Source organism: Rhodococcus sp. G6(2025), from assembly GCF_058628105.1.
The window spans coordinates 57,672-170,498 of record NZ_CP179753.1; the positions used below are offsets into that span (position 1 = coordinate 57,672).

General features: G+C 64.7%; 100 protein-coding genes and 4 pseudogenes. 45 read left to right on the forward strand and 59 right to left on the reverse strand.

Annotation, left to right across the window (positions count from 1 at the left end):
* Positions 1 to 62 precede the first annotated feature (62 nt).
* The 5 genes from ACLIVD_RS43175 to pyk all read left to right on the forward strand — a co-directional run bounded on the left by ACLIVD_RS43175 (position 63) and on the right by pyk (position 5,644).
* The gene (locus ACLIVD_RS43175; RefSeq protein WP_206004761.1) at positions 63 to 884 is read left to right on the forward strand and encodes a hydroxypyruvate isomerase family protein; all 822 of its coding nucleotides are present in this window, start codon (positions 63 to 65) and stop codon (positions 882 to 884) included.
* 34 nt (positions 885 to 918) lie between these two features.
* Positions 919 to 1,803 (forward strand): 2-hydroxy-3-oxopropionate reductase, encoded by an 885-nt coding sequence (locus ACLIVD_RS43180; RefSeq protein WP_206004762.1) that lies wholly within the window; start codon positions 919 to 921, stop codon positions 1,801 to 1,803.
* Between the two features lie 36 nt (positions 1,804 to 1,839).
* A complete protein-coding gene (gene gcl, locus ACLIVD_RS43185; protein WP_206004763.1) occupies positions 1,840 to 3,642 on the forward strand; it encodes a glyoxylate carboligase in 1,803 nt (600 codons plus the stop codon).
* 221 nt (positions 3,643 to 3,863) lie between these two features.
* Positions 3,864 to 4,139 carry a DUF3263 domain-containing protein gene (locus tag ACLIVD_RS43190; protein WP_206004764.1) on the forward strand — a complete coding sequence of 92 codons (276 nt, stop codon included), beginning with the start codon at positions 3,864 to 3,866 and terminating at the stop codon, positions 4,137 to 4,139.
* Positions 4,136 to 5,644 carry a pyruvate kinase gene (gene pyk, locus ACLIVD_RS43195; protein WP_241032092.1) on the forward strand — a complete coding sequence of 503 codons (1,509 nt, stop codon included), beginning with the start codon at positions 4,136 to 4,138 and terminating at the stop codon, positions 5,642 to 5,644. Before ACLIVD_RS43190 ends, pyk begins: the two co-directional genes overlap by 4 nt.
* A 57-nt stretch (positions 5,645 to 5,701) precedes the next feature.
* Here pyk and ACLIVD_RS43200 read toward each other — a convergent pair whose 3' ends face one another.
* The 5 genes from ACLIVD_RS43200 to ACLIVD_RS43220 form a co-directional block, all read right to left on the reverse strand.
* Positions 5,702 to 6,478 (reverse strand): IclR family transcriptional regulator, encoded by a 777-nt coding sequence (locus tag ACLIVD_RS43200; protein WP_206004765.1) that lies wholly within the window; start codon positions 6,476 to 6,478, stop codon positions 5,702 to 5,704.
* A gap of 548 nt (positions 6,479 to 7,026) precedes the next feature.
* Positions 7,027 to 8,385, reverse strand: a complete 1,359-nt coding sequence (locus ACLIVD_RS43205) for a heterodisulfide reductase-related iron-sulfur binding cluster (RefSeq protein WP_206004766.1) — start codon at positions 8,383 to 8,385, stop codon at positions 7,027 to 7,029.
* 24 nt (positions 8,386 to 8,409) lie between these two features.
* Positions 8,410 to 9,573, reverse strand: a complete 1,164-nt coding sequence (locus ACLIVD_RS43210; protein WP_206004767.1) for an FAD-binding oxidoreductase — start codon at positions 9,571 to 9,573, stop codon at positions 8,410 to 8,412.
* 22 nt (positions 9,574 to 9,595) lie between these two features.
* Positions 9,596 to 11,080: an FAD-binding oxidoreductase gene (locus ACLIVD_RS43215; RefSeq protein ID WP_206004768.1), complete on the reverse strand. Its 1,485-nt coding sequence runs from the start codon at positions 11,078 to 11,080 to the stop codon at positions 9,596 to 9,598.
* The gene (locus tag ACLIVD_RS43220) at positions 11,077 to 12,258 is read right to left on the reverse strand and encodes a CaiB/BaiF CoA transferase family protein (protein ID WP_206004769.1); all 1,182 of its coding nucleotides are present in this window, start codon (positions 12,256 to 12,258) and stop codon (positions 11,077 to 11,079) included. Before ACLIVD_RS43220 ends, ACLIVD_RS43215 begins: the two co-directional genes overlap by 4 nt.
* Positions 12,259 to 12,316: 58 nt before the next feature.
* Between ACLIVD_RS43220 and ACLIVD_RS43225 the strand changes: the two genes are divergently transcribed.
* From ACLIVD_RS43225 to ACLIVD_RS43240, 4 genes are all read left to right on the forward strand, one after another.
* The gene (locus tag ACLIVD_RS43225) at positions 12,317 to 13,060 is read left to right on the forward strand and encodes a FadR/GntR family transcriptional regulator (protein ID WP_241032093.1); all 744 of its coding nucleotides are present in this window, start codon (positions 12,317 to 12,319) and stop codon (positions 13,058 to 13,060) included.
* A 258-nt stretch (positions 13,061 to 13,318) separates the two neighbouring features.
* Complete coding sequence (locus tag ACLIVD_RS43230) at positions 13,319 to 14,647, forward strand: Nramp family divalent metal transporter (RefSeq protein ID WP_206004770.1); 1,329 nt, start codon at positions 13,319 to 13,321, stop codon at positions 14,645 to 14,647.
* Between the two features lie 62 nt (positions 14,648 to 14,709).
* A complete protein-coding gene (locus tag ACLIVD_RS43235; RefSeq protein WP_206004771.1) occupies positions 14,710 to 16,332 on the forward strand; it encodes an FAD-binding oxidoreductase in 1,623 nt (540 codons plus the stop codon).
* Positions 16,333 to 16,590: 258 nt separating this feature from the next.
* Complete coding sequence (locus ACLIVD_RS43240; RefSeq protein ID WP_206004772.1) at positions 16,591 to 17,106, forward strand: gamma carbonic anhydrase family protein; 516 nt, start codon at positions 16,591 to 16,593, stop codon at positions 17,104 to 17,106.
* A 724-nt stretch (positions 17,107 to 17,830) separates the two neighbouring features.
* Here ACLIVD_RS43240 and ACLIVD_RS43245 read toward each other — a convergent pair.
* Entirely contained in the window at positions 17,831 to 18,484 is a 654-nt protein-coding gene (locus tag ACLIVD_RS43245; protein WP_206004773.1) for a TetR/AcrR family transcriptional regulator, read from the reverse strand.
* Between the two features lie 68 nt (positions 18,485 to 18,552).
* On the opposite strand from ACLIVD_RS43245, the gene ACLIVD_RS43250 reads away from it, so the two are divergent.
* The gene (locus ACLIVD_RS43250) at positions 18,553 to 19,557 is read left to right on the forward strand and encodes a sterol desaturase family protein (protein ID WP_206004774.1); all 1,005 of its coding nucleotides are present in this window, start codon (positions 18,553 to 18,555) and stop codon (positions 19,555 to 19,557) included.
* 214 nt (positions 19,558 to 19,771) lie between these two features.
* Positions 19,772 to 20,755, forward strand: a complete 984-nt coding sequence (locus ACLIVD_RS43255) for a DUF6670 family protein (RefSeq protein ID WP_206004775.1) — start codon at positions 19,772 to 19,774, stop codon at positions 20,753 to 20,755.
* Between the two features lie 655 nt (positions 20,756 to 21,410).
* Here the strand turns inward: ACLIVD_RS43255 and ACLIVD_RS43260 are convergent.
* The 4 genes from ACLIVD_RS43260 to ACLIVD_RS43275 all read right to left on the reverse strand — a co-directional run bounded on the left by ACLIVD_RS43260 (position 21,411) and on the right by ACLIVD_RS43275 (position 26,572).
* Positions 21,411 to 22,769 (reverse strand): YhgE/Pip domain-containing protein, encoded by a 1,359-nt coding sequence (locus ACLIVD_RS43260; protein WP_206004846.1) that lies wholly within the window; start codon positions 22,767 to 22,769, stop codon positions 21,411 to 21,413.
* Positions 22,770 to 22,930: 161 nt separating this feature from the next.
* Positions 22,931 to 23,575 carry an SDR family oxidoreductase gene (locus ACLIVD_RS43265; protein ID WP_241032094.1) on the reverse strand — a complete coding sequence of 215 codons (645 nt, stop codon included), beginning with the start codon at positions 23,573 to 23,575 and terminating at the stop codon, positions 22,931 to 22,933.
* Positions 23,576 to 23,766: 191 nt separating this feature from the next.
* Positions 23,767 to 25,371, reverse strand: a complete 1,605-nt coding sequence (locus ACLIVD_RS43270) for an FAD-binding oxidoreductase (RefSeq protein WP_206004847.1) — start codon at positions 25,369 to 25,371, stop codon at positions 23,767 to 23,769.
* 265 nt (positions 25,372 to 25,636) lie between these two features.
* Positions 25,637 to 26,572 (reverse strand): sterol desaturase family protein, encoded by a 936-nt coding sequence (locus ACLIVD_RS43275; RefSeq protein ID WP_206004777.1) that lies wholly within the window; start codon positions 26,570 to 26,572, stop codon positions 25,637 to 25,639.
* Positions 26,573 to 27,020: 448 nt separating this feature from the next.
* On the opposite strand from ACLIVD_RS43275, the gene ACLIVD_RS43280 reads away from it, so the two are divergent.
* Entirely contained in the window at positions 27,021 to 27,653 is a 633-nt protein-coding gene (locus tag ACLIVD_RS43280; protein WP_206004778.1) for a response regulator, read from the forward strand.
* A 67-nt stretch (positions 27,654 to 27,720) separates the two neighbouring features.
* On the opposite strand, the gene ACLIVD_RS43285 is transcribed toward ACLIVD_RS43280, so the two are convergent.
* Entirely contained in the window at positions 27,721 to 28,803 is a 1,083-nt protein-coding gene (locus ACLIVD_RS43285; protein ID WP_241032095.1) for a PAS domain-containing sensor histidine kinase, read from the reverse strand.
* Between the two features lie 361 nt (positions 28,804 to 29,164).
* Here ACLIVD_RS43285 and ACLIVD_RS43290 point away from each other — a divergent pair, with 361 nt between their 5' ends.
* The 10 genes and pseudogenes from ACLIVD_RS43290 to ACLIVD_RS43335 form a co-directional block, all read left to right on the forward strand.
* Positions 29,165 to 30,940: an acyl-CoA dehydrogenase family protein gene (locus ACLIVD_RS43290; protein WP_206004779.1), complete on the forward strand. Its 1,776-nt coding sequence runs from the start codon at positions 29,165 to 29,167 to the stop codon at positions 30,938 to 30,940.
* A gap of 97 nt (positions 30,941 to 31,037) precedes the next feature.
* The gene (locus ACLIVD_RS43295; RefSeq protein ID WP_206004780.1) at positions 31,038 to 31,817 is read left to right on the forward strand and encodes an SDR family oxidoreductase; all 780 of its coding nucleotides are present in this window, start codon (positions 31,038 to 31,040) and stop codon (positions 31,815 to 31,817) included.
* Positions 31,818 to 31,856: 39 nt separating this feature from the next.
* The gene (locus ACLIVD_RS43300) at positions 31,857 to 32,645 is read left to right on the forward strand and encodes a crotonase/enoyl-CoA hydratase family protein (protein WP_206004781.1); all 789 of its coding nucleotides are present in this window, start codon (positions 31,857 to 31,859) and stop codon (positions 32,643 to 32,645) included.
* Between the two features lie 32 nt (positions 32,646 to 32,677).
* Positions 32,678 to 34,789, forward strand: coding sequence for a 3-hydroxyacyl-CoA dehydrogenase NAD-binding domain-containing protein (locus ACLIVD_RS43305; RefSeq protein ID WP_206004782.1), 2,112 nt, complete (start codon positions 32,678 to 32,680; stop codon positions 34,787 to 34,789).
* 298 nt (positions 34,790 to 35,087) lie between these two features.
* Positions 35,088 to 36,410, forward strand: a complete 1,323-nt coding sequence (locus ACLIVD_RS43310; RefSeq protein WP_420854996.1) for an MFS transporter — start codon at positions 35,088 to 35,090, stop codon at positions 36,408 to 36,410.
* A 234-nt stretch (positions 36,411 to 36,644) separates the two neighbouring features.
* Positions 36,645 to 38,639, forward strand: a complete 1,995-nt coding sequence (locus ACLIVD_RS43315; protein ID WP_206004784.1) for an AMP-binding protein — start codon at positions 36,645 to 36,647, stop codon at positions 38,637 to 38,639.
* Positions 38,640 to 38,837: 198 nt separating this feature from the next.
* Complete coding sequence (locus tag ACLIVD_RS43320; protein ID WP_206004785.1) at positions 38,838 to 40,286, forward strand: aldehyde dehydrogenase; 1,449 nt, start codon at positions 38,838 to 38,840, stop codon at positions 40,284 to 40,286.
* A 524-nt stretch (positions 40,287 to 40,810) separates the two neighbouring features.
* Entirely contained in the window at positions 40,811 to 41,650 is an 840-nt protein-coding gene (locus ACLIVD_RS43325; protein WP_206004786.1) for an MBL fold metallo-hydrolase, read from the forward strand.
* Positions 41,643 to 42,866: an acetyl-CoA C-acetyltransferase gene (locus tag ACLIVD_RS43330; protein ID WP_206004787.1), complete on the forward strand. Its 1,224-nt coding sequence runs from the start codon at positions 41,643 to 41,645 to the stop codon at positions 42,864 to 42,866. Before ACLIVD_RS43325 ends, ACLIVD_RS43330 begins: the two co-directional genes overlap by 8 nt.
* A gap of 266 nt (positions 42,867 to 43,132) precedes the next feature.
* Positions 43,133 to 43,256: pseudogene (locus ACLIVD_RS43335) on the forward strand (phosphatidylserine/phosphatidylglycerophosphate/cardiolipin synthase family protein); the annotation flags it as partial.
* A 413-nt stretch (positions 43,257 to 43,669) separates the two neighbouring features.
* Here ACLIVD_RS43335 and ACLIVD_RS43340 read toward each other — a convergent pair.
* Both ACLIVD_RS43340 and ACLIVD_RS43345 read right to left on the reverse strand, forming a co-directional pair.
* Positions 43,670 to 44,044, reverse strand: coding sequence for a hypothetical protein (locus ACLIVD_RS43340; RefSeq protein WP_491933865.1), 375 nt, complete (start codon positions 44,042 to 44,044; stop codon positions 43,670 to 43,672).
* Positions 44,045 to 44,750: 706 nt separating this feature from the next.
* Positions 44,751 to 46,220: pseudogene (locus ACLIVD_RS43345) on the reverse strand (RecQ family ATP-dependent DNA helicase); the annotation flags it as partial.
* A gap of 636 nt (positions 46,221 to 46,856) precedes the next feature.
* Between ACLIVD_RS43345 and ACLIVD_RS43350 the strand changes: the two are divergent.
* On the forward strand, positions 46,857 to 47,345 hold the full coding sequence (locus ACLIVD_RS43350; protein ID WP_206004790.1) for an N-formylglutamate amidohydrolase: 489 nt from the start codon (positions 46,857 to 46,859) through the stop codon (positions 47,343 to 47,345).
* 103 nt (positions 47,346 to 47,448) lie between these two features.
* Here the strand turns inward: ACLIVD_RS43350 and ACLIVD_RS43355 are convergent, their stop codons facing one another.
* The 4 genes from ACLIVD_RS43355 to ACLIVD_RS43370 form a co-directional block, all read right to left on the reverse strand.
* Positions 47,449 to 48,030, reverse strand: a complete 582-nt coding sequence (locus ACLIVD_RS43355) for a hypothetical protein (protein ID WP_206004791.1) — start codon at positions 48,028 to 48,030, stop codon at positions 47,449 to 47,451.
* A gap of 147 nt (positions 48,031 to 48,177) precedes the next feature.
* Positions 48,178 to 49,080 (reverse strand): hypothetical protein, encoded by a 903-nt coding sequence (locus ACLIVD_RS43360; protein WP_206004792.1) that lies wholly within the window; start codon positions 49,078 to 49,080, stop codon positions 48,178 to 48,180.
* Positions 49,077 to 50,099 (reverse strand): DUF6884 domain-containing protein, encoded by a 1,023-nt coding sequence (locus ACLIVD_RS43365; RefSeq protein WP_241032096.1) that lies wholly within the window; start codon positions 50,097 to 50,099, stop codon positions 49,077 to 49,079. The genes ACLIVD_RS43360 and ACLIVD_RS43365 overlap by 4 nt, the downstream gene beginning before the upstream one ends.
* Before the next feature lie 226 nt (positions 50,100 to 50,325).
* Positions 50,326 to 50,496 carry a hypothetical protein gene (locus ACLIVD_RS43370; protein ID WP_206004793.1) on the reverse strand — a complete coding sequence of 57 codons (171 nt, stop codon included), beginning with the start codon at positions 50,494 to 50,496 and terminating at the stop codon, positions 50,326 to 50,328.
* 258 nt (positions 50,497 to 50,754) lie between these two features.
* Between ACLIVD_RS43370 and ACLIVD_RS43375 the strand changes: the two genes are divergently transcribed.
* Positions 50,755 to 51,702 (forward strand): phospholipase D family protein, encoded by a 948-nt coding sequence (locus tag ACLIVD_RS43375; protein ID WP_206004794.1) that lies wholly within the window; start codon positions 50,755 to 50,757, stop codon positions 51,700 to 51,702.
* A gap of 114 nt (positions 51,703 to 51,816) precedes the next feature.
* On the opposite strand, the gene ACLIVD_RS43380 is transcribed toward ACLIVD_RS43375, so the two are convergent.
* From ACLIVD_RS43380 to ACLIVD_RS43410, 7 genes are all read right to left on the reverse strand, one after another.
* Positions 51,817 to 52,296 carry a hypothetical protein gene (locus ACLIVD_RS43380; RefSeq protein WP_206004795.1) on the reverse strand — a complete coding sequence of 160 codons (480 nt, stop codon included), beginning with the start codon at positions 52,294 to 52,296 and terminating at the stop codon, positions 51,817 to 51,819.
* 554 nt (positions 52,297 to 52,850) lie between these two features.
* The gene (locus ACLIVD_RS43385) at positions 52,851 to 53,042 is read right to left on the reverse strand and encodes a hypothetical protein (RefSeq protein ID WP_206004796.1); all 192 of its coding nucleotides are present in this window, start codon (positions 53,040 to 53,042) and stop codon (positions 52,851 to 52,853) included.
* Between the two features lie 132 nt (positions 53,043 to 53,174).
* Positions 53,175 to 54,008 carry a DUF3626 domain-containing protein gene (locus ACLIVD_RS43390; RefSeq protein ID WP_206004797.1) on the reverse strand — a complete coding sequence of 278 codons (834 nt, stop codon included), beginning with the start codon at positions 54,006 to 54,008 and terminating at the stop codon, positions 53,175 to 53,177.
* A 140-nt stretch (positions 54,009 to 54,148) separates the two neighbouring features.
* Positions 54,149 to 54,493: a nucleoside triphosphate pyrophosphohydrolase family protein gene (locus tag ACLIVD_RS43395; RefSeq protein WP_206004798.1), complete on the reverse strand. Its 345-nt coding sequence runs from the start codon at positions 54,491 to 54,493 to the stop codon at positions 54,149 to 54,151.
* Positions 54,494 to 54,601: 108 nt separating this feature from the next.
* The gene (locus ACLIVD_RS43400) at positions 54,602 to 55,360 is read right to left on the reverse strand and encodes a 2-phosphosulfolactate phosphatase (protein ID WP_206004799.1); all 759 of its coding nucleotides are present in this window, start codon (positions 55,358 to 55,360) and stop codon (positions 54,602 to 54,604) included.
* Positions 55,361 to 55,526: 166 nt separating this feature from the next.
* Positions 55,527 to 56,273, reverse strand: coding sequence for a hypothetical protein (locus ACLIVD_RS43405; RefSeq protein WP_206004800.1), 747 nt, complete (start codon positions 56,271 to 56,273; stop codon positions 55,527 to 55,529).
* A 51-nt stretch (positions 56,274 to 56,324) separates the two neighbouring features.
* The gene (locus ACLIVD_RS43410; RefSeq protein ID WP_206004801.1) at positions 56,325 to 57,701 is read right to left on the reverse strand and encodes an MATE family efflux transporter; all 1,377 of its coding nucleotides are present in this window, start codon (positions 57,699 to 57,701) and stop codon (positions 56,325 to 56,327) included.
* Between the two features lie 311 nt (positions 57,702 to 58,012).
* Between ACLIVD_RS43410 and ACLIVD_RS43415 the strand changes: the two genes are divergently transcribed.
* The 3 genes from ACLIVD_RS43415 to ACLIVD_RS43425 all read left to right on the forward strand — a co-directional run bounded on the left by ACLIVD_RS43415 (position 58,013) and on the right by ACLIVD_RS43425 (position 60,254).
* Positions 58,013 to 58,495, forward strand: coding sequence for a GNAT family N-acetyltransferase (locus ACLIVD_RS43415; protein WP_338050649.1), 483 nt, complete (start codon positions 58,013 to 58,015; stop codon positions 58,493 to 58,495).
* Between the two features lie 199 nt (positions 58,496 to 58,694).
* Positions 58,695 to 59,225, forward strand: a complete 531-nt coding sequence (locus ACLIVD_RS43420; RefSeq protein ID WP_206004803.1) for a DinB family protein — start codon at positions 58,695 to 58,697, stop codon at positions 59,223 to 59,225.
* 138 nt (positions 59,226 to 59,363) lie between these two features.
* Positions 59,364 to 60,254, forward strand: a complete 891-nt coding sequence (locus ACLIVD_RS43425; protein ID WP_206004804.1) for an aminoglycoside phosphotransferase family protein — start codon at positions 59,364 to 59,366, stop codon at positions 60,252 to 60,254.
* Between the two features lie 68 nt (positions 60,255 to 60,322).
* Here the strand turns inward: ACLIVD_RS43425 and ACLIVD_RS43430 are convergent, their stop codons facing one another.
* The 17 genes and pseudogenes from ACLIVD_RS43430 to ACLIVD_RS43510 all read right to left on the reverse strand — a co-directional run.
* Entirely contained in the window at positions 60,323 to 61,156 is an 834-nt protein-coding gene (locus tag ACLIVD_RS43430) for a DUF3626 domain-containing protein (RefSeq protein WP_206004805.1), read from the reverse strand.
* Positions 61,157 to 62,027: 871 nt separating this feature from the next.
* Positions 62,028 to 63,016 (reverse strand): annotated as a pseudogene (locus ACLIVD_RS43435) (ATP-dependent DNA ligase).
* Positions 63,017 to 63,049: 33 nt separating this feature from the next.
* Positions 63,050 to 63,463, reverse strand: a complete 414-nt coding sequence (locus ACLIVD_RS43440; protein ID WP_241032098.1) for a hypothetical protein — start codon at positions 63,461 to 63,463, stop codon at positions 63,050 to 63,052.
* A gap of 221 nt (positions 63,464 to 63,684) precedes the next feature.
* Positions 63,685 to 64,080 carry a hypothetical protein gene (locus ACLIVD_RS43445; RefSeq protein WP_241032099.1) on the reverse strand — a complete coding sequence of 132 codons (396 nt, stop codon included), beginning with the start codon at positions 64,078 to 64,080 and terminating at the stop codon, positions 63,685 to 63,687.
* A gap of 228 nt (positions 64,081 to 64,308) precedes the next feature.
* Positions 64,309 to 64,497, reverse strand: coding sequence for a hypothetical protein (locus tag ACLIVD_RS43450; protein ID WP_206004807.1), 189 nt, complete (start codon positions 64,495 to 64,497; stop codon positions 64,309 to 64,311).
* Between the two features lie 975 nt (positions 64,498 to 65,472).
* A complete protein-coding gene (locus ACLIVD_RS43455) occupies positions 65,473 to 66,165 on the reverse strand; it encodes a class I SAM-dependent methyltransferase (RefSeq protein WP_206004808.1) in 693 nt (230 codons plus the stop codon).
* Between the two features lie 208 nt (positions 66,166 to 66,373).
* A complete protein-coding gene (locus ACLIVD_RS43460) occupies positions 66,374 to 66,619 on the reverse strand; it encodes a helix-turn-helix transcriptional regulator (protein WP_206004809.1) in 246 nt (81 codons plus the stop codon).
* A gap of 418 nt (positions 66,620 to 67,037) precedes the next feature.
* A complete protein-coding gene (locus ACLIVD_RS43465; RefSeq protein ID WP_206004810.1) occupies positions 67,038 to 68,285 on the reverse strand; it encodes a saccharopine dehydrogenase family protein in 1,248 nt (415 codons plus the stop codon).
* Positions 68,286 to 68,393: 108 nt separating this feature from the next.
* Positions 68,394 to 68,687 (reverse strand): hypothetical protein, encoded by a 294-nt coding sequence (locus tag ACLIVD_RS43470; RefSeq protein ID WP_206004811.1) that lies wholly within the window; start codon positions 68,685 to 68,687, stop codon positions 68,394 to 68,396.
* 118 nt (positions 68,688 to 68,805) lie between these two features.
* A complete protein-coding gene (gene imuA', locus ACLIVD_RS43475) occupies positions 68,806 to 69,585 on the reverse strand; it encodes a DnaE2-dependent mutagenesis accessory factor ImuA' (RefSeq protein WP_206004812.1) in 780 nt (259 codons plus the stop codon).
* 223 nt (positions 69,586 to 69,808) lie between these two features.
* Positions 69,809 to 70,900 (reverse strand): ADP-ribosylglycohydrolase family protein, encoded by a 1,092-nt coding sequence (locus ACLIVD_RS43480; protein ID WP_206004813.1) that lies wholly within the window; start codon positions 70,898 to 70,900, stop codon positions 69,809 to 69,811.
* Entirely contained in the window at positions 70,897 to 71,067 is a 171-nt protein-coding gene (locus tag ACLIVD_RS43485) for a helix-turn-helix domain-containing protein (protein WP_196775324.1), read from the reverse strand. The genes ACLIVD_RS43480 and ACLIVD_RS43485 overlap by 4 nt, the downstream gene beginning before the upstream one ends.
* 67 nt (positions 71,068 to 71,134) lie before the next feature.
* Entirely contained in the window at positions 71,135 to 73,144 is a 2,010-nt protein-coding gene (locus ACLIVD_RS43490) for an ADP-ribosyltransferase (protein WP_206004814.1), read from the reverse strand.
* 543 nt (positions 73,145 to 73,687) lie between these two features.
* Positions 73,688 to 74,158, reverse strand: coding sequence for a hypothetical protein (locus ACLIVD_RS43495; RefSeq protein ID WP_491933868.1), 471 nt, complete (start codon positions 74,156 to 74,158; stop codon positions 73,688 to 73,690).
* A gap of 657 nt (positions 74,159 to 74,815) precedes the next feature.
* Positions 74,816 to 76,792: a cutinase family protein gene (locus ACLIVD_RS43500; RefSeq protein WP_206004816.1), complete on the reverse strand. Its 1,977-nt coding sequence runs from the start codon at positions 76,790 to 76,792 to the stop codon at positions 74,816 to 74,818.
* A 245-nt stretch (positions 76,793 to 77,037) separates the two neighbouring features.
* On the reverse strand, positions 77,038 to 77,835 hold the full coding sequence (locus ACLIVD_RS43505) for a hypothetical protein (RefSeq protein WP_206004817.1): 798 nt from the start codon (positions 77,833 to 77,835) through the stop codon (positions 77,038 to 77,040).
* Positions 77,835 to 78,104, reverse strand: a pseudogene (locus ACLIVD_RS43510) (hypothetical protein); the annotation flags it as partial. The gene ACLIVD_RS43505 and the pseudogene ACLIVD_RS43510, both read right to left, overlap by 1 nt.
* Before the next feature lie 161 nt (positions 78,105 to 78,265).
* Here ACLIVD_RS43510 and ACLIVD_RS43515 point away from each other — a divergent pair.
* Positions 78,266 to 78,490, forward strand: coding sequence for a hypothetical protein (locus ACLIVD_RS43515; RefSeq protein WP_206004818.1), 225 nt, complete (start codon positions 78,266 to 78,268; stop codon positions 78,488 to 78,490).
* On the opposite strand, the gene ACLIVD_RS43520 is transcribed toward ACLIVD_RS43515, so the two are convergent.
* From ACLIVD_RS43520 to ACLIVD_RS43560, 9 genes are all read right to left on the reverse strand, one after another.
* The gene (locus ACLIVD_RS43520; RefSeq protein WP_206004819.1) at positions 78,460 to 79,641 is read right to left on the reverse strand and encodes a DUF2637 domain-containing protein; all 1,182 of its coding nucleotides are present in this window, start codon (positions 79,639 to 79,641) and stop codon (positions 78,460 to 78,462) included. The genes ACLIVD_RS43515 and ACLIVD_RS43520 overlap by 31 nt on opposite strands.
* Before the next feature lie 82 nt (positions 79,642 to 79,723).
* A complete protein-coding gene (locus ACLIVD_RS43525) occupies positions 79,724 to 80,020 on the reverse strand; it encodes a DUF2637 domain-containing protein (protein ID WP_206004820.1) in 297 nt (98 codons plus the stop codon).
* 189 nt (positions 80,021 to 80,209) lie between these two features.
* Complete coding sequence (locus tag ACLIVD_RS43530) at positions 80,210 to 80,668, reverse strand: ParB family protein (protein ID WP_241032100.1); 459 nt, start codon at positions 80,666 to 80,668, stop codon at positions 80,210 to 80,212.
* On the reverse strand, positions 80,668 to 81,456 hold the full coding sequence (locus ACLIVD_RS43535) for a ParA family protein (RefSeq protein WP_206004821.1): 789 nt from the start codon (positions 81,454 to 81,456) through the stop codon (positions 80,668 to 80,670). The genes ACLIVD_RS43530 and ACLIVD_RS43535 overlap by 1 nt, the downstream gene beginning before the upstream one ends.
* A 1,202-nt stretch (positions 81,457 to 82,658) precedes the next feature.
* The gene (locus ACLIVD_RS43540; RefSeq protein WP_206004822.1) at positions 82,659 to 83,258 is read right to left on the reverse strand and encodes a hypothetical protein; all 600 of its coding nucleotides are present in this window, start codon (positions 83,256 to 83,258) and stop codon (positions 82,659 to 82,661) included.
* Between the two features lie 231 nt (positions 83,259 to 83,489).
* Positions 83,490 to 84,821 carry a hypothetical protein gene (locus tag ACLIVD_RS43545; protein ID WP_206004823.1) on the reverse strand — a complete coding sequence of 444 codons (1,332 nt, stop codon included), beginning with the start codon at positions 84,819 to 84,821 and terminating at the stop codon, positions 83,490 to 83,492.
* A gap of 298 nt (positions 84,822 to 85,119) precedes the next feature.
* Positions 85,120 to 85,515 (reverse strand): hypothetical protein, encoded by a 396-nt coding sequence (locus ACLIVD_RS43550; protein ID WP_206004824.1) that lies wholly within the window; start codon positions 85,513 to 85,515, stop codon positions 85,120 to 85,122.
* Positions 85,512 to 85,997: a hypothetical protein gene (locus ACLIVD_RS43555; RefSeq protein ID WP_206004825.1), complete on the reverse strand. Its 486-nt coding sequence runs from the start codon at positions 85,995 to 85,997 to the stop codon at positions 85,512 to 85,514. Before ACLIVD_RS43555 ends, ACLIVD_RS43550 begins: the two co-directional genes overlap by 4 nt.
* Entirely contained in the window at positions 85,994 to 86,494 is a 501-nt protein-coding gene (locus ACLIVD_RS43560) for a hypothetical protein (RefSeq protein ID WP_206004826.1), read from the reverse strand. Before ACLIVD_RS43560 ends, ACLIVD_RS43555 begins: the two co-directional genes overlap by 4 nt.
* A gap of 435 nt (positions 86,495 to 86,929) precedes the next feature.
* Between ACLIVD_RS43560 and ACLIVD_RS43565 the strand changes: the two genes are divergently transcribed.
* From ACLIVD_RS43565 to fabG, 3 genes are all read left to right on the forward strand, one after another.
* Complete coding sequence (locus tag ACLIVD_RS43565; protein WP_338050650.1) at positions 86,930 to 87,424, forward strand: helix-turn-helix transcriptional regulator; 495 nt, start codon at positions 86,930 to 86,932, stop codon at positions 87,422 to 87,424.
* A 424-nt stretch (positions 87,425 to 87,848) separates the two neighbouring features.
* Positions 87,849 to 88,805: a hypothetical protein gene (locus ACLIVD_RS43570; protein ID WP_241032101.1), complete on the forward strand. Its 957-nt coding sequence runs from the start codon at positions 87,849 to 87,851 to the stop codon at positions 88,803 to 88,805.
* Positions 88,806 to 88,831: 26 nt separating this feature from the next.
* A complete protein-coding gene (gene fabG / locus ACLIVD_RS43575) occupies positions 88,832 to 89,557 on the forward strand; it encodes a 3-oxoacyl-ACP reductase FabG (protein WP_206004828.1) in 726 nt (241 codons plus the stop codon).
* A gap of 365 nt (positions 89,558 to 89,922) precedes the next feature.
* On the opposite strand, the gene ACLIVD_RS43580 is transcribed toward fabG, so the two are convergent.
* From ACLIVD_RS43580 to ACLIVD_RS43615, 8 genes are all read right to left on the reverse strand, one after another.
* Positions 89,923 to 90,480, reverse strand: a complete 558-nt coding sequence (locus ACLIVD_RS43580; RefSeq protein ID WP_491933869.1) for a hypothetical protein — start codon at positions 90,478 to 90,480, stop codon at positions 89,923 to 89,925.
* 165 nt (positions 90,481 to 90,645) lie between these two features.
* The gene (locus tag ACLIVD_RS43585) at positions 90,646 to 91,233 is read right to left on the reverse strand and encodes a hypothetical protein (RefSeq protein WP_206004830.1); all 588 of its coding nucleotides are present in this window, start codon (positions 91,231 to 91,233) and stop codon (positions 90,646 to 90,648) included.
* A 61-nt stretch (positions 91,234 to 91,294) separates the two neighbouring features.
* Positions 91,295 to 92,881: a peptidoglycan DD-metalloendopeptidase family protein gene (locus ACLIVD_RS43590; RefSeq protein ID WP_206004831.1), complete on the reverse strand. Its 1,587-nt coding sequence runs from the start codon at positions 92,879 to 92,881 to the stop codon at positions 91,295 to 91,297.
* Positions 92,878 to 93,717, reverse strand: coding sequence for a hypothetical protein (locus ACLIVD_RS43595; protein WP_206004832.1), 840 nt, complete (start codon positions 93,715 to 93,717; stop codon positions 92,878 to 92,880). The genes ACLIVD_RS43590 and ACLIVD_RS43595 overlap by 4 nt, the downstream gene beginning before the upstream one ends.
* Positions 93,717 to 95,906 carry a PrsW family intramembrane metalloprotease gene (locus ACLIVD_RS43600; RefSeq protein ID WP_420854997.1) on the reverse strand — a complete coding sequence of 730 codons (2,190 nt, stop codon included), beginning with the start codon at positions 95,904 to 95,906 and terminating at the stop codon, positions 93,717 to 93,719. Before ACLIVD_RS43600 ends, ACLIVD_RS43595 begins: the two co-directional genes overlap by 1 nt.
* Positions 95,903 to 98,956 (reverse strand): ATP-binding protein, encoded by a 3,054-nt coding sequence (locus ACLIVD_RS43605; protein WP_206004833.1) that lies wholly within the window; start codon positions 98,954 to 98,956, stop codon positions 95,903 to 95,905. Before ACLIVD_RS43605 ends, ACLIVD_RS43600 begins: the two co-directional genes overlap by 4 nt.
* Entirely contained in the window at positions 98,953 to 99,348 is a 396-nt protein-coding gene (locus ACLIVD_RS43610; protein WP_206004834.1) for a hypothetical protein, read from the reverse strand. The genes ACLIVD_RS43605 and ACLIVD_RS43610 overlap by 4 nt, the downstream gene beginning before the upstream one ends.
* A gap of 44 nt (positions 99,349 to 99,392) precedes the next feature.
* Complete coding sequence (locus ACLIVD_RS43615; protein WP_206004835.1) at positions 99,393 to 99,713, reverse strand: hypothetical protein; 321 nt, start codon at positions 99,711 to 99,713, stop codon at positions 99,393 to 99,395.
* A 1,282-nt stretch (positions 99,714 to 100,995) separates the two neighbouring features.
* On the opposite strand from ACLIVD_RS43615, the gene ACLIVD_RS43620 reads away from it, so the two are divergent.
* From ACLIVD_RS43620 to ACLIVD_RS43675, 12 genes are all read left to right on the forward strand, one after another.
* Positions 100,996 to 103,119, forward strand: coding sequence for an FtsK/SpoIIIE domain-containing protein (locus tag ACLIVD_RS43620; protein ID WP_206004836.1), 2,124 nt, complete (start codon positions 100,996 to 100,998; stop codon positions 103,117 to 103,119).
* Between the two features lie 33 nt (positions 103,120 to 103,152).
* Positions 103,153 to 103,338: a hypothetical protein gene (locus ACLIVD_RS43625; RefSeq protein WP_206004837.1), complete on the forward strand. Its 186-nt coding sequence runs from the start codon at positions 103,153 to 103,155 to the stop codon at positions 103,336 to 103,338.
* Between the two features lie 46 nt (positions 103,339 to 103,384).
* The gene (locus ACLIVD_RS43630; RefSeq protein WP_206004838.1) at positions 103,385 to 103,735 is read left to right on the forward strand and encodes a hypothetical protein; all 351 of its coding nucleotides are present in this window, start codon (positions 103,385 to 103,387) and stop codon (positions 103,733 to 103,735) included.
* 2 nt (positions 103,736 to 103,737) lie between these two features.
* On the forward strand, positions 103,738 to 105,150 hold the full coding sequence (locus ACLIVD_RS43635) for a CpaE/TadZ family protein (protein WP_206004839.1): 1,413 nt from the start codon (positions 103,738 to 103,740) through the stop codon (positions 105,148 to 105,150).
* A 109-nt stretch (positions 105,151 to 105,259) separates the two neighbouring features.
* On the forward strand, positions 105,260 to 106,495 hold the full coding sequence (locus ACLIVD_RS43640; protein ID WP_206004840.1) for an insoluble domain protein: 1,236 nt from the start codon (positions 105,260 to 105,262) through the stop codon (positions 106,493 to 106,495).
* Between the two features lie 213 nt (positions 106,496 to 106,708).
* Positions 106,709 to 107,236, forward strand: a complete 528-nt coding sequence (locus tag ACLIVD_RS43645) for a DUF8176 domain-containing protein (RefSeq protein ID WP_241032103.1) — start codon at positions 106,709 to 106,711, stop codon at positions 107,234 to 107,236.
* A 44-nt stretch (positions 107,237 to 107,280) separates the two neighbouring features.
* The gene (locus ACLIVD_RS43650) at positions 107,281 to 107,811 is read left to right on the forward strand and encodes a hypothetical protein (RefSeq protein WP_491933870.1); all 531 of its coding nucleotides are present in this window, start codon (positions 107,281 to 107,283) and stop codon (positions 107,809 to 107,811) included.
* Between the two features lie 244 nt (positions 107,812 to 108,055).
* On the forward strand, positions 108,056 to 108,628 hold the full coding sequence (locus tag ACLIVD_RS43655; protein ID WP_491933871.1) for a hypothetical protein: 573 nt from the start codon (positions 108,056 to 108,058) through the stop codon (positions 108,626 to 108,628).
* A gap of 68 nt (positions 108,629 to 108,696) precedes the next feature.
* Entirely contained in the window at positions 108,697 to 108,858 is a 162-nt protein-coding gene (locus ACLIVD_RS43660; RefSeq protein ID WP_491933872.1) for a hypothetical protein, read from the forward strand.
* 59 nt (positions 108,859 to 108,917) lie between these two features.
* Positions 108,918 to 109,190: a hypothetical protein gene (locus tag ACLIVD_RS43665; RefSeq protein WP_491933873.1), complete on the forward strand. Its 273-nt coding sequence runs from the start codon at positions 108,918 to 108,920 to the stop codon at positions 109,188 to 109,190.
* A gap of 150 nt (positions 109,191 to 109,340) precedes the next feature.
* On the forward strand, positions 109,341 to 109,544 hold the full coding sequence (locus tag ACLIVD_RS43670; RefSeq protein WP_491933874.1) for a hypothetical protein: 204 nt from the start codon (positions 109,341 to 109,343) through the stop codon (positions 109,542 to 109,544).
* A 96-nt stretch (positions 109,545 to 109,640) separates the two neighbouring features.
* Positions 109,641 to 110,078 (forward strand): helix-turn-helix domain-containing protein, encoded by a 438-nt coding sequence (locus ACLIVD_RS43675; protein ID WP_491933875.1) that lies wholly within the window; start codon positions 109,641 to 109,643, stop codon positions 110,076 to 110,078.
* Positions 110,079 to 110,142: 64 nt separating this feature from the next.
* On the opposite strand, the gene ACLIVD_RS43680 is transcribed toward ACLIVD_RS43675, so the two are convergent.
* A complete protein-coding gene (locus ACLIVD_RS43680; protein WP_491933876.1) occupies positions 110,143 to 110,871 on the reverse strand; it encodes a hypothetical protein in 729 nt (242 codons plus the stop codon).
* Between the two features lie 122 nt (positions 110,872 to 110,993).
* Here ACLIVD_RS43680 and ACLIVD_RS43685 point away from each other — a divergent pair, with 122 nt between their 5' ends.
* A complete protein-coding gene (locus ACLIVD_RS43685; protein ID WP_491933877.1) occupies positions 110,994 to 111,266 on the forward strand; it encodes a hypothetical protein in 273 nt (90 codons plus the stop codon).
* A 56-nt stretch (positions 111,267 to 111,322) separates the two neighbouring features.
* Complete coding sequence (locus ACLIVD_RS43690) at positions 111,323 to 111,982, forward strand: DUF6308 family protein (protein WP_491933878.1); 660 nt, start codon at positions 111,323 to 111,325, stop codon at positions 111,980 to 111,982.
* The last annotated feature ends 845 nt before the right edge of the window (positions 111,983 to 112,827 follow it).

Consider the following 112,827-nt stretch of genomic DNA (forward strand, 5'->3'; position numbering starts at 1 on the left):
CGCGCCTGACTTCGATGACAACCAGAACCTCACCCCTCGTCCTCCGAAAGGAACGTCCCCGGATGGTTAGCCCTACATACGCCGTCAATTGCTCAATCCTGCTAACCGATCTACCCCTACTCAAGCGACCGCAGGCGGCACGTGATGCCGGATTCGACGCGGTCGAGTTCTGGTGGCCTTTCTCCACGCCCGTCCCCTCCGACGAGGAGGTCGACTCCTTCGTTCGTGCGATTCAGGACGCCGACGTGCAGCTAACCGGCCTGAACTTCGCTGCAGGTGACATGCCCGCCGGCGACCGGGGAATCTTGTCCGACGCGGGGCACGTCTCCGCCTTCCGCGATAACGTCGACGTCGCGATCGGCATTGCGGAATCGCTTGGCACCAAGGCATTCAATGCTCTCTACGGCAACCGGCTGGACGCGATCGAGGGAGATCGCCAAGACGCGATCGCGGCCGAGAACCTGGCGATTGCCGGGCGAGCGGCAGAGAAGATCGGTGCGTTCGTGCTCATCGAACCGGTCAGCGGCACACCGGCGTACCCGCTGAAGACCGCGGCCGAGGCGATCGCCGTGATCGACCGGGTGAAGGCCGAGCACGGTGTCGACTCGCTCCGGCTCCTCGCCGACCTCTACCACCTCGAGGTCAACGGCGACGACGTCGGCGCCGCGATCGACACCTACGCCGCCCGGATCGGGCACGTGCAGATCGCGGATGCTCCGGGACGCGGCGAACCCGGCACCGGAACCCTCGACATCGACGGTTACCTGAAGCGGCTCGCCGGACACGGCTACCGCGGGTACGTCGGGCTCGAATACAAGGCGACGCGGCCGGACACCTTCGACTGGCTTCCCCGCGAACACCGCGCGACCCGCGCCGCCCACTGATACACCACGACTTTCGACGGAATCGAGGACACTCGTGAGCACTATCGCATTCATCGGACTCGGAATCATGGGCAGCCCCATGGCAGTCAATCTCACCAAGGCCGGCCACCAGGTGGTCGGATACAACCTCTCACCCGAGCGCACCGCGGCACTCGTGGAGGCCGGCGGCACCGCCGCCGACTCCATTGCCAAGGCCGTCGCCGGCGCCGACGTCGTGGCCGTCATGGTCCCCGACTCGCCGGACGTCCAGGCCGTACTCGCCGGTGAGGACGGTGTGTTCGCGCACGCCCCGGCCGGTGCCCTGATCATCGACTTCTCCAGTATCCGGCCCGACGTCACCACCGCCCTCGCTGCGCAGGCGGCCGAGCGTGGCTTCCGGCTGATCGACGCCCCGGTCTCGGGCGGTGAGGCAGGCGCGAAGAACGCGGCCCTGTCGATCATGGTCGGCGGTGCCGACGAGGACTTCGCCGCCGCGAAGCCGATCCTCGACACCGTCGGGAAGACCGTGGTGCACGTTGGCCCGAACGGCTCCGGACAGACGGTCAAGGCCGCGAACCAGTTGATCGTCGCCGGCAACATCCAACTCCTCGCCGAGGCGATCATCTTCCTCGAGGCCTACGGTGTCGACACCGCGGCCGCCGTGGAGGTACTCGGTGGCGGGCTGGCCGGATCGGCCGTTCTGAACCAGAAGGCGCAGAAGATGCTGGACCGGTCGTTCGAACCCGGATTCCGCATCGACCTGCACCACAAGGACCTCGGCATCGTGACCAGCGCCGCCCGTGAAGCCGGCGTCGTGACACCCCTCGGCGCCGTCGTCGCCCAGCTGATGGTCTCCGCCCGTGCGAACGGTGATGGCGGCCTGGACCATTCGGGACTGCTGCGTGGAGTGGAGCGGCTGTCCGGCCGCCCCACCCAGTGACCCGTTTCAACTCGTAATCCTCGATGGAGAAGTGATATGCCTCGTATGCGCGCCGCTGACGCAGCGGTCAAGATTCTGGAACTCGAAGGCGCCACTCAGGCGTTCGGCCTCCCCGGTGCGGCGATCAACCCGTTCTACTCGGCTATGCGTGATCACGGCGGGATCAAGCACGTCCTCGCCCGCCACGTCGAGGGTGCCTCGCACATGGCGGAGGGATTCACCCGCGCCAAGGCCGGGAACATCGGGATCTGCATCGGCACCTCCGGGCCCGCCGGCACCGACATGATCACCGGCCTGTACTCGGCCATGGCGGACTCGATCCCGATCCTCGCGATCACCGGCCAGGCACCTGTGGCGCGCCTGCACAAGGAAGACTTCCAGGCCGTCGACATCGCCTCGATCGCGGGACCGGTCACGAAGATGGCGATGACGGTGCTCGAGCCGGCCCAGGTTCCGGGAGCGTTCGCGCAGGCATTTCACCTGATGCGGTCCGGTCGGCCGGGCCCGGTGCTCATCGACCTGCCGATCGACGTGCAGTTGGCGGAAATCGAGTTCGACCCGGACACCTACCAGTCGCTGCCCGTGTACAAGCCGGCCGCGTCCCGCGCGCAGGCGGAGAAGGCCCTCGACATGCTGGGTGCCGCCGATCGTCCGCTGATCGTCGCGGGCGGCGGCATCGTCAACGCCGACGCCGCGGACCTGCTCGTCGAACTGGCCGAACTGCTGAACGTTCCGGTGGTGCCGACGCTGATGGGCTGGGGCACGATCCCGGACGATCACCGCCTCGCCGCCGGCATGGTCGGACTGCAGACCGCGCACCGATACGGCAACGCCACCATGCTGGCATCCGACTTCGTCCTCGGCATCGGCAACCGCTGGGCCAACCGGCACACGGGCGGCCTCGACACCTACCGCAAGGGACGCAAGTTCGTCCACGTCGACATCGAGCCCACCCAGATCGGTCGCGTGTTCGCACCGGACTACGGGATCGTCTCCGACGCGAAGGCGGCGCTGGAACTGTTCGTCGCCGTCGCGAAGGAGCGCAAGGCCGCCGGAACGCTGGCGGACCGCAGCACCTGGGTGGAGGACTGTGCCACCCGGAAGCGGACCATGCAGCGCAAGACCCACTTCGACGACGTGCCCGTCAAACCGCAGCGCGTGTACGAGGAGATGAACCGCGTCTTCGGACGCGACACCCGGTACGTCAGCACGATCGGGCTCTCGCAGATCGCCGGCGGCCAGTTCCTGCACGTGTACAAGGATCGCAACTGGATCAACTGCGGGCAGGCCGGACCGCTGGGCTGGACCATCCCCGCCGCACTCGGTGTCGTGACCGCCGACCCGACCGCCACAGTGGTTGGCCTGTCGGGCGACTACGACTTCCAGTTCATGATCGAGGAACTGGCGGTCGGCGCGCAGTTCAACCTGCCCTATGTCCACGTCGTCGTGAACAACTCCTACCTCGGACTGATCCGTCAGGCACAGCGCCAGTTCGACATGAACTTCTGCGTCTCGCTCGGATTCGACAACATCAACTCCGAGGAGAACAGCGCAAACGACGCTATCGCAGTCCCGAAAGGCTACGGGGTCGACCACCTGCGTGTCGCAGAAGGACTCGGTTGCAAGGCACTCCGAGTGACCGAGCCGGGAGAAATTGCCGGGGCCCTCGAGCGCGCCAAGACGTTGGCAGGCGAGCACAAAGTCCCCGTCATCGTCGAGGTGTTTCTCGAACGCATCACCAACATCGCCATGGGAACCGAGTTGGACAACGTGAACGAATTCGAGGCGCTCGCCGAGAGCCTCGACGATGCACCGTCGTCACACGCCCTGCTCGACTAACACACTCAACAAGCCGCTAAGCACGGACATCAAATGCTCAGCGTCCGGGAGCCAACCCTCAAATGTCATCTCCCGGGCTCCATCGGTAGCAAGGTACGAAGAGATTCGTACCGCCGAATTGATCCCCGGCACACCCCTTCTTAGGTCGATCATCTTCGGACGCTACCGACCGCGGTTCAGCACTCCAACCGCATACGTACGTCCCCATCCGAGGAGGAGTAATGATCGACACCACCACTGCAATAGTGGACTTCGCACAGAAGTGGCGACACTGGGGCGGCGGATCCGACGCCGACATCTTTGTCGAATTCGGTCTCACGCCCGCCCAATACTTCCGCCGATTGCAGCAGATCCTGGAGAAGAAGTGGTTCATGCACAGTCTCGCGATCACCCCTGCGGTCTCGGCTCAGCTTCAGCTGATCTGCCAAGTCCGGCTTGCCTCGCACTCGGCCAGGAACACAATGGCACACGCCAACATCCTGCCGCGTACGCGATGACCGAGTCAGTCACGATCACCGCACCCCACCTAGGACACGTAGGCGAGTGGGCGGCCACCCCACCCCACTCCAACAACAGCGCTAACCCACTGCATCGCACGAAGATCGTGTGCACACTTGGACCTGCTACCGCCACCGGTGACCGTATTCGCGAGCTCGTCGAGAGCGGTATGGACGTGGCGCGGCTGAATTTCAGCCACGGCGAGCACGCCGACCACGAGGAGAACTACAAACGGGTGAGGGCGGCCTCGGACGCGACGGGGAAGGCGGTCGGTGTCCTGGCCGACCTGCAGGGCCCGAAGATCCGGCTCGGCCGGTTCGCGGAGGGGCGGACCACGTGGGCCAACGGTGAGGAGGTGCGGATCACCGTCGACGAGTGCGAGGGCACCCACGACCGGGTCTCGACCACCTACAAGCAGTTGGCGGAGGACGCCAAGCCGGGTGACCGGTTGCTGGTGGACGACGGCAAGGTCGGTCTGGTGGTCTCCGGGGTGGAGGGCAACGACGTGATCTGCCGGGTCACCGAGGGTGGCCCGGTGTCGAACAACAAGGGTGTGTCGCTGCCGGGGATGAATGTGTCGGTGCCGGCGCTGTCGGAGAAGGACATCGCGGACCTCGAGTTCGCGCTCGGGTTGGGTGTCGATTTCATCGCGTTGTCGTTCGTGCGGTCGCCGGCGGACATCGAACTGGTGCACGAGGTGATGGACCGGGTGGGTCGCCGGATTCCGGTGATCGCGAAGCTGGAGAAGCCGGAGGCGATCGACAACCTCGAGGCGATCGTGCTGGCGTTCGACGCGGTGATGGTCGCGCGCGGTGATCTGGGTGTGGAGTTGCCGCTCGAGCAGGTGCCGCTACTGCAGAAGCGGGCGATTCAGATCGCCCGGGAGAACGCGAAGCCGGTGATCGTGGCGACGCAGATGCTGGAGTCGATGATCGAGAACTCCCGGCCGACCCGCGCGGAGGCCTCGGATGTCGCGAACGCGGTCCTCGACGGTGCGGACGCGGTGATGCTGTCCGCTGAGACGTCGGTGGGTAAGTATGTGATGGAGACGGTGCGCACGATGGCGCGGATCGTGGAGGCGGTGGAGAACGAGTCGACGCAGGTGCCGCCGCTGACGCATGTGCCGCGGACCAAGCGGGGGGTGATCTCGTACGCGGCCCGGGATATCGGGGAGCGGTTGGATGCGAAGGCGTTGGTGGCGTTCACGCAGTCCGGGGACACGGTGCGCCGGTTGGCGCGGTTGCATACGCCGTTGCCGTTGCTGGCGTTCACGCCGTTGCCGGAGGTGCGCAGCCAGTTGTCGTTGACGTGGGGGACGGAGACGTTCATCGTCGATCCGGTCGACAGCACGGATGCGATGGTGCGGCAGGTCGACAACGCGTTGCTCGGGTTGGGCCGGTATCAGAAGGGTGAACTCGTCGTGATCGTGGCGGGGTCGCCGCCCGGCACCGTAGGCTCGACCAACCTGATCCACGTCCACAGAATCGGCGAAGACGACCACTAATTAGCCTGAACAGGACGAATTGGCGCACAACCTAAAGCGTGAACTCCCTCCCATTCATCACAGCGCAGCGTCTTTCTCGAACTCGGTCGCCAGCTCTTGAGCCACCCGCTGGAGCAGGGGACCAATCTGATCGGCGGATTCGACGGTTACCCGCGTCGCCGGTCCCGAGATCGAAACAGCAGTCGGGGTAGGCGCATTGGGCACCGGCACCGCAAAGCACCGGACGCCGATCTCCTGCTCCCCCTCATCGAGGGCGTATCCGCGTCTTCGAGACACTTCGAGATCGGCGATGAGCGTCTCGGGATCGGTGAGGGAATTCTCGGTGTAAGACGGCATACCCGTCCTGGTGACCAAGGAGCGAACCGCCTCGTTGGACAGCTGCAGAAGCAGTGCTTTTCCGACTCCGGTGCAGTGCAGGAAAACGCGCCGACCGACCTCCGTGAACATTCGCATCGAATGCGGGGACGGAACTTGCGCCACATAAACCGCCATATTCCCATCGAGCACTGCCATGTTCGCTGTCTCCCCGGATTGTTGGACCAGACTCGACAGGTGAGGACCCGACCAGGACCCGATGAGCTGAGTTGCACTGTCACCGAGGCGAACCAACTTCGGCCCCAAAGCGTATCGTCGGGACGGCACCTGACGCACATACCCCCGATTCACGAGTGTGCGAACGAGCCGATGAATGGTCGGAAGAGGAAGCGCTGCCAGGTCGGCAAGCTCAGTGACTCCGATCGGTCCGCGGGCCGAAGCCATCATCTCGAGGATGTCGAAGACTCGCTCGACCGACTGGACTCCACCGCCGGCGTTAGCTCCGGTTTCTGCGGTCATCTCTGACCTCCATTCCTTCAGTCACCGGCTCCTCAGAGGATCCACGAAGCGGAAGACATCGTCGAAGTGCCAGCAGCATGGCTCGCGCACCTGACGCGATCACGCACGCGGTCAATATTCGGATGGGGACTAGATCGCGAAGCTGGGATTCCCGCGCCCTATCGGCGCGGACATGTTGGACCTGTTGATGCTGCCGGACGAAGCGACGGCGGTTCTGGCGACGGCGGGCAGTCTGTTCGACGGCGCAGGTGTTGACTCGGCGCGAACCGGAGTACCGGTAGTCAATTCCGCCACAGTCGGCGCTCAGGGTGGTCGCCGATCTCTTGTCGCTGTTCGACCGGGCAATCTCTGGTGGGATTGCAAAGGTCGCGAAACCAGGTGAACTACGCACTGGCCGAGTGCGCCCGGCCGGCGAGGATCGCCAGGTCTTGTTGGATTCGGTCCCTGGCGCCGTCGCCGACCGGGCAGCGCCGGACGTGCAGGACGATGGGCTGATCTAGGGGCGAGGGCGACAGCGGTCCACGCAGTCGGTTGCCTCGCCCCGGAGATCAATTGCCACAATCACACTGTGAGTCACACATTGGTTTCTGCGCTCGTGGTGTCTGAGTTCGCGGTTCTGACGAGGTCAGGGGGTTCAGGCCGCGGATGGAGGCATCAATGAGTTCGATCGGGTGGAAGAGTGGAACACCGTCAAGGTAGCGTGCGATTTGAAGTAGGCACCCCGGATTTCCGGTTGTCACCGCGTCGGGTTGTACGCTAAGGATGTTCGCGACCTTGCGATTTCCGAGTTCTTCACCGGCTTCTGGTTGGACCATGTTGTATATGCCGGCAGAACCGCAGCACAGTTCCGACTCGGGTACCTCCAGCACTTCGAGTTGGGGAATTGTCCGCAGAACGTCGCGGGGCTGTCGACGGATCTGTTGGCCGTGCGCGAGATGGCACGCATCGTGATAAGCGATGCGTGCGGCAATGGGGTGCCGGGGGGCCTGCGGTTCGAGACTTGCGAGCACTTCAGTGATGTCGCGGATTTTCGCACTGAACTCTGCTGCACGTCCGGCATATTCGGTGTCGTCAGCAAGCAGATGGCCATACTCCTTGAGTGTTGATCCGCAGCCAGCGACGTTGACCACGATATCGTCGACATCCAGGTCCTCGAACGATTCAATCATTTTACGCGCCCGATCGAGGCCCTCTTCTTCGCGTCCGGCATGGACACTGAGCGCTCCGCAACACCCTTGCTTGGGAACCACGACCTCGCATCCCTCGGCGATCAGCACGCGGACCGTTGCCTGGTTCACTTGGGCGAAGAACACTTGCTGGACACAGCCCGAAATGAGGGCCACACGGCGACGAGCCGCCCCTACCGGGCGGTTGATTTCACGTTGTCGACTCGCGATATTGCGCAGTATCACGCGTGGCATCAGTGCCTCCAGCGCCTGCATCCGCGCCGGCAACATGCTCATCATCCCGGTCCTGTGCAGTAATGACCGGATCCCCGAACGCTGGTACAGCCACGCGCCGAGCGCTACCACCCGGAGTCGGGCAGGATAGGGGAAAATGGCGAAGATCAAGGCTCGGAACAGCCGATCGGCCACAGTGCGGGGAACTGCCCGCTCGATCTGCGGACGCACCGCTTCGATCAGTTGGTCGTACTGCACCCCCGACGGGCATGACGATACGCACGCCATGCATCCCAGACACGCGTCGAAGTGGCTAGCGAAGGATTCGTCAATAGGAACCTGGCCCTCGGTGGCCAGATTCATCAAATGAATCCGCCCCCTTGGGGAGTCCATCTCCTCGCCCCATAGTTGGTATGTGGGACAGGTTGGTAGGCAGAATCCGCAGTGGACGCAGTCCGCCAACAGTTCTGGCTTGGGTGGGTTGTGGTCATCGAAGGAACTGGACATGAACGTAGATCTCCTTGAAAGCAATCAGAACCACGGATGGAATCGACCGGGGCCGAGCAGATCGCCGGGGTCGTAGGCCGCTTTGACAGCGCGCAAGGCTGCGACCGCCGACGGCGGTTCCCCCCACGCATCGATCAGATCGGTGAGACCTTCGGGCCGGTCACGCAGAGTTACGGTGCCATCATGGCTTTCGATGTCCTGGCGCCATTGGTCGACGGTCGCGGCGTGTGCCGAGAGGGTCGCGGCGTCGATCCTCAAGTCAACTCGCCCAGTGAGCAATCCTGCCCCGATAGTCGGCACTGCTCCGTGTTCGAGGCATGATCGCTCGGCTGCGTGAACAATTGATGACACGTCGGAGGGCCGGGCTAGCCCGTGCAGGGTGGTTGTGTCCTGGGCGCTGTGGCCGTTGCGACTGCTGACCGCTGCCTGCTGCGCCCAGGCCTGCGTAGCCTCGTCGTCGTCCAGGATGCTGGTACCCACGCCAGTGATGTGAGCGGCGGCGTCAAGACGTTCGTGTACGCCGGAGCGTGTGCCCTCGAAGCGGATCAGCAGTCTGCCGGAAATCCACTCGGCGGCCACGGGTTCTAGGGCTGTCTCGGCGATTGCCTCGGCGTAGGTGACCGCCTCGTCGATGCCGGTCTCGATACTTAGTGTTCCTGTCGCTGCCGGTATCGGGTGGAGGCGAAAGGTGAGGTCGGTGATCGCCGCCAGGGTGCCCAGCGAGCCCGAGACCAGCCGCGCCAGGTCGTAGCCGGCGACATTCTTGATGACGTGGCCGCCTGACCGTGCGATCTCACCGTCCGATAGGACCAGCGTGGCTCCGATCACCAGGTCGCGGGGACCGCCGAACGCTAACTGTGCCGGGCCTTGATCGGCGGTGGCGAGCATTCCGCCGACGGTGGCACCGCGATCGATGCGGGCTGCGTCGAGGGCCAGACGCTGGCCGTGATCGGCAACGACCGACTGCAGATCGGCGACCGCCATCCCCGCTTCGACCTGAATCGTCATATCACCGGGCTCGTAGCGAAGGACTGAGTCCAGCTTGTGTATCCGCAAGGTGGTGGATGCCCGGATATCGCCGCCCCAGTACTGCGCGGTGCCGGCGCCGACAATGTTGAGTGCACGGTGCTCCTGCGCGGCGTCGCGTAGGCACTCGGCAACCTCGCGGGCGTTGTCGGGTTCCCACACCGGCCGGGCAGCTTGCTGGGCCTTAGAAGCGTTCGATATCACCGCTGACCTCCAGAGCGTGGGGAACATAGACGCCCGGCTTTTCGCCACACAGCCGGGGTGTCGGCAGGAGCTTGCCCGGGTTACACAGCTCTTCGGGATCGAAAGCCCGGCGAAGCCGCCACATCGCAGCGAGATCCGATTCGGTAAACATCCGCGGCATCGAACACGCCTTATCCGTGCCGATTCCGTGCTCACCGGACAACGATCCACTCATCTCCACGCACAGTTCGGCGATCTCGCGCGAGAGTTCTTCGGCCTGCTCGAGTTGCCCTTCGGCCTCACTGTAGAGAACAAGCGGGTGCAAGTTTCCATCTCCGGCATGGAACACGTTGGCGACTCGAAGGCCCGATTCGGCGGCCTTCTCCCCGATTCGAGAGAGGATTTCACTGAGGCGGGTGCGCGGCACAACGCCGTCCTGAACAATGTAGTCCGGACTGATCCGTCCCACCGCCGCGAACGCGGCCTTGCGTCCCCGCCAGATCATGGCCCGCTCGGCGGAGTCTTTTGCGATGCGGATCTTCGTGGTGCCGGTGTCTCGGCAAATCTGTTCGACGGCCTCGAATTCTACCTTCGATTCCGCAGCGGGACCGTCGTTTTCGACGATCAGGGCGGCCGCTGTGTCCAGACTGTATCCGGCGCCGACCGCGGCCTCGGATGCTTCGATGGCAAGGGCGTCCATCATTTCGATGGCCGCGGGCACGATCCCCGCAGCGATGATGCGGGTAACGGCCTCGCTGGCAGCGGTAATGGAGGGGAAGTCCGCGCACAGTGTGTGGACCGTTGCCGGGTTGCGTACCAGCCGCACAACCACTTGGGTGACGATCCCCAGGGTGCCCTCTGATCCGACGAAGGCCGCCAACAGGTCGTAACCAGGCTGTTCACGATTGACTCCGCCCAAACGAACGACCGAGCCGTCGGCAAGGACGACTTCGAGTTCCAGCACGTGATGCACGGTGAAGCCGTATTTGAGACAGTGTGCGCCACCGGAGTTTTCGGCGACGTTGCCGCCGACGGTACACACTTGCTGACTGGACGGATCGGGGGCGAAATGGAGTCCGAACGGTGCGGCGGCCTTGGTGATGTCGATGTTGGTGACGCCCGGTTCGACAACGGCCCGCAGGTTGCGAGGGTCGATTTCCAAGATTGCCCGCATCCGCTGCAGGGAGATGACGATACCGTCGGATGTGGGCAGCGCCCCTCCGGAGAGTCCGGTTCCTGCGCCGCGCGCAACATAGGGCACACCGAACTCGCGGCAGGTGAGCACCGCTTGGCGGACCTCTTCGGTCGTGTCAGCCAACACAACCGCGCTGGGCGTTACCCGGAAGCCGGTCAGGCCGTCACATTCGTACGTGCGCAGCGCGGTCGGATCTACGATGACGGCACCAGGGCGCAGCCGACCGCACAAGGAATCGAGGAATGTGTCGTCGTCGCGCGCAGTGTCCGTGGTGGTCTCGGTCAGTGTCATCTCTGCGGAATCTCCTCCTGCGCTCTGGACCGATCGGGGAGCAGCGGCGGCGGGAGGTCGTATCGCACCGGCGTCACGGAAAGCCGCAGTGGACTGCTTACCTGAGGAACACTTCGATCGCCGGCACTGACCATCCGGTGCGGCTCGAGTCCGAGTTTCTCGGCAAACTCGAACGCCTCGGCGATGGAGTTGACCGGGCCGGCCGGCACCCCGGCTTGCCGCAGCCGGTTCAAGAGGTCCTCGACGCTGAGCGCGGTCGAGGCACCTTCCAGCAGCGTGATCAGGTCGTCACGGTGACTGACGCGCTCGGTGTTGGTGACAAATCGAGGGTCGCTGGCAAGCTCGACCACACCCAACGCGGCGCACAACTTGTGGAACTGCCGATCATTGCCGCAGGCCAACGCGATCTGACCATCGCGGGCGTGCAACGTCTGATACGGCGCGATCGAGGGATGCTGGTTACCCATTCTGCCCGGTGACATGCCGGAACCCAGGAAGGCTGTTGCCTGATTGGCCAAACTGGCGAGCAACGATTGCAGCATGGTGACATCGACGCGCTGGCCGACGCCCGTCGACTCACGGTGCCGCAACGCGGCCAGGACACCGACGGTGGCATGCAACGCGGCCAACACGTCGACGAGAGCGACGCCGACCTTGATCGGCCCGCTGTCCTCGGTTCCGGTTATGCTCATCAGTCCGCCGACCGCCTGTACCAGCAGGTCGTATCCGGCGAGGTCGCGCGCTGGCTCCGAATCGCCGAAGGCGGAAATGGAACAGTAGATTACTCGCGGATTGAGAGCCGAAACGTGTTCGTACCCTAGCCCCATTCGGTCAGCGACGCCCGGGCGGAAGTTTTCCACGACGATGTCAGCCGAGGCCGCGAGTTCCGCGGCGAGCGCCGCGTCGCCGGTGTCGTGCAGATCGAGAACCACAGAGCGCTTATTCCGGTTGGCGCTCCAGAAATACGTCGCCTCACCCTGAGCGAAGGGTGGCCCCCACGCCCGTGTGTCGTCACCGCCGTCGCGCTCCACTTTGATCACGTCGGCACCCAGATCGCCCAGCATCATCGTCAGGTACGGCCCGGCCAGGATGCGACTCAAGTCCAGCACCCGAATTCCTGCCAGGCTTCCCGCCTGCTCAGTGGTCCAGCTGATTCGATCCGAAGCAGATAGCGTCATTTGTTTACCCCTATTGGTAAGACCATCATGTCGGTCTTAACACGGTAAGCTTCGTAAGGTGTCGGTGCAAGAGGAATCCGGAGTCGGTGTCACGGGATGGACGAAGGTTCGACGCGCACGCGTCCACGAACTCGTCATCGAGCAGATCGAGGAACGTATCCGCCACGGTGGACTCCAGCGCGGCGATCGCCTTCCCAGCGAGCGGCAGCTCAGCCAGCTCCTCGGGGTCAGTAGGCCTTCGGTGCGCGAGGCTCTGCACTCGCTGGAAGCACTCGGCGTCATCGCCGAACGCGTTACCTCTGGTCCCGAGTCCGCCAAGGTGCTGGCCACTGAACCGTCAGACGCGCTCACCAGCATGCTTCGACTACACATCGGATTGAGCAACTTTTCGGAGATTGAGGTCGTTCAAACCCGCCTCATCGTCGAAGAGTGGGCGGTGCGCGAAGCCGCGACAATGGCAACGGCTTCCGAAGTCGACGATCTGGCTCGGACGCTCGATTCCATGGACGGGCGGGACGTCGACATCTTGCGGTTCAATGCACTCGACTCGGTCTTCCACACGGGCATTGCCCAGGCCAGCGGAAATCGTCTCATCGCGTACCTCACCGGAGCCCTCCGCGACACCGTCGAACGCCACAGACTTGCCGCGATGCGCGCGCTGGGGCCGTGGCCCTCGGTATCTGAGGGTCTGCAGGCCGAACATCGCCGAATCCTCGGCGCGATCGCCGACGGCGACGCCGACGCCGCCGCCGCTGCGCTCCGCGACCATCTGCGCCACACCTACCCCGAGGCGTCCGAGTAACCCCTGGCGGAAATTCCATGATACGGAATTTGTTTTTCTCTCTTCGAAATAGGGGCTTGCGCAAACGTGACTCGCGTCATACCGTCTTCTTAGCGCCACGATGGCCTGACCATCATTGCCGGACGGGCCTTCCGGGACGGAACTCGTCTCCGCCCGCGGCGTACCCGCGGCGCAATTCGCGGCGCACTGGCGGCGCATAGGCGGCGCACCGGCATCCCCAAGGGACATCCCCGGGGGACTACTTCGAGGAGACCTTCGATGCCAACGCAGTCGCGTATCACCCGAGACAAATCCCATACGCAGATGCCCACTCCGCCTCGCCGGTGGACCGACTACGCCAAGGGAATCGGTCCCGGATTGCTGGTTAGCATGGCCTGGATGGGCGCCGGCGATCTCGTCGACTCATCAGTCGCAGGGGCCAATTACGGCTACTCGCTGATGTGGGCGCTGGGTCTGGCCCTGTTGAGCCGGTTCTTTTTCACCAGCGCGATCGCGAAATACGGCCTATGCAATTCCGTGGGCGATGAGACCATCATCGAAGGGTTCGGCGCGGTATGGAAGAAACTGCCGCTGGTCATTGGGACGCTCGCACTGATCAGCGGTTTCATCTTGCAGACCTACATGGTCGCCATGGTCGGCAACGCCCTGCATCACCTCTTCCGCGGATTCGGGGGGTCCACATGGGGACCGTTCCTATGGAGCGTGTTCGCCGCCGCGATCGGATGGCTGGTCCTCACGCGGCCGAAGGCCTACTCCATTTTGGAGATCATCGCCCGAATCAAGGTATCCATCCTTGTCATTGTCTTCCTATACGCCGCCATCAAGTCCCAGCCGAAACCCGGCGATATCGTTCACGGGCTGGCCTTCTCAGCGCCTCCTGATACTGGAGCCTTCGCCACTTTGCTTGTGGCCGCCGCGATCATCGGTGCGGTGGGCGGCTCGGCCGGCAACCTCATGTATCCCGAGTTCATCCGTGACAAAGGCTGGAAGGGTCCGGAATTCCTGCGCATGCAGCGCATCGACCTGTTGAGCGGAGTTATCGCCGTGGTGGTGGTTAACCTCTCCATCTGGATCGTCGGGGCAGAGGTGCTGCGCCCTGCAGGGATTAAGATCGCCACCCTCGATGACCTGAGCCAGATGATGTCACTTGCACTCGGCCCGATCGGACCGTGGCTGCTGTGGCTCGGCCTGATGATGACCGCCTTCTGCTCGTGCACCACCTACGCACGCGGTTACACCAGAATCTTCTTCACCGGCATTCATCACGCGTTTCCCTCTCGCAAGAACGCCGACATCCCCACCGACCGCACCCTGGGATTCCGCGTCGTGCAACTCGGGCTTATGCTGTGCATACCGACCCTGTTCGCGTTACCCGTCTTTCCCGATGTCGTCGCCATGACAGTGGCCGGAAGCGCGACCGCCGGAATCCTCGCGCCCGTCATCATCGTCGGCACTCTCATCGTGACCAACGACAAACGTCGGATGCTGCCCGGATACGCCAACAAATGGTGGGAAAACGTCATCTTGCTCATCGTCGGCGGCATCGGCCTGTGGGCGGCCTACGGGTTGATAACCGGCTTGTTCTGAACCATCTATCAACGAATCACGAGCGCTCAATTGTGGCACTCATTATTGAGAAAGAGGTAGAAATGGCCGAGCAAAACCTGGACTTACGAACCAGAAAGTTCTGGGGTTGGGGATTCGCCGACACCGGCATCACGGACGCAGAGGTCGACACCCTGGGAACAATGATCAGGGATAAGTTCGGATTTCCCATCCACGATCTCGCGAAGGCGCCGACCATCGATGAGATCGAACTGCGGGATCCTCGTGTCACACCGCCCGACACTTTGGCCCACATCTGCAAGTCAGACACCTGGACGAGAGCAGAGCACACCCTGGGCAAGAATCTGGGCGACTTCGTTCGCGGTTTGGAACGCAAATTCGACAATCCCCCTGATTTCGTTGCCTTCCCCAGAAACGAGCGTGATGTCGTCTCGATCCTGGACTGGGCGCACGACAACGCCGTCGCCGTCATTCCCTACGGCGGTGGGTCCTCGGTGGCACAGGGCATTGAGCCCATCGTCACCGATGACTACCGGGGCGCAATCACCGTCGACCTTCGACACCTCAACCAGGTGCTGGAAATCGATCGAGAATCTCGTTCCGCCCGAATCCAGGGCGGTGTGCTGGGGCCGGACATGGAAAACCAGTTGCGCCCGCACGGATTGTCGATGCGCTTCTTCCTCCAGGCTTTCGAATTCTCTTCCCTGGGTGGCTGGATCGCGACCCGCGCAGCCGGCCACTTCGCGACCGGCGCCACACAGATCGATGACTCCGTACAGTCGATGCGAGTGGTGACCCCATCCGGGACGATGCAAACCCGGCGCCTGCCCTGTGACGGCGCCGGAGTGTCCGCCGATCGCATGTTCATCGGCTCGGAAGGCACACTCGGCATCATCACCGAAGCATGGATGCGGTTGCAGGACAAGCCTACGTTCAAGGTGGCAACCTCGGTGCCGTTCGACAACTTCACCAACGCCGTAAACGCAATTCGGGCACTTTCGCAATCAGGCCTTCAGCCCTCCAACTGCCGGCTCCTCGATCCCACCGAAAGCTTGCTGTCGGGAGCATCGAAGTCCGACTCGATCCTCGTCGTGGCGTTCGAGTCCGCCGATCACGAACTACATGCCTGGATGCAACGGGCCGCACAAATCTGTGCCGATCACGGCGGACGTGTCAGCAAGGAAGCGCTGCAGGGCGTTTCGTCACCAGATGCAGGGCATTCCGGTGCGGCTGGCCGGTGGCGCGACTTCTTCGTCCGCGGACCCTATTTCAAGGAGGGTTACACCCGGATGGGTGTCTTGAGGGAGACTTTCGAGACCGCGTGTACGTGGAGCGCGTTCCCTGAACTGCATGCTCGTGTCGTGGAAGAAACCACCAAGGCCGCCAAGCGTGAATGTGGTGACGGTGTGGTGGCGTGCCGGTTCACCCACGTCTATCCCGACGGGCCCGCGCCCTACTACACCGTGCTGGCCCCGGCCAAGCAGGGCGCCGAGGTCGAGCAATGGGCGGCGATCAAGGCCGCGGCATCAGAGGCCGTCCTCGCGGCGGGCGGGACAATTACCCATCACCACGCCGTCGGCCGTTTCCACCGTCCGTGGTACGACCAGCAGCGTCCCGAACTGTTCGCCTCAGCGCTTCAGTCGGTCAAGAAGACGGTCGACCCGAGTGGCATCATGAACCCCGGCGTGCTCGTCGACCCCCGATAGCGCCAACACCAAGTCCGCGCGTGGTCTCGTCCGGTCAAATCGCACCCTGGCCGGGCGGGACCACCACACATCACACTCCCGGAAATACCGAAGCAACTATCCCCGCATCTAGCTGTTCAGCACCACCGACTGCAGATGCGGTTTCCCTCAGGGATTGCGCTCGCAAAACTCGTCTCGACCCGCTGTGCGATGAAATGGCAGCCGGAAGCTAGCGGGTGCACCGCCTACTCAGTGTCGAAAACTCGAAGGATTCGATCGATGAAGATTGCGTTGGGCAACCACTGCCCGGATGTACATGCCACAAGCTGGATCGCCCCCAACGCGACGGTCATCGGCAAGGTGTGCCTCGGTAAATACGTCGGAATTTGGTACAACGCAGTCATTCGCGGTGACATGGAATTGATCACCATCGGTGATCAGACCAACATCCAGGACGGCTGCGTGTTGCATGCCGATCCAGGTATTCCGCTAACCGTCGGAAGCGGCGTATCACTGGGACACAATGCCATCCTGCACGGCTGTGAGATAGGAGATGACGTGCTTGTCGGCATGGGTGCCACGGTCCTCAACGGCGCCAAGATTGGGTCCGGCACATTGATCGCCGCGAACGCATTGGTCCTCCAAGACGCTGAGATCCCCCCGGGCTCCTTGGTGGCGGGCGTCCCTGGCAAGGTACGCCGCGAGATAACCGACGCCGAGCGTGACAGCATAAAACGCAACGCCGCAATGTATCTTGACGCGCTTCACATGCATTCCACAGGCCATGAAGTCTGAAGCATCAAAGCCGTAGCATGAAACCTACGCCCAGCGTGCGGAGTGAGCTGACAGCGACGACCTCGCGACTCCTGACGTAGCGCGGCATATGCTGCGTGGCTCTCGGTGGGGTGCTGCTGTAGCGCAGGGTCGAGGCCGGCTCCCGGTTGGACAGTGTGGGTGCCTTCGGCAGCCAGGCGTAGTGGGTGCGTCTGCCCAGTCTGAAGTGGCCCCGGTCGGGTGATTGGGGATGATGTCGCCGATGTCGGCCAGCGCGGGGCCTGGCGTTTAACCAAGCTTGTTGGTAGGCGAAGAAACCCTCGGCAGAAAATGCCTCGATCCGCTTGCATTCGTCGCCGTCAGGCGGCCCGCAGCCGCCACCTGCGTCACTTCGTCGTCGCGGCCAGCGCGGTTGCGGCCGCGCCCGCAGTGGGGGTCTGACGATGGCGAGCCCTGAACGCCACTCCCGCGATCGTTATTCAGGCGCTCGACCATAGCGACGCTCGACTGTATGGACCCTCGACAATCGGCTTGAGGTCGACGGACCGGTGGAATTCCGCACCTCGAAAGACTCGACCTACCGCTACCGCCCTCTCGGCGCTCACCAAGGTCACATCGAGCAGCCGCCGACTGGCAGATCCTAGTCGCTGTGATCGCTCCGTCCGAGAGAGCGATCACCCATGCCGCGCACGCTCACACCTACCTGCACAGGAGTTACCAGCCGGTCCGGATACAAATCACACCGCTACGAGTGTGGTGTCGGCCGCCGCGGTTGAAGACCCGGCGCAAGCCCTGCGAATAGTCGTGCACAACGTTGGGTCATCTGTTCGGGTGACTCTTCGGGATGCGATATCGACCAGGTAACCAGAGAATTGAAGACACTTGACCAGACCGCAACCATAGCGGCTCGGTCAAGCGGATCGTCATTACCGGAGAGCTCCATCAATTCACCCACCCCGTCTTCGGCAAGTAAAGTGATCCGACGGGTATAGCGGGCAATCGCCTCGTCGATCTCAGGAGTTCCAGGCACGGTCGGATCGAAGAATAGCTGCCAGAGCCAGGGCCTCGACTCAAGCACCGTGAAAACACCCTCAAGAGTGACAACAGCTCGTTGCAGTCCCACAGCGCCGCTCGCTGCGGTCCGCTCCATATCGGCGGCCAGCAAACTACCCGCATGCACCAGGCACGCGCTGAACAACCCTTCCTTCGATCCGAAATAGTTGTAAATCAACGCCTTGGAGATTCCGGCGGCTTTCGCGATGTCGTCGACGGACGTGCCAATGAATCCACCCTCGCCGAACGACCGGCAAGCCTCCTCGACGATTTGCGCTTCACGATAGGCGCGAGCGACACCCTTGGTGCCAGCGTTGGAACGGTTGGATGGCGGTGCCGGGCTCATGGATTCAGTCTAGCCAACGATATGTATCGGTGGTAATTTACCCACGAGTCATATCACGGGAGGCTGTCATGCACGAGCTGTTCGACCCCTTGGGGAACCCCCTTGTCTACGCGATTCCGTTCTTCGTATTGACGATGCTGATCGAGCTCGCCGCGCTCAAGTGGCTCGACCACGACGACGAGCTGACCGGCTATTCGGTGAAGGATTCACGCACCAGCTTGCTGATGTTCGCCGGTTCAACGGTCACCCTGACCGTGTTCAAGCTGGGCTCGTTCGTCATCTTCAACCTGGTCTTCGTGTATCTCGCGCCCGTGCAACTCGATACCGGGGCGTGGTGGTACTGGCCGGCGATGCTGCTCGCGCTCGATTTCGCGTACTACTGGCAGCACCGGTTCGTTCACCGAGTGAACGTAGGATGGGCCGCCCATCAGGCGCACCATTCGAGCGAATACATGAACTTCGGCACGGCACTGCGGCAGAAGTGGAACCCGTGGTTCGAGTTCTTCTTCTGGCTTCCTTTGCCTCTGTTGGGTTTTGCGCCCTGGACACTGTACGTGGCCTTCAGTGTGAATCTCGTCTACCAGTTCTTCGTGCACACCGAGATGATCGGCAAGCTCCCGCGTCCGATCGAGTTCATCTTCAACACACCCTCACACCACCGGGTCCACCATGGCTCCGACCAGGAGTACCTCGATCGCAACTACGCCGGCATGCTGATCATCTGGGACCGGATGTTCGGCACGTTCATCGAGGAACGGCAGCGACCCACCTACGGACTGACCAAGCAGGTAGACACGTACAACGTGCTCACGTTGGAATACCGCGCGTTCGCCGACATCCTGCGCAACGTGCGATCGAGCACCCGATTCCGCGACCGGCTCGGCTACGTATTCGGCCCACCGGGCTGGGAACCGGCCAGCAACCTCACCACCACACCCCCCACCCTCGAGTGCAATCTCTCGGCGGAGCCCACGACTGACGCGACCGTGGGAGATTCCTCCCGAGACTCGGTTGGGTCTGGACTCCACGCCGTTCCAGTGGGTGACTCTGATCGACGTCCGATCCCGGGCTGAGGCAGTTCGGTTCGCCATCCTTCCAAGAAATGAACAGTCACCCGCAGCGGGGACGCAACAACCGAGCCGCAGCTGCTGGGTACCGCGGCTGTAGTGCGCCGCACAATCGCAAAGGTTCCACATCCTCGTCGCCCCCCGACCATGACGCAGTGACCGCGCCCCACGACAGAGCGTGGGGTCGACGGTCCCGACCCGCGAGCTCCCATAGGAAGCCATGACCGCCATCCTCGGCAGTATCAACCGCAGAATTAATTCGCGCCCCTTCGACGCCATGACCACCCCGATCCACACCCCTCGCGGCCGCTATGGACTGGTCCACTACGGCGTTATCGTGCCAGGACTCCCCGACCCGCTGCGGTTCTTCAACGCAATTCTCATCCTCGGCGACGCTCGCATTCCGGTGTTTGACAACCGCGGGTATACGACGACCACACCGGCGGACTCGGCATGGTTACTGCTGGGCTCAGCCGCGATCACGGACGGTTTCCATCTGTACAGCGCCGCGGACGACGGCGACCTGGCCGCTGATGGCAGCCACTTGCGCTTGGGGGGCGTCACTCTCGAAAGGAGCACTGACTGCGTGAAGTTGGCGGTGAATCGGCCCGACGTGGAGATCGAGCTGGTGCTCGAGCCGACCTCGGCGGTGTCCCAATTTGCACGCCGGAGTGGACTCTATGACCACTGGAGTGTGCTGTGCGATTATCGCGGCGGCTTTACCACAGGCGGCGAGCAAATCGAAGTTTCCGGACTGTGCACCTACGAGTACGCACGTGCCGTCAATCTTCCTATGCCGGTGCGCTTCTTCACTTACCATGTGCTCAACATCGATGCGAACGTACAGGTACTGCTGGCCGAACAGCGGGGACCTCAAGGTCTGCCGCTCCAACGTTCCGTTTATGTCCGCAATCGCGACGGCACCAGTGAGGAGCTCACAAACAAGTTCCGGTTTGACGTCCTCGAGCATGCTGAGCCGGCGGTACTAACCCCTGACGGGAGGAGGATGCAACTGCCACGGCGGTTCAGCTGGGCGGTGCGAGACCAATCGGGACGGGACGTAGTCACGATTGAGGGAATCAGCAACGACGACTTCGTCTACGGCCTCGGCGCAGGCTACGTCGGCAGTTACCAATACTCCGGCACATACCGAGGCAGGGCCATCTCCGGGACCGGCTACGTCGAGTGGATCGATCGACGCTGACCGCGATGGGCAGTCCGCCGCATAGCAATTGTCGATGTAGATCGGATTCGTTGCGCTCAAAGCGTTGTGAGCTGGTTGGCGATGAAGGTGCCAACTGTTCTGCGGCGACGAAAGTCTACCCACAACGCAACTGAAGAACCTCAAACTCCCCGGTGTGGGCCATGCCGCGCGACGAGAGCGCACGATCCTCCCCGCGCAGATCCGTCCGGATTAAATCCTCGAAACTGACGACCTTGTTACCTTTGGCGCAATTCTTCGTTCGACGCAATCGGACGGCGATGCATCCTGTGGGAACCCGCTTTTGGTCGCCTTCGATCACACCTCCCCTACCGCGGAGAAGACATGCGGTAGCCGGAAATTCCGTGCTACCCATGTCAGTGGCCCCGAGTGGTCTCGGTCGTCGACTGAGAACTGCGCTGCACGCCAGTCCGAAACAGTGCAGCACATTCGCCCAACACTCCACTCCACGTGCAGGCGTGGTGTCGCCGAACGGCTCCCCCTTGTTTTGCACGCACTACGCAACAATTGCCGTCACGCCGCGGATACCACATTCTCCATCTGCCGGACACACGCAGAGACGTGCTCCTTGTTGCGTCGGCTTCCGATCTGATTGGCGGTGACGAAACCGCTTTCACTGGGCAACGCTATAGCTGACTCAGTCTGACACTATTGCTGGAAGGGGCATAGGAGCCTTGTGGCTGCGGCGCAGACCCTTGCGGTCGTAGAACCGAGTGATTACCGCGCCGAACGTGAGGCCGATGACTAGTCCGGCGAGGGTCATCCACACGGCGTGGAAGAGTCCTGCGTCGCCGCTGGCGCCGAAGAACAAAATCGCACGGACACCGAGGTAGATCTGATGCATGGGTTCGAACTCGCCAAGCCACCAGTACAACGACGGGGTGGCCTCCAACGGAATCGTTCCGCCCGACGACGGCAGCGCAAGAACGACGAAGATCATCAGGTTGATGACCTGCCCTAGGCTGCCGAAGGCCGCCATGACGGATACCGCGGTGATGCCCACCGCGGTGATCGCAAACGCCCCGTACTCCCACAGCATGAGCGGATCGGTGATCGGAAGCCCGAGGGCGGAGCTGATCCACAGGTACAACCCTGAGACGATGAGTCCGAGGGCGACCATGATGGCCCATTTGACCAAAAGGGTGTGGAACCGGGTGATCCGGACCGCCTCGTTGTGTAAATACAGCGGCCCCACCTCGGTGGGCGTGAAGCCGAGCATGCCGTCGACGAGGGCGCTGATGATGGTCGCCCCGGTGAATCCTGCCAGGACGAGCAGTAGCGCGTAGTAGAAGGCGGCCAGCCCGAATCCCGTTCCGTCGGGCAGCGGGTTGTGGGCGACGGTTCGCACGTCGATCGGATCGGCGAGCACGAGCCGGCTCGCCCCCGACAGTGGCGTCTCGCTGCCCGAACCGAGCTGCTGATTGACCTGCGCGGTGAGTTGCTCACCCACGGCCTGATTGACAGGCCGTAAGGTCATCTCACCGATGTTCTGCACCAAGTTCGTGTTCATCGTGCCGGTGCGCGGATTGGTGTAGACCGTGATCATTGGTTCTTCAACGTCACCGGGGGTAATACTGGCGTGCGCCAGGATGAAGGTGCGCTTGGTGAAGTCGCTGGGAATGACAATGGCGCCATAAATTTTGCCTTCATCGAGTAGCGACTGTGCCTGGGCTATGCCCATAGGCCGCAGATCAATTTTCTCGGAGTCCACCCCGTCGATCAGCCTGGACGCAATCTGAGTGCCGAGTGTCTGCCGAGTCGGCGGGTACGAGCCTGGCACGGTGTCGCCTTCGTCCTGGTTGACGAGCGCGATCGGGAAGTGGCGCAAGTGCTTGGTGGGGTCGAGCATGCCGCCCATGTACAGGGCTACCAGTAGCGTCATCACGATGCAAACGAGAACAATCGGAGTGATCCAGAACCGCGATGCCCGAAGGACATTCCACGTGCGCCGGTCCGCGCTCGGTTCTTGTTCCCCGTCGATAGTGCGTTGCACCATATCTCCTGTCTCAATCTGATTCTTTACCAACCGGATAACGTTCTCCCCATTCGATGCCATGGGAACGCACTGTCAGCACCCGCACGGTGGCTGAGCGAACGCGCGGTACTGCGAGATCAACATGAACACCTGATCGGCCTCGTGCAACTGGTACCACGCACTCAAGGCAGACCTGAGTACGGCACCTCTGTTCGCCAAGCGGTTGTGTCCTGAGTGGCCGCGGTATAGATCGCCTGGGCGACATGGTCGGGTGTAAATGCGCCATCTTTTGCCAGGATGCCGCGGACCGTCACAGATACCGCTCTGATCCCGTCGTCCTTGAGTGTCGAGTCGATGCTGTGCACCAGGTTGCGCAGCGCTGCCTTTTGTACCCCGAGACTGGCAGCCATCGCGTTGGGCACGTCCGCGACCATGCTGCCAGTTGCAGTGATACGTCCGCCTGCAGACATGTACGGCCTGGCAGCGTGCAAGGCCGTCAACAGTGCACCGACCCCGAGACTGATGTCTTGGGCCAGTTCCTCGGCGGTCAGGGCAAGTGCGTTCTTCGCACGGTATGAACTGGGGTTGAAGTGGAGCACGTCAAACCGTCCGACGCGGTCACCGAGATGCTTCACCGCCGCACTGAGACTATCTTCGTCGGTGACATCGACTGCTGCGTACCCGACGCTCGAGGACTCCAGGTCCGCTGCGAGATCTACAAGCACCTGCTCGTCGAGCCCGACCAGGGCAGCCTTGTAACCTTCACGGGCGAATCGCTTCGCCACCGAACCGCTGACGCCGGGCCCGGCGCCGATCACCAGCACCACGGGCGCATCCCTGTCGGTCAGATCAGACGCCGCGAAGCCACTGAGGTGCGGTGCACTGGGGTCGAGGATGCGAGAGGTGTCGCGATCGGGGCCCGAGTCGCGGTGGTCGGAGGGTGGGTGGGGGCTTGACTGCCGGTCGGTCGCCTTAACCCCCGTATGTTCGCGTTGGGGTGCATGCGAGAACGGATGGATCATGACGGATCGATCAAGATAGCCGGGTTGAGAATGCCAGCCGGGTCGAGCGCCGACTTTCCTGCCGCGAGCGTGGTAGCGAAGAGGTCGGGGCGTTGCCGGTCGTACCATGGCCGGTGATCACGACCCACCCCGTGGTGGTGGGTGATTGTCGCTCCGGACGCGCATATTGCCTCGGAAACTGCGGCTTTGATCCCGTCCCACTGCTCGACGGTCTTGCCCCAGGTACCGGCTGCGTAGATGCCGAAATAGGGTGCTGGACCGTCGGGGTACACATGGGTGAACCGGCAAGTAAGCACGCCTTCTGCTCCGACCTCGCGCATCGCCTCGCGGGCTGCAGCCTCGATCGAAGCCCTGACCTGTGGGAATGTATCCCAAGTGCAGGCAGTCTCGAAGGTCTCTACGATCATGCCGCGCGCCGCAAGAGCGTCTCGTCGGTAGGGCATCCGAAGGAACGACGACCGCCAGGCCCCAGCGGCTCCATTGCGCGCCGTCGCGTTCTCGGAGTCGGTGTAACGCACGGGCTCTGGCAGCGTTCCCCCGTGGTCCAGACATACTTCGAGGGCCTGTGCCATCCAGGGTTCGACCGGATGATGTGCCGATTCAAACCCGAGAATTAGTACGGTGGTCGCTGTTCCGGCGTTGATCATGGCCTCGGCGGGGTCGAGTAGCCGACAGTTCGACGGGTTGAGAGCGGATTGTGCAATGACTCGTACCGCCTCGACGCCGCGGTCAAAATCAGCAAACGACACCGACGCGGTGGCGCGCCAACGAGGACGGTCCTGGAGCTTCATCCAGGCCTGGGTAATGATACCAAGTGTGCCCTCTGAACCGAGAAACATCCGGTCCGGCGACGGTCCCGCTCCCGATGCTGGGAGGCGCCGTGACTCGATGACACCGGCGGGTGTCACCACTCGCATGGACTCGGTGAGGTCGTCGATGTGTGTGGGGCCCGTTGCATAGTGGCCGCCGGCTCGTGTCGCGAGCCATCCGCCCAGCGTGGAGAACTCGAAGGACTGTGGGAAGAATCGAAGGGTCAACCCATGTGTCCGCAGCTGTTGTTCGAGGTCAGGTCCAAGGACGCCGGCCTGAACGCGCGCTGCCCGACTGACCGGGTCGACTTCGAGGACTCGATCAAGCGCCGTGAGGTCTAGGCTCACCACTCCGGTGTACTCATCGCCGACACGTGGTTCCACACCCCCCACCACTGAGGTCCCCCCGCCGAAGGGGATGACCGCGATTCCAGCGTCGCTGCACCAGTCGAGAACCGCGACGACGTCGTCCTCGGTACGCGGCCGAACAACAACGTCGGGAATGTCGTGCAGGTGTCCTAGCAGTGCACGAACCACGTCTCGAAAAGCCTGACCGTGACTGTGCGCCATTCGTTCGGCGGATGCCGTCGACGCTAGCTCCGCCAAGGGCTTCGGGGGGCGAATCCTGCTCTGCGGTACATCGAAAGACCCGATATCGGGAGCAGTGTGCTCGGTGAGGTCTGCGTTGGGAAACAACGCTCTTACCCGGTCGATCAATTGCGATAACTCCCCGTCAGCGACGGCGTCCTCGACGTTCCCCCAACCCCACCATGACCGGTTCTTACCTGTCATCATTCATCATCCTTCGGTTTCACGATCTTGAACGAAACGCGATCCATTGAGTTCGGGACCACGCCCTCCGGTGTCTCCATCCAACTCAAGGTGTGCCCACCTGATATTTGCTGTACGGGGGCGCTTCACGCACCAACTGTGCGGTGTGCCGCAGCAGAATCGCGGCGAACGATACCCGCTCACGTCGAGCTACTTGGTGGAAGTGAGAACTCTGCCGGTGACGAACACCGCTTCGCATCGAGGTATCCCGCGTGAGTGCTGTGCGCTACCGCGACGGAGCCTCCGGCGCCGGCATTGGTCGCGATTCCGGCCTTCCAGTGTCCAGGGTGGGGGGTGTGGTGGTGAGGTTGCTGGCCGGTTCCCAGCCCGGTGGGCCGAATACGTAGCCGAGCCGGTCGCGGAATCGGGTGCTCGATCGCACGTTGCGCAGGATGTCGGCGAACGCGCGGTATTCCAACGTGAGCACGTTGTACGTGTCTACCTGCTTGGTCAGTCCGTAGGTGGGTCGCTGCCGTTCCTCGATGAACGTGCCGAACATCCGGTCCCAGATGATCAGCATGCCGGCGTAGTTGCGATCGAGGTACTCCTGGTCGGAGCCATGGTGGACCCGGTGGTGTGAGGGTGTGTTGAAGATGAACTCGATCGGACGCGGGAGCTTGCCGATCATCTCGGTGTGCACGAAGAACTGGTAGACGAGATTCACACTGAAGGCCACGTACAGTGTCCAGGGCGCAAAACCCAACAGAGGCAAAGGAAGCCAGAAGAAGAACTCGAACCACGGGTTCCACTTCTGCCGCAGTGCCGTGCCGAAGTTCATGTATTCGCTCGAATGGTGCGCCTGATGGGCGGCCCATCCTACGTTCACTCGGTGAACGAACCGGTGCTGCCAGTAGTACGCGAAATCGAGCGCGAGCAGCATCGCCGGCCAGTACCACCACGCCCCGGTATCGAGTTGCACGGGCGCGAGATACACGAAGACCAGGTTGAAGATGACGAACGAGCCCAGCTTGAACACGGTCAGGGTGACCGTTGAACCGGCGAACATCAGCAAGCTGGTGCGTGAATCCTTCACCGAATAGCCGGTCAGCTCGTCGTCGTGGTCGAGCCACTTGAGCGCGGCGAGCTCGATCAGCATCGTCAATACGAAGAACGGAATCGCGTAGACAAGGGGGTTCCCCAAGGGGTCGAACAGCTCGTGCATGACAGCCTCCAGTGATATGACTCGTGGGTAAATTACCACCGATACATATCGTTGGCTAGACTGAATCCATGAGCCCGGCACCGCCATCCAACCGTTCCACCGTCGGCAGTGGGTTGATGCGTACTTGCATCGACACATGAGGCGCGCGTCGCCTGACGCGGCGAGCCGTGGAGGTGACGCTGCACCCGGCACCGTCCGATTTACCCCTGATCGCCACTCTGGCCCGTTCGATACGCGCCCGTGGGACGGTTTGTCGATAACGGGCGCCGCTCAACAGTTGTCGGACACGGTGTGGTGTATGTAGCCCGAAGCCTTGAGGGCTTTCCGGACTGGTACGCCAACGACACCTATGAGGAGCGGCCGCGGAATCGGCGGTTAGTATCATGGATGCGGTGAAGTTGGCCGATTCACTCCCCAGTGTCCCCTCACCGATGGAAGGGCGCCGTCCGTGATCGATCTGCTGCTGGTCGACGACCACACGATATTTCGAGCTGGCCTTGTCCGGTTACTTGAGGAAGAACGTGACATCGGAACCGTCATGCAAGCATCAGACGGTGCGACAGCACTCAACTTGGTTCGCACGCATCATTTCGACGCTGTCCTGCTCGATATCAACCTTCCAGTTCGCAGTGGACTGGAGTTCCTCCCTTCGTTCCGTGTCGCCGCACCACAATTGCCGGTGATCGTGCTCAGCATGTACTCCGCACAGCAGTACGCCCTAAGAGCATATGAAGCCGGCGCGAGCGGATACGTCTCCAAGGACATGGATGCGGAGGTCCTTGTCGCCGCCATTCACAAGGTAGTCGAGGGCGGCCGATATATCACGCCCGAAGTTGCGGAGAAGATGCTTGAGGGAATCGGGGCTTTGCAGGGCGAAAACCGGCATCTGCGTCTGTCCGAACGAGAGTTTGCTGTCATGATAGAGATCGCGAATGGCTCAGCCTTAACCGCGATCGCGCAAGACATGCACGTTAGTGTAAAAACCGTCAGCACGTACCGATCACGCGTGCTCAAGAAGTTGGGACTCGACAGCAATGCGGCACTCGCGCAGTACACGCTGAGAAATCGTCTTGTCGACTAGCGAACCGGCAGACGTCGAAGGTCATGCGCCTCACGACACGATTTCTGAATACTGAACATCTTCCATGCTAGTGGGTGAACTCCCACGGGGCATGCAACTCGATTCGCACCCCTCCGGTCTCGACGTTGTCGATTGTGAACTCAGCACCGACCCGGTGCGCCCGCTCGCGGATGCCGATGAGTCCAGAACCGGTGTTGCGTGCATCTCCGACAGGCAAACCCCGGCCGTTGTCTTCGATGGCAATGTCGAGACGATCGCCCTCGCGAGCGATGCTGACTCGCACTTTGGTGGCATCCGCATGTCTTGCCACATTGGTCAGAGCTTCTTGAATAATCCGAAAGAGGTCCAGTTCCACTGCTGAGCTGGCCGCCGACTCGCTATGCGGCAGAATCAGAGAACAATCGATATTGAAACGGATCCTGAACCGATCGATGTAGTCGCGGATTGCTGCGAACAGGCCGAGATGCTCGAGTGCGGTCGGACGCAGCTCGTCGGAGATACGGCGAGCTGAATCTATTGCTTCCTGCGCAAGTTCCGAGACGCTGAGTGTGAGATCGAGGAGGTCAGAAGTGTCCACAACCTGTCCAGACTGGCCACTGAGGCGTTCAATTCGTCGCTTCAGTCGTGCAACGTCGAATTTCAAGGCCGTCAATATGCCGCCGACGTCATCGTGCAGTTCCATCGCGATACGAGCCCGCTCGGTCTCCTGAATCGTCTCGATCTCGGACATCAGTGCCTGCAATTGTGTTCGGGATCGAACGAGTTCGACGTGCGCGCGTTCACGGTCGGTCACGTCGATCCCGACGCCGACCACGGCGGGTTGGCCTCTGTATTCAACTCGCTTTCCGTGGATCTCGATCAATCTCACACCACTTTTACGCAGTGCGGCGCGGATAATGAAGTGCGACTCCGGATCGGTGCCCTCTATTCTCCGCTCATATTGAGCGACCAAGCTTTCCTTCTGATCTGGCGGGGCAAGATCTACCAGCGACCGCCCCATCATCCTGTCCGGTTTTGTGTCGAAGAGATCGGCAAACTTGTTGTTGACATACTGCAGAACACCATCCTGCAGAAGGTAGATGCCCGCAACGGATTGCTCCACGATGCCATTGAACAGCTGGAGAATATTCGGCGAATCAAATTCCTGCACTTGTTTTTCCTGAATCGCATTATCGGTGTTGACGACGGGAAATTACTCCGTTGACGTATGGACGGTCGGCCGTGCGAAGTGGATATGGGTGGATCAGCAACCCGCGATCGGTTTCTCTACCGAGCCCGCGCAGCCATCGTTTCGCAGCGGCCAGTTCTACAACATGGCAATGCTCTTCCTCACAGGAGGAGTAGTCAAGTCTTCCGGGTCGCCCCGACCAACCGCCCGGTCAGTCGCAAACGGATCGGGGTTTGTCAGAAATTTCCGACAAGGATCGTCGCCGTCTTCCGACATACAAGCGGGCGAATGCGAGGGAACAATCGGACCAGATCAAGAACAATAGTGGGAAGGCCGAAAACCGATGAACTACACGCCTCCGATCCGTGAGATGCAGTTCGTGCTGCACGAGGTGCTCGACGCCGCCGGTACGCTTCAGGGCGGCGGGATCGACATCGACCGCGACACCATCGACGGAGTGATCGAGGGTGCCGGCGATTTCTGTGCTCGCGTGCTTGATCCAATCAACGCTGTGGGTGACCGCGAAGGGTGCCGGCTGGTCGGGGACACCGTCGTGACTCCCCCGGGATTCAAGAAGGCGTACGACCAGTACGTCGTCGGCGGATGGCCGGCCGTGGACTGCGAGGTCGAGCACGGCGGTGGTGGTATGCCGTCCACCGTCGGTTCGGTGATCAAGGAAATGCTCGCCGCGTCCAATCCCTCGTGGAGCCTCTACACCAGCCTCTCCGCCGGCACCTACTGGTGCCTCAACGTGAACGCGTCGGACGCCCTCAAGCGCCGGTATCTGCCGCAGCTGGCTTCCGGCAAGTGGACCGGCACCATGTGTTTGACGGAGCCGCATTGCGGCACCGACCTGGGTCTGCTCACCACCCGCGCAGTACCTGCCGACGACGGCAGCTACCTGATCTCGGGAACGAAGATGTTCATCTCGTCCGGTGAACACGACTTGGCAGAGAACATCGTGCACCTCGTGTTGGCCCGTACTCCGGATGCACCCAAGGGCACCCGCGGTATCAGCTTGTTCGCCGTCTCGAAGCATACGGTCGGCTCAGACGGCGCCGTCGGCGACCGCAACGGCGTGTACTGCGACAGCATCGAGAGCAAGATGGGGTTGCATGGAAGTTCGACCTGTGTGCTGCGCTTCGAGAACGCCGTCGGGCACCTCGTGGGTGAGGTGAACATGGGCTTGGCGGCGATGTTCGTGATGATGAACAGCGCCCGGCTGGGCACGGGCGTGCAAGCGCTCGGTATGAACGAGAGGGCGAATCAGAAGGCCACGGCATACGCCCGTGAACGCATCCAGTCACGGGCACCGGAGTCGCTCCGAACGCCGAATCAGGCCGCCGACTCGATCATCGATCAACCGGATGTGCGGAGAATGCTGCTCACACAGAAGGCCTGGGTCGGTGGATCTCGACTCTTCCTGTACTGGTTGGCATTACAGGTCGATCTACGCAAGTCGTCGTCCGATCCGGCGATCCGCGAGTACGCCGAAGACATGCTGTCTCTCTTGACCCCGGTGGCCAAGGCTTTTGTCTCCGATCGTGCGGTCGAGTCTGCCTCATTGGGGATGCAGGTCCACGGTGGCGCCGGCTACATCATCGACTACGGCGCCGAACAGATCCTTCGGGACGCCCGGATCCTCCCGATCTACGAGGGAACCAACGGCGTGCAGTCCCACGACCTCCTGCAGCGGAAGGTCCTCAACGACGGGGGACGCCGACTCAAGCAGTTGCTCGAAATGGTCAGCAACTACGCGCACACGCTCGAGGGCCGCGAGGAAATGGATCTCTTCCGAGTCGCTCTCATAACGCTGGCCGGAGAAATCGACACTCTCACCACCGACCTCGCCCGATGGGCACAAGATGACGACCTTCGCGTCGGAACCAGTGCGGTCGACTTCCTCAATCTCGTCGGTTATTACGTATTCGCCTACTTCTGGGCGCGTGCAGCGGACACGGTCGTGCAACTGGGCGATCAGGCCACCGACCTTCACAAGCAGCAGCTCGCCGTCGCCCGCTACTATTTCGACAAATTGCTGCCCGATACCCTCTCGCTGCTGGTTCGTGCTCGGTCGGACACTGCGATTCTGATGGACGACGCAGCCATCGCCTTCTAAGTGTGCAGCTTCGGCACCGCACCATAGGACTCCCCACACTCCAGCCGTCGAAGAATGCACCTTCTTCAAAAGAACCATCAGAGATAGGCCTCACACCATGCCCGACATAAAGAACTTGTTCGCACTGGACGGACGCACCGCACTCGTCACCGGAGGTTCGCGTGGCCTCGGCCTGCAGATTGCCGAGGCACTCGGTGAGCAGGGAGCGCACGTCGTGATCAGCTCACGCAAATCAGACTCCCTGCGAAGCGCACAGGAACGTCTGTCTGCCAAAGGAATCAAGGCTGAATGGATCGCCGCTGACTCGAGCCGCGAGGAAGAGGTCGCACGCCTGGCGGACGAGGCCCTCGAGCGAGTCGGAACGATCGACATCCTGGTCAACAACGCCGGCGCGACCTGGGGATCGCCGACCGAGGACCTTCCGCTCGCCGCGTGGGACAAGGTCATGAATTTGAACGTGCGTTCACTGTTCCTGCTGTCGCAGCAGATCGGCAAGCGATCCATGCTTCCGGCCGGCTACGGGCGGATCATCAATCTCGCCTCGATAGCAGGCATGAAAGGTAATCCTCCTACTGGTGCGAAGACGATCGCCTACAACACCAGCAAGGCTGCGGTAATCAACTTCACGCGCGCCCTCGCCGCTGAGTGGGCACCCCACGGCATCACCGTGAATGCCCTGGCACCCGGCTTCTTTCCCTCGGACATGACGCGCGGCACGCTGGAGAATCAACTCGACTCGATCACGGCGCGCATTCCGCAGGGCCGGATCGGGGACGAGAGCGACCTCAAGGGCGCCACGTTGCTCTTCGCGAGCGATGCGGGCAAGCACATCACCGGTCAGGTCCTGGCGGTCGACGGCGGCGCAACGGCGATCTGACCTGTCCCACCCCTGTCAGTCACGAAAGGTAAGAGATCGATGAGCACCGAGACGAAGCCTGGTCAAGTCACCATGCGGATCGACGGCCGGATCGCCGTCATCACGGTAGAGAACGAGACGAAAAAGAACTCATACACGCCGGAGATGATGGAGCAACTGAGCGACCATCTGACGACGTTCGACGATGATGACGACCTGTGGGTGGCCGTGTTTTGCTCGGCGGGCAAGGATACTACGGCCGGTTTGGACATGCCGAAGTTCTTCGGACCAGGTGCGACGTCGAAGCCTGGTGATCCTACGAAGGTCGATCCGTTCGGGCTCGGCCGACGATGCCGCAAGCCGGTCATCGCGGTGGTGCAGGGTCTCACGCTGACGGTGGGGATTGAGATGATGCTCGCCGCCGACATCGTCGTCGCGGCGGAAACTGCACGGTTCCAGCAACTCGAGTCCAAGCGAGGCATCGCACCGATCGGTGGCGCCCATTTCCGCTACCTGACGCGCACAGGCTGGGGCAACGCGATGTATCACCTGTTGCTGTGCGATGAGTACGATGCCGATACCGCCCTGCGAATGGGATTCGTTCAGGAGGTCGTACCGTTCGGGCAGCAGATCTCGCGAGCGATCGAACTCGCCCGGGAGATTTGCAAGAACGCGCCGCTCGGGATCCGTGCGACGAAGGTCGGTGCGATGGCGTTCCTCGATGCGGCCGAGCAGGCCGCGATCGCCCAAATCCCGGTCATTCGCGAGCAGGTGCTGAACTCCGAGGATTGTAAGGAAGGCATTCAGTCCTTCATCGAGCGGCGTGAAGCCGTGTTCCAGGGTCGCTGAGCCGAATTCAGAGAGAAAGAGTCTTTTTCGTTATGAGTGAGACAAAGCATATCGTGGACCTGTCACCGGCCGTGCAGTACGAGGTGCGTGGTGATGTCGCGGTGATTCGGCTCGCAAATCCCCCGGTGAACGGTCTTGGTGATTCGATCCGTACCGGGCTCTCGGCGGGTATCACTGCAGCGCATGATGATGTGGTCCGTGCGGTGGTCATCGTCGGTGCCGGCAAGGGTTTTTGCGGCGGTGCAGATTTGCGGGAGTTCGGAACGCCGGCCGCCGCGGTGAAGCCGTCCGTGCCGGACGTTTTCGACCAGATTCAGGCACTGCCCAAACCAGTGGTGGCCGCCATCCATGGCTTCGCACTCGGTGGGGGCTTGGAGTTGGCCTTGGTGTGTAACTACCGTATCGCCCAGACCGGGGCGACGATCGGACTTCCCGAGGTCAACGTGGGTCTGCTCCCCGGTGCCGGCGGCACCCAGCGCTTGCCTCGGCTGATCGGCACCGCCGAGGCGCTGAACATGATCCAGAACGGGACCACCGTGACGGCGGCCCGCGCCGCTGAACTCGGCATTGTGGATCACTGTGTGCCCGGCGACCCCCTCGACGCCGCGCTGGCCTTCCTCAGCAACGGTGTCCCGCGGGGATCCGCGGCCCCGGTCATCGACCAGCGTCCGCCAGCCAGCGGTGACGGTGTCGACTTCGACGCCGCCCGCAGGCGTGTTCGCCCCAGCACCCGCAACCGGGTTGCGCAACTCGCGGCCATCGATGCTGTCGAGGCTGCCACCACCCACCGGATCGACGACGGGCTGGCCCTCGAACGCGAGGCTTTCGTGCGCCTGGTCGACAGCCCCGAGGCGAAGGCATTGCGACACGTCTTCTTCGCCGAAAAGCACGCTGCCAAGGTCGCCGACATCGACCGTGCCACTGCTCCGAGGCCAATTGAGCGGGTTGCCGTGATCGGCGCCGGCACTATGGGCACCGGCATCGCGATGGCCTTCGCCAACGGAGGTTTCCCTGTCGATTTGATCGAGCAGAACACCGAGGCTCTCGACCGCGGCGTGGCGACGATCCGCCGCAACTACGAGGCCACCGCCGCAAAGGGTCGGCTGACTGCGCAGCAGGTAGAGCAGCGACTCGCACTGATCGAACCACATCTCGACCTTCATGCCGCGTCCACGGCCGACCTCGTTGTGGAAGCGGTCTTCGAGGACATGGCAGTAAAGAGGGAGGTGTTCGCCAAACTCGACATAATCTGCAAGCCCGGCGCGGTGCTGGCATCGAACACCTCCCGGTTGGACGTCAACGAACTCGCCCGGACGGTCTCCCGACCCCAGGACGTCATCGGTCTGCACTTCTTCAGCCCGGCGAATGTGATGAAGCTGCTCGAGGTGGTGCGCGGCGATGCGACAGCGGACGACGTCGTCGTCACCAGTCTGGCTGTCGCGCAGAAGATCGCGAAAGTTCCGGTGCTCTCGAAGGTGTGCGACGGATTCATCGGGAATCGTATGCTTTCCCCGTACCGGCGCGAAGCGGACTTCCTGCTCGAGGAGGGCGCGACACCTGACCGTGTCGACCGGGTTCTTCAGGACTTCGGTCTCGCCATGGGACCGTTCGCGATGTCCGACCTGGCCGGGCTCGACATTGGATGGGCGGCTCGTAAGCGCCTCGCACCGACGCGGCCGAAGCACCTGCGGTACTCCCGGGTCGACGATGTCCTCTGCGAGGGCGGCCGGTTCGGGCAGAAAACCGGCTCGGGTTACTACCGGTACGTAAACGGTAGCCGGACCCCCGTTCCCGATCCTGAAGTCGATGCGGTCATTCGTCGTTGCGCCGCCGAAGCCGGAATCGATCGCCGGGAAATCAGTGACGCCGAGATCGTCGACCGGTGCATCCTCGCGCTCGTCAATGAGGGCGCGAAGATCCTTGGCGAGGGCATCGCGCAGCGCGCGTCCGACATCGACGTCGTCTACGTCGATGGTTACGGCTTCCCTGCCTCCAGGGGTGGTCCGATGTACTACGCGCAGAACCTCGGACTCGAGGAGGTGCTCCGCAGGATCCGGGAGTTCGAGGTGGTGCATGGGGAGTATTGGTCTCCAGCCCCGCTGCTCGAACAGGCCGTCCGTAATGGGAGTACCTCCTTCCAGTAGGCCGCTGTTCCACGACGGATGCGGTGTCGGTCCGAGCCGGTGTCGACACGCCGAAAATGGGGGTGCCGACACCGGACCGTCGTGACATCGGTTGCGGGAACCGTGTTGCCCCGATTGATCGACCTGACGCGGCGCGATGTCGGAATTCCCGCGCCGCGCGGTCCGGGCTCGGTGTCCTACAGACACCGAGCCGGTACGGGACCCCCAATTCTCATCATTGCGGATCGCATGCCGCGGCTATCGGGTTGTCGTCCTCGTCGGACACCGATTGGCCCTGGGTTCGAAAGGAAACATTCACGTGACCGTTGGAAAGGTCGAAGAGACAGCGGCAGTCGCGCAGTCGTCCGGAACTCGTAGAAGTGCTTGGTCCATGACCGCAGTGGTCATTCTCCTGTACATGATCAACTACGCCGACAAGGCTGTGTACGGCATCATCGCACAGCCGCTTACTCGTGAACTGGGCCTGACGTCGTCGCAGATCGGAATGGTCGGCAGCCTGTTTTTCCTGATGTTCACCATCGGCGGCTTCACGTCAGGGCTCCTGAGCCGATGGCTCGGACTGCGGTGGGCACTGCTGGCGCTCGCTCTGCTCTGGTCCGCGTCGGTGCTGCCGGTCGTGTTGTCGTCCACGCTCGCTGTGCTGATCGCCAGTCGGATGCTCCTCGGTATCGCCGAAGGCCCGAGCTCGGCGCTCATGCACGCTGCCGTCTACTCCTGGCATGCACCGGACAAGCGCGGCTTTCCCAGCGCTCTTCTACTCGGCGGAACTTCGGTTGCGAAGATTGTCTTCGCGCCGCTGCTCACCTACCTAACAGTCTCGTTCGGTTGGCGGGCGGCCCTGATCAGCATGGCGATCATGGGTGTCCTGTGGTGCATCCTGTGGGTGACCCGCTGGTCGGAGGGTCCCCATTTGACGCCGGTCGCCAACGCTACGGTGGAGCGGCACGACGACACGACCGTGCCGTGGCTGAGCATCTTCCGCGCCCCTACCTTTGTCTTCGGCGCCCTGCTGTTCATGGCCTATTACGCGTTGCAGACGGTCATTCTGACGTGGCTGCCGTCGTACTTCGAGCTCGGACTGGGATTCTCCGCTCAACAGGCCGGTTCGATGTTTGCAATCCCGAGCATGGTCGCTCTTGTGTACATGCTGACGATCTCGCGCGTGAGTGACCGCATGGTGGCCCGCGGTGTGACGGCCCGCCGGGCGCGGGCTGCGGTGGCTGCTGCGGGGGTTTTGCTGTGCGCGGCAATCTTGCTGTTCGTTCCTTACGTCGATACACCGATGCTCGTCGTGGCAATGATCTCGATCGCCTACGGTGTGGCCTCGGGGGCCGCGCCACTGCTCAACACCGCCGTCAGTGTGATTTGCCCGCAGCGGCAACTGGCGGGAACCTTAGGCGTCTACATGGCGATCATGGCAGTCGGCGGCCTGATCGCGCCGTGGCTGGCCGGAGTCATCGTCGACCATGCCGAAACGAAGGCAGACGGGTTCGCTCTCGCCTTCCAGATCCTCGGTGCAGCGGCCGGGGTGTTTGCCATCCTCGCATTGCTGTTCATGAATCCTGGCCGGGACCGTGACCGTGTGCTCGAATCGGCGACGCCTCGACAGGCATCCGCGTGAAAGCGGACAACGGTATGGGGGCTTCCGGTCCAACCAGTGCCCTGAGCCTCGAGCGGAGACCCTCGCTCCCGTTCGACAGCATCGTCACCGTTTGCACGCTGTTGATCGCTGCAGTGGAAAGCAGCAAGAGAGGCTCGCCCAAGGTCACGCGCGTGCAGCTTTCACGCGCTTCGCCGGCAAGGCGTAACGCGATCATCGCGAGGACAGCCACTATTCAAGCGACGGAGAACCGAGATGAGTATTAGCCGATCTGCGACAGGACGACACGACACCGAGGCGAAGGCACCGATCGCTGCGGCTGACTTCGTTCCGCCGTACTGGGCAACGGTAGACCTTTCAAGCCGGGCGAGGATCAAGGAATTCGAGCAAACTCCGCTGTCCGAGCGAGGTTTGCCTACGAGCGTGTACGAGTTCATCCGCAACGGTGCGCTGATTGATCCGGACGCGATCGCCTTGACGTACATTCCCGATGCATATGACCTAACCACTGCTGTACACCTCACGCATCGGCATGTTCTGCAGCGAATCACGCAAACCACCAACCTCTTCAATGATCTTGGCGTTCGTGCAGAAGACTCCGTATCGATCCTGACAGCGAACACTCCGGAGCCGCAGTTCGCGCTGTGGGGCGCGCAGACAGCTGGAATTGCGAATCCATTGAACTGGATGCTCGAGCCCGAACTTATCGGCGAGCTCATCACCGCCGCGGGTTCGACGATTCTCGTCAGCTACGGTGGAGATGTTGCGACAGATGTTTGGCCGAAAATCGCTTCCATTCTGGACCATGCCCCAACCATCAAAACGGTGATCCGGGCTGGCGGATCGCGGTCAGGCGTGGTTCCGCCGGGTGTGCGCTTTATCGAAATGATGGACGTACTCGACCAGTACGACGGCGATGTGCTGGCGGAGTCGAGGGTCATCGAGTGGGACACCGTCGGCGCGTTCATCGGCACCGGAGGAACCACCGGTGCACCGAAACTGGCACGGGTAACTCACGGCGGCCAAATTTACGCATGCTGGTCATCGGCTATGGCGCATCAAGCGCCCATAGGGGTCGTTCGAATCTGTGCCTCCCCCTTGTTCCATGTCCACGGCATTGCCGTCACGCAACTCACAGGACTTGCACTCGGAGGCACCGCCGTCTTCCCAACATCGGCGGGGTGGCGAGGGCCCGGAGTGATCGACAACTTCTGGTCAATCGCGCAAGAATTCTCCATATCGAGCGTGCCCTTGCTTCCCACGATTGCCAATCGGCTCGTTCAGCGGCCCGACTTGATTCCGGCGTTCCACCCTGTCGACAGGGTATCGAGCGGATCTGCGCCGTTGTCCATGGAAGTCGCGGACCGGTTCCGAAGGCTGACGGGAGTCAGCATCGCAGAAGGATACGGTCTCACCGAAACGTCCGGTGCGGTAGTCACCTCCCCCCGCGGTATGGAACCCACGCCCGGCGTTATTGGGTTACCGGTGCCGTATACAGCCGCAAAGGTAGTCCGGGAGACCGCGGAGGGTGAGTACCTCGAGTGTGAGGCCGGGGAGGCAGGCATTCTGTTAGTGAGCAGTCCCGCTGTCTTCGCCGGCTATCTCAATCCGCTGCAGAATGTGGGAGTACTACTCCCCGACGGTTGGTTGAATACGGGCGATCTCGCCAGCATGGATGAAGGCGGTGCGCTCCGGATCACCGGCCGCGCCAAGGATTTGATAATTCGTGGTGGCCACAATATCGACCCGGCACCAGTAGAAGAGGCGCTCTTCGCGTACCCCTTCGTCGCCGAAGCTTCGGTGGTCGGGATGCCAGATCCGGATGCCGGTGAGGTACCGGTCGCGTACGTCGTCGTAACCGACAGCACGGAATTCGACCTGGACGATCTGACGGCGCACATGCAGGAACGAGTGCGCGAGCGCGCCGCACTGCCGAAGGAGTTCTTCATTGTCGACGACCTGCCGAAATCGGCGGTCGGCAAGATTCTGAAGAACCGCTTACGGGTGGACACGGTCGAACGTTCCTTTACGCGAATGCTGGACGGCGCCGGTCTACAGGACCGATACGAGTTGCGGGTACACGATGGAGGAGCAGCGGGTATCGACGTCGCCATACTGTTGGTTGACGTAGATCCAGCGACACTCGACCGGGCGCGGACGGCGCTGTCCTCGACCACCATCCGGCACCAGATCCGTTCGTCGACCAGTGACGAAACACCTAGCAGACCATTCCCGCAGCGAGTGATATAGCGCGAGCGATCGAACGGAAATGGAAATGGAAATCGACATGTCGACCCTCACACTCGATGTCTACACCAGCCCACAACGTGAACTGCCGGGAGGAGTCCCGTTCTCACCAACAACGGCCACCCTGGTTCTCGAACCGACCGAGACAGTGCGTCTACCGCATTCAAGAGAAAAGCACACATTCGCGACAGGAATGGACTCATGACCGACTACGACAAGCTCTACATCGGCGGCAAATGGGTTGACCCGGCCACCGACCAGGTGCTCGAAGTGTTCTCCCCGGCCACCGAGGAACGCGTCGGCCGCTGTCCCGTCGCGTCGCCTACCGACATCGACGACGCCGTCGCCGTCGCCAGGCAGGCATTCGACGAAGGTCCGTGGCCGCAGACGACGCCCGCGGAGCGCGGGGAGATCCTCGCGAAGGCGGCGAAGCTCATCGAGGAGCGCGGCGAGACCCTCAACGCGCTGATCTCGTCGGAGATGGGTCAGCCGCCCGCGATGGTCGGGATGATGCAGCAGACGCCGTCGCTCGCGACCCTGAACTTCTATGCCGGCCTCGCGAACGACTTCGAGTGGGAGCAGACCCGCACCGGCGTGTTCGGCCAGACGAAGGTGCTGCGGGAGCCTGTCGGTGTGGTGGCCGCGGTTCTCGCCTGGAACGTGCCACTGTTCGTCGCCGTCAACAAGCTGTCCCCGGCGCTGCTCGCCGGGTGCACGGTGCTGCTGAAGCCGGCACCCGAATCCCCGCTCTCCATACACCTTCTCGCGGAGATCTTCGCCGAGGCCGGGGTACCCGAGGGCGTCATCTCCGTTCTGCCTGGCGGCGCCGAGACCGGTGAATACCTGGTGTCGCATTCCGGCATCGACAAGATCACGTTCACCGGCAGCAGTCCTGTCGGCCGCAAGATCGGGGCCATCGCCGCACAGAACCTCAAACGCTGCTCCCTCGAACTCGGCGGCAAGTCGGCGGCGATCATCCTCGAGGACGCCGACCTCGCGTCCACGATGCCGATGCTGGTGATGTCCGGGCTCATGAACACCGGGCAGGCGTGCGTCGCGCAGACCCGGATCCTCGCCCCGCGGTCCCGCTACGACGAGGTGCTGGACGCCCTTGTCGCGGGTGCCGGATTCATGGCCGTCGGAGATCCGTCCGCCCCGGCCGCGCAAATCGGGCCGCTGATCTCCGAGAAGCAGCGCGACCGCGTCGAGGGTTACATCGCCAAGGGCAAGGACGAGGGTGCCCGTGTGGTGCTCGGCGGCGGCCGTCCGGCGGGTCTCGACAGGGGCTGGTACGTGGAGCCGACCATCTTCGCCGACGTCGACAACTCGATGACGATCGCCCGCGAGGAGATCTTCGGCCCCGTCCTCTCCGTGATCCCCTACGATTCCGAGGACGAGGCGATCAAGATCGCCAACGATTCCGACTACGGCCTCGCCGGCTCGGTGTACACCACCGACATCGATCACGGACTCGCGATCGCGAAGCAGATCCGGACCGGCACGTACGCCATCAACTGGTACGCATTCGACCCGGGATCACCGTTCGGCGGTTACAAGGCCTCCGGCATCGGCCGTGAGAACGGGCCGGAGGGACTCGAAGCCTTCTGCGAGACCAAGTCCGTCCTCATGCCGCCCGGCTATACGGGATAGTCGGGGCCGCCGCCGGTTCGCCCTCCTGGTTGCGGCAGCTACCGAAAAGGCGCACAGGGGGTTACGTGATCGAGTGACTGCATCGACTCCGGACAGCGAGAGCGCAATCACAGATCATGGCCGACGGCACCACAACAAGTTCCGAGCTCGGCGCTGAACGTAAATGACCACGCCATCCTCAGTAGCGGTCAGCTGGTTGGCGAATGCGAATACACCCTGACCCGCACCCGCTCGCCGTGTGGCGGCTACGCGCGCTGGTGCGCTGACCTCGTCAGCCAAACCCCCGCATTGGCTGACGAGGTCTTCCACGCTTCGACGGTCTGACTGACCCGACTCGGGACCGTCGATGGGAACCCCGCCACCCTCACCACGGGGCGGCGGGGTTCCACCCACGGGAAGCTCTGCTCCAGATTGCGGAACAGATGATCCCAATCAGGATGCTGCTTCTGACTGTGTTCTGATCTTGTTGGTCCCCGACTGGCAACCTTTGCGCACCGAAATCCACTCGACCACAAGGTGACCCTATGCCCACGCTCTCACTCGATGTCTACACCAGCCCGCAACGGGACCTGCCGGCAGGTGGCTCGTTCTCCCCCACCACAGCGACCCTGGTGCTCGGGCCGACCGAGGCGATCCTGGTGGACACCGGATACACCCTCGACGACGTGCACGAAGTCGCCCGTCGCCTCGAGACCTCAGGTCGTTCGCTGACCACCATCTACATCACCCACGCGCACCCCGACCACTACCTCGGACTCGAGTGGCTACTGACACGCTTCCCCCAGGCACGCGCAGTGGCCGTTCCCGCGGTCGCAGACAAGATCGCACAAGAACTCGATATCACCCGCACGCGTTGGACCGCGATGTTCGACGGACTCGCACTGGACAATTCGTATATCCCGGAGCCGCTCGAGGGCACCGTACTGTCCGTCGACGGTCACGAACTGCGGATCCTCACGATCGGACAGGGCGATATCCCGCACAACACCGTCGTCCACATTCCCGCGATCGAGGCGGTCATCGCCGGCGACATCGTCTACAACGGAATCAACCCGTTTCTCGCCGCCTCCGGCCCGAACGAGTGGCAGCAGTGGATCGCCAGTATCGATGAGGTCGCTGCGTTGGCGCCCCGCATCGTCGTCGCCGGCCACAAACGCCCCGACCTCCCCGACGACGACCCGGCCGCCTCCCTCGACGGAACCCGCGCATACATCGACGCGTTCACCGACGCCGTGAACGACAAAGACACCGCGCGAGACGTCGTCCGCCACCTGAAATCCCTATTCCCCGACTACGGAAACCCCAGCGCGCTCATCGGTTCCGCCGCAGCCGCATTCAAGAGAAGGACGAACACTCATGCCTGAAGCAGTCATCGTCTCGACCGCCCGCTCCCCCATCGGCCGGGCCGTCAAAGGATCCTTGAAGGATCTACGTCCCGACGACCTCACCGCGCAAATGGTCACGGCGGCGCTGGACAAGATCCCCGCGCTGGACCGCACCCAGATCGACGACCTGATCCTCGGCTGCGGACAGCCGGCGGGCGAAGCCGGGTACAACATGGGCCGCGTGGTCTCCATCCTCGCGGGCCTGACGGAGGTCCCCGGCACCACGGTCAACCGGTACTGCTCCTCGAGCCTACAGACCACCCGGATGGCGTTTCACGCGATCAAAGCCGGTGAAGGCGACGTCTTCATCTCGGCCGGAGTGGAATCGGTCAGCCGCTCCATTGCCGCCGGGCGCTCGGACGGCCTGCCCGGCACCACGAACCAGCGCTTTGCCGCCGCACTCGAACGCTCCGACCGCCGCACCCAGTCCGGCGCCGACACCTGGCGCGATCCGAGCGCCGACGGACTACTGCCCGACGTCTACATCCAAATGGGGCAGACCGCCGAAAACGTCGCACAACTGAAGGGCATCAGCCGCGCCGAGCAGGACGAGTTCGCGGTCCGCTCGCAGAACCTGACGGAGAAGTCGCAGGCCAACGGCTTCTGGGACCGGGAAATCGTCCCAGTGACCCTGGCCGACGGCACAGTGGTGAGCCGCGACGACGGCCCCCGGGCGGGCACCACCCTAGAGGCAGTGGCGCAGCTCAAGCCCGTCTTCCGGCCGGACGGCACCGTCACCGCCGGCAACGCCTGCCCCCTCAACGACGGCGCCGCCGCTCTGGTGATCATGAGCGCCACCAAGGCCGCCGAACTCGACCTGACCCCACTCGCCCGCATCGTCTCTACCGGGGTGTCCGGGCTGTCCCCCGAAATCATGGGTCTCGGCCCAATCGAAGCGTGCCGCAAAGCGTTGGCGCTGGCAGACCTGTCCATCGACGACATCGACCTCGTCGAGATCAACGAGGCGTTCGCCGCCCAGGTCATACCCTCCGCCCGTGAACTCGGCATCAGCATGGACAAACTCAACATCAACGGCAGCAGCATCGCGATCGGACACCCGTTCGGCATGACCGGCGCCCGCATCGCAACCACCCTCATCAACTCCCTGCAGTACCACGACAAGCAGTTCGGCCTCGAAACCATGTGTGTCGGTGGCGGCCAGGGAATGGCGATGATCATCGAACGCCTGTCCTGACACTGCAACCCGGAAACCAAGCGGTGCGAGCGACTTCCCCTCTCGCACCGCTTGGACGCCTCGCCCCCGTCGAGTGGCCCGTCATCCATTACCAATGGGACGTGTCGTCTTCGCAGTTCATCACTACTTACGCAGATACGGACGGTGCAACCGATCTCAGAACTGCATCGTGCGACCCGGTCAGAGCCAATGTCGGTTCAGCACTCCCGCCCCGCGCTACCGTTTTTCTAGGGACCGCCTTCCACGGGCCGAGTCCGTGGCCGCACATCACCCACGCCATCCGCACGCGCGGACCCCGCCATGCCGCGATCGCCCACCTCGGCCAGGACGCCCCCCACCCTGCTGCCGCTGCGCGCCGGCGACGTGCTCGTCGTCAACGCCTCCCACGCCATCGGTCACCTGCTGCGCAGCCGAGCCGACCTCTCCCCCATCGGTGCAGGACGCCGAACAGACCCTCGCCGACCTCGGACACCCCAATCCCCGACTCCGGGTCGACCACCGCATCGCCTCCCCCAGCTTGCGGACGGCGTTGCGCTCTGGAACCTCTGAACCACCGCGAGAAATAGGTGCCGTGACCTGCGTAACGACACGTCCCCGCGCGATCAGCGCACCGACATCTGTTGTTGTGCGCCGCCGATCATCCTCCCCGAGCCGATCCCACCCTGAAAAGACGGAGCGTGGCAGCATGAGTTGCCCCAATTGACGGCCTGCCACGCTCGGACCCACAAGGCGGGTCTACCACGGGGGCAGCAATCCGGTGACCAAACCAGTGCCGTACTCCCGCGCCGGCCAGCCTACCGAAATCAGCTAGGCCGGTTCGATCCAGTCCGGAACTCCGGGTGCACAAAACCCGAAAGTTCGGCCACTGCATGGTCGATCGCCACGTTCAGTTGCTCCCGCAGATCCTCCAGCTCATCGATCCGCGCCTGAACCGGTCGGCGGGAAGTCGGGTTATGCCCGTTGGCCGAATCCCAGATTCGTTGGCCAGCGATCCGGGCGCCCTCCGTCGGAGAGACCTTCCGCCCGTCAACGTCGTAGGACGGCCGCGCGGTCGGCGCCGGGTCCGCACCGTCCGGTGATTCGTTGATGCGGTCGAGCGCATCAGCCACACCCTCGATCATGTCCTTGAAATAGACCTCTATCACAAGACCCTCCACTTGTTCACCGCTGATTCGCATCCCGCCCACCGCCAGAGTGAAGCATCCGATGCGCAACCAGACCATAGCCGTCGACAGCCGATGGTGCGCCGGGCCCACCGGCCCAGGCCCGCCGGCGGATCGAGACTGGATTCCGCACGACGGGCGGAGGCGATGACAGTCGGTTCCGCCCCTAGGATCGACGACAACGACACATGACCCGCCGCTGGTGCAGCGCCAGCTCCGTCCGCCCCTCACACCGACAGGACACCCCATGTTCACGTTCTTTCGTCGCAGATCCGCGACCGCCGCCGATCAGACCGAACCGCAACTGCCGAGCGGCGAACAGAGTGTGGACTCACCGGAGGCCCGCGCGCACCTGACACTGTTCGCCGGCGACTTGACCGTCAGTGGCCCCTTCGTCGAACCGGGCAGCGACGAGTACGACCTTTGGCGGGCCGGCAAGCTCGTCCCCTGGTACATCAGCCACCACCTCGACCGTGGCCGGCATACCGGACCGAACGTCGATATCGTCTGCAATGCAGAGGAACCGGCCGTTGATATGTGGGAGCTCGGCAGGGTGTATCCGAGGTGGGATCAGACCGGTCTCGCACGGCCCGCATCGGCACGCTCGGACGAGAAGCCGACCGTCTCACGTGTCCGTCAGCGACCACGCCGCGATCAGTCGTCGATGGTCACCACGCGGCGCGGCCTCATCACTGCGGCACAGCAGTGGTCACCCCTGGGCGCAGTTGTCGCAGCGACCGCACCGATTGAGGCCGTCGTCGAGGTCGGGGTCGTCGAGTTGTTGTCGCAGGAACTCCATCCGGCAGCCGTGGGTGTGCTGGTAGTCGATCATCGCCTGCTGCTCGGCCTCCCGTGCGGCTTCGAGACCGTCGTACCGTTGCGCGTCGTAGGACCAGGGTGCACCGGTGGTAATCCACCCGTTCCGGACCCGGGCGACGACACCGTCGACTTCGAGGACATTCAGGACCATCAGCAGCCGGGTGCGTCGCAGCTCGACCTTGGTCAACAGCGTCTTGAGCCGCTGGGCCCGATCTTCACTGAGGGCGTCGAGTACTTGCCTCACGATTTCCTCGCGGGGAAAGGTGAGAGATCCGAAGTAGTCCCAGATCTCGCGGTCGTCGCTCCCGGGCAGCAGGATGGCTTCCGCCCGCGGCAGGGCGCGGCCGGCGCGGCCGATGTGCTGGTAGTAGGAGATCGGGGAGGCGGGGGCACCCATGTGGACGACGAATCCGAGGTCGGGTTTGTCGAAACCCATCCCGAGCGCGGAGGTCGCGACGAGCGCTTTGACCCGGTTGTCCAGCAGATCCGCTTCCAAACGTTCGCGGTCGGCGGCGTCGGTGCGTCCGGTGTAGGCGGCGACGCGGTACCCGTGCTCGGTGAGCACCGCCGCCAGTTCGGTGGCCGCGGCGATCGTGAGGGTGTAGATGATGCCCGACCCGGGCAGCTCGTCGAGTCGCTCAGTCAGCCATGCGGTCCGGGCGGCCGTGTCGTCGAGGTGAATCACGGACAGGTGCAGCGAGGGCCGATCCAGACCGCCGCGCAGGACGACGGTGCCGGTGGTGTCGGCGCCGACGCCGAGCTGGCTGGCGATGTCGCTGATCACCCGGTCGTTGGCGGTGGCGGTGGTCGCCAGGACCGGGACGTCGCCGCCGAGCTGGGCGAGGAGTGCGCTGATGCCGCGGTAGGAGGGCCGGAAGTCGTGGCCCCAGTCGGACACGCAGTGCGCCTCGTCGACTACTACCAGCCCGCTGTTGGCGGCCAGGACGGGCAGGACCTTCTCCCGGAAGCCCGGTTTGATGAGACGTTCGGGGCTGATCAGCAGCACATCGACTCGGTCGGCGTCGATGTCGGCGTGGATGGTTTTCCACTCTTTCACGTTGTCGGAGTGGATGGTCGCAGCACGGACGCCGCCGCGCTGCGCGGCGGCGACCTGGTTGCGCATCAGGGCGAGCAGCGGCGAGACGATCACCGTCGGGCCCCTCCCCTGGCTGCGCAGCAGTTGCGCGGCCAGGAAGTACACCGCGGATTTTCCCCACCCGGTCCGCTGCACCACCAGCGCGCGGCTGCGGTGCACGACCAGTGCTTCGATCGCGGTCCATTGGTCGTCGCGCAGGCGGGCGTCCGGGCCGGCGAGCGCGCGCAGCAGCTCCTCCGCCTTGCCACGAAGTTCTGACGGGGACGTATCGGCCACTGGGTGAGCCGGGCCGCCAGGAGAAACAGGCGGGACGGGAGTCGGTGTGACAGGAGTAAGCGGGGCGGGCAAAGCCGGTCCGAGGAGGGCAGTGATCGCCGACGCCAGATCCGGCAACAGGTCGACGGCGTCCTGCGCTGCCCGGCTCCGCGAAAGCGACCCATTGCCGGAGTAGTAGTGCGCGTGCAGGGCCAGAGCCTGGGCGGCGAGTTCTTCCGGGCTGCTCGTGTTCCGGCTGGCGTGGTGTGCCGCCTGGGCACTGACCATGGGGTGATTCCTCCTCATCGGGGTAGGTCGTGCGCGCGTGGTGCATCGGACGAGCGGCGCACCGAGACATCGCTGGTGATCCCTCCCCTGTCGTATTGCCTCCGTATCACCTTAAGGGCAACGCATTCCACGCTCGCCCGCATGTGTGCGTTGTGTCAGACAGGTGGGTGTCGCGGTAGGCGACGGGTCGAGGTTGTCGCGGATGGCAGCGAGAGTGAGCGCGTCTTCGAGCACGCCGCGGGTGGGGCGACACATCAGGGGACGTGCCGTCACCGCAGGTCAGCGCGTCATTCTCGACAGCAGTTGCCGGCCGGGCGAGGTGCAGCCTCTCCTCTCGACCCGGTGCCGGTGGACCGTATCCTTGCCCCCATGTCCGAGCAGACCGGAGATCTCAGCGCCGATCCCGACTCGGCGCTGCCAAATCTGGCCCTCGACGACACGTGGGTGGATCCGCACACCGTCACGGTCACGGCGCGCACCGCGGCGGAGATCGCACTGCGGATCCACACCTCGATTACCCCGTTCGACGTGCCGGCCGGACAGGGGTTCCCCGCAGCGGCCGGGGCTGCTGTCACGGTCATCGTGCACACCGTCGACGCGGCAACAGGCGGGCCACGGTATCTGCCGCCGGCCGAGCCCGCCGAGTGGGTGCGGGCGATCTTCTCCACCGCAGGCACCGCGCACGGATACTTCCTGGGCGCCGTCGACCCGGACACCGGCACCCACAGGCCCGGCCAGTTCGCCTACCGCCTGTACCTCGACACCGACCGGCAGGCGATTGCGGTGCCGCGGCAGGTGCTCACCTGCCCGCACTACCTGCTCTCGGCCATCGACGGCAGAGAGCACCACGGCACCTGACCCTGCCCGTCGACGCCGAAGAACACTCTCTGCAAGCAGCCCCCGCCTACGAGGTCATCGCACTGGACCGCCCCCTCGACGGACCTGGAACCTCCTCCGGCAGTCAGTAGCGGTAGCTGGAGCGGTTCTTCGGCCGGGAGACGACTTTCACGACACCCCCGACCACGATGCCGAAGAACGCGAGGACGAGGGTCATCCGCAGGAACGCCTGAAACAACTCGCCGCGAATGGAGTACTCGCTGACGATGACCGCGACCGCGGTGACGACCACCACGACCGAGGGAAGGGCACCGACCAGGAACCGGAGCCGCGATCCGCTGCTGTCGTAGGGGTCCCCGAACACGGTATCGGCGACCTTGATCGCCGGATAGAACGCGGCGGCACCGACCAGCGCACCACCGAGGCAGATGGAGGCCACCACCTGCGAGTTGGTGCTGTGCCGGCCCAGGTCGCTCAGCGCGACGGCGAGAACCCAGATCGAGGCCACCCACAGCACGGCGGCGGCGAGCGGCCACAGCCACCACCGGTCCTCGCCACCGATCTTCCAGCAGGCGGTGCGGGCGGTGAACTCGGCCACCGCCCCCACCAGCACGGCCAGCAGCAGCGTCGCCCATCCACCCCACCACCCCGCGGCGGTCCAGTTCGTCAGATGGTCACTGACCTCCGGATAGTCGAGAAAATTCATATGCCTTCCTCCCCTTACCTTTTCAGCTCATGTCGATCGCGTGAGACGCCCCCGCGATCCCCCGTGCAAACGCCGGATGTCGCATGCCCCGGCTGCAGTGTCGGCAGCGTACCCATCAGCCCGGCACCCGGGCTGGACCTGTGGCGGTCACGGCCGCGGCAGGGTCCGGTAGGCGTGAGCGCGAGTGGTGATCGTGTCGGTGAGGTCGGTGACCGTGGTCGCGGCTGTCGAAGTGCTCGCCTGGGCGGCGGTGTGGGCGTGGGCCAGGCGTACGACGTGCGCGTCCGATTCGGCGAGTTGGCGGGCACGCTCGTCGGCGACGCGGGCCGCGGTGTCGGCGGCGGCGAGGTCGGTGTCCAGGTCGGCCACGGTGTCCGCGGCCTGGCGCAGCTCCCGCGCGGCCTGCTCGATCTGGGCGTGTGCCCGGGTGTACGTCCGGCCCTCCTCGGGGGTGAGTGTCCCCGAACCGGTGCCGGCGGCCGCGGTCATCGCCTCGTGCAGTTCGGTCGCGGCGAGGACCTGGGTTCCGAGGTCCCACATGGCCGCCCGCAGGTCCAGGTCGGTGAACATCCCGTCCCGGAACGCCCGAGACCCCTTGATTCGCTCGACCGCCAGGATGGCGTCGCTCATCGGCCGCCGTAACTCCTCCGGGGCCTGCCGCAGCTGTCCGCCGAGGATCCGGGCGGGTTGCCGTTTCCGGTCGCTGCGGTCCACGAGGTGCAGTCCGCCGACCGCGGCGCCGGTCAGCAGCCACGTCACCAGCAGTGTCGTCGCGGCCTCGGGCAGGACGGCGAGGAAATCCTCGATCACCTCGTCCGACCGGGCCGGGTCGGTGGTCCCCCAGACAAGATGCAGAAAGGCCGCTCCCACACCTCCGGCCACGAGCATCACCGCGGTGACCGCCGCGGAGACCGCCCCGACTGCGGCGACCACGCCGAGGGCGGACCCGACACCATCTGCCAGGGGTGAGGGTCGCGGCTCGGACTGGTGGAGAACGACGGTATCCCAGTGCACCTCAGACGGTGCGGGAGTTACCTTCTCGGCTGTCATGCCCTACTCACCGTCGCTTCCGCAAGGTTCGACGATCCCTCGCCCTGCCGGCACCGCTCCCCTGGCGTGGTGCGAGATACAAAACACGGTCGCCATTCTGCTTTTCCCTCCCTGACCCCAGCTGTCTGTTCGTGTCGGAATCTATCGCGCGGCACCCACACGTTTCGGTCATGCCGACCTCGGATACGACCCACCGGTATCGAGGGCGGCGTCGCCGATGGCGGCGATGCGCGCGAGGCGCTGCTGCTGTTCGCCGATCCCGCGGGCGGGGTCCGGGCCTGCGGCCACACCGCGGTGACGATGCGGCTGTAGTCGCGGCCGGCGAGGACGATCACGTCCTCTAGATCCAGGAGTCCCTGGGCGCTAGCCTGCGCGTGGACAGTGTCGGCGGTGACCGAACCCGGTTCCCCCACACGCATCTCGTACGGAGCGACCACGGTATCGAGGGGAAGCAACCCGAACCTTCCGGACAATATTCGAATGGACTCGACCGGGGCGAGCCGGCGGGCGGCCCGCTGACAGAGCCGATGAAAGGTACCGAGGTACAGGGCACCGGCCGGAACCGCTCCGACCCCCGTCCGCTTTCGTGACCCGCAGCCAACGATCACCAACGGTGACGACTGCCCCGCCCGCACCGGGGTGACCCCGTGCGCAGGCGCCGCGGCAGCTGTGTGGTGGTCGTGGGTGACGTGGTCGGCGAGGGTCCAGTCCAGCCATTCCCAGCCGGGCCGATGGTGCAGGCCGACCACGCCGTGGCGGTGGCCAGCCATCAGGAACGGGGTGTGCCAGAGCAGCAGATCGGTGTTCGGCAGACGCAGCCGGGTGCCGTCGTGACGGCGCAGCAGGGTGGTGGTGGGGCCGACCGCGAGCGGGATGCCGCCGTGCCGGCCGCCGCCCTTCGGGCCGACGCCCGGACGGGAGAACACCAGACCCACCTCCAGGACCAGAGCGGCGCCGGGGGTCGGCGGGGTCAGGGCCGGGTCGGTGTAGCGGTAGGTCGGGCGAATCAGCACAGACATGGCGGGTCCCTTCTCGGTGACAGGCGGGCGCGCGGGATCCATCCGGGCGCATTCTGGGAGCTGGGTGTGTGCCCGGGCCAGTCGGCGGGGCCAGGATGTCGGGCGTGGCCCGGTGAAGGCCTCCGAACGTGTCGTGAGGCGTCGAACACCCGTCGCCGGCACCCGTGCGTCCGGCCGCGACGCACGAACGAGGCCCCCACCGGGCGGCAGGAGCCTCGTTCGCCGGTTACAGGTAGTCGATCTCGTCCCCGGACAGCGTGCGCCCGGTCCCCAACTCGACGAGCGCGACCTTGGCGGCCACGAATTCCTCGTGCGAGCCGCCTCCGATCGCCGCGCAGTAACGAGCGCGTGCAGCCGCCAGCTCGGCGGACTCCTCGATGACTGCAGTGGTGGACATGTGCATCTCCCCTCGAATCAGCATTCCATCACCTTACAATGTGACATTGCTATGTGCAAGTTGCGATTCAACACGGGTCTCGCTGCGTCACAAAGGCATATGTTCATGCCGTGCACTGACGAACAGAAAGAGAGCCACGCGGACCGCCGCGCGCAGGCGTGGCACCGGTGACGCACCAGCCCGCCGCGGCGAATGACACGTGCGCCCGCGATGCGCGGATCGGACAAACCCGGCGCGGCGACCCGCTACCGTTTTCCTATGGGGACCGCCTTCCACGGGCCGAGCCCGTGGCCGCACATCACCCGCGCCATCCGCACGCGCGGACCCCGCCATGCCGCGATCGCCCACCTCGGCCAGGACGCCCCCACCCTGCTCCCTTTACGCGCCGGCGACGTCCTGATCGTCAACGCCTCCCGCGCCGCCGTCCGCGCGCACGCCACCTCCCCGGTCGCGCTCGCCCACTACCTGGACGCCGGAGTCCGGGTGCTGTCGTCACCGAACCTGCACGCCAACGTCATCGCCACCGACCGGCGGGCAGTCATCGGCTCCGCGAACGCCTCCCACAGTTCCACCCTCGCCGACGAGGCCGTGGTCATCACCGACGACCCCGACATCGTTGCCTCCGTCCGGGCGTTCATCGACGGGATCGAGGAGACCACCGAGATCGACCAGGTATTCCTCGACAACGCCACCGCGCAATGGCAGATCGGGCGGGCGGTACCCCTGCCCGGGGTCACCAGCCGCGGGCGCGGCGACCCCGGGTTCCTGCCCGCGAAGATCCCGCGGATGTTTGTGCACCACACCGTCGAGTACGATCCGGGCCCGACCGAGCAGGAGTTGTGGGCGACTCAGGCGCGCCGGCAGCGCGGCGCGGCCGGGCCGGCGGCGAAGTACCAGCTCGAATGGTTCCGCCATCACAGATCCGATACTCGCCTCGAGCGGGGTGATGTTCTGCTGTTCGTGACCGCGGACAATAGTTGGGTTCATCCCCCAGCCGTGGTGGATTCCGAGGCGATCGCGATCCTCCACGCCCCCGGCGCCGCCGGGCATCTGCTGCGCAGCCGAGCCGACCTTGCGCCCATCCCGGTAGCGGATGCGGAACGCATGCTCGCCGACCTCGGACACCCCAATCCCCGGCTCCGGGTCGATCACCGCATCGCCTCCCCCACCCTGCGGACCGCCCTGCTCGGGCTCTGGAACCTCTGAACCACCGCGAACAATAGGCGCCGTGACCTGTGTGAACGACACGTCCCCACCTGATCAGTGCGCCGACATCGCCGTCCGAGCCTGCCCACACCACTGCCGCTCAGTCGGGTGAGTTCACGCCAGGGCCAGGACGCGGGACCGTGCCTCCAGGTAGCGGGCCAGGAGATCGAGCATCTCGGCATCCGGGTGGGTGAGTTCGGGCAGGTCCTTCGCGCCGATGATCGTCTGGTCGACCGCGGTGACCTGCCGCCGGCACTCGCCGACCGCTTCCGGGGTGACGGTGTCGGCGTCGAGCCGGTCGGTGAGGTACCGAATCGACGCGTCCAGACCCAGACCCGGATTCCGGGTGTTGTTGCCGGCCCTCCGGGTTTCGGCCATCTGCCACCACCCGTCCAGCTCGGCCAGCACCGCGGGATCGGTGACCGCGATCCGCAACGCTCGGTCGATCGACTGCGGATCGGTGATGTCGAACTCGTCCACACCGGATGTGCGGGTGAGGATCTGGCCGAGCTGATGGTTGGCGAGTCCGTCCCCGCGGCTCCACCAGTACGACACCATCACGTGCACCTTGTTCGCCGTCGCCAGCTCCCCCATCACACCCGTCCCCTCTATGCAGACCAACAGTTCTTCCGGTACATCCTCACAGCCCGGCAACCGCCCCGCAGCACCGGGTCAGCGCCCGTGGATCAGTGAGTCAGCCTGTGCGGCTGCAGGTGTGGGTGACCGCGCACATCGGGCACCACGTACGCTCGCCGACGATCCACCCGTTCGTCTCGGCGAAGGCCACCGCCTGAGCTCGGCTGGCGCCGGCCGCGGTGAAGGTGTGCTCACACAGATCGCACCGCACCGTCCACCCACGCCTGCCCGTGGACCGCACCAACGTATGAACAGTCATATTGTCCCCCGACTTCGACACTGTGCCCCCAGCATGGCACACCCCCTCCAGCAGTGGTGACCCACGCAGGCCAGGCCCCCGGCCGTCACATCCGAACCGCAGCACGGGAGTCGGCCCCTCCGGCGTCGTGGTCATGCGCGAGATCACCGAGAACACACCCGAGTCTCTGCGATGCGGTCACCGCCATGAAGCAGTGAGGGTCACGTCCAAAGGGGACGTGTCGTCTGTGCAGGTCAGGAGCATCGTGCGGGTGTCAGGACTCGACCGGGACCAGGCGGTCGAGCTTGGTGTGGAATGGGTAAGTCCCTGGGGCGCTGAGAACCGACTCGACCAGAGCGTCGTCGCCGCAATGCTCATGGGTCGTGAACACCGAGGTGCCCTCAGAATGAACCTTGACCTTGTCGCCGATCTCCAAACCCGCGTGGGTCCCCGGATTCTCGGTCATAAGACATGACTAACCTGTCCGGCTTCGCTGTGCAAGCCGCCGATATTTGTCAGGTTCGATTCGATCGTGCTCCCACTGCCGCATCGGCGCCACACTGTGCCGATAGCCGATCGTCGAGCGGAACGCTGAAACCTACGCTCGGGCGCCATATCGGGCGATGCAGTGCCACACCTTCTTCAGGTCCTGCGGATCGAAGGATGCACTCCGTGCGCGACCGAGGATGGCCGGGGTAAGCAGGCCGTCGTCGGCGATGCCTCGGGCCAGGTCGACGACGTGCGGCCCCCGGTAGTCAGGATGGTGTGCAATCTCCTCGATGCCAACTGTGTATCCGTCGTGCCACAACACTGGGCACGCGAGCGATCGGGCGATCTCGCCGAAGTGCGTGTCGCGGTAGCTGGGGTCGAGAACGAGGGCCTCGACATCTGACGCAATGTCGATGGTTCCGTGAACGTGCGCCTCGATGTAGTCGTCGAGCGGATCGTCGAATTCCACCGCCGCAGCGGTATCGACCAAGTTCATCGCCTCGGCGGTGCCGAACAAGTCAGGTTCGAAGACGCTGTCAGGGAAGCAGAAAGTGGTGCGGTCGAGGGTGTGCTCGGCCAGCAGGAAGTAGGAGGAACCGAAACGAGGAGATCCTCCGTATGGGTCGGCGCGGTAGTTCAGCGATCCATACTTCGGGCGCTCCGCCGGCTCGAGCTCGTCGTAGGCGCCAACGAACATGCGGCTCTCCCACTTCCACCTGGCGCCGCCGGGGTGGGCAGTCAGACCACCGTTGCCTGTCCGGGTCTCGAACTGTGACAGGTATGCGCCTCGGTCCGCGATCGCCTCGAGCGTCGAAGCACCGTTGAAGGGGAGATCTGGGTGAAAGTGCACGGTCACACGGAGTGCCCGGTCAAGCGGAACGCCCTCGGCGAAGCCGCGAACGTGTGCGATGGCTATGTGCCCCGGAGGGGTATCGATAGGCACGCATCCATTATCTGATTGAACCTGTATCTCGCGCGTACCAGAACTTGCACCGACACGGTCGCGTCTCAGCGCACTGAAGATCGGTTCCGGTCATCCCTCGACGAACGTTCAGTGCTCGGAAGGCCCTCCTCGTGGATCGACTACCGGGAGTCGATATGGACACCTTGAGCGTTCGCGTCTCCGCTCTTCCAGACCAGCCACTTCTCATTGACCGCTGCGGCGAGGTCGATGTCATGAAAACGCGCTAGCAGCAACGTTTGACAGAGAACATCGGCCACTTCGTTCCGGAGTGCTGCCGCCAACTGGTCCGGTGAGCGCTCCTTCGTTCTAGCCTGTCCCGTCACCATCAGGAAACTTTGGGTCAGCTCGCCAACCTCTTCCTGTAGCTTCAGCAGAAACCATGCTGCATCACGTTCGATCCCGAAGCGTTCGGCGTAGTGTTTCGAGATCTCTTCTACCTCGTCCGAAAGCTGTCCCAGGTCCATCCGTTGATCAGACCAGGCCTGCTCGATAAGGTCACGTCTTCCAATCACCTCTGATCGAAACGAATGGTGAGGAGAGTGTCCCGTCCGGTCACCGATCGCGACGCGGTGTCAGGTGTTCTTTGAATCGACGAATCGGTGGTCTCTGAGGACGGGTACCGAACGGCTCTGGTCAACTTCGGTTGCGATCGCCACATCCTCGGCATATCCAGCCGTGACGAGTTCGCGACCGGATCCACACCCGTGCAGCGCCGACGCTATTCGACCGGACACCGCCTCCCACGCCACCGCGGTAACTTCGGCTTCAGGCGATGCCGTCCAGCCCCGGGAGATCAGCTCAGCGATCACAGCGCCGGCGCCCCACTGGTCTTCCACTGCCGGCCGCAAGGTGCCGTCCGGCCACTTTTCCCCGGCTGCGATCACCGCCACCACCGTTTCCTGCGTGTAGTTGTCGGCGATCCATTCGGCGACCGCGCGGGCGTTGCGTAGCGACGCTCCGAGGCAGGTTCCCGCGGAGGACTCCAGCTCGTACGCGATCGATGAGCCGTTCGGAGACGGAAGGACGAGGCGATCCACCCCCTGTGCCGAACGAATGGTGCTGGGCGACAGACTGATCGACCCTGGCGTTGCCGAACTCCGGCCCACGGCAAGCACGGCATCGTGGTCGGCGGCATACCGCACCGCAGAAGTGTCCCGCCATCGGTAGGGAAGGACCTCGATACCAGCATCGATCGCGACTGACAGGGTGGTGGTGAACGACAGAACATCGACGATGACCGCGACGTGTGCGTCCGGTGCCACTGCGGTGGCTCCGGTCAGTCCCCACTCGAAGCGCAGTGAATAGTCCTGTTGCCGATGGTCACGATTCACTCCACACACTCTGGCATATCTGGACACCGCTCGACGCACTCATGGAGGGTGTGGCCGCCTCCCTGAGAGCGAACCTCGCTCACCGGTAGTGAAACCCGCACCGGGACGAGCTCGGCGCCAGCGCGTGCCGTCGGCCGCCGGCGTCTCGTCCCCCAAGCGGATCCGCTTACGGAACAAAGCTCTGCTTCAGGGCGCGGTGCAGGTCGTCTACGCTCGCGCCATACGTATGCGACGCGTATGACAGCGTGCGAAGTGCCGCAGCCACCGGGTCGCGGTCGAGCGCGCTGAAGAGTGCGGGGATCGCCTGATAGGGGACGTTGAATCCGCCATTGTCGAAAGGATTGCGCCGAGTGGCGAGGGAATAGTGGGGGTCCCCTTGCGGCTCATCGTCTTCGGTTCGATCGGCGATCCACCGTTGGATCGCGCTCTGCATATCATCGAACGGCGCTGGTAGGGGTCGTCCGTTTCGCATCGCCACGAGAGCCGGAACGACCCACTCCTTGCTGGCCAATCCTGAGAACTCGTACGCCTGAGTTGCGCACCAGTGGGCGAGGTGGCGTTGGGTAGGTGCGTCCAGCGTGAGGATCGCTCTGACGAGTCCTGGGTCGTAGTCGATGAGCTGCAGTGCCCCGGGAATAGCCTGCACTTGGCTGAATTCACTCGGAACACGTTTGTGCTCGGTTTCGGGACGGGCGGAAATCGAACTCGTCTTGAGGTCGTCGAGGGTGGATTCTTCGCGAGGGCGGAAACCCGAGCCGGCGACAACTTGGAAGGGCTCATGTGGATCTGCCCCGGCCCTCGAGTCGCGAAAGAAGTCTTCGATCGTCTGCGGAATGCCATCGTCGATGACCGGTTCCTCGAGGTCGAGAAGGTCGTGGTCGTCGTCCGTCGGCTCATCATCGCAAGAGTGCATGAGCCGACACTCGCACAGAGCCCTTCCGAAGGGGGACCGATTAGCGATCCGCTACCGGGCAGGCTGGACCGTTCGCCGGAAGCGGATCCATACCGCCGACGACCGGATGATCCATCCCAGTAACAGTCCGAGATAGATGCCCCACAGTCCGCGATCGAGGACTTCCACGAAGAACCAGGCAGCGGGCACCGTTCCGCAGAATGTGGCCAGCACCGAGACGTACATGATCCCCCGGGTATCGCCCAACGCACGGAGCTGAGCCGCATACACCAGCTCAGCCACCATGATCAGTGTCATGACCGGAAGAATGACGACAGTCCCCGACACCACATCGAGAACCTCGGGGTCGTCGGTGAACACGCCGAAGAACAGCCCCGGGAATGAAGCGAGCACCACAGACACCACGCTGGACCCGACCAGCATCAACACCGCTCCGGCACGAACAAATGCCTCGTGCCCGTCCCGGTCCCTGGCCCCGAGTCGTTGGCCCACCAGTATCGCGATCGCACACGCCAACCCGAAGATGATCACCCAGACCACCGACACCGCCGAGCCCATCACTCGAAAAGCTGCCAACCCCGCAGCCCCCAGTCCCGCCGCAAGCCCCACCAACGCGACATCCGCGCCGTAACTGAACAGGCCGAAGACGGAATCCGGCCACGCGATTCGGAGCCACTCTCGTACAAGATCCCGGCGACCCTCCGGTGAGGCCCGCTTCGCCGCTTCGATGGACTCGCCGAGCGTTTCCCGCGCACGAAATGTCAGATACGCCGCGCCGAAAGCAGTGGCGAGGGTCGTGGCGATCGCCGAACCGACCTGCCCGAGACCGACCTCGAAAATCAACACCCACGCCAGGGGCATGTTCACCAATGCAACGAGGGCAGTGACCTGCGCCGCCGTCCGGGTATCCCCCACACCGCCGAGTAGTCCGCGCAGGTGCGCCGTGACCGCCGTGAACGGCAGTCCTATCAGCAAGATGCGCAGCATCGACGTGGTGTCGTGCGCCACACCAGGGTCGACACCACCCTCAGGCCGGCCGGGCACCGTAGCCTCGACGATCACCGATGCACCCGCGATACCCGCAATCGCAAGCACTGTTCCCGCCGCCACGACACCGACGAACCCGACCCCGGCAAGACGGACAATCGACGTACTGTCCCCAGCGCCGTGCCATCGAGCGACCAGAACCTGTGTCGCCGAACCACACGGAATGATGATCGCCGTGAACAGGATCCAGATCGGAAAAGCCACCGCGGCACTCCCCAGCGCCTGCGTCGAATAGTGTCCGAGCAGCGCGGTATCGGTGGCACTGAGAATCAAACTGATCGCTGACACCATGATGATCGGCCACGCAACTGCCCAGACCTGCCAGCATCTGCCGACGAGACTGCCAGCGGGTGCGACCGGAACCGTGACCGCATGCGTCATGACACGCACGATCGTGGGCAGGATCTGTTCACCATGTAGGGATATTTCCAGACGAGCGCCCACCACACCGCACGGCAGTGACCGTATGCGCGACGCCGGAGGTGCGGCCCGATCGAGTCGACCTGCAACTTTGTGACCGATATCAGCCGCGGTCAGGGTTGAAATCACGGTGCGTGGAACGGACAGACGGATTGAGCCACCCGAACCTGGCACCGACTCGATCGAACGGAAAAGGTACCGTCTGTGTGGCTCCATCCCAGTCTTCCGCGCCGTCGTCACATGTCCGGCTGCCGCGTCGGTATGGTTTGACGGTGACACTCAGCCTTCGGCCTGCTGTAGTTTCGGACGCCCATTTTCTTGCGGAAATGCTGGCAGCAGCGGCCTATTGGCACCCCAATAGCCCATCGGGGAGCGTGGAGGACGTGCTGGCGAAGCCAGAGCTGGCGCGCTACGTCACCGGCTGGCCGCGTGCGGGAGATCTCGGCGTCATCGCGGAGAATGAAGGTCCGGTCGGAGCAGCGTGGCTGCGATTCCTGCCGAAAAGCACCCCGGGTTACGGGTTCGTCGACACGGTGACACCGGAACTGACCATCGGAGTCCTGCACAGGTGGCGGGGTCACGGAGTCGGCACACGTCTGCTGGAAATGTTGATCGACGCTGCCCGCGAGAAGCACCTCACGGCGGTGAGCTTGAGCGTAGAGCCGGACAACTACGCGCTGCGTCTGTACGAGCGGTTCGGATTCGAACCAGTCGGCACGGTGGGCGGGGCGATCACGATGCTCCTGCAACTCTGACGTTCCGTCAAAGTCGACCAGTGACCGCCGGCGGGGTGATCGAAAATCTTCCGCCAACGGCGTGAAGCCGGTAGAGAAGCATCTGTGAACACGCCGCTCCGATACCGCATCTTTGCCGAGGTGGCGGACGGCGGAGTAGTCGACAAGCAGCGCAGGGTCGATCCAGCGTAGACCGAGGATCGGACAAGAAGGATGAAACATGGCAGCTACGCCTTTCATCGCCAGCAGTAGAATCGTGCGAGAAAAACGGCCCACGCAAGCTAACGAGCGAACAAACGTGTTGGCGTTTCTGCGGTGGCATCGAAACACATTGGAACTCAAGTGTGCCGGTCTCACCCCTGAGCAACTCGCGCTTCAGCCGCTGAGCCCTTCCTCGCTGTCGCTGTTGGGGCTTCTTCGGCACGCCGCCGAGTCCGAACGATTTTGGTTCCGCCGGGTGATGGCAGGTGAAGAAGCCTCCGCACTTTTCTCAACTCCAGGCGACGAATTCGACGTGGCAGGCGCAAACATTGAGACGGTCGTCGCAGCATTTCACGCGTGGCGGACAGAGGTCGCATTCGCGGAACACTACGTCAACTCCGTGTCAGATCTCGAGGTCACCGGGAACGAACCCGGCGAAGGACCGGTATCTCTGCGCTGGGTGCTCTCGCACATGCTGGAGGAGTACGCCCGGCACAATGGCCACGCTGATTTACTGCGGGAACAGATTGACGGCGCTGTAGGACTCTGAAGTCTCCTATTTGATCGACTTCACGAAGACCGCCCGGCAGCGGATCGTTGCCCGGTGAGTCGACGAAACCCGGTTGTCCGTTCAGCCGGCGGCTCGTACGCTCCTCCGATGGCGCAGGACTCCAATTCTGGGATCAGGATGCACGACGATGAAATCGAGGTCGACGTGGTCCGCGTCAGACGGCTGCTCCAGGAGCAATTTCCGGAGTGGGCACATCTGTCCATCGAGCCGGTTCGTTCTGCGGGCACCGACAACGCGATGTTCCGCTTGGGTGAGGCCCTGGTGGTTCGGCTCCCGCGGACCCCAGCGGCCGTCGCACAGGTGGAGAAGGAGCATCGTTGGCTGCCGGCGTTGGCGCCGCTCCTGCCGCTGCCCGTTCCGATACCTGTTGCCGTGGTAGTGGCCGGTGTGGGCTACCCCTGGCCGTGGTCGGTGTATCGGTGGCTCGACGGAGAGAATGCGACCAATGCCCCGCCTGCCGATTCCCACCACGCTGCGCTCGAGCTTGCCGGATTCGTCAACGCCCTCCATCGGATCGACACCACGAATGGACCGCTACCCGGATCGCACAACTTCAACCGCGGTGTGCCACTGGTGCAGCGGGATGCACCCACGCGGTCCGCGATCGAATCCTTGCGCGGAGTCCTCGACACCCGCGCCGTTGAGCGGGCGTGGGACGCGGCCCTCAATGCGCCCGGGTGGAGTACGGAAGCGGTGTGGATCCACGGAGACTTACAGTCGGGAAACCTGCTGACCCGCCGGGGTCGACTCACCGCGGTGATCGACTTCGGCGGCCTCGGGATCGGGGATCCAGCATGCGACTGCATGGTGGGGTGGACTCTTTTCGGTCCGCAGGCGCGGAAAGTCTTCCGTGATGCCCTCGCGGTCGACGACACGACGTGGGCTCGCGGACGCGGCTGGGCCCTGTCCGTCGGGTTGATCGCTTTGCCGTACTACCAGGGCACCAATCCCGCTCTGGCTACGGTGGCGAGGCGCGGTATCGAGGCAGTCCTGGCCGACCATTCCTAAGGCGGGTGGGACCAGTCGACGAGCGTGAATCGACGTCCGCCATTTCCTTTCTTCAAGTGCGCCGATCCCTATGCTCTGGTGCCGAATCGGGCGATGTAGTGCCACACCTTTTTCAGGTCCTGCGGGTCGAAGGACGCACCCCGTGCGCGACCGAGGATGGACGGGGTGAGCACGCCATCGTGGGCAATGCCTCGGGCCAGGTCGACGATGTGGGGTCCCCGGTAGTCAGGATAGTGTGCAATCTTCTCGACGGCCACGGTGTACCCGTCATGCCACAACACCGGGCAGGCGAGCGACCGGGCGATCTCGGCGAAGGGTGTGTCGCGGTAGCTGGGGTCGAGAACGAGGGCCTCGACGTCCGACGCGATGTCGATGGTGCCGTGGACGTGCGCCTCGATGTAGTCGTCGAGCGGATCGTCGAAGTCCACCGCGGCGGCGGCCTCCATCAAGTTCATCGCCTCGGCGGTGCCGAACAGGTCGGGCTCGAAGACGCTGTCGGGAAAGCAGAAAGTGGTGCGGTCGAGGGTGTGCTCGGCCAGCAGGAAGTAGGAGGAGCCGAAACGAGGTGATCCGCCATAGGGGTCGGCACGGTAGTTCAGCGATCCATACTTCGGCCGTTCTGCCGACTCGTGCTCGTCGTAGGCGCCACCGAACATGCGGCTTTCCCACTTCCACCTGACGCCGCCGGGGTAGGCAGTCAGTCCACCGTTTCCGGTCTGGGTCTCGAACTGCGACAAGTACGCGCCGCGGTCTGCGATCGCTTCCAGCGTCGAGCTGTCGGTGAAGGGGAGGTCTGGGTGGAAGTGCAGTGTCACACGGAGTGTCCGATCGAGCGGGACACCCTGGGCGAGGCCGCTGACGTGCGCGATGGCAGTGGAGACAGGTGAGGAATCGACAGCCACGCATCCATTATCTGTTGATCGTCCCGCAGTTGTTCGTAAGCCGAACCTCCAGCGGCACGGCCCAGAAGGGGGCGTTCACCGGTACCGCTCTAAGCTGGCGAATCGCCATTTGACCCGTCCGGTGAAGATTGCCGGATGGGTGCGTCAAATGGTGCAGAAACCTGCGGTCCGAGGATGAGCATCGGGATGCGCGCGGACTCGTGGAATCCATCAGTTGCGCGCGGAATCGTGGCGAAGGCGGACGAGCTGAGCACGATGTCGTGTCCAGCCATTATCTGGCCGATACTGAAGGCGGCGATCCGAACGACCCTGCGCTCACTCCGGTACCGCTCTTCGTCCTTCCTCCGGGACCTGCCGTCGTCACAAGTCACCCATTCGCCGAACTCGGCGACCACGCGGGCGTCCGCCCGTCTCCGGTGGCGCATGGTAGGTGTGGAGTCAGTGCCAGGAGTTCCACCAAAGAACTATGGGCACCAGCCAGGGTGTCTAGACCATCAGGTGGTTCCCAATCCGCACGGGTCCGGAATATCACCCGACACCCGGTCGTTGAAGAGGCTGACGGTGGCGGGACATACCCCGGGTACCACACCAGAAAAGTCGCTGCGAGCGACCACTTGCCGAGAGGCGATATGACCGGCACCGTCTCCCTGACCGGGTAAGACCTGCATTGCGTAGCGTTCCCGGGAAGGAAACGAAGCCGCTGTCACCGGGGAAGGGCGACAGCGGCTTCCCTTCGCTCGCACCACGCACTATCCGAAGCCCATCCATTCCCGAAAGCCCGGAATGGGGACGTACCACACCGAATCCCCGAGCAACCACCACACGAACTCCTGCAACGACGTCACTCCTCCTCCTCAGCTGACGGCGTCTTCTACGATTCGGGCACGAAGACAGTCACTGGATCGACGTCCGGTCTCTGCCCTTGGTACGACGGGTGCCGCAGCCCTCCGTGACGGTGACGGGCGACGTCGACCACGATGACGGGTTCGACCCAGCGCACCGCCTCGTACTCCTCCACGGCCGCGGCGTCGACCCCGAGCGGACTGGTGCGGCGCTCCAGGATGGCCAGCTTCTCCCGAAGTTGCCTGCGCACGGCCATGCTGAATCCTGTTCCGACCGTGCCCACATACTGAAGGACGTGGTCGTCGTCGTAGGCGCCGAGCACCAGTGCCCCGACCCGGCTGCGCAGCCTCCCTCGCCTGGAATCCAACCCAGAATTATGCAGCTAATTCGATTGCGCAAAAGCACCTTCCGCCACGACCGGGTTCGCTGTCCAGGCAGGTAGATCGACGACACTTTCTTGAACACCGCACCCTCCATCGCGGAATCGCGGGCCGCGGCCAGAATGACCTCACTCTCGACCTGGACCCAGTGCGGCGGGACCTGGATGGGCAGGCCCGCGACGGGCAGCTGATGGGCAAGGTCGGCGAGTGCGGCACGGCGATCGAGATACGGGGCGTGCGTCAGGTCCTCCCCGTCCAGGGAGAGGACGTCGAAGGGGAGAAATGTCGCCGGCACCTGCCTGCGCAGCGCGGCGCCCGGTCGGACGGTGTGCATTCGCTTCTGCAGCCGCGCGAATGAGGGGCCGCCCTGCGTGAGGGCGACGAGTTCGCCGTCGAAGACGATGCGGCCGCGGCCGCCGAACGCGGCGGTCAGCGCCTCCGTCACCTCGGGGTAGGAGGAGGTGACGACGGTCAGGTTGCGGGTCCACAACACCGGCGGGCGATCGCCGCCGACCGCGGCCAGGATGCGGCAGCCGTCGTACTTCATTTCCGCCGCCCAGAGACCGTCGGTGTCCTCGGGCGGCGGCCCGGGGGTGGCCAGCATCGGCGCGATCAGCCGATTCCCCGCTCTACTCATCGGACGCTCCCGGTCTCGAGGGACCGCGACGGGTCAGGGCAGTCGTTCGTTCAGGCTCGCCATCGCGGTGTCGGCGAGGTGCGCTGTCCACGACTCCAGCTCACGTGTGCCTACTCGCATCACGGTACCGGCGATCACGGCTCCCACCAGGACTCCGGCGAGAAAGCTGGCCGGGCCGAGCGCGGCGGCGGTGTAGTCCATCAGGATGCAGGCGCCGCCGGCCCCGAGGATCGTCGCCACGACGCCGGCGAGGAACACCGCGGTGGATGTGACCTGGCCCTGGGCCCGCCGGAGCAAGCGCCGAATCTCGAACCGATCGCGGTCGCGCAGCAGAAATCCGTCGCGTTCGAGCAGCTCCAGGTATCGGCGGAACATCCCCACGACCGGGCTGCTGTCACCGTCGTGCACCGCGAGTTCCGATCGGAGGGCGCCGATTTCGCGTTCCACCGTGGGCAGCACCTCACCCGGAAACGGGGTTCCCCATGTCGGGGGACGCCCGATCATCGGGCCGCCCCGCTGCCCCGCACCGGTGGTGCACTCAGATCAGTTGGGAGTTCGGTCACGAATTGGTACCTCTCTGTTCGGCGCAGGAAATCGAGACCGGGGACATGCCGTCAACGCCGGTCAACGGTTGTTTTGGGTCGAGTGGTGGCGGTTCGATGAAGGAACTATTCGCCTGAGGCCTCGGGTTCATCGTCCAGCCGGCCGAGACGCACGACCTCGGCATCACCGGCTGGTGTCGCGGTGGTCGGGTCGCACAGGACCGTGCGGCGGCCGGCCAGGGCGTCAAGGGCGATTCCCGGCGAGAAACTCAGCTTCTTGCGACGTGCGGTCTCGGTCTCGGTCTCGGGGGTAGGCGTCGCGGCGGTCAGCGGCAGCAGGTCCTCGGCGCGATACAGGCGCAATGCCAGCGGCGGCCGGTGGTCGCCCGAGTTCCTCCCCGTCCGGGAGAGGCGTGCGCGTTCGTCGAGGCAAGAGCGAAGGGTGTCGGCGGCCGCGGTGCGCCAGGGTTCGGTGTGGACACTGCCGGTGTGGACCGGGACGTGGTGATCGTTCGGGATCATCTCGTGACTCCTACCTGGGTGAGGCACCGGTATTCATCGTCGAAGAGCTGGACCGCAGTGCAGCGACCCGGAAGACCTCCGGCGTGCGACTGGCACCTGTGTTACAGCGGAACGTCGTACACCCGCACTGCCGTGGGGACAGCGTACCCAGACACTCGGACAGCATCGATGACGTCCTCGTGCAGGGCTTCGATGGCAGGACCCCGACACATAGGCCCGTGGAGCAGCTCAGGCTGCGACAGCGACCGCCTCCGGAACGGACAGGAAGATGTCGAGGACGTCGACCTCCCCCGCGGTGCCGTCGGCGAATTCCACCGCAGCGAACTGCGAACCCGCCTCGTCGCGGCGGTATCCGTGCACGATCGTGATGCGGTCGCGGTGGTCGGGGGTGACGGCTTCGGCAATGAGGTGGGACACGAGAACTCCTGTAGGTGGTTGGTGCGCGTCAGAGTAAGTGGCGCCGGGTTCAACGGGGACGCGATGACGGCGGTCGCTCGCCTGTTCTGACACAGTCCGACATGGCATGTTGACCTTGTGACTAATAGCGCCAGTGGCAGTGGCAGTGGCAGTAATTCGACGTAGCGGCGTTGCATCAACAACATGTACATTACATGATGACATTGTGATGTTACAAGGCTTCATGTACCTGCGGACGGACAGGTTCTATGTCATGCGCGATCACGTCGGACGGAGATGCGCTCTTCGTGCTGCTTCCAGAGCTCGCGGGAAAACGCGGTGGAGGCTGTGCGGGTTCGAGGTTGTGCGGGTTCGAGGTTGTGCGGGTTCGAGGGCTCCGGCGGCGAGAAGACCCTCGCACTCGGGCCGAAAGATGCCTCGACCAGCGGGCATGGCATGTCCCCGCCGACCAGTGAACCGCACCTCCCCGATAGGACGACGGCGGGCCATCTCAGGACCCGATCCGGGTGGAGTCCGCCATCAGAGCCCCAACCCAGGGCGGCGGCGTGCCACCACAGGGACCAGCAGCGGTGGCGAAAGCACCGTCATGGCGAAGGTTTGTGCCGCGGGCAGCGACAGCAACCGCGCCACCCGTCGGGCTGAGGGGATCGCGGCACCGACCACGAGGGTGCCGAGCCGCAGAGTCCAGGCGGTCCAGTGATGTCGCGGGCAGCCCGTCCGGGGCGGCGCCGGAGTCTGTGCGCGGCGGATCTGTCGGTGCGGCGATCTATGGTGGCTTCTGCGACGAGCAACAGGTCGCCACCCACTGCCCCAGGCCGGTGCTCCATCCCGGTCCTGATCTGCGGAACTTTTCCGTAGATCGGTCGGCGTGCGGTGGCGGCCTGTTTCTCTACCGTCGACCGAGTGCCGGGGTATGACGTCACGGCCCGGCAGTGTCGACGGGGGTGGGCGCCGGATCTGTCGGCCTCGGGGCCGCTAAGAGGCCGGAGTGCGTCGCGGCCGGCGGGCGGCGAAGACGGCCACCGTGCCGATGACGGTGATCTCGACATCTTCGAATGCGGCCGACAGGGCGGTGCGCAGCCCGTCCTCGTCGTCGGCGGTGTTGTCGAAGGCCTTGATCGGCCCGTTGTACAAGGCACACAACGCGCGGCCGAACAGGTTGTGCTGCACACCGGTCCCGAGGATGGTGGAGCCGAAGAACACCCCGTCGTCGGCGACGACCCGGGCGATGTGCCCGAACGCTACGCCTTTCTGCGGCCAGGTTCCGGGGACGCAGTGGAACACGAAGTTCGCTGCCACCGAATCGAAGACCCCCACGGCCGGGTCGATGGGGGCGAGGATGCTGCCGGTGTGCACGGCGGGGGTGATAGCGCGGTCGGCGAGCCGGCCGGTGGTCATCGCCATCGTGTTGGTGTTGAGGTCCATCAGGGTGATCTCGGGCGCCGCGGTGGGGTAGGTGGCGTTGTGCAGGTACCAGCCGGTGCCGGGGCCGATGTCGAGGTGCCGGGCGCCGAGGTGGGTGTCGTAGTGGGCCAGGAGTCGCTCGCGGGGGCAGCGCCAGGCGTAGGTGTTGCTCCACTGCAGCACGAACGTGTCGTAGGCGGACAACACGATCGGGCTGTACTTCTTGGCGCCGTCCTTCTCCGCCTGCGTGACCTCAGCGCTCATGTGTATTCATCCCCCGGTAATCGTCGATATTCGTAGTGGAGCTGGTCCCCGCAGGGCCAGAGGCGATGGTAACGGTCCCGCCGTGTCCGCGTCGCCCGGGCACCACACGCCCACCCCGTCTCCCCCACCCGAGAACCTTCGCTGTTCGCCCGGTTCTGTTGCACACCAGCTTATTTCGTTGGCAAGTGACCAACAGGGATGAGAAGGGTCAGTCGGTGCGCCGGCGGCGGGACTTGGGGAGGTCGGTGCGCGCGCCCTGGCCGGGCCTGTTGTTCGCCCACTCGATGATCTCCGACCGTTTCCACAGCGGGGTGCGGCCGATCTTCTCCACCGGCGCCGGAGCCTGCCCGCGGGTGACGTATCCGCGGAACGTCGTGGCCGACAGCTCGGTACCGGTTTCCGCCTTGATCAGCTCGAGGACCTGATCGGTGGTCAATCGATGCGGGTTCGCCATCGTGGACGAGTGTCCTTTCTGGTCATTCCCCGGCCATCGGACGGGGTCCTTCGGGTGCTGCCCGGCGATCACGCCTGGCAGGTGCCGCGCGCGGGTCCGTACAGGCCCAAACAATACAACGATGCATTGCAAGGTACGAAACCCCGAACGAGATGCCGTCCGGCAGCCCTGCCGGCGACCCGGACATCGCGAGACGGGACACCAGGAACCGAGTCTGATGCGACACTTGCGATCCCTTGAACAGGAAGGACGACACGTCCCCCACCTCATGCGTCGGTGACCGCAGGGATGCTCGCAGACAAGACCAGACTCGGATCATGCTGCAGGCTCCGGCGTGGCGGGTCAGCCCGATACGAGCTCCCATCGCGTGGGTGGAATTGAACTCGCGAGCCAGCCGGCGGCTCGAGAGAAGGTCGTGTCAGAGTGTGCGGGCAGAAATCTCGAGGCCGGCACCTCTGAGCCGGTCGACGAGGACGTCGCCGAGGGCGGTGGCGGGGGTGAGGACCCCGGCCGTATCGGGGAGCCGGTCGCGGTCGAGGACCAGGCTCAGTGCGGATTCGCCGAGCATGACCGCGGTGGCCCGGTAGCCGGGATCCCCGTCCCCTTTCACTCGGGCGGTGTAGCGGGCGCCGGTCGTGGTGGTGGTGTAGAGGTCCATGGCGAAATACCCGTCGCGTTGCGTCTTTTCGCTGGGGCCCTGGCCGGGGGCGGGGAGGATGCGGTCGAGGAGATACCGGGTGGGCCGGACACTGAGGCCGAGGACGAGGCCACCGAGAATCGCGGCGACGCTGCCCGCGTAGAGGCGGGACAGTCGGGAGCCGCCGACGCTCATCACCTCCCGGTACTTGAAGGTGCGCCCGTACAGGTAGCCGCGCAGCGCGTTGCTGCGGCGCACCACGCGGGTGTTGTAGGAGCCCATCACGAATGGTGCCGTCCACCCCCGCACCGTGGGGGCGATGTCGGCGCCGTTCACGATCGCGATGTCGGATTGGCGGCCGAGGTCGGGTTCGGCGGTGCGGTCGGGGCTCAGCGAGTACGGGGATGCGGCCAACCGGCGCAGCGCCGGGTGGGGGCGGGAGGCGTCGATCTGGGTGCGCAGCGAATCGATGGTCCCGCCCGAGACGCCGCCGCGCAGCGACGCCACCAGCGTGGTCTCCCCCAGGTCGCCGGCGCCGTCGGCTCGGACCGCCTGGTACAGCACGTGCACCCCGAGGTCGGAGGGGATCGAGTCGTACCCGCAGGAGTGCACAATCCGCACCCCACCCGCCCGGGCCTTCTCGTGGTGGGCATCGATACTGTCCCGGGCGAATAGCACCTCCCCGGTCAGGTCGACGTAGTCGGTGCCCGCCGCGACGCAGGCGCCCACGAGTTCGGCCCCGTACTTCGCGTACGGGCCCACCGTGGTCGCCACAACCTGGGTGCGGGCGGCCAGCTCGACGAGCGCGAGGGGATCCTGGGAGTCTGCGATCAGGATCGGCCAGTTCGCGGCCCGCGGCCCGAGGGTGGTGCGGAGCGCCTCGAGTTTCGGGTGGGAGCGTCCGGCGAGCGCGATCCGTACCCCGTCCGGGGCGGTGCGGGCGAGGTAGTCGGCGAGCAGCCTGCCGACGAACCCGGTGGCACCGTAGAGGACGAGATCGAGTTCGCGGTCGCGTGCGCTGTCGGTCATGGCCGCGAGCCTACAAGCGCGGCCGGGTGAGCGGAACAGGTACCCGTTACCGGAATACTCATATACCAGGGAGGGTGAGAGTATCCGCGACACCACTTGGGGGACGTGTCATCCACCCAGTTCAGGATCATTTTCCGGTGCCGGTGGGGTGTCGCGGATGGTCGGTTGTGGTGCAACGTTCGCGGATTCGACCCACAGCCAGAGGTCGAGGTGCCCGCGTCCGTTCGCGGAGCGGACCGGCACGCAGACCTGCGCGAGCCACCGTCCGTCGGCCGCGACGCGGAGCCAGGAATGCAGGGCCCCGGGCATCTCCGACTCCAGAACTACCCCGCCTGCCCTCACCCGTAATGCCAGAGTGTCGGCGCGGATGAACCCCGACGGTCCGGGCAGGACGTGGGCCATGTCGACAACCACGGGCACCGGGGCAGGAAGGCGGCGTAGGACAGGCGCGCCGGGAAACGGTTCGCTCCAACCCTCCAGGCCGGCAGGCGCGCTCATCGGGGGGCCACGGCAGGTTCGGTCATTGGGCGACCCGCAACTCCGGCGCCGGCGACGGCGCGACGGGATTTCTTGTGGCGGTGGTCCATTCGACGTGCCCGCCGCAGCCGGCAACGGTGACCCGGGCTCGGCGCGGCCGGTGGCCCCGCGTGATGGCCTCAACGTCGAGGTCGAGGCCAGTCACCCGCCCCCGGCCGGCCGCGAGTCCGTGATAGCCGGCCACCTCCGCGCGCAGCCGGACATCGACGTTCGGCCATCGCCCGTCGACAGCCAAGACCGCCCCGGCCCTCCGCACCCTCGCGGTGACCGCCCTCACCCGGCTCGGTGAGATGTCCCGGTCACCCAGGCTGACCAGGACCAGGTCGAGGCCGTCGACCAGCACCGCGGCGATCGCTATCGGGTCGTCCCCTGGATCCCGGATTATCGCGCACCGGTTCAGGTCGGCGCCCATCTCGACGGCGGCGAGCAATCCGAGAGTCGGGTCGCCGACCACAGCGGCCCAGTGGCCGGAACCGGTCACCGCGGCAAGAAGACTCGCATGCAGGGACGCTGGGCCGGTGATCTGCGCGACGGTGCCGCGCACCAGCCCCCGGTGCACGAGCAGCTCCGCCAACGGACCCGCGACCGGCAGGGTCCGGATGTCCGCCGCTGCGGGTTGCTCCCCCACCGGACGCGGGTCGGAGCGGCCGATCCGGGGCGGCCCGGCCGAGCGCGCCGGGATCGCGTCCATCCGCCGTCGCAGCTGCTCGATGCGGTCGGCCCTCGGGTCCACCGCCGCTTCGGCCTCCACAGCACCTCCCACGCCCGACACCTTCGTTCGAACATATGTTCCCATACGGCCGCCTGTCGGCGCGAGAGACTCCCAGTTACGGGCCACAGCAGGGACGCGCTGCGGCCGCCAACCGGGCGCCCCTATTGCCCCTACTACCCATATGGGAGATAGGGGCAATAGGGGTTCTATGGACAGTGCTGCAGGTACTCCCCCGCGAGCTCCACGGAGCGCCTACGTGGTGGCGTAGGTGACGTCAGTCGGCTGTGCCGCCGGTCGGGAGCCGGCTCGCCGCGGCAGTGATCTCCTCTGAATAGCGGGGCTCGAAGGAGGGCGAAAGACCCGCGGTGGCCCAGTAACCGTTTTCGGGGTGGGCGGAGCCGATGAGTCCGCCGGCGATGCAGGCGATGGAGTCGGAGTCGCCGTTGCTGGTGGCCGCCCAGGCGAGCGCCTCCGGCCCTGTCAGAGGAGCCGGGTGGCCGTTGTCTGTGGTGGCGAGGTCGGCGACCAGCAGGGCCAGGGCGATGGCGCTGGCCGATTCCCAGCCCTCTCCGATCCCGGCACACGGGTCGCCGAATTCGGCCGGCGACAGCGGGCGGAGCTGTTCGAGGCGGCCCGCGGCGGCGGTGAGGATGTCCGCGGTCCCGTCATTCAGCCCGTCTACCAGGTACGACGACACGTCCCCGGTGATCGGGGCGAGGACCTCCCGCAGATACCGGTCCTCGGTCCAGGTGCTGGTGCCGTGGTAGATCTGCGCGGCGGCGGTGAGGGCGTGCTCGAGGAATCGGCCGCGGCGCTGCGGTGCGTGGCGGGTGGCGTCGGCGAGCAGCAACGCCGGCACCACGGCGCGGGGATGTTTGTGGGTGATCACCGCCTGCAGGGCGGTCAACCCCAACCAATACGGCTGCGGAGCGAAGGCGGTGGGCACCAGGCGCATCACTGCCCCGCAGCCGGCGGATTCGACGGCGCCGTCGGTGTCGTACCAGCGGGCCCCGGCGCGGAGGTTGTGCAGCGAGCGCATGCAGGTGCGGCCCGGTGCGCGGGTGTTGTCGGGGTCGACCTGCCAGAGCAGGAACTGCCGGACGATAGCGTCGGTGACCGTCTCGATGTCGTCGAAGTCGGTAACTTCGGCCAGGGCGTGGTGCACGGCCAGGGTCATCTGGGTGTCGTCCGAGATGACCCACGGTCCGGTGGGTGGGGTGACCGGATACGCGGGCATCTGTGCGTAGCTGGTGAATTCGACCTGGTATCCCCAGGCGTCGCCGGCGGCCAGTCCGGTCATCGCGTTGGCGTACCGGATCTGGGTGTCGGCCGGCGCGGTGTGGTTGCCGGTCGTCGGTGCGGTCATGGGGTCTCTCCTCGCGAGAGGGCGTAGGCGGCGGTGCGGACGGTCTCGATGTCCATCAGGTCCAGGTCGGCGACACGTCCGAGGTAGTCGGCGATCGCGTCCGGGGTCATCCCCTGATCGAGTTGCCGGCGGATCTCGTCGAGCTGCTCGTCGCTGAGTGCGGCCATCGCGGTAGTCCTTCCGTTGTCGCCCCTCCCGGGAGGGGACGTGTCATTTTAGCTGGTAGATAATGTTTTACGCGGCCTTGGTCGCGCCGCCGCCGGTGCCGGAATCGGATTCGGCGACGAGGTCTTCGGCGACCATGTAGACCGTCGGCCGGCCACCGATGCCCTGGTGGTCGACCTTCACGCACCGCAGATCGGTGCCCATCGGGAGGACGACCTCGTCCTCGGAGGAGAAGTTCGAGATGGACTTGAGTGGCAGTCCGTCTCGGGTGCGGACGACCATCATGTACGGCGGGTGGCCGGCGAAGGCGTTCGCGGTGCCGTGGTTGGTGGAGAAGCTGGTCACCTTGCCGATCTGCATGCGGGACCCGACCGTGAAGGCAGCGTCGATGTACTCCTCGGTGCTGCCCTTGAATCCGCTCGGCACTCGGGTGCCGCGCACCAGGGTCATCGGCGCCGTGTTCGGGTTGTGTTCCCGGAACTTGCCGAACGCCGAGTCCAGCTGCGACACCACGGTCTTGACGTGCCCGGACGGACTCGGGTCGCGGCCGGTGATCGCCGCATTGATCGCGTGGTAGCCGCCGCCGGTGTAGGTGGTCAGCGCGGTCCGCTCCTGATAGCTGAGCATCTTCTGCACGAACTGCGCATTCGAGGTGGTCAACGACCCGATGCTCGACGTCTGCACCTGCCCGCCGGGGCCCACCTGGAACCCCCAGGCCTTCAGGTCGCCGGCCTTCTGTCCGATGACGCTGTAGTCGCCGGCGGTTTCCTTGCCGTAGGCGCGGATTCCGCTGCGCCAGAGGCTGGCGTGGGTGTCGGCGCCGAGGCTGTGCGGTGGGATGTCGTGGTCGAAGTGCGGGATCACCCCGCCCCCGACCGTCGGTGTTCCCAGGGCACGTCGGTGCGCCTTCAGGTACGCGGCGTCGGCCTCGGCCGTGCTCGCACCGGCCGCGAGGGCTGTCGCCCGCGCCTGCTGCCCTGCCGCGTCCGCCGCCTGCTCCCGCAGCCGGCTCTTGTGCCGTTTGATGCCGTCGTGGATGTCGGCGCGGGCCGGTCCGCCGCCGAGTGCGTGGGTCAGGGTGTCCCTCGCCTCGGCCATCTCTTCGTCGATCAACGCCTGTTGCGCGGCCGGCGTGGATAGGGCTCCGGCGACCGCCTTCCGGGCCACGTGCAGCCCGACTTCGCCCTTCATCGCGTGGGCTTGTTTCTGCATCTCGGTCGCACCGGTCGGCAGCGGATCGGGCGCGGTCAGGACCGGAATTCGATTGGCCTTGGCCAGCGCGTCGTTCTTACTACTCGCCTGCCCCACCGGGTGGTACGCGTCGCCGCTGCGCTGCAGGATGATGAAGTCCGAGTAGCCGCGCCGGTAGATGGCGGTCCCGCCGTCGAGGAGGCGTCCCTCGACCTCGGTGACACCGGATCCGGTTTCCATCGGAATGGTGCCGGCGTTGTAGACGCCGGTATCCCGAGGAATCGAGGAGAGGCCGGGCTGTCCGCCCTCGGTGAGAGCCTGCTCCGCGGCCGGCGCGGCGCGGCGGTTCAGCGCTCGGGTGATCGTGTCGACCTCGTCGTCGGAGAGGGAGGCGAAGTAGGCGTCGCGTTCGGCAGCGGTGGACATGTCCTCGTGCAGGCCGAACTTGGCGGCGGCGAGGTCGTCGCGGGCTTCGCCCTGACGGCGCTGGGCATCGAGATATGCCTGTTTGGCGTCGTCGACGTCCTGCTGTTTCGCGGCGACCTCGGACTCTGCTCCGGTCCCTTCCGCGGCGGCCTTCTTCGCCTTCCGCAGCCGGGCCCGCATCCGGTTGACGGCCTTTCGGGCGTCGTCGGTCTCCGCGTCGGCTGCGGCCAGGTGCTGCTCGGCCTCCTCCAGCGCGACCTGTGCCGGGGTGAGCGTCGGGCTGGCGAGTTTCGCACGCTCGGCTTCGGCGTGCGCGATCAGCAGTTTCGCTGACGGCGGGTTGGCGTGGACGCTCGGCATCGGGGTCTCCCCCAGCACTGCCGGGTCGATTCCCAACGCCGACATCAGCTCCGGCAGGACGCTCGGGGGCGCCGCCTGCACTGCGGCCGCCGTCAGGGTCATGCCCTGCTATTTCAGGTGGTCGACGACCTTCTTCCTAGCTTCACGGCCCAATCGCCTGTTCGCGTTGGCTTTCGCAGCGGCCTTGTAGCTTCCGCACCCCGGGCAACGTCGACCACTTCCGTGGGCTTTCGAGCGGCACATGTGGGCATCGTACTGGCCCGGCGGCATGTCCCCACATCCGAGTCGGTCTCGGATACCGAAGCGGGCTAGTCGATTACGACGCTGCGCCGCTCGGTGGACAGGGGTGATGAGGACGCCGTCGTGGGACATTCCATTCTCCCCCGGTCCGTTCCGCTCGACCCTGTCATGCCTTGAAGATCATCCGAGCTTCCGATCTCCACTACCTTACAACGTCGAGCTTGTATGTTACAAGCGGAAATCGTTCGCAGGAAGTGTCGTTCAAACAGGTAGGACGCCGACTATCACCTGTTGCCGCGGATTTCTTTTCAGTCACGCTAGTGACCGGTGAGCATCGCCCGTGTGTGCGTCGTTCTCCAGGGCTGCCTGTTCGGTTGAGTCCACGAAGTTCGTGGAGTGACGCTGTCAGGCGGTGACCGGTGCTGTTCGTTCTGAGATCTCAGAGAGCACGCATTCGGCTCGGCCCCGGGCAGTCTCGAAGCGGCGGGTACGCCAGGCGCGGATCGGCCCGAAGGAATGAAGCACCCACCGAAAGAACTGCGCGACGAAGGGGAACGCCGCACCGAACAGGGCGAGCCCCGCAAGTTCATGGAGGATCGGCACCCCGAGTTGATCTCCCAAGGCGCGGAGAACCCACGCGAACAGCAGAAAGAGAACCAAGTGGATCCCCAGCACACCACCGAGGAAGAACTCCTCACTCCCCTTCTGCCGCACCACACGATAAAGAACCTGCCTCTCGGCGCGCGTCAGCCGCAGACCGCGGTTTCTCAACGCATGTACGCACTGTTCGTCGAGGGAGAGCGCACGGTGGACTACATCGGCGTGGAGGCTCATCTGCGGTTCCTTCGTATCGTTGTTGATATTCCGGCTGATCATCAGGGGCACTTGCGGCCCCCGCTTCGATGTCGACTGGTTCACTTTTCCTCGGATGCGATCACGTTCGAGGTGGTGTCGTCAGCGAATACCGCGCGTCGTTCTCCCCAGTCCTGCGCAGCCGTTTCCCTTGCCGCAGTCTCGGTCGTATCCGGCGACCGTGGAGATGGGCCGACAACGGTCATCCCGGCGATCAACTCGTCAACGCCGGGTACCTCGGCCCCCGCTCGAGCGGCGCCTGCCGCCGGGGCCTGTTCTGCCGGCGACTGTTGTGCCGCGGTGACCACAGTCCGTGGTAGACCGCGCGGGCGGTCGATTCCGGCTTGGTGGCCGGCGCCCCCGAGGAACCCGACCGCGACGTACGCCAGGGCGATCGACGATCGAAACTTGTTGCTGCCAAATCTCATTCTCGTCGACCTTCCGCTGTTCGGACTGCTTGGTGTCGCAGCAGTTGCCGATCGATCTGACCACTGGTCAGCGCATCTGGGCGGTGACCGACATGGAACAGTCCCCCGGTGTGCGGGCAAACGAACACGGCGAGGCCCTTCTCCCCGGGATGTCTTCTGCGCACGGCCCTGGCGTCCGCGCGGCTGTGATAACCGCGGTGATGACACAGGCTGCAGAAGGTCCAGCGAGCGGCCGGATTGTGGGCGCGGGAGGTCATACCGACCGTCCGATCTGCAGCGTCAGCCAATCCGACAGCCAGGTGATCGCGTCGCGGCCTGCGTTATCGACGACCAGAGCGCTGTAGTTGGTGTGGGCGCCGGAGGTGAAAAAGCTCGCGGCCTCGAGCCCTTCTCCGACCAGAGCGGCCAGATCCTCGGCACCGCGGGACTGGGCCATGGTCGTCAACGAGCCGGTCAGCGCCGGCAGATCGAAATTCTGCGCCTGGGCGGCGATGGTGGTGGCCGCCTTCGAGGTTGTGCCGAGCAGCTCCGGAGGGGTCTTGGATGCCTTGCCCGAGAGCATGGCCACCGCGACCGAGGCCAGGTCGAGGCCAACGGGCAGCAGTCCGGTCATCGCCGCACCCGCTCCGAGCGGGTCGGGTAGCTGCCCGGGTGGTGGCAGCAGTTTCTCCACCGCGGTCCAGGCAATTTCCTGGATCTGTCCGATCAGGGTGGCGAGCCGGATGACGTCGACATTTGCGAGGATCGACGCCACGAGCGCAGCAATCTGCGTGTACCCGGTGGGGTCCGGGATGACCGAGAGCACCTGCGACACCCAGCGAAGATCGACGGCCGCGGCCATCTTCACCAACGGTGCGAACTGGTTGTTCAGCTCGCCGGCCACCTGGTGTGCTCCGCGGGCGTCGAGCGCGGCGACCTTCTGCGGCAGCATCGTGAGGTTGCGGAGAATGCCAGGCACGTCGAGAGCTGTCACCCCGGTGGCGACGTTGAGGACCTGGCCCACCACCGTGGCCGGTTTCAGCACCGACAGCACATTCGAGGCCGTCGACAGCGCATCGGCCGGGGTGGATGTCAGCGGGGCGAGCTGACCGTCGAGGGTGGTGGCCGCGGCCGAGAGCTGCGCCGCGTCCCCCGACGTCCCGGCCACAGATGAGCCCGAATCGGCCAGCCTGCCCGCGGTGTCGGCAAGCGTCGTCACGGCGGTCAGCGCGGCCGACAGATCGGATTCCCCGGCGTGGGACAGCACCTCGGAGGCACTGTGTTCGGGGCTACCCACCGGGGCTCCGGCGAGCTGTCCGGCGGCGGCGTGCGCGGTCCCGGAGTCGATCAGATCCGCCATCGGGGCGAGTGTCTGTGCGATGGACGACGCCGTTGCGGCAACAGCGCCGACGTTGATGTTCGGCTCGGCGAGCTGCTGTCCGAGCGCGGCAACACCCCGGCCCAGCGCGGGCAGGTCAGCTCCGGAGAAATCCGAGGTCAGCGCGGTCGCCAGTTCGGCACTTCCGCCGACGTTGCTGGTGTCGCCCGTGCCGGTGGTTTTGCTCAGAATCGATCCGAGCGAGCCGAGTAGCGGGTTGTCGCCCTTGCGGATCGAGCAGTACAGGTCGCCGGGATCGCAGATCGAGGCAACTCTGCCGGAGAGTGTGCCCATTCCCTGGGGTCGCGGATCCGCGATACCTGCGCCGGAGGTTCGAGGCCCAACGATCGCCGCACCCTTGGTGCCGGCGCCGGGGTCGGCGAGCAGGCCGACGGCCAGCACACGATCAGCGGGCACCGGCCCCTTGTCGTTGCCGATCCCCGAGGCGAGATCGCCCGCTGCATCGGCGCCCTGGGAGTAGCCGGTAATCGTGAACTTCGTGTTCCTGCACTTGCTCGACACCTCGGTGAGTACGGCCTCGGCCTTGGTGAGGGCGTCGACCTTGCTGTCGGCGTAGGTATGTCCGTTGTCGAACGCACGGGCCATGTACGGCAGGGTGTAGACCTCTGCCCGCCCGCCGTGGGCAGTGGTGATGGCGTCAGCGACCGGTGTGAGGATCCCGACAGGTTGGTGGGGGTCGGCGTTCTCCGAGGTCTCCCAGGTACCGGGGATCAGCAAATTGAACGTCGCCGCACAGCCGGTGGGGTCGGCGTGCGCGATAGCGGGGGCGGTCAATGCGACGGCACCGCCGGCGACGGTCGCGCACGCAACGAGAGCCACCACGCTGCGGGCTCTCGAACATCTTGCGGGCATGGGCACCTCATCTGTCGCCGGCGAGCTTGGACGCTCACCCCTCGATGCGGCCCCGGGATGCCACGCGCAGCGTCCGAAGAACACACACCGATGGGGTGAGGTGCATACGGTGACCGAATTCGGCAGCCAGATTCAACGGGGTATGTGGATAACCCTCATCCGCACCCCGCCCTGCCTCCCGCCCCCGCGCACGCCGTGTCTCTTCCTCGCGTCATGACCTGCGGAAACGACATGTCCCCTCCGGGTCAGATCCAGTCGATGTGGACCGAATCGATGTGGTCGAAGTGGAACCCGAACTGGTCGCTGTATCTGTCGAAGCCCTTGTTCTCCGGGTAGTCGAGGGTGGCGTGCCGCTCGAGCAGCGCAACGACTCGGGCGTGATCGTCGTTCGCGAGGGCGGCGGCCAGTTCGCGGGACTCCTCGCTACTGAACGGGGTGTCGGAGTTCGCGAAATCCAGGGTGCGGACCCGGTAGTCGTATCCCACGTCGGCGCCGTTGCGGACCATGACACCGCCCTTGACCCGGATGACTGCTCTTTTCGGGGTGCCGTCCGGCCGCAGCACCCCGGCGCGTTTCATGATGTCCTGCGCCTTTACGGTTTTGAGTTTCTTGCTGGCGTCGGCCCGCAGCTCGTTGGTGTCCCCGGAGCGGTATCGGGAGACGGCGGAGCGGGAACGCCCGATCTTCTGTGCGACGGCATCAATGCCGCCGAGGCGTTCGATCGCCGCACGGCGTTGCGCGCGTTCGAGGATGTCCGGGTGCGGGATGCGGCCCTGCTGCGCCCACCGCCGCAACGTCCGGTCGGACGGTGGGGTGCGGCCGGCGTCGATCGCGGCCTGCCGCAGACCGTCGTTGCCGAGCTCGGTGCGCAGCTGTTTGATCGAGACTTTGCTGGTCAGTGCGGCCAGTCCGCCGCTCTTGACCTGCTTCGATTTTTCGACACCGCTGGTCGCGGCGTCGGCGACGTTCACTTTGAGGCCGTCGAGGCCGACCGCCTGCTGCGGCGGCTTGGTGGTGCGGGGTGTGGGAAGGTGCAGGGCCATCAGAGCACCCCCTCCCCGTCGTTCTCGTCGGCGAAGACCGCATTGATTGCCAGGTTCACCTCGTGCACGTCCTGCGCCGACGCCACGGCGGACAGGAGTGTGTCGGTGAGGACGGTGTCCTTCTCCACCGCCATCTTCCCCAGTGCCGCGCTCGGGTCGGCGAGATCCTCGCCACCGGCGAGGAGGTACACCCAGGAGTCGGTGACGGTGCGGACCGGCCAACGACCTGCCTCGCGGGCGATCCGCATCGCCACGCGGCGGCCCCACCGGTCAACTCCCGCCCGGACGGCGTATACGTCCCCGCCGCGGTGACGATCACCGCATGACCGTCGGCCTCGTCACCGACCGGCAACGCCTCCCATAGCGGCGGCGACGCTGCGGGCGCTTCGTCTGCAACACCGACCTCCGTTGCATCCTCGTCCGACGTTGCTTGAGCGCAGACGTCCTGGTGCGCAACGTCGACTTCTGTTGCGTCCGCAACGGGCGAGTATTGCACCGTAACGTCGGATTCGATGGCCCTCGTTGCCGCACCGGCGTCCACCGGGGTATCGCCCTCGGCCGCCTCGTCGGCGGTGAGGTCGAAGAGCACGAACTGATCGTCGCCGCCCTCCCCCCGGTGGGGCATCAGCGCGCCCCCACCAGCGCGTACTGCTGATCAGGTGTTGCCGCATTGCGAATGTCCGTTGCATCGTCGACCTCGGGCAGCGGCGGTGTCCGGAATCCAGCATCCACTGCGCGGTGCGCGACCTTGTCGAAACGGCGCATTGCGGTGGAGGACGCCTTGGCCCGCGTTATCGTCGCAATTTCGGCGTAGCTGAGGTTCTCGGTGATCCGGAGACGGGCGGTTTCCTTGACGACGGGTTCGAAGTCATCGCAGGAGTCGATGAAGGCGAGGAGGTTCTCGATGGTCTGCTCCTCGTCCGGCAACACGTAGAGCTCTTGGGAGTCCTCGCTCGGCGCATTGCGGACTACCCCCTGCTGCCCCAGGTCTGCAATGTCCGCAACGCTGTCCGCGTCCGCAACGTCGGCAACGGCCGACTCCGTGGGGAGAGCAACGGGGCTCAGGTCCTCAACCTGGGCCGAATCTGCGGTCTCGCCTACGGGGGTCGAGGCCGCAGCGGCGACGGGAACATCGATCGGGACAACACCAACCGGGATGTCACCGGGCACCGGCGCAACGTCTGTCGCATTGCGCTGGTAGTGCTGCGAGGTCTGCCGGATCCGCTCGTCGCGGTGTTCGGATTCCACAGCGCTTTCCCGCTGTTCCTGGTCGCGAGATTCTTGGACGCGCGCGGTGGAGGCTTGGGCGATCCCGATCGCCCTGATGAGGATCCCGCAGCCGTGGGTAAAGGCGAGGACCAGGAGCGGCGCAATGACCGCAATGAGCGCAGCTCCTATCGGGGAGAGCGGTGTGTACCCCAGATCGGCGCCGGCTGCCACCTTCTGTCCGGCTCGGGTTGCCCATTGATCTGCGTGGTACGCGTTCCCGACGACGCTGATGAAAACGACGATGACAGCGAGCGCCTTGAAGAATCGCTTACCCGGCACGCCGTCGATCTTGCTCAGCGTAACGACCGCGATCGTTGCGCCCATGATTGCGCCGTCGACGATCAGCGGGAAGATCCACGTGAGTGAGTGCGGAATCCCGGCTTGCTGTGCGAGGTCACGCAGGACCGCGAAGGACAGCACAAAGGCACCTACGGTGATTCCGATCGAAATGAGGATTCCAAGGACCAACGAAACAATCAGGCTGGCGAGCTGGATTTGTCCTCGTCGAGGCTTAAGTCGGAGCTTAAAGTTGGCCATGATCGGGTTTTCCTTCCACGGGGTCCCGGTCGATGAGGCTCCGCCGGCTAGGCCCCGGCGGGGTCTCTCTGTTTGTCGGTCGTCAGCGAATCGTGCCTGGCGAGAGCTGTGCACTTCCCACCGGACGCGTTGCGGTTGCAATGCCGTTGCGGTTGATCGTCCGGAGCGCAACGACGGCAATCGTTGCGCTCAGCATTGCGCTGTCGACGATCGGTGGGAAGATCCACGCGAGTGAGTGCGGAATCCCGTCTTGCAATGCGAATTCACGCAACACCGCGAAAGACAGCATGAACGCAACTACGGCGATTGCCACCGCAATGCCGACTGCGAAGATGCTGCGGCGCTGGACTCGTAATGCTCGGAGATTAAGGTCGGTCATGATCGGGTTTTCCTTCCACGGGGTCCCGGTCAATGAGGCCCCGCCGGCTAGGCCCCGGCGGGGTCTCTTTTCGTTGCGGCCGTTGCACGGCCATACCTTTGCAATGCTGTTTGTGCTGGCAGGTTTCATATCCGGCTTCGGCGCAACGTTGCGCATATAACCCATATGGCGACTGCTTGCCCATATGGGCTATATGGCGATTTCGTTGGCAGGCGCGGGGAAAGGTTCGCCGTTGTTGTACTGGGTTTCGAGTTTGGTGCACAGCTGGTCGATCGCGGTGCGGATGAACATCTGCTGGCTCTTGATCCCGGTCCGGGGGCGGGTGTGTTCGAGCGCTGCGACCATGCGGTCCTTCAGTTCTTCATCCAGAGACAGCAGGATGTCGGTGGTCTGAGCCTTGCGCTTCTTCTCTGCGGCCGGTTTCGTCGACTCCGGTGCAGCCTTGCGTTGCCGCGGCGTTGCAGACGATGCTGCAGAGCGAGTAACTGTTGCGGGCGCGTCAGACGACGTTGCGGGCGCGTCAGACGACGTTGCGGGCGACTCCGATGCAACGGCCTCTGGCATTGCGGTTGTCGTTGCCGCTGCCTGAGCGAACGTGTTGCGCGCACTGCGAGGCACGGGTCGGGCGGGCTGGGGAATTTTGCTCATCAGAGTGCCACCTTCTCCAGGATCTCGATGAAGTTGTTGTGAAGGTTGCGGGACCAGACCGGATTGGAGGGGTGTTCATCGAACCCCATACCGACGTTGGTCAGCTTGGAGATGTCTGCTTTCTGAATGATCGGGTCGCCAAGCAAAGCGATACCGTCTGCAGCCGCGTACTCCTTGAGGTAGGAGACAACGTCCGCGTGGTCGTTGCGACGGCCGTCAAGCTTGTTGATGACAATCCCCGCGATGGGAAGGACCTTGTCCATGTACTCAGCCAGGTCTTCCAGTGCGTTCTGGATCGAATTGAGGCCGTCCACTGCGTCCGGCTCCGGGTTAACGACGATCAGAAGATTGTCGGCGGCGTACAGGGCGCTTCGGGACACTAGGTCAATCGCAGGGCGGCAGTCGATCAGGACGTGCTCGTAGTCGCCAGCGACCGGCTTGAGCGCGCGAGCGAAGGACATCTCTCCCCCGGGCTTGGTTCCCAGCTGGTCCGAAACCGCCTGAAGTTCAGCGAAGCCCGACGGCACTACGTGTATTTCTTCACGCCGTGCGGCGAAGATCGCGTCATGAATCGGCAAATCCGTCGATCGGTCGAGTACATCTGCGAGCGAATTCGGCGCTGGCTCAGATGTCGTGTACCCGGTGAGGTGCTTAGTGGAGTTGCCTTGCATATCCGCGTCGACCAGCAGGACCGGCCTGCGGATTGCGGCAGCGGCATGCGAGAGCCCATTGGCGACCACCGTCTTTCCGACGCCGCCCTTGAGGTTCGCGATCGCCGTGATCGTCATATTCCTCCCTTTCCTATTCCCATATGGGCACTTATATAAGCTTATATTACCTTACAATTCCTACGCATACATCTGATCTACTTCCCTTAGCTAGCTAGATCGTATGTAGCCCAAGGACACATAGCCTGCAATGACATGCAGTTATCTAAGGAAACTTCAGAACATCTCTGCTATCGGAATCACCACTAACAACAGCTGGTCTGGGCTGCACTCTGCTGAGCTGCGCTCTAATGCGCCCTACTGGGCTGTGCTCTGCTGAGCTGCGCTCTAATGCGCCCTACTGGGCTGTGCCCTACTGGGCTGTGCTCTGCTGAGCTGCGCTCTAATGCGCCCTACTGGGCTGTGCCCTACTGGGCTGTGCTCTGCTGAGCTGTGCTCTGCTGAGCTGCGCTCTAATGCGCCCTACTGGGCTGTGCTCCGGTGGGCTCTGCTGGGCTCATCGGAGATCCGCTGACGTTCCAGAACATCAGTCAGAAACCAATGCGGAAGCTCACGGCATATGAAGCAATAGGGTGGAAGAATCCTCTCGCGACTTCGCACATCACCAGAAACCAAGACCGCGCCCACGGGTGGTGGCTTTCGAGCGTGACTTACCCGTCAAACGAGGATGGCGGGGGATGGCCCCCGGAGATGGGACCGTGAGCAATGAAGAGACTCGGAGCCAGACCCCACGAGAAGCAACGGCCGCAGAGAGGACCTCACTGCCGCCTGCGGAGCCCAAGCAGGATCTTGGCGTTGACCTCCGGCCCAATTCCGGGCCGCTTGAGGTGAACCAGCACACTGCTGCAGTCGTCGCTGGCCCGCCAGTGGAGGTAGAGGATTCGGAACCCTGCGCCCCCTGAGATGTCAATCGCTCACATTGACATGGGAAAACGGCACGTCCCCACTAAACGACCAGCGATGCATCGTCCGCGGAAATCGAGCAACACCAACGGAACCCGCCGGCTCGGTGATTTGAGGAAGCGACTTGGGTGTTGCGGTGTTCGAGTTCGCCCGCACGGGCATCCAGCTCCCGGCGGCGTGGAGTTCCCGGGAGGGCTCTTCCCCCGGCCAATCCCCAACGGTGAAATGCTGCGGACAGCGTTCGGCCAGCTCCAGCCGCGTACAGCGTGTCTCGATCAAGCGCTCGTGCGATTTCCGTCCAGCGCGTGGTGTCAATTCAATTTCTGCCACCTCCAGTGAAACTTGGTCGGCAACGGATCTCAGCGTCGGACGGAGACATTCTTGCGGGAGGGCCCATGGACGGTGACACCGCGTTGGGTGGTTGCTCTGGCGTTTTCGCTGAGAACGAGGTGCGTGTTGCCGCCGGCGTGGACCACCGCATCACCTTCGGCGTAGACAACGGCGTTGTCATAGGCGTTGACGAAGGTGCTGTCCGTCGCATTGACCTGGGCGTTGTCGCAGGCGTTGATGGTGGCGTGGTTGCGTGCGATCACGCCACAATGATCGAACGCGTCGACGATGGTGTTGGTGTAGGCGTAGAGGCGCACATGCCCTGTGATTTGTAGTCGGGCAGCGTCGGTGGCCACGATCTGCGCGGTCTCCGGGAGCGGGGTATCGAGGTGAATGCGCACCAGAGACGTACCGATGATGCGGATGGTCCACTCGTCCGTCCTGGCTTTGGCGAACGTGCGGTCGTCGAGGTCTATCTCACTTCCAGCAGTGTCGACGACGACAGAGGTAGTCCCGGTACGTAGCCGTTCGCGGACAGAGTCGGAGTTTTTGCTGACCTGCGCTGTTCGTTGCTGGCGAGTGGGGGAGCGGCGCGGTCTGGCTTTCGCCTTCGTCTGGCTCGTCGACACGTGAGATTCCGTCCTCGGGGTAGGGGCGGGGGTGAACGCGGCGGTTTGCGGCATCCTATGCCCAAATCCTTCGTGGCTGCGGGAACCCATGGAGTAACGCCCTTCGTTTCGTGCTGCTTCCAGAAGTCACGGTCGAGGCTATGTCGGCCAGGCTGCGTTCGAGTCCGGCCTTCATCACAGCCCGGTTGGTGTCAGTGCACCGAACAAACGGCGGCTTGGTGTAGGCGGTGATCATTCGTGGACCCCTTGGTGTGAGGCGTGCGTGGCGGCGAGTGTGCGCCAATTCGCGCGCATCGCCGCGCGGTGTTCGGAACTTGCTGCCCGGGATCGGGCCGTCGCGGCCTCATTAGCGCGTGCTGCCTGCTCAACGCGTCTCTGGACGTCGATTCTGGCTCGTTGCTGGCTCGGTGAGGGGCCGGTGAAATCGATGCGCGAGAGTCGCATGTGGGCGTACCGGACTGGGTTTTGGACCGTGTAGCCGCCGGTGTTCCAGCTCTTCGCGTCGGGCCAGGTCCAACCACGGTCTTGAGTGTCGCGTGTGAGGGCGTCGGCGATGTCGCGGCCGGTCCAGCGGGTGGTGTCGATGCCGGTGCTTACGAGTACATCTACGAGCTGGCCGATATGCTTATCCGGAGTTAGTGCAGGGGCGAGATGGGCGAGTTCTGCGGCCGCGCGTTGGGTGTGCAGAGGCTGGTTGGTATTGGCGGTAATTGCTCCTGCGTGCGTTCGCGCGCGCTTGGTGAGTTCTCTCTTACGAGAGAACTTCTCAAGAACAGAAGAGCCAGAAGATAGGGTGTCACGCCCGGTGACCTGTGGATTGCTCGCCTGGGCTTTGGCTGCTGCTGCCTGCTGCCGTTGACGGCGTTGCCGATACGTCTGCGCGCGGTGCGCAGACCGCGAGGGGGTGCGCCCGGGAATCTCTGCTTGGGGAGTGGCCTCGACGACCCATCTCGGGCTCGACAAGGCCCACACACTCGCGGCCCGATGCTGGTGGCCACCGTGATGCAGCTCAGCTGCCATGAACTCGTGTCCCCGGAGGTGGCGACCGCGAACGATCTCGTGGCCCATTCCCAGATCACGCAGGACTCGGCGGGCGCGGTGGACCACCGACTCGGACACCCCTGCCACACGTTCGATTTTCTCCACCGCAGCGGTCATATCCCGACCCGTCTCGGTGTCAGCGAATCGGGCGTGGGCGGTCCCGACCGCGACCAGACTTTCAACGCCGATGCGGTGCCGTTTGACCGCGGTCCTGCCGGTCTCGGTATGGGTCACCACATATCGAAGCTGCCGCAGCCACTCGCCCGGACTGGACCAGACCGGGATACCCAGGTAGGCGCCATCGGGGATGGGCAGCATCCATGAGCTGCCACGTTGACCGCTGGTGTGGTTGAGCTGTTCAAGTTCCCCGACCCACCGTTTCGCGTCGACGACGAGGGCCGCCAACTCCGAATCGGGGGCGGTATCGGGTGTGTACGCGGAAGTGTCCGACGACACGCCGAGCGTGGAATATTGGGTTCTTGATGCTGTTTCAGGCAATGCGTTATCCTGAGACGTATTCACGGTGTGTGAATGTCCCTTCGGGGATGTGCAGTACGAGTTTCAGAAGCGCTAACTTCTGACTCTCACCCTCAGAGAAAATGTGACGGCCCGGCCAGGCCATCACCCTCTGGTAGGAGGACCGACCAAGTCCTCCTCGACGAATACCGCGGTAGCGGTTCCTGATCCGAAACCACCCCCACCAGGGGGTTTTCTTGTTTCTGAGGGTCTGCTCTTTTGAGTTCTATTGATCGAGGACGTTCGTTGGTTACTCAGTCACATGCAGCACTTCTTTCTCTTTGGACACAGGTCGGTAACCATCTCACCACGGGCCCCCCTCCAGACTGCGGAGGCTCGCGCGTGCTGAATGGGGGAGCGGACGCGGCATCGGCACCGCCTCTATGTGCTGCTGATGCGGCGTCGTTGCGAGCATGAGTTGGGCCACAGAGGCGACCTTCCGGATCTGCTCGATGGTGGCTGTCTCTGGATCTGTGGCGACCAGGTCGACGACGTCGACGAGCGAATCCCACGTACCCACGCTGAACATCGGCCGATCGGTGGAGAGCAGCAGGGGGCCGTGGTTGGTGAGGAGTTGATCTGCGTTGAGCACGGTCGGCGTAGCAGCCTTTTCGACGATCTTGCGAGCGCAGATCGTTTCTCGCATCGGGATGAGTTCCCATTCGTGTCCGTGGCGGTCGGTGGCGGTGAGGTTGGTCATGCGGCTGCCCCTCTTGCTGAGCTGTGAAAACGGGTGTTCCACGCTTCGATTGCCGCGGAGATCTGACTCTCGGCGACTGCTGCGGGTTGAGTCGAGAAATGAGCCCAGAAGGCGCTGGTGACCGTTTCTGCGCCACTGAAGTTGCCGCCGGCCAAGTAATCGCGGGCATCGATCGCGGAGTTGGCTACCGCTGCCCACGCGAAATCAGACGGCGCGCGATCGAGCTTGATCGCCGCGAGCTGCTCGAATACATCCCAGCGTGCTGAGATCGAGTCCACCGAGGCGATCGGTGTGGCGCGGCAGAGGGAGGCGACAGTCTGTGCCTCAGCCTGCGAGAATCCGGGGACCGTGACGAGGCCCCAGTGCGGATGAGCGTAGAGGTCGGCGAACCATCCCCACCGAACAGCGGAGGGCCCCTCGGTGGCTGGGGTCTCGACTTGGCCGTTGGCCATGAAGTAGACCTGGTCGACGAGTGAGGTCATGCCGCCACCTCAAGGAGTTTGACGGCCGGCACCACGGTTGCCGGCCGTGTGCGGGTGCTGCGGCCACGGCTGATGGCGTACCGGTCGAGGCTTGCCCGGTCGATGACTTGTCCAGTGGTGGTGAACAGCAAAGAAGCGACGATCTGTTCGCGTGGTCGCTCCCCGCGATCGAGGAGAGCGTTCAGCTGTTCCTGGCAACGAGCCAGCAGTGGGCACTGTGCGCACGTGTCCATAGCCTTACGCCAGGAAGCGATGTCGATGCCATCGACTGCCCAGCCGGTTCCTTTGCTGGCGCACAGGCCGCGGTCGGGGGAGACGGCGGGAGTGAGTTGCATCAGGCCGCGGGCTTCGAGGGCGTCGCGGATGCGGCGATACGCCGGGCAGGAACGCACGGTCTTCGAGTAGGCGAAGCCGCACCGCCGGCACCGATGGTCACCGCTGTGCTGGTCGGCGAGCCGTAGTAGTTCCTGGTCGGAGTGGTCAGTGAGGGCACGCACGTGTGGCGGTCGCATACCTCGGTCGGCGAGTACGCGTAGCGCTTTGGCGGCTAGGTCGCACAGCGGCTGGCTCTGGGGGCCGATATATCCGCACCCGGAGCATTTCCCGTTCACGCGCTTGTGTGCAGCGAGTACGAGTCGCGGATCGGTTTCAATCTCAGGAGGCACTGGGCGCGTAGTTGACGCGCCAACTAACGTATTCATGGCAGAGGGTCCATTTCTGCATTCGAAGCGAGGGCGGCTAACCCTCGACTTCTCGGCTTTTCCGGCTGCGGCTAACAGTCGGTTTGGCTACGGGGTCCCCTGGTCGGTGCTAACGACCAGGGGATTTCTCATTGTTCTGGCGACTCATCCTCCCCGATGTGAGCGATGTAATGTACCGACAAAACATACCGTTATTGAAGGACGGTGTGTCGAGCTTATATCTGGAGGCGCATGGTGTCTAGCAATGAAGGCCACCCTGTCGCACGAAGAGCCCGGCTCGTGTCTCGAAAAGTAATCCGCGGCTTTGTCCCGAAGCGCCTCACGGCGGCGCGGGAGAAAGCCGGCATGTCGCGCGGAGATCTCGCGCGCGTTTCCGATGTCACCGAGACCGCGATCGGCCGTTGGGAGACGGGGGCCCGATCGCCGCAGATCGACCACCTGGCGAAGGTGGTGCGTGCGCTCGGCCTCCAGATGTCGGACCTCGTCATCGTTCCGTCCGAGGGTAGGTACCCCGGTGACTGGCGCGTTCTTCTCGGTCTCACCCAGCCGGAACTCGGCAAGAAGGCTGGCATCAGCACAACGATGGTCGGGGCGATCGAGCGCGGCGAGGCTCGCCTCACCGAGGACGTTGCCGCAAAGCTGTCCGCTGCTCTCGGAATCCCGGGCGGCGAGCTGCGTGAGTCGTACGAACGCGCGCGGAGCCGCCCACCGGGCACGCCCGCCTGAAAGATGAAGCGGCGACGGCTCCGGTCCGTCCTTCTGCGACGAACCGGATAGTGGAATTGGGCGCGCAGCGACAGCGGATGACGAGTTACCGCCGAGAAGTGAAGTGAGAGTGGGCATTACCGGTTCCCCGATTCTGGGTAGCTGAAAGCGGACCCAACGCGCTTGCCGCGCAGGCCATCTGCTTCCAACCAGGAATCGCTCACCGGTCGGTGCTTGCGGTCCGAGAGTGCCCTGCACCATCGGTCGCAGCGGAAACATACCAACCGGTGTAACGCATGTGCAAGACGAAACGATGGAAGGCGGCTCCGTGTCGCACGATCCGGAGATCGGGCTAATTCGGAGCAACCGAGAACGTGTTCTCGAACCGCCTAGGGTTGGTCGGGCACCGCGAAAGGTCAACGGGTACCTCCCATATGCTGAGGCAATGGCTATCCAGGGGATGTGGCTGGCTGTCGATATCATCGGCACCCGGCATACAGGGGAAGTGTTCATCCACTCGGCGGCGGGAGAGCGGGTCGCCCGTCGGCTGAAGCGATGCGCGAGCGAACTCGGTCTCGACAGAGCCGGTGAGGCAGTCGTGCGCGCGGTAGTGGAAGCGACGCTCGACGGGCGCTCCATTCCGGCGGTGGACGGACTGAATGTCGAGACGCACCAGATCGACGCAGCCGACGGCACCCCCGTGGGACTGATCCTCTGGGTGGGAACTCGCAAGCCAGATCCGCGCCCAACCTACAACGCCTGGGTCCTGGATATGACGGCAAAGACCACACGCACCAGCGGCGACGATCCCGGCATGATCGGGGACGGCCGGCAGGCCGGCGAGGAACGCCATGTCCAACACCTCTTCACTTGGCTCAACCCTGAGGACGCCTTTTCGATGGTCGGCGGCTACTACGACGCCTTGACCGGTGACGACGGCGATCTCATCCAGAGCTATTGGAGCCTACGTCCCGGCGGGGAAGAATACGTCCACATGTGGTCGAGCTGCCGCCTACGCGTCACCGACGAGGGTGAACAGCGGCATCTCTACGGCCTCACACTCAAGATCGAACACCGTGAGCTGGAAGCCAATATCTCGTCCCTCATCCGGTTCAGCAACGCCACGCTGCTTCTCGTCGAAGCCCGAGACAAGATCCCGCTGACCACGATCGGCCGTCTCGCGCCGCTCGGGGAGAATCGGATCACGCAGGTCATGGAGCAAGTCAACCTCGACGAGTTGACCCGAACCGACGGCCAGACGCCATCTGACCAGAAGCTTGAAATCAACGGCGAGCGCTTCATAGCGTCGACCTTCGCCCTGCACTCGGCGCGTGAGAAGCACGGCGACCCGGTCGCCATCATCCTGCTGGTCGAGGAAGACGCCGTTCCGGCACCGGTCTGATATTTCCCACCACATCTTTTTGAACGATGAAATCACTACCTGGAGGTAAACCCTTGCGCGTCCTCGTCACCGGAGCCAACCGAGGAATCGGCGCCGCGATCGCCAGCCATCTCGTCAAAGAGGGGCACACCGTGTGGGGCACGCACCGTGGCTCCGCCGTACCGGACGGCGTCCACGGCGTCGAATGCGATGTGACCGACGACGACTCGGTCGACCGCGCGTTCACCCATGTCGAGACCGCAGACGGTCCCATTGAAGGCGTCGTCGCCAACGCCGGCATCACCGACGACACCCTCGTCATGCGCATGAGCAGCGAACAGTTCATCCGCGTGGTCGACACCAACCTGACCGGCGTCTTCCGGGTCACCAAGCGAGCGACTCGCAACATGCTCAAGCACCGTGCCGGCCGCTTCGTGGTCATCGGCTCGGCCAGCGGCCTTTCGGGCATGCCCGGACAGGTGAACTACACCGCAGCCAAGGCCGGGGTCGTCGGTATCACCCGCTCGCTGGCCCGCGAACTCGGCTCCCGTGGCATCACGGCCAACGTCATCGCTCCCGGCTTCACCGAGACCGACATGGCCGCGGCGGTCAGCGACAAGGTCGTCGAGACGGCACTGTCACACATTCCCCTGGGCAGGTTCGGCAAGCCTGAAGAGGTCGCTGCCACCGCGGCATTCCTGCTGAGCCCGGGAGCCGCCTACATCACCGGCACCGTCATCAATGTCGACGGCGGCATCGGCATGGGGCACTGAATTCAGCCTCCTAGCTGCATAGACGACACGTCCCTGAAGCTGGGGCACTTCCGAGGAAGTGCCCCAGCTTTCTGCGTCCGCGCGGAAATGCAATCAGCTTCGGTGAGATGACCGATCCGGGCGGAAGTCGCTGAAGATCCGGGAGTGGATCAACTCGGTCGTCGACGGACCATCCTGCCGCTGCGCGGCGATGTGGGGACGTGGTTGTCCGGTGACCGGCGGCGCAGGACGTGAGGATCCGTACGGAGTGTGGAATGCCATCGAGGTCTCCTCGGGTACTTGTAGTTGGAGAAATGAAGTGCGCAAAAACCGGTGTTGATCAGCGCAGATGGCACATCCCTGACGGGATGGATGTCGGGAACGTGTCAGCTTGCGCAGGTGATGTGGGCGTACATCGCGAATTCCTTGTACGGCGAGTCGACCACCCAGTGTGGGGGTGTCTCGTCCTCAAGCTGGACCTCGACCTCGCCAGGCCCGGGCTTGTCCCAGGTGACGCCCATCGAAAAGCGGTTGGGCTCATCCTTCTGAGGCTGAGTCGCCTCGATGATCCCTTCTGGGGTCTCGAAATCGTGTTCGGGGTAGCCGAGATCGTCGTTCTTCACCTTCACGATCTGCGAGCCGTGCGTGAGCTGGGCGTGCCAACCGTCCGGAGCCGTGAACTCGATCTTGAGGGTGTCGCCCTCATCGATGCAGCGCGCGGTGACCTGGTCAGCTGCAGACTGGGTGACGAGGCCGGTGCCCTGCTTGTTGCCGACCCCGATGGAGATCGCGTCCTCCCATTGGTCTTTGACCGACGTGTCCACAGGTGGGGCCACCGTTCCGGCGTTGCCAGTCTCGGACTCCGAGCTGGAGCAGGCTGCCAGGGATAGGGTGACAGCCGTGACGGTTGCCGCACCGGCAGCAACGAATGTGGATTTCCTCATCTCAGCCCTTCTCGATCAACGATGGGGAGTGAAATCCCCTGATGCAGACCATAAGTCAAGCCACCGACCTGGGAAGGTAGCACGTCTCAGGTGTCAGAGCCCAACGCCTGCCGTCTGTCTGGTGTTTCCGGAGGACAACCACAAGCACGCCGGGGACCGTCGGTGTCAATAGCGGATGTCGTCGATAAGCCACCGTTCGATGGTTCGGATCAAAGTGATCCACACGGTGGTGTCGGGAGTGACCTCTTCGGTCTGCTCGCCGACGATCGCGGTTTGAGAAATGGTGGCGACACGATGGACGACGGTCTCGGAATCTGGTGGGCATCCCGAGCAGCCAAGGTCGACGTCGGCAACAACTTTGGCGCCCTGGCTCGCCCACTGGTCCCACTGAATGCCGGGCCCGCGCTCGGGGCCGCCGTCGATGATCGTGCGGGCGGCGAATACCTCGGTGAACCATGGGCGGGCCCGGGCATACGCATCGGAAGGAGAGCCGTCGGTTGCCGGGTTCCAGGTAAATGCCACCGTCAAGCCTTGACGGGCGGCATCCTCGGCCGCGTGGGCGCCGGCCGATTGCTGCGGGATCGTGTCCTCGAGTGCGGCGGTGGCGCTGGTTGTCGTTGGGTGGTTGGTTGTGGTGTCCCGCTGGGCGCCCGCGTCCGGGCCGTCTCGGTCGTCGCCAGTGAAGTGCAGGTACACGAAAAGACCGGCCATCACAGTCAGGACGAGAACGACCAGGACCTTACGAACCGTCATCTCCAGTTCCTTTCTGTCCGTGAAAATGTGGCTTGACCCGCATAGACGACACGTCCCCTGGTTAGGTCATCCGTCGGGCCTTCATCCCCGACTGCAACAACGGTGCCTCTCTGACGACATCGCCGGTGGTCGGGGCGTGAACCATCTGGCCGTTGCCAGCAAAGATGCCGACATGGCCGGGACCATCCGGGCCCCACGAGCCGAAGACGAGATCGCCGGGTTGAGCGTCGTTGATCGGGATCTCGACACCGACCGTCCACTGCTGCTCCGAGGTGCGGGGGAGCGTGGTCTTGCCTCCGCTGGCGGCGAACACGGCGTAGCTGGTCAAACCTGAGCAATCGAACCCGCCACCGGACGGGCCGCCGGTACCGCCGCCACCCCACACGTACGGGGTGCCGAGGTATTCGCGGGCCGCGTTGACGACCTGTCCGCCATTGGCCGACTGGCCGGGAATGAACCGTCCGGTCGAGTTCGGGTTCGTGAACCTTGCCCGGGCCGTCATGATCTTGGGAACGTAGTGCTGGGTTTCGGGGTACGGAGGGATGCCGCCGTACTGCTGCACTGCGCCGGGGCCGGCGTTGTACGCGGCGAGCGTCAGCTCGACCGGGTCCCCGGTGGCCTTGCCTGCGCCGATCATGCCGGAGACGTTTTGGTGAAGCGCGCACATGAAGTGGGCTTGGGAGAGCACCGCGTCACCGATCGAGTTCGGATCGGCCTTGCCGTCCCCGTCGTAGTCCTTACCCCACGTCGCCCAAGTTCCGGGCATGAACTGGGCCGGGCCCATCGCTCCAGTGGATGAGACCGGTGCGCCCGCGCCCCAACGGAATCCGTTCTCCTGCTCGAGCTGCGCGGCGATCAGCGGGGAGTCGATCTCCGGGCACACGCCGCCGGCCCTGCGGATCGGTTCCTCGAACTCAGACGGAACGATGCCGGAGGCCAGCTCGCCGGCACCGGCGATGCCGAAACCGGCGCAGTCCGCTGTCGATCGGGATGCGGCGGCGAGCTGCACGTTGTCGCCGTTGTGCGGGGCTGCGGGAGCGCCGCCGGTCTGTGCGTTCAGATCACCGAGCTTGGTTTGCGGATCGACTGCGGTGCCGCCCTGCAGTCGGCCGCCTTCCCAGTACTCGAAGTGCAGATGCGGACCGGTGCTCCCGCCGTCGTTTCCGATGTCGGCGATGTGATCACCGGCGCGCACCAGCTGGCCTTCCCACACATGTAGTCCGCCCGCGAACATGTGGCCATAGACCGTGGAGACGGGCTTTCCCTCGACGTTGCTGTCGACGACGATCCAGTGGCCGAATCCGCTGGCAGTTCCCGACTTGACGACTATGCCGTCGAGCGCGGCGAGGATCTTCGTGCCGACGGGGCCGGCCAGGTCGACACCCTGGTGCTGGGCGCCCCATCGTTCACCGAATCCGGAGGTGAACTCGGTGGTGCCGGACTCGACCGGCATGCGGATCGGTCCGGACGGTGCGAGGGGGCCGACCTGACCGGCACGAATGTCGGACCCGGAGGAGTCGTCCGGAGCGGTCGTGCAGCGGTCCTTCGGGATCACCGGGATTCCGGCGAACGAGCACGCCGATGTTCCGAGCACCACTGCGATCGACCCGGTCATCAGCAGCGCCCGCGCGGCGCGGCTGACGGTCACAACGCCCCAGGGAGTGGGGTGTCGAGTTCAGGGAGAGGGATCGGTCCGGGGACCGGGACCGAGGCGGGCGAGAGAAGCGGCTTCTGGCTCGGGAGCTCGTCGGTGTCCTCGCTGGCCTGCGGAGTCGTCGTAGGGAGCGCGGTCGTCGGGGCCGGTTCCGGAGTGCTCGGGTTCGGAATTGGTGCCGAGAAGTTCGGGTCAGGCCGCACAGCGGTGTCCGGCGCGAGCATCGCCACCTCGGACATGTCGAGGGTGGGCAGGGGAGTGTCGACCACCCATCGCTGCCCGCCGCTGATGGTGTCCTCGACGACGAGCGTCACTCGAAGGTGCCCGGCCTGAGTCGGGATCGTCACCTCAGCCTTGCGCGTGCCACCTTCTGCGTTGATCAGTTCGCTGGCCGTCGGACCGGTGATGGCCACCATCGTTTGCGGCCGTGCGGCCAGCAGGGTGTCGCCCGGTTGGACGGAGGTGTATCGGGCGATCACCTCGGTCCACTTGGTATCCGAAGGCGTGGCGTCGACGTATGCGTGTGCGTACGCCATCGCGGTGGCCGGGGCGGTGGCGGCCACCTTGTTTGCCGGTTTGCCGGCCACCGCGGACTCGCGGACCGGGGTCAGCTCGTAGCTGATGGGCTCCACCTTTGCCGGTGTGGTGCTCGATGCGGCGGCCGTGGTGGTCTTCGCGGTGTTCGTGGCCAGCTTCTGCTCGCCGAAAATCATGCCGATGAGGAACAGTCCCAGGATCGCCGACACGACGGTGATTGCCAGGTTGGTGCGTGAGTAGAGCACCCATCGGCGGATCGGCGCGAGGACGGGGTTGGGACCGGAGGATGTCATCAGTTGTACCTGTCCGTGTTCCGGGGGGAGGTGGACTGATTACCGAGAGCGGCGTCCCACAGGCGCGCATGGGACTGCTGGCTCCGCATGCGCTGGCGCGGCGCCGAGTTCGACACCGCGCTGCCAGACGCGGCGGTGCCACGGTGGGAGGTGTAGACCCGCATCGGCGCGATGGCCGAGCCGTTTCCACCGTCCCAGCGTTGTCCGACCGAGGCGGTGACCAGTTCCCGACGTGCGCGCCGTTCCTTCTTCTGGGCCTCGGCTTCGTCCTTGTCGAGACGGCGCCACGCGGACGTACCGGCCAGCAGGGCGCGGTCGGTGTCGCGGTCACTGAGCTTGTTTCGGCTCTTGGCTATATCGCTGCTGGCCATGGCCGCGATCCCTGCGATACGGGCGTCGCGGTCCTCGGTGTTCCTGCCCGAGCCCAAGCGGGCACCGCGGCCGAGTTGCTGGCGGAGCAGGTTTTTGCGGGCTCCGGCACGGGATTCGGCAAGCTCTTGGCGGCGCCGGTTGTTCAGCCCCCGGCCTTCCGGTCGTACCGGGGTGATCGAGGTGTCGTTGTCGTCGAGGTCGCGGCCACCACGTCGGGCGAACCGCTCCGCGGCCTTCTCGGCGATCGCCGAGGCCGGACCGCCAGCGACGAAACTGCCGGCCTCGAACAGCTTGCGTTTCATCGACTTCTGGGCGCCGCGGGCCTTGCGGTTGACCATGCTCGCGTTGTTCTGAGTGAAGGTCTGCGTCATCCGCTTGAACGGGCGCATCGCTGACCAGCACACGACGGACAGCAAGACCATGAACCACAGGCGCCAGCTGCCGTCGACCGCTCCGCTGCTGGTGACGTAGAGCTGCACCACCATCATCAGGTACAGCGCCACGATGACAGCGCCGGCCACCCCCCACAGGAAGGCCGAGGCGAGCATCCGGAATGCCCGCGCGAGCAGCCCACCGTGGGCAATGGCGATCGGCACCCACACCGGTGCGAACAGGATCGCCAACCGGATGGCCAGCAGGGCGGTGAGCTTGAGGAGCGATGCGCCGATCCACAGGATTGAGGGCAGGCCCAGTTTGACCATTGCCATGAATCCGGTCGAGGACCGGCCGGACTCTTTGCCCTGGAACTGGTGATAGGAGAGCTTGTGGTCCTTTTCCAGGGACGCGACGATCTCGCGGAACTTGTCAGCCTTCTGATCGGCCAGCTCGCTCTGTGCGTTCGGGTCGTCGGCGACCGCTCGCTGTTCGACGTAGCTGAACGCCAGTGCATCTCGCAGCTTCGGACCCAAGCCGGCGGCGTCCTGAGGGTCGTAGTTCGTGCCGAACCATCCCTTGCGCCAGTCCTCGAGAAAGATTTTGTCGAGCAGCACGTTCCGCGGGTCGGTCTCGCCGCCCGCAAGAGTTCCGGCACCGTCGCCGTCGCCGAACGAGACCGAGAAGATCTCGTCCTGGGTTTCGGTGATCACCGCCCCGAAGGTGTCGTCGGCGATGTCGATCGCCTTCTGCGGCGCCCCGACCATCAATGCGCCCAATGTCAGCGCGGCAGCGGCGACGCCTGCGGTCTTGGTGACCCCCGCGGCGTCCGCCTTGAACGCCTTCCACAGCATGATCGTCGACGCCGCGGTGAGGCCGAGTCCGAGCCAGATTCCGTATACGCCGGACATTCCGGTGACGATGGAGTCGAGGATGCGGTCGAAGTTCTCGAGTGCCGAGCCGACACCGGCTGCCGCGGCATGCTGGCCTGTCTTGGTCTGGTCGTCGAGCCAGAATGCGGCCGCCGCGAGCGACTTGCCGATGGTCATGAACATGTTGCCGAGTCCGGTGTCACCGACGGCGTCGGGGGCGCGGACCAGATCGTTGCCGCAGCCGAGGTCGTAGGTGGACCAGTTCAGCCCCGCCCAACCGTAGGACTGGTAGCCGGTCGAGCCTTGGCCGCCGCCTTCGGGCATCGGTGTCCGGTCGGCGCTGGTGGCGTCGAAGTACGTCTCGAACACGTCGTTGGGGAACTCTGGGCGAGGTACGTCCTTGCAGTCGAACCCGTCGGCGGCAGCGATCGGGCCGCCGGGAGTGATGACCGGTGCCAGTGCCAGCGCCAGCACGACCGCAAACCGCGCCCAGATGCTCACATAGCGCCGGAGTCGACCTCCCTGAGCAGCGGTGGCCACGCGGGGGAGAGGGGGACGCAGCGGGCCGATCATGCGGCACCCCCGAAGGCGCTTCGGGTGGCCCGCGAGTTCAATGCGTCGAACACGTGCGCCAGGTGCGTGAAGTGCGTCCAGTCCGACCGGACGAGTTCGATGTCGTCGGCCATCTTGATCACGAACCGGCGGGCCTGGTCGAAGTCGCTTGTGTCGGTGTCCTCGTCGAGGGTGTCCTCGCCGCCGCTGCCGAGATTGGCCAGCAGGTCTTCATAGCCCTCACCGAGGGGCAGGTTCAGCAATTTCAGCCCGCCCTCGATCGCGTGGGCGTTGCCGCCGAGGTCGCCGATGATCACCTCGTAGGACAAGGCGGACTTGTCGTCGGACCCGTCGACACCGAGGAAGTCATCGGGCAGCTGGCTGCACACCAGCGCCCGGACGTACCACTTGCGGGAGTCGCGAGAGATCCGCTGGTTCAGGGTGCGACCGGCGCCGGTCTGCTCGAGGTACTTGTTCTCGTCGAGGAACAGAACCTTGCGCACGTGCCGGGGCAGCTCGTAGACAAGTCGGTTGGCCAGCCACGCGGCCATGTGCATCAAGGGCCCGGCCATCCGCTGTTGCGGCGTCCACTGCGACGGATCGGTGTGCTCGGGAGGAAGCTGCAGTCCGGGCATCGTCAGGACTGTCAGCCGGATGCTGCTGTCGACGTCGTCGACCTCGCCGCGCGTGCCCTCCTCGGGAAACAGCACGCGAGCCTCGGCGAGGTCCGCCATCATCACCAGGTCCTGGTGCACGCTCCTCGCGCAGGTGCGCAGATCTACGTTCTCGTCCTCGCCGCCGATCACGGCGATGGCGTCGAGGACCTCGCGCAAGTTGTGATGCCGTTCGCCGCCGACCTTGTTCGCCGCGGTCTGCAGAACGGTCTCGGTCCACTCGTGCTCGAGCCGGGCCGGGGTGAGCATCATCTTCAGCACCGACACCGCGACCGAGATTCGTTCGGCGGCGGCCGCGCGCATGTCCGCTTCGTACTGAGCGGCCGCGGCCGCGGCCGGGTCGAGGTCGTCGAGGTAGTCGGGGCCGGCCGGGTCGTACTCGGGATCGGTGCGGCGTGGGTCGACGATCACTCGATACGGGTTGAGCGACCCGGGCCGTGAGCTGCGGCCGGTGAGCGCGTGAACTTCTGCGATGCCGCGGAATTCGGGCAGTTGCGCGAGCTTCTTGAGTGGACCCGACGGGTCGAGCACCACACCGTAGGCGCCGGCACGCACCGCCTGATAGACGGTCACCCCGGCGAGGAACGTCTTGCCGGAGCCGGGGACGGCGACGACCGGAGTCAGCCCGGACTTGTCCTTCTTCGAGTGCGCGGCAAACAAATCCCAAATCACCGGTCGTGGGGCGATGCTCGCGGTCTGGCCGAGCACCACCCCGGTCCGGTCACCGAGGCGATCTCCCACGGCCGCCATGCCGGCGGAGAGGGATTCGACGTTCATCCGGCGGCAGTGCGCGTAATTCGCCAGCCGCTCGCCCGGCATGAACTCGCGCAGCATCTGGTACTGGCCGTGCTCTTGTTCGAGAGAGATGTGTGGGGCGTACATCTCGCGCATCATCGCGACCTTGTTCTTCGCCTCCTCGGGGGACGCACCTACCACCAGGAGCCGGTAGTAACCCTCTGTGCGCACCGACAGCCCCGAGTGGTCCTCTTCGATGTCGGAGATGACGTGTTGTGCCCGCGTGTGCTGTTCGGCCAACTCCTGCGGAGGTGACTCGTCGTGCTCGACGGTGTAGTGATCGAACTGCGCCTCGATCTTCGAGGTCAGCCGGCGCATCTTGCGCAGCGTTTCGCCCTTGCTGTGCACGCGGATGCGTTCGGACCATTCGATCGGCTCGCCTGATGAGTCGCCGATGACCTGCCAGGGCAACATCCGCTCGGGGATCGGCAGCGGCGCCATGCGCCCGACTGTCAGCACGATCGCGTAACCGGTGTAGTCATGACCGTCCACCAGACCCGAGACTGTGGTGTACCCGTCACCGGGGGTGAGCGCGACCTGAGCGAGGTCCTCGAGTGCCGGGATGTCGGAGGCTTCCCAGTCGCCGCCGCCGGCGAGCACGCCGTCCGCATCGAGGGGTAATCCGAGTGTGGCCGAGCGCCGCAGCAGATAGTCCATCTGCCCAGGTGTCGCCGGCCGCGCCCGCACGCCCTGCCCGGCGAGGTGGCGTTCGATGGTGGCTAGATGCTCGGCCATCGTGTCCCGCTCAGTGACGAACGCGTTGGCAGCCCATCGGCGCACCAACCGAGCCAGACGTCCGAGCAGCGGCCAGTCGAGGGCGTATCCCAGAATCTGCGCGATGGCGTCGAGTGCCTGTCCGAGTCTTGACCGCGGCGGCAGGTCGATGCCCCAGTACCGACCCTTGAGGGTGGGGTTGTCCCACAGCATCGCGTGCTGGTGACCGTGCAGGTAGTCCGCCCACGACAGGGCACCGGGAACATCATCGATCGGCTCGGCCCACGCGTCGTGTTGCTGCGCCCATTGCCGCACCGGCCACGGCGTACGAACTACTCGCCGATGCAAGGTCGTCACACCGGATTCGGCGAGGTTGGCCAACACTAAAGCCTCGCTACGAATGTACTGACGCTGCCGGCCGACCGGTCTCATATTCCAGGGCCCTGGAGGCTGGACGAACCATGCTGTCGAGGTGCTGCGGGTACGGGTGATGTTGCCCTCGACGCCGGTCAGGGCGAGCCGGATGGCCTTGCGGTCACGTTTGGCCTGCTTCTTCGCCGCGGTGCGCTGCCGATCGAACTCGGCTTCGGAGGTCGTGCCGCGCTTACGACGTCGCCGCGGCCCAGTGGGTTCTTCGCCGGCGGGCGGCTCGGCCGGCGCGGGCCTTGCCGCAGGTGCCCTGAGTGATTCGCCCGGCGGCATGCCGGCGTCGGAGACCTGAGACCAGGCCAGGTGCGGCGTTGCCGGTTCTGCCGGCGAGATGGCGGAGGCGGCGCCGCGCATCGCAGCGGCCCAGGAGGGAGGCAGGGCACCCGGCGGCACGACGGGCGGTTCCGGCTCGTCGAAGTTCGGGTCGAACAGGGCGGCAATGTCCTTGTTCAGACTCATCGGCTCTCACCTTCGATAGGGGTAGCGGACAGGTCGAGGACGCCAGGCCGTGATGCAGCTGGCACCGGGGCCAGGACGGTCTGTCCGGGCTTCGGCGACCGTGGCGCCACCAAGTCGTTCCACGCCGCGATGAACACGGAATGTAGGGGACGGTCAGCGTTGATGTATCGGGTGATCTTGGTGGTGAGAAAGACGGTGAGCGTGACCATCACCGCCAGCGGGGTGAAGCCCAGCGGGACGTGCACGATCATGCGGGCGGCAACGAAGACCGTGACCAAGATCGCGGCACCCACCCCGACGGCGGAGTACCGGATGCGAATCGGGAGCGTTCTGCCGGAGGGGCCGAGGTAGTGCGAGTCCACGCGATAGAGCAGATCGTCGTTGTCGATCACGCGCTCACTCCCTTCGAGGATTTGTGCACAAGGACGAGCACGCGTCAGACGTCGACGTTGAAGAGGCTGAGTACGAAGGCCCCGAGCCCATTCATTGCGCTCTGGCTCCCGGCGAGCACGAAGAAGGTGATCGCGACGAGAGACAGTCCGCCGATGGTCAGCACCTTGGCGAAGTTGCTCTTGAGGGCGCCGAGCGCGATCGCGCAGCCAACGAGCAGGAAGATCACGACGAATACGTTGTTGCCGATCCAGTCCTTGAGATTGCTGGTGTTCACCTCGGTTTCCTGAGCAAGAACGTCACCCCCGATCGAGGTGTGTTCGGGGGAAGCGAGTGCGGCGTCGACGGCGGTGGACGCAAGAGACATGGGTTCTCCTCGGGTCGAATCTGGCGAGCACCTGAAACTTGGTGCGGGCGACCGTAAGAAAAATCGCGCGCAGACTTCAACGGGGTATGTGGATAACTTCCGATTCGAAGGCGCAGCGGTGGTCGTCGGCGTATCGGTTGGTGCTTGCTCTCGGCCATCTGGTGAAACCCGCACGAGCTGCGCGCGGGCATCGGGTGTATGGGCCGGGAGGGTGTCACGTGTAGACCCGTGACGGGTCGTGTGTCGTTCGGTGCGCGTTTGATCCGCTCAGCCTGAGATCCGGGGCTCGCAGCGCAGCACAACAGGACCCGGAGGGGGCGGTGCGTGGGAGTCCCACGGAGGAACGGCTGCGGCAGGGCCGTGACAACACGAAATTCAGCGCTGAAGTGTGGTGTCTGACCACCCGTGTTCAGGCGCAGACAAGCACGCACCTTCCCGCCGTCGAGATGAGGATCGAATGGGAGTGCTGCGGCACCGATTCAGAGCGTGCTCTGTAAGGCAGGAGATCGGGCGTCCGAATCGGGGGTCCGAATCGAGCGGTCGAATCCAGCAGTCGAATTGAGCGTCCGAAAAAGGGGGGAAACCCCACCCCCTCCGGGGGTCACTCCCCCCGGCCCTCCGGGCCTAGGGGGAGTGTACTACTAGAAATTGCGCCGCGCCAACATATTTCGTGACGGCCATGTCACAGGCCTGCAGTGATGCTGTTTCGACCGCGCAGCGGGACGCGGTACAGCGCGCACTGCGAGGACCCGCCGCGCCTGACATCGGGACCGCTACGACCGCCAAACCGAGCCCGTCCGTACCGCTCGCAGATCGAGGTTTTTCGCGCGTGCTCGGTCGGGTGTCGGACATGTTCGCCGCAGCGGTCGGATTACCGTCGAAACGTCCGGAACTCGACCGCTCATTCGAGCGCTCTGCGATGCGGTACGCGACTGCTGTTCGGAGTGCGGTGGCGGGTGGGTTCACCGCGCACTCACACTATTCCGCCACGTGCAGCGAATACCGCGTCGAACCTCGCCGACACAGCGACCGCGTTCCTGCCGATGCCTACCTCGCCACGGCTTGGGGGCGCGGCACAAATCGGTCTCGATGAGCGGTGCAGGGACTGCAGGGTTCGGGGCGGTGAGGTGCCCGAGTGGAGCACCAATGGGCCAGGAGTTGCTCGTCGAATGCGCCGCTCGAAAGTTATCCACATACCCCGTTGAACCCGAAGCGCACTTTTTGCCACAGTGCTCCCGCATCACTCCCGCAGTGGTGTCAGACCGTGCGAAAGGAGCCCGCGGTGAATGCAAGTCGTGACCCGGTCAAGGACTGGGTGGTTCAGCAGTATCGCGAGATTTTTGGTGACTCTGCCACCGCGCGCGGAGGTAAGCAGGTCGATTCGGACGGCAACCCGACGCGCATCGGCCGCTTCACCCCCACCTCACCGGTCGCCGTCGCTGGCGCTGCCGCGGCGGTGTACGCGCCACGGTTGCTGCCGACCATCGACGGGAACGAGACCGTGACGGCCGTGCTCACCCAGCTGCACGGCTATCAGTGGCCCCTGGCCGCTGTAGCTGTCCCACTGTGCGTTGTCGACGTGTCCCGCTACCGCGCGCACAAGTCGACTCGGATGCTCGAATCCGTGGTGCGTCAGACCACCGGTCACCTGCCCCGGAAGGTCACCGTTTCACTGGCTCCCGGACGACGGGCACTCCGCCGGGCGACGATCACACTGCACCCCGGCACCGTTATCCGGCCCAAGGCGTTCGACGAGCTGACCCGGGCGATCGAGGAGACATTCCCCGAACACGGAAAATGGGAGGTGCGCGTCAAGCATGAGGCGTACAAGAATCGAATCCTCGTCACCCGCGCCGAAATCATCCCCGACACTCGCTCCTCTCGGCACAAGGCGCTGCAGGCGGCGCTCGATGCCGGCGCGATCCTCAAGGACGCGAAGGTCACCGTCGACTCGGTCGATGAGAACGGCGTCGAGACCGGCTTCAAGATCACGTTCGAGCCGTCGATGAACTCCGGTGCCCGCGGCTTCCAAGCGAAGGTCGACGAGGCCCTGGCGTCTCTTGCCGGCGTGCACGAGTCTGGCCGCACCTGGACGACGGAGTGGACCCCCTCGCAGGGGCACCTGGTGATGCGGCTCGTGGCTGCGATGCCGACCCGGGTGGACCACCCGCTCGCCCTGGTCGACGAGGACCTGCGGCACCTGCCGTATGCGACGGGCGCGGCGGACCTGACGATGTTCTGGGATGTGTCGACGAGCTCGAACAAACCGCATTGCTTGATCGTGGGCCCGACCGGCGGTGGCAAGACCTCCGTCATCCGCACGTTGCTCACCGAGGCGACGCGCCGTGGCATCCCATTCGTTGGGGTCGATCCGAAGATGATCGAACTCGATGGCCTCGAGGGTTACCCCGGCTGCGGCGCGATCGTGTACGACGCGCTCCGCGCAGCAATGTTCGTGCGCGCGCTGCACACCGAGATGATGGCCCGCAACGCCTACATTCACCACAAGAAGATCGAGGGCTCGCAGCTCCCACTGATGATCGCGGTCCTCGACGAATTCTTCATCCTCTCTGGCAAGTGGCAGCGGTTGGCCAAGACCGGCGACGACGAGACCCGAGAGCTCCTCAAAGAACTCGACCCGCTCGGGGCGTGGGCTGACCTCGCCGTCCTGGCGCGCTCGGCCGGCATCCGCTTGTTGCTCGGTGTCCAACGTCCGGACGCCTCGCTGTTCGGCGGCGCCAGCGGTAACGCCCGTGACAACTTCGGCACGCGCCTGAGCCTCGGAAATCTCTCCCAGGACGGTGCGCTGATGATGTGGGGCGACTCCACTGTCGGTCGCGAGGTCGACACGTCGGTGAAGGGACGCGGCATCGCGCTCGGCACCGACGGCAGCCCGGTCGACGCACAGATGTGGTGGACCCCGAACGTCGACCGGCATCCCAACAAGTGGAGCCAGCTGTCCGAATCGGAGAAGGCGATCATCGACGGGCTCCAACCATTCGAAGCACCAGAGTTCACCTGCTACTCGCGTGAACTGGCCGAGTTCATCGAATCCGAACGCGCACTGGCCAAGCAGGCCCGCGAGCACGGCGACGTCCTGGAACCGATCGTGCTCGGTGACCGCCCGATCGGTCAGAGCGCAGCCACCGACGATGACGATGTTGCCGACGCAATCCCGGCCTCCGCTGTCACCGAAGGCATGGCAGTGCTCATCGACGATGGCCAGGGCAGCGAAGTTCCCGTCACCGTCGAGGCGGTCACTGTCATCCGCGACAAGGGAACCGGCGACGTCCTCGAAACAACGTTGTCCATCAACACCGGCGGACGAGTCAAGACCAACGTCCACTACGGCCCCACCGACGTCGTATTCCTCCCGGCACCCGACCGGCTCCCCGCGACTGTCTGAAACACCTCTCCCCACCCCAGGAAAGGAATCTCGATGACCGACTACACCGACACCGATTCCACCGCCCCGGAGCAGCAGCCCAAACCACGCATGCCCCGACCGGCCATCGGGTCGATCGCTGCGGCTGCAGGACTACTCGGATCGACAATCGGCGGTTCTTTCGGACCGCTCTCAATCGTCAGCCAGGCATCCATCCACAACGCCCATTGCGGCGACTGATTTCCACTGCTCCACCGGATACACAACCAACCCGAGAGGACACACCATGAGCCGCCGCATCTCCCAGTCGATCACTCCGACCGCCGAGGACATCAGCGCGTTGCGCAGCCCGTTCGTCACCAAAGGTGCCAGCGATCCGGTGATCACCGAGCTTCGCGGGTATCTCAAGGATTCCGTGCCCGGATGGCTGGCCAAGCTCAGCGAGACGCAGGAGCTGACCCGCGACCGCTTGATTGAGATCAAAGACGCGGTCGACAAACGCCGCGCGGTGTACGAGGCACTGCCCGAAGGCGAGGCCCGCGACAAGGCGCTCGCGGCTCTCGACCGCACACAATCGATCGTTGACGAGATGGACACCGAGTTGTCCGGCGCCAACGCCTTCAGCGGGATCAACTAAAGATGTCGCCGACCATCGATGTCGAGATCACCTCCGAAACGACCGCCCGCGCGATCCTTGCCTCCGCTGCTGTGGACCCGGTGGACCTGCAAGCGACCGAAACCGAGACGCTCGAAGCCGTGGTGCACAGGTTCCTGCACTCAGTCGCCAAGGACCAGAACGTCGGTCTGGAGGTCGTGTATCGAAAGGGCGAGAACAGCCGCCACCTGACCGTCCTCCCGAACGGGAAGGTGGAGCCACGCGCGCCCAGCACACCAATCCCCACCGGTGCGCCCACGGCACCCCCACCGGCACGGGCGGCGAACTCCTCCGTACCACCGACGGGGCCCGTGGTCGTGGCAGCCGAATCCATCATTTATCAATCCCAGCCGGCGGTCCCCCCGCAGCTGCAGACGCCGGCCCCCAATCGGCGGCAGGGGGGCGCCACGCAGAGCCGTTCTCGCACGCCGCAGCACCAGGGAGCGGAAGAGGCCGTCACCGGCCCACTGGAGGCACTGGTGGATCTGGTGGCGGCGCCGGCCTCGCCCGTGGCAAGCGATCCGGCACGGCTCGGCCTGCGAGGCCGGCTGAACGCAGCGCTCGGGCTGAAACTGGTACCGAAGGAAGCCTCATTGGAGATGCGGCTGCGCGATGCCCAGACCATCATCGCGGGCCCGCTGCCGGACCGTGCGCTGATCGGTGTCATGCAGGTCAAAGGTGGTGTCGGGAAGACGCCTCTGTCGATTGCGCTGACCGATACCATTGCCACCTATCGCGGCTCCCGCCGCGTTGTATGCGCCGACCTCGGAGAGGTCGGCGGCAGCTTCTCCGATCGGGTGACGGTGCCGCCCGCTCATGGCTCGGATGTGCTCGACTTGCTGGCGGAGATCACCCCCGCGGCAACCGATGTCCGGCCGACGATGCTGAGGCAGTACCTGACCCAGCAACCGAGCGGGGCAGATGTCGTGATCGGCGGTGCGGCCACACCCCTCGGGTACGACCAGGCGCAGGCGCTCGGAATGGTCCTCAGTCAGCACCGGGACCTGATCGTCGCCGACACCGGGAACTCGATCCTCGCAGACAGTTGGCAGTGGGTGGCCGGCGCCGCGCATGTGGCGCTCATCCCGGTGCCGATCCGCACTGACGCCGCCATCGGTGCACAACGCACACTCAAGGCCCTCGCCGCCGTCCGGCCCGACCTGTTGAGCCGAACAGTCATCGTGATCACCGACGGCCCCGGAGACATCCCGGCAGACGAACACGACATCGTTGAGCGGTTCAGCAACCTGGCGGTACCGGTATGTCGGATGCCGTACGAGCCACGTTTCGCCGGCGGCAAGCGCATCGCGTTGCCTCAGTTGCGCCGTCCGACCCAAGACGCGCTGACCGTACTCGCCGCGACCGCCATCGGCCTGATGGGCCATGCCGCTGGCTGATGCGTTGGTCCGGCCAGTCCCGAGCCGGACGTCACTCCGAGGACTCTCCGACCCACATCGCGTTCACCGGTCTCATGCGGGCCGATCCCAGCTGAAAGGCACATTCGAGATGAGCAACCAGATCCCCGCCGGTAATCGGGCCGCGCGCCGCGCAGGTGGCCGGCACCGTCGAGCCAATGCCACGCACGCGGCCACTGCACTGGCGGTAGCCACGGCGGCGCTGGCCTCCGGTATCGCCCTGTCGCCGTCCGCGATCGCCGAGCCGATCCAGGGAGGTGTCACCGGTGGAAGCAACCAGGAAGGTGTGACCGGAGCCGACACTCAGGGCGGAACCACCACCTCCACACCGACACCCCAGATCGAGCCCGCGTACGTCCCGGAGGCCCCGGCGGAGCCGGAGTACTGGGTCGCCCCGCCCGCCGCCTACGAGAACATCGAATGGCGAGCGTTGCCGAATTACGACTACGAAAACGACTCGTACATCACGCCGGACGACTACTACGTCGCACCGGTCCGGGTGCAGGAGTTGCACCTGCCGACCGCCGTCGCGCCGACCGCTCCGATCATCGCTCCACGCGACACCCTCCGGATCGGTGAAATGCACATCAAGCAGCCGAACTGGATCACCGACGAGGACAAGGACCGCACCAACAACACCTTCGCGGTAGTCGAATCAGGGGTGTCGACGGCCTGGCGATCGATGGGTGTCGAGACCGACCGAGCTGACCGGATCGCCGCCGCCCAAGTCGGTGCCGGGGCAGCAGGGGCGACAGTCGGTGCCCTCACCGCAGGCGCAACAGCCGCCACAGCAGGTGCTCTGGTCGGCGGCACCATCGGCGGCATCGCCGGAATGACCGCGGGCACCGTCTTCCTCCCCGGAATCGGATGGGTGCCAGTCGGCGTCATCGGCACCGCCGCGGGCGCGGGTATCGGTGCCGCAGCAGCGGGTATCCCGGCCGCGGCCGCGGGCGCCCTGGTCGGCGGCGGGATCGCAGTGGCCGCGGTGACCCCGCTCGCGGCGGGTGACAAGGGCGAACCGCACGAGGTCGAAGTCCCGGACATCGACCAGGAGGCAGTGACCGCGCAGACCGAGACGGTGCTCACCGACTGGGAGAACTCCGGCCCGATCGGACAGGCTGCGGCGTCGGCCGTGCAGGACACAGTCGAGTCCGCGCCGGCGATCGACCAACAGGCGCGCGACTTCGCCTCGGCCCAGCCCGGAGGGCAACAGGTGATCGAGCAGGTCGAGGGCACCCTCAATTCGTTCTTCAACGACGCCACGCCGGGTCTGGCGGGGAACCTGCTGGCGAACGCCGTCGGCGGCGGCGTCGTGCGCGGCAACTGATCCCGAGAAAGTGGGTGCAACACCATGAAGAGGCCGACCCTCGGACGTAAGTCCTCACAGCATCCCGCCGTAATCGACCTTCTCGGTGGTACACCCACCGGCGACGTCCCCTCAGGCACCCGCACCACTGGTGCGGTGTCCGAGGGGCTGGTCAAGCCACTATCAACGGCAGCCCGGAGAACGCATGGCCCTTCCGATGGTCGCCGCCTATACGTGAAGACCGCAGCCGCAATTGGCATGGCCGCCGCCATCGTTGTGGCCGTGGTGGTCGCGAACGACCAGATGCGCGAGGATAACCCCGATCCAACTCAGGCTGCGATGACGGCCGCCGCCCCGACCGACGAGAACGGACTGCCCACGCTCAACCTGCCCGAACCTGAAAGGGCCGAGGAACCGGAGACCACGGGGGACGGCGAATGCCGCGCCGATCGCGGTGACCAGAAGAGCGGTGCGGGCGTCATCGCAGCGTTCAACCACGCGTACTACATCCAGCGCAATGGGGAAGCCGCGCGAGCGCTTGCGACGCCTACTTCTTCGGTGCAGCCCGCGCCCGAGTTGCAAAAGTTCATCGACGCTGTGCCGGTCGGTACCAACTACTGCATCCGCACGATGAAGCTGTCCGACGGGGTCTACCTGGTCGACCTCTCCCTGATGAAGCCCGGACAGCCGGTGGACCGCGGTACCCAGACCGTCACTACCCAGCAGACCGATGGCCGCTGGTTCGTCGACGTCTTCAAGTAACCCGCCCACCGGGCGACATGGCCACCGAAAGGAACCACAAACCGATGACTCTGTCCCACAGACGGCGCCGCCGGGCAGCTGCCGCTGCCGCTCTTGCCGGCGGCGCCGTCGCCGCACTGACCGCCTGCGGAGGCGACGAGGGCCGCCTGGCCGCGGCGGTCTCAGCCTCGACCAGCGGAGTGATCGTCACCGATGCCAGCACCGATCTGGGCAGCATCATCATCGGCTGGGGAGATGACCACTCGGACACCGAGATCACCACGCCACGCCCCGACCAGCTCGAGGCTCGGTGCTACGGAAGCGGAGACGCACTCGCAGTCGACATCACCGCCCCGCATGGATGGAAGATTCACGCCAGCAGCGGCTCTCAGATACTCGCCATCGAGAACGTCGACCAGGGCCTCGCCCGAACCGACGTCGACGCCACCACCAGGTACCTCGACATCGCCCAGTCGATTGACTGGTCCCAGCCAGACGAGGTCGATATCTCGGCCACCGCTGACGCCCCACAGGGCTGGAACTCACCGGCCGGCTCGGCACGGGTCCACCTGTCCGTCCACATCGACTGCCGCTGACCTGATGATATGACACGTCCCACCGAATCCTCAGAGATGTGACGCGGTAGACCGCAGAAAAGGAAGCCCCTACCCCTCCTCGGGGGAGGGGCCTATTTCTGTGGCCTTGTTTACCGGACTGACCTGCGGAGATGGCACGTCCCATTCGGCCCGGAGCGACCACGTGCCACCTCGACACTTGCAACATAGCAATGTCACATTGTAAAGTTATGTTTGTCGAAAACGGCCACGGAAGGGAATTGGAATGTCGCTGATCGGTCTCGCCGCTCATATCGCACTCGCCGCGCTGGTCCTCTGGGCCGTCGGTGCACCGCTCGCCCGATTCGGCGGCGTGCTCATGATGGTCACCGCCCTGGCCTCCATCGCACTCGGCGGCCCGATCCTCGACCGCCTCGGCCTTCTCGCGATCGGTGCGGTGCTGTGGCTCATCGGACACATGCTCACTGCCTTCAAGGCCGGCGCATGGCGCTCCCGCGCCGCTCACGCCCTCATCGCCCGCACCCCGCTGCGCGTTCTCGATCCGGTCGCCGCCCGTGCCGGCCGACGTCGCCGCCAGCGGTCGACCCCGGCCGACGACGAGAAGAACACCCGCCGTGACGAGACGTCCCCGATCGACCACTTCGCCGAATGGGAAAACGAACTGACCACTTCTCGCGAACCCGCCGCCACGGCGGGGGCTCCCGTCCGCCGCGCTCCCGTTCGGCCGTCCCGTGGCGCGGTCTACGGCAAGCGCGCCGCCACGGTGGCCAGCCGCTACGCCGTGAAAAAGGTCCCCGGCGCACGGACCGCGCGCTCGGTGTACCGGTTCCTCCGCTGACCAGAACCCTCAGGTTCCATCGCCTACCAAGAAGGGCATCGCCAGATGACCGCCGCACGTGGCACGAGGTGCTCAAGGTCAACGCCAAGTCCGTGACCATCCCCTCGATCATCGGCGGCAGCTGGACCGATCGCGTGCCCTACACCGGCATACGCGACGTACACGACGCAGACGGGGCCGCCATCGCCATCCTCGACGGCACCCGCACCACCCGAAACGGCGCCGCCTGACCACCGTGTCCACCACGTCTCGCCGCCCGGCGAGGCGCACCAGCCCCCGAGGAGAACCCGTGACCGACACGAAGACCAACCGCCACGGAGACGAGATCCGCACCGGCCAGCTCTGGGCCGACGATCCCCACCGCACCGTTGTCCGCACCCTGCGCATCGACGGCCTCGATGACGCCGGCCCCCTCGGTGCGGTCGCGGTCTGCACAGTCGTCCAGGCACGCGACACCGACACCGGCGCGGTCACCGCGCCTGATCGCGTCGTCAGCATCAACATCGACCGACTCCACACCACTGCCGCTGGGAACGGCTACCGCCTCACCGAAAGTCGATAGCCCGCCGTAAGCGGGTGTGGTGCGGCGACTTACGTCACCCCGACCGCCTCGACTGAATCCCCAGGTCAGCGACACGACTACATCTTGAGTTGTCAATCGACAACCCAAGATGTAGTATTTAGTTGTCAAAAAGAAACGGAGGTGACAGGATTGGACAAGGACACCAAAGCGGTCCTCAAGGCCCTGAAGGAGGCAGGATTCGTGATTCGCACGGCGAAGAACGGCCACCCGATGGTCTACAAGGACGGGGAGCTCATCACGACCTTCTCGAGCTCGGCGAGCGACCCGCGATCTTTTAGGAACACGCTCTCGTATCTGAAGCGAGCAGGGTTCCAGTGGCCGCCACGGCGCTGATCTGACAAGGGCCGGGGGTGCTGATACCACCCCCGGCCCGAGTTGCATTGTCCCAAACCTGACACCACCGACAAACACAGGAAAGGATTCAGACCAATGACAGAGTCATACAACGTCGTCGCCGAGCTGGACGCGACGTTCGGCGAGGAAAACGCCGCCGCACTGCTCGGCCCGATCGCCGAGTACAGCGGCGGGGCAGCGCGCTCGGAACTCGGCCACGCCGAGGTCGTGTTCACCATCCCCGCCGAATCGGTGCGCCAGGCCACGTCGACGGCGCTGGCGGTGCTGGGGACCTACCCGTGGGCGTTGCGGTCGCTGCGGGTGCTGAGCACCGCCGATTTCGACCGCCTCACCGACGCCATGGCACTCCCGCCGCTGGTGTCGGTGCAGGAGGCCGCCGACGACCTCGGAATGACCCGTCAGGGCGTGCTGAAGGCGATCAAGGGCAAGGTGCTGCCGGCTACCCGTGTCGGCGGTACCTGGGTGCTGCAGCGGTCTGTGGTCGAGGGCGCCCGCGCCCGCCGGGGCGCATAGCCGCCGACGGCTGGCTGTCTCGGGTAACGAGTTCGGCTCTCGAGGCAGTGAGGGTGGTGGTGCATTATTCGTCGCGGGGATCGAAGAGCAGATCCCAGCGCGTGAGCTCGTCGTGTCGATTCGTCGTTGTCGGGATCGTGTACCGGTGACGTTCGGCGGGGGTGGGTTCCCGCCACCCGTCCCTGCTGTACCTGGTGGCGATGCGTTCATCTGTGGTGAACGTGATGACGACTTGGCCGGTCTCGGCGGCGAGGGTCAGTAGTTCGAGCCGTAGCCGGCGTGCGAGGGCCGGCTGCTGGGGTGTGGTTGCGGGCCATCGGAAGTGGTTGTGGAAGGTCACCGCGCCGCCCCGGCGGGCGTAGACGGTGAGCGCTGCCCCGACTGTGTGAGTGCCGTTCGTCAGCCACATCACCCGACACCGGTGCCGCCATCGGGTGATGGGGTAGGCGCGGGATCCAATCACCAGTTGCAGCGCGTAGACGGCGTACACGACTATTCCGGCCGGTATGAGTGCGATCGCCACGAGCGGGACCAGGAGCGCGGGGACGTCCTCGAGCGCGGCGGTGGCCATCGCCGCCGCGACCGCGACTACGGCGGCGAGGAGCCCTGTCAGTGCCAGGGCTTCCCACCAGCGAGCCTGGTGCGGGCGCCGGAAGTGGCCGATCTGCAGACGCGCCGCGGCACGCACTCGGGGTCGGGGCGGCGGGTTCGCGGTCTTCCAGCGGACGATGCCGTCGAAGAATCGAGTGGTGGAGGATTCGCCTTCAGGCCGTCTCTCGTGCGCATCGATCACTGCGCATTTCTATCACTGAGCTGGGTAGATGACACGCCCCTTTGTGATGGCTGAAGGGCTACGCCCGCAACGCGATACTGTCCACACAACGTCCAGTCAGCTCAGACGATGGGGGAGATGCGATGACCGTGAATGCAGCGACCAGGCCGCTGCTCGGGCAGATTCTGACGGCCGACGAGGTGGCCCGGTTCGTGGTCCGGGTCGCGTATTCCACCAGCCCGGTGGTGCTGGTGGACGAGGAGTTGGCTCTGGCGACCCCGGCGCGGGCGTACGGGGATTGGCTCGACGCGCTGGGGCTGCCGGATTTGGCGGTGAAGGCACGCACGCTCCTGCCGGAGACCGCCGGTGGCAGCGCCGCGGTCGATACTGATCGGGGCCCCGGCCCCGGCGTGTAGCGACCATCCCAGCCCGTTCCCGGCCGCCGGCGCGTGGGGGTGAGAGGGTGCTGGGTATGACTTTCCGGCTGCCCACCACTCTTGCGACGGATTCGGATGCTGCGGCGATCGCGGCCCTGACCCGGTACTACGGTTGCCCGTATCTGGGCGACGGCGCCTTCGTCGGCGCGTACTTCGACTCGTGGTCGAGCACCGGTGATCGGGTGGGGGAGGCGGACCGGTTCACCGCCGACGATCTGGTGGCGGTGACCTTCCTGTCCGTGCAGGTCCCACCGAGGGCGGCGCGGGTGATCCTGGATACCGATGCGGAGGCGCTGAACGCTCTTCTGCGGGCGGTGGGACCGGATCGGGACCTGGTTGACGAACCGGACCCGCTCGGCCCGGGGTGGCCTGCCTGGGACCTGGAAACGGCCTTGTGGGCGTTGCCGGGGATCGGCCGGACGAAGGCGACGAAGTTGATTGCTTGTAAACGTCCTCGGTTGTATCCGATTTGGGATTCGGTGGTGATGGGGGTTTTGGGTACTGCACGTGCCCACTTGAATCCGGTGCGGGAGGCGTTGCGTGCCGACGACGGGGCGTTGTACGGGCGGTTGCTGAGGATCCGGGCGGCGGCCGGGCTGCCGGAGGAGGTGTCGGCGTTGCGGGTCTTCGATGTGATTGCGTGGATGGACGGTAAGAACCGGGGCCTGGGGCAGCGTGCTGACCAGGAGAGATGACACGTCCCGCGGTGAACCGTCATTGGCGCGGGTGATGATGGATGACGTGGACGAGGCGACACCGGTGGAGTCGGGGTTCTGGTGGTGGGTGCGGGCGACGCCGGCGGCGAGGACGACCACTTGGCGGGCTTGATCGGAGAATCTCTCGAATACGATGACGCACTCCTTCTTGGGCGTCGCCGCGAGCGACGCGAACCGCTGCTGACTTCCCTGTTGTTCATTCTGAGGGTCCTGTGCAGTGGGAGGGTTACTGAGCGGATCGACGCGTAATAGTGCTGTGACCTGGTGTGATGACATGTCCCCGGTTTGTGATATGGGGGTTGCCGGCGACCGTGTTGGGGGGAGTGCCGGCACCCGGGTGCGGGGGGTGCCGTCGAGCGCGAAGAGCCGTTTCGCCCGATTTGGAGGCGGTTTGAAAAGTATTGATTATCAACGTGTTTGAGTAATAAGTTGGTAGATAAATGTTTACGTGTGTTGTGCACAAACGTGAGATTGTAAGGTTCGTAATATGTTGCAGAACAACAAGTGTGACGAATACTCGATTTTCAACTGTTCGGATCGTGGTGTGGGTGGGTGGTATGCTGTGGGTATGACATCGAGTGGTGCGGGAAGGCGAGCGGGCGGCGGGTCGGGCACGTGCCCCCGCCTCCCCAGCTTCGTTGGGGTGTGGGGGACCGGGTCGAACGTTCCGATTAAATGTGCTGGTGATAGCCTAATCTTGGAAATGCAGAGGAGCGAAGCGACTCGATCGACGGCAACGGGTATTGGCCCACTGCGAGCCGCGCAGCGGCTCCCTGGCGGGGAGCGAAGCGACTCGCTCCGTCTCCCGGTGCGGAGCACCGGGG

Coding starts and splice junctions, on each gene's coding strand:
- ACLIVD_RS43585 (WP_206004830.1), bottom strand. CDS start 91,233: ATGACGGTTCGTAAGGTCCTGGTCGTTCTCGTCCTGACTGTGATGGCC.
- ACLIVD_RS43425 (WP_206004804.1), top strand. CDS start 59,364: ATGCACGACGATGAAATCGAGGTCGACGTGGTCCGCGTCAGACGGCTG.
- ACLIVD_RS43375 (WP_206004794.1), top strand. CDS start 50,755: ATGGGGACCGCCTTCCACGGGCCGAGCCCGTGGCCGCACATCACCCGC.
- ACLIVD_RS43275 (WP_206004777.1), bottom strand. CDS start 26,572: ATGCACGAGCTGTTCGACCCCTTGGGGAACCCCCTTGTCTACGCGATT.
- ACLIVD_RS43320 (WP_206004785.1), top strand. CDS start 38,838: ATGACCGACTACGACAAGCTCTACATCGGCGGCAAATGGGTTGACCCG.
- ACLIVD_RS43600 (WP_420854997.1), bottom strand. CDS start 95,906: ATGATCGGCCCGCTGCGTCCCCCTCTCCCCCGCGTGGCCACCGCTGCT.
- ACLIVD_RS43480 (WP_206004813.1), bottom strand. CDS start 70,900: ATGACCGCACCGACGACCGGCAACCACACCGCGCCGGCCGACACCCAG.
- ACLIVD_RS43550 (WP_206004824.1), bottom strand. CDS start 85,515: ATGACCAACCTCACCGCCACCGACCGCCACGGACACGAATGGGAACTC.
- ACLIVD_RS43355 (WP_206004791.1), bottom strand. CDS start 48,030: ATGAATTTTCTCGACTATCCGGAGGTCAGTGACCATCTGACGAACTGG.
- ACLIVD_RS43305 (WP_206004782.1), top strand. CDS start 32,678: ATGAGTGAGACAAAGCATATCGTGGACCTGTCACCGGCCGTGCAGTAC.
- ACLIVD_RS43340 (WP_491933865.1), bottom strand. CDS start 44,044: ATGCGAATCAGCGGTGAACAAGTGGAGGGTCTTGTGATAGAGGTCTAT.
- ACLIVD_RS43395 (WP_206004798.1), bottom strand. CDS start 54,493: ATGGACCTGGGACAGCTTTCGGACGAGGTAGAAGAGATCTCGAAACAC.
- ACLIVD_RS43205 (WP_206004766.1), bottom strand. CDS start 8,385: ATGTCCAGTTCCTTCGATGACCACAACCCACCCAAGCCAGAACTGTTG.
- ACLIVD_RS43315 (WP_206004784.1), top strand. CDS start 36,645: ATGAGTATTAGCCGATCTGCGACAGGACGACACGACACCGAGGCGAAG.
- ACLIVD_RS43605 (WP_206004833.1), bottom strand. CDS start 98,956: ATGAGTCTGAACAAGGACATTGCCGCCCTGTTCGACCCGAACTTCGAC.
- ACLIVD_RS43290 (WP_206004779.1), top strand. CDS start 29,165: ATGAACTACACGCCTCCGATCCGTGAGATGCAGTTCGTGCTGCACGAG.
- ACLIVD_RS43405 (WP_206004800.1), bottom strand. CDS start 56,273: ATGCACTCTTGCGATGATGAGCCGACGGACGACGACCACGACCTTCTC.
- ACLIVD_RS43255 (WP_206004775.1), top strand. CDS start 19,772: ATGACCGCCATCCTCGGCAGTATCAACCGCAGAATTAATTCGCGCCCC.
- ACLIVD_RS43380 (WP_206004795.1), bottom strand. CDS start 52,296: ATGGGGGAGCTGGCGACGGCGAACAAGGTGCACGTGATGGTGTCGTAC.
- ACLIVD_RS43215 (WP_206004768.1), bottom strand. CDS start 11,080: ATGACACTGACCGAGACCACCACGGACACTGCGCGCGACGACGACACA.
- ACLIVD_RS43250 (WP_206004774.1), top strand. CDS start 18,553: ATGCACGAGCTGTTCGACCCCTTGGGGAACCCCCTTGTCTACGCGATT.
- pyk (WP_241032092.1), top strand. CDS start 4,136: ATGACCGAGTCAGTCACGATCACCGCACCCCACCTAGGACACGTAGGC.
- ACLIVD_RS43330 (WP_206004787.1), top strand. CDS start 41,643: ATGCCTGAAGCAGTCATCGTCTCGACCGCCCGCTCCCCCATCGGCCGG.
- ACLIVD_RS43235 (WP_206004771.1), top strand. CDS start 14,710: ATGGCCGAGCAAAACCTGGACTTACGAACCAGAAAGTTCTGGGGTTGG.
- ACLIVD_RS43245 (WP_206004773.1), bottom strand. CDS start 18,484: ATGAGCCCGGCACCGCCATCCAACCGTTCCAACGCTGGCACCAAGGGT.
- ACLIVD_RS43615 (WP_206004835.1), bottom strand. CDS start 99,713: ATGTCTCTTGCGTCCACCGCCGTCGACGCCGCACTCGCTTCCCCCGAA.
- ACLIVD_RS43690 (WP_491933878.1), top strand. CDS start 111,323: ATGACTTTCCGGCTGCCCACCACTCTTGCGACGGATTCGGATGCTGCG.
- ACLIVD_RS43175 (WP_206004761.1), top strand. CDS start 63: ATGGTTAGCCCTACATACGCCGTCAATTGCTCAATCCTGCTAACCGAT.
- ACLIVD_RS43410 (WP_206004801.1), bottom strand. CDS start 57,701: ATGACGCATGCGGTCACGGTTCCGGTCGCACCCGCTGGCAGTCTCGTC.
- ACLIVD_RS43520 (WP_206004819.1), bottom strand. CDS start 79,641: ATGGCCAACTTTAAGCTCCGACTTAAGCCTCGACGAGGACAAATCCAG.
- ACLIVD_RS43580 (WP_491933869.1), bottom strand. CDS start 90,480: ATGAGGAAATCCACATTCGTTGCTGCCGGTGCGGCAACCGTCACGGCT.
- ACLIVD_RS43325 (WP_206004786.1), top strand. CDS start 40,811: ATGCCCACGCTCTCACTCGATGTCTACACCAGCCCGCAACGGGACCTG.
- ACLIVD_RS43350 (WP_206004790.1), top strand. CDS start 46,857: ATGTCCGAGCAGACCGGAGATCTCAGCGCCGATCCCGACTCGGCGCTG.
- ACLIVD_RS43200 (WP_206004765.1), bottom strand. CDS start 6,478: ATGACCGCAGAAACCGGAGCTAACGCCGGCGGTGGAGTCCAGTCGGTC.
- ACLIVD_RS43485 (WP_196775324.1), bottom strand. CDS start 71,067: ATGGCCGCACTCAGCGACGAGCAGCTCGACGAGATCCGCCGGCAACTC.
- ACLIVD_RS43300 (WP_206004781.1), top strand. CDS start 31,857: ATGAGCACCGAGACGAAGCCTGGTCAAGTCACCATGCGGATCGACGGC.
- ACLIVD_RS43530 (WP_241032100.1), bottom strand. CDS start 80,668: ATGAGCAAAATTCCCCAGCCCGCCCGACCCGTGCCTCGCAGTGCGCGC.
- ACLIVD_RS43270 (WP_206004847.1), bottom strand. CDS start 25,371: ATGACAGGTAAGAACCGGTCATGGTGGGGTTGGGGGAACGTCGAGGAC.
- ACLIVD_RS43525 (WP_206004820.1), bottom strand. CDS start 80,020: ATGACCGACCTTAATCTCCGAGCATTACGAGTCCAGCGCCGCAGCATC.
- ACLIVD_RS43295 (WP_206004780.1), top strand. CDS start 31,038: ATGCCCGACATAAAGAACTTGTTCGCACTGGACGGACGCACCGCACTC.
- ACLIVD_RS43635 (WP_206004839.1), top strand. CDS start 103,738: ATGTCGCCGACCATCGATGTCGAGATCACCTCCGAAACGACCGCCCGC.
- ACLIVD_RS43640 (WP_206004840.1), top strand. CDS start 105,260: ATGAGCAACCAGATCCCCGCCGGTAATCGGGCCGCGCGCCGCGCAGGT.
- ACLIVD_RS43630 (WP_206004838.1), top strand. CDS start 103,385: ATGAGCCGCCGCATCTCCCAGTCGATCACTCCGACCGCCGAGGACATC.
- ACLIVD_RS43655 (WP_491933871.1), top strand. CDS start 108,056: ATGTCGCTGATCGGTCTCGCCGCTCATATCGCACTCGCCGCGCTGGTC.
- ACLIVD_RS43505 (WP_206004817.1), bottom strand. CDS start 77,835: ATGGCCCTGCACCTTCCCACACCCCGCACCACCAAGCCGCCGCAGCAG.
- ACLIVD_RS43595 (WP_206004832.1), bottom strand. CDS start 93,717: ATGACATCCTCCGGTCCCAACCCCGTCCTCGCGCCGATCCGCCGATGG.
- ACLIVD_RS43445 (WP_241032099.1), bottom strand. CDS start 64,080: ATGATCCCGAACGATCACCACGTCCCGGTCCACACCGGCAGTGTCCAC.
- ACLIVD_RS43240 (WP_206004772.1), top strand. CDS start 16,591: ATGAAGATTGCGTTGGGCAACCACTGCCCGGATGTACATGCCACAAGC.
- ACLIVD_RS43490 (WP_206004814.1), bottom strand. CDS start 73,144: ATGACCCTGACGGCGGCCGCAGTGCAGGCGGCGCCCCCGAGCGTCCTG.
- ACLIVD_RS43420 (WP_206004803.1), top strand. CDS start 58,695: ATGGCAGCTACGCCTTTCATCGCCAGCAGTAGAATCGTGCGAGAAAAA.
- ACLIVD_RS43190 (WP_206004764.1), top strand. CDS start 3,864: ATGATCGACACCACCACTGCAATAGTGGACTTCGCACAGAAGTGGCGA.
- ACLIVD_RS43455 (WP_206004808.1), bottom strand. CDS start 66,165: ATGAGCGCTGAGGTCACGCAGGCGGAGAAGGACGGCGCCAAGAAGTAC.
- ACLIVD_RS43685 (WP_491933877.1), top strand. CDS start 110,994: ATGACCGTGAATGCAGCGACCAGGCCGCTGCTCGGGCAGATTCTGACG.
- ACLIVD_RS43495 (WP_491933868.1), bottom strand. CDS start 74,158: ATGATCAGCCGGAATATCAACAACGATACGAAGGAACCGCAGATGAGC.
- ACLIVD_RS43360 (WP_206004792.1), bottom strand. CDS start 49,080: ATGACAGCCGAGAAGGTAACTCCCGCACCGTCTGAGGTGCACTGGGAT.
- ACLIVD_RS43465 (WP_206004810.1), bottom strand. CDS start 68,285: ATGACCGACAGCGCACGCGACCGCGAACTCGATCTCGTCCTCTACGGT.
- ACLIVD_RS43370 (WP_206004793.1), bottom strand. CDS start 50,496: ATGTCCACCACTGCAGTCATCGAGGAGTCCGCCGAGCTGGCGGCTGCA.
- ACLIVD_RS43365 (WP_241032096.1), bottom strand. CDS start 50,099: ATGTCTGTGCTGATTCGCCCGACCTACCGCTACACCGACCCGGCCCTG.
- ACLIVD_RS43470 (WP_206004811.1), bottom strand. CDS start 68,687: ATGGCCCACGTCCTGCCCGGACCGTCGGGGTTCATCCGCGCCGACACT.
- ACLIVD_RS43650 (WP_491933870.1), top strand. CDS start 107,281: ATGACTCTGTCCCACAGACGGCGCCGCCGGGCAGCTGCCGCTGCCGCT.
- ACLIVD_RS43625 (WP_206004837.1), top strand. CDS start 103,153: ATGACCGACTACACCGACACCGATTCCACCGCCCCGGAGCAGCAGCCC.
- ACLIVD_RS43385 (WP_206004796.1), bottom strand. CDS start 53,042: ATGACCGAGAATCCGGGGACCCACGCGGGTTTGGAGATCGGCGACAAG.
- ACLIVD_RS43260 (WP_206004846.1), bottom strand. CDS start 22,769: ATGGTGCAACGCACTATCGACGGGGAACAAGAACCGAGCGCGGACCGG.
- ACLIVD_RS43460 (WP_206004809.1), bottom strand. CDS start 66,619: ATGGCGAACCCGCATCGATTGACCACCGATCAGGTCCTCGAGCTGATC.
- ACLIVD_RS43565 (WP_338050650.1), top strand. CDS start 86,930: ATGGTGTCTAGCAATGAAGGCCACCCTGTCGCACGAAGAGCCCGGCTC.
- ACLIVD_RS43570 (WP_241032101.1), top strand. CDS start 87,849: ATGGCTATCCAGGGGATGTGGCTGGCTGTCGATATCATCGGCACCCGG.
- fabG (WP_206004828.1), top strand. CDS start 88,832: ATGAAATCACTACCTGGAGGTAAACCCTTGCGCGTCCTCGTCACCGGA.
- ACLIVD_RS43230 (WP_206004770.1), top strand. CDS start 13,319: ATGCCAACGCAGTCGCGTATCACCCGAGACAAATCCCATACGCAGATG.
- ACLIVD_RS43555 (WP_206004825.1), bottom strand. CDS start 85,997: ATGACCTCACTCGTCGACCAGGTCTACTTCATGGCCAACGGCCAAGTC.
- ACLIVD_RS43220 (WP_206004769.1), bottom strand. CDS start 12,258: ATGACGCTATCTGCTTCGGATCGAATCAGCTGGACCACTGAGCAGGCG.
- ACLIVD_RS43675 (WP_491933875.1), top strand. CDS start 109,641: ATGACAGAGTCATACAACGTCGTCGCCGAGCTGGACGCGACGTTCGGC.
- ACLIVD_RS43535 (WP_206004821.1), bottom strand. CDS start 81,456: ATGACGATCACGGCGATCGCGAACCTCAAGGGCGGCGTCGGAAAGACG.
- ACLIVD_RS43500 (WP_206004816.1), bottom strand. CDS start 76,792: ATGCCCGCAAGATGTTCGAGAGCCCGCAGCGTGGTGGCTCTCGTTGCG.
- gcl (WP_206004763.1), top strand. CDS start 1,840: ATGCCTCGTATGCGCGCCGCTGACGCAGCGGTCAAGATTCTGGAACTC.